This window comes from Microbacterium sp. NPDC056052, assembly GCF_042266785.1.
Classification (GTDB): Bacteria; Actinomycetota; Actinomycetes; order Actinomycetales; family Microbacteriaceae; genus Microbacterium.
Genome location: NZ_JBHJWV010000001.1, coordinates 448,163 through 558,977 on the forward strand (window position 1 = coordinate 448,163; position 110,815 = coordinate 558,977).

The following is a 110,815-nucleotide window of genomic DNA, read 5'->3' on the forward strand; positions in this document are numbered from 1 at the left end:
AGGGGTCATGGGCATGAGTATACTGAACGCCGTTCAGGTGAACACTGTTCAGGAAGCGAGCGCCGGCGCCGGCGCTGACGCTCCACGCAGACCCGAAGGGGATCCCATGACCTCGACCTCTCGCCCGTGGGGCGCAGACGCCGCTCGCATCGCGGTCTTCGCGGCGCTCATCATCGCCCTGGGGCTCGTGATCGTCCCTCTGCCCGGGGGAGTGCCGATCACGGCGCAGACCCTCGGGGTGATGCTGGCGGGCCTCATCCTCGGTCCGCGTCTCGCGCCCCTGTCCGTGCTGGTCGTGCTCGCTCTCGCCGCGGTGGGACTCCCTGTGCTGGCGGGTGGGCGCGGCGGGCTGGGCGTCTTCGCCGGTCCGAGCGCGGGCTACCTCCTGGGATGGGTCGCGGGTGTCGTCGTGATCGGCCTGATCGCGGGGTCTCGCCGCGTCACCTGGTGGCGCGCCGGCCTCGCCGCGGTGCTCGGCGGCATCGGGGTCGTGTACCTGTTCGGAGTCCCCGTACAGGCGCTGATCACGGGAGTGCCCCTCGGCGCGACGGCTCTGTCGAGTCTCGCCTTCCTCCCCGGGGACCTTCTCAAGGCGACCGTCGCCACGGTGCTGTGCGTCGCGCTGCAGCGCGCCTATCCGCGGGCGTTCCGGCGGACGGCCGTGCGTGTCGCCTGACATCGAGCTGCGTGCCGTCTCGCTGCGCCTCGACGGCCGGACGGTCCTCGAGGACGTGTCGGTGCGGCTGACGGCGCGCCGGACGGCGGTGATCGGCGCGAACGGATCCGGGAAGTCGAGCCTGGTCAGGCTGCTGAACGGGTTGCACGTGGCGACGACCGGCACGGTGAGCGTGGACGGCCTCGATCCGGCCCGCGATGTGCGCGAGGTGCGGCGCAGGGTCGGGTTCGTGTTCGCGGATCCGGAGGCGCAGATCCTGATGCCGACGCCCGCCGAGGATCTGGCGCTATCGCTGCGCGGTCTTCCCGCGGGCGAGCGCGCGGCGCGCGTGGACGAGGCCCTGGCGCTGTGCGGCCTCGGCGCATTCCGGGACGCACCCGCCTCGGACCTCTCCGGAGGCCAGAAGCAGCTGCTCGCCCTGGCCTCCGTGCTGATCGGACGGCCGCGACTCGTGGTGGCCGATGAGCCGACCACACGCCTCGATCTGCGCAACAGCAGGCGCATCGGCGATGTGCTGCTCGACGAGCTCGAGGTGCCTCTCGTGCTGGTGACGCACGACCTCGAGCTCGCCCGCCGCTGCGACGAGGCCGTGCTCGTGGAGGAGGGGCGCGTCCTCGCCCAGGGCGCGCCGGACGACGTGATCGCGGCGTACCTGCAGACCTGCGTGTGAGGATCCGCGGATGATCTCGCTCTACCGTCCCGGATCCGGGTTCCTGCACCGGACACCCGCCGGAGTGAAGCTCGCACTGCTGGCCGTGATCGCGTTCGGGCTCTCCTTCGTCCCGCCGACGTCCGGCGCTGTCCTGTCGATCTCAGGGGCGGTCGTGGCGGTGAGCGCGCTGTTCCTGGTCGCCGGGTTCGACGTGCCTGCGCTCGGGCGGGCCTGGTGGCGGCTGCGCTGGCTCATCCTCCTGCTCGGAGCCGCGCTGGTGATCTTCGTGAGCGTGCCGGCGGCGATCGTGAACACGGGCCGGGTCGTGGTGCTCTTGTTGCTCGCTGAGCTGGTCACCCGCTCGACGTCGACGAGCGCTCTCATGGAGGCGATCGACCGGCTGCTGCGACCGCTCCGGCCGCTCGGCGTGGATCCGGAGGCCGTCGCGCTGATCCTGTCGCTGACGATCACGATGGTCCCGGTCGTCGGCGGCTTCGTGAGCGCTGTGCGCGAGGCGCAGGCGGCACGCGGCGTGCGCGTGGGGCCGCGCATGGCGGTGCCTCTGCTGGTGCGCACACTGCGCCATGCCGACGCCGTGGGGGAGGCCCTCGCAGCGCGCGGGCTGGGCTGAGGCGGTCGGGGCGGACGCCCTCGTCCGCCCCGACGCGCAGATCCGGTCCAGCAGCGCGTCCTATACTGGGAGGCTGGCCATCCGGCCGCCCACCCCCTTCTGAAGAACGGACGTCCGCTGTGCTCGCCGTGCACGACCTCGAGATCCGCGTGGGAGCGCGCCTCCTCATGGAGAACGTGTCCTTCCGCGTCGCCGACGGCGACAAGATCGGCCTCGTCGGCCGCAACGGCGCCGGCAAGACCACGCTGACGAAGGTGCTGGCCGGAGACCTGATCGCCGCCGACGGCAAGGTCGACCGCAGCGGGGAGCTGGGCTATCTGCCGCAGGATCCGCGCTCCGGCGACCCGGAGATGCTGGCCCGCACCCGGATCCTGGACGCGCGCGGACTCGGATCCCTCACTCTGCGGATCCGCGAGGCGTCGGAGCTCATGGGCTCCGAGGATCCGGCGGTCGCGGAGAAGGCCATGCGCCAGTTCGGCAACCTCACCGAGCGCTTCGAGGCGATGGGCGGGTACGCCGCGGAGGCGGAGGCGGCGTCGATCGCGCACAACCTGTCACTGCCCGACCGCATCCTGGAGCAGCCGCTCAAGACGCTCTCTGGCGGTCAGCGCCGTCGCATCGAGCTCGCGCGCATCCTCTTCTCCGACGCGGAGACGATGATCCTCGACGAGCCCACCAACCATCTCGACGCGGACAGCGTCGTCTGGCTGCGCGAGTTCCTCAAGGGGTACAAGGGCGGGCTGATCGTGATCAGCCACGATGTCGAGCTCGTCGGCGAGACCGTGAACCGGGTGTTCTACCTGGACGCGAACCGTCAGATGATCGACATCTACAACATGAACTGGAAGAACTACCTTCGTCAGCGCGTCGCGGACGAGGAGCGTCGCAAGAAGGAGCGCGCGAACGCCGAGAAGAAGGCGACGTCCCTGCAGCAGCAGGCCGCCCGATTCGGCGCGAAGGCCAGCAAGGCTGCCGCCGCGCACCAGATGGTGGCCCGCGCGGAGAAGCTGCTCTCGGGGCTCGATGAGGTGCGCCAGGTCGACCGGGTCGCCAAGCTGCGCTTCCCGAAGCCCGCGCCGTGCGGCAAGACGCCGCTCATGGCGTCAGGGCTCTCGAAGTCCTACGGTTCGCTGGAGATCTTCACCGACGTCGACCTCGCGATCGACCGCGGTTCCAAGGTCGTGGTGCTGGGGCTGAACGGTGCCGGCAAGACGACGCTGCTGCGGATCCTCGCGGGCGTCGACCAGCCCGACACGGGACAGCTCGAGCCGGGTCATGGGCTGAAGGTCGGGTATTACGCGCAGGAGCACGAGAACCTGGACGTGAAGCGCTCGGTGCTGGAGAACATGATGTCGTCCGCCCCCGATCTCAACGAGACCGAGGCGCGCAAGGTCCTCGGATCCTTCCTGTTCACGGGGGAGGACGTGCACAAGCCGGCCGGAGTGCTCTCCGGCGGCGAGAAGACGCGTCTCTCGCTCGCGACCCTCGTGGTCTCTGCGGCGAACATGCTGCTCCTCGACGAGCCCACGAACAACCTCGACCCGGCGTCGCGCGAGGAGATCCTCGGCGCGCTCGCGCACTATGAGGGGGCAGTCGTCCTCGTCTCGCACGACCCCGGCGCGGTGCAATCGCTCAACCCGGAGCGCGTGCTGATCCTGCCCGACGGCGTCGAGGACATCTGGTCGCAGGAGTACCAGGACCTCATCGAACTGGCCTGACCCACCCGCCGGATCCGCGAGACTCCATCTGGGCGACGAGACTGCACTCCAGAACCGCAGTCTCGTCGCCCAGATGGAGTCTCGCGGTAAGCGTGGGGGCGGCGGGGTCAGGGTTGGACGGCGTCGAGCAGGGCGTCCTCGTCCGTCATGTCGCGGTCGCGACGGCGACGGGACTCACGCGGCGCGCGTCCGGCGGCCTCGTCGCGGTGCTTGATGATCTCGGTGCGGATCACGTAGCCGATGAAGATGAAGCCCATGATCGCGAACAGGATCCACTGGATCGCGTAGGACAGGAACGGTCCCGGATCATCGGAGGGGGCCTCGAACGCGTGCGGGCGCGTGGCGGGGGCGGGGGATTCGCTGACCAGCTCGCCATAGGCTCCGGTGTCGACCGCGGTGCCATCGCCGATCTTGTCCGCGACCAGCGCGAGGTTGATGCTGGGCACCTGGCCCTCGGGGGCACCCCGGCCGGACGGCGGCAGAGGCTCGGCCGGACGGAGACGCGCGACGACCGTGGCCTCGCCCGTGGGAGGCGCCGGGATCGAGGTGGGCACATCGGATCCGTCTCCGGCGATGACCCAGCCCCGATTGACGATGAACACGCGCCCGTCGTCCGTGCGGAACGGCACGAGCACCTCGAACGCGCTGGTTCCGCCGTGGGGGCGGTTGCGCACGAGGAGCTGCCCGGACGGTTCGTATTGCCCGCGCAGCTCGACGGGGTGCCACTGCGACTTCTCCGGGAGCGCCTCACCCGGGGAGAGCAGCTGACCGAGCGGAACAGGCTTCGCGTCGTAGTTCTGCTGCACCAGCTCGAGCTGGGTCTGGCGGCCGTCGTTGCGGGAGAACTGCCAGTTGGAGAGATAGGCGCACACGACCGCGAACACGATTGCGACGGCGAGGTAGGCGCTCCAGCGGAGCAGGCGCTGACGCATCATTCGGGTTCGCCCTCGCCTTCGCCCACGGCGTCGTCGATGCGGGCCGGGAACTCCCGGGTGCGCAGGTAGTCGTACAGGAAGCGCAGGTGCTCGTCGCACGCGAGCCAGATCTTCTCCCGCTCAGGACCGTGGATGCGCGGGTTGCGCCACACGATGCGGTGCGTCGCCGCAGACCGGCAGCCGGCCCGCGAGCACTTCAGAACCGGTTCTCGAGCGGTCACGAGCGCGGCTCGGCGGGATGCGCGGCCGTCTCGGAGATCGTGATCACCGGGGGAGCGCTCGGCGCGGGCGGAGGCGCGTCATCGCCCGCTTCGATCTGGACGCGGGGCGACTCGACGCCCGTGGGGACCGAGTCGTCTCCGGCGTTCGCAAAGACGACCGCGATGTACGGCAGCACCGCGGCGGCGATGCCGAACACCCAGGTCCACCAGCCCATCGGCTGGACCGCGAACATCAGGACGAAGCAGACCATGCGGATCGACATCGTGATGACGTAATGGCGCACACGGTCCCTCGCCTCGTCGCGCGGTGCGCGCGGCAGGGAGGTCACGGCGGCGTCTGGAGTCCTTCTCACGATGACTCCAGCCTACGCCGCCGCGACCTCGCCGGCGCTCAGTAGCCGTAGCCGTTGCTCGACGCGACGGCGACGATGATCGCGATGATCAGGAAGGCGCCGATGATGACGGCGAGGGCGATTCCGATGTAGCCGGTGATGAGGCCGGTGATCGCAAGCGGCTTGCCGCCGAGCGCCGCATCGTTCTTGATCTTCTTGAGCGAGATGTGCCCCATGATGACCGCCGCGAGGCCGAGGGCCAGCGGCAGGATGAGGTACACCCAGCAGAGCATCACGCTCGCGATGCCGCAGATCATCGAGGCGATCGCGAGACCGTTCGACTTCAGCGGTGCGGCGTACGGCTGGCCGTAGGGCTGCGCGTACGCCCCGGTCGGATATCCGGGGGCCGCGGGAGCGGCGCCAGGATAGGTAGGCTGCTGCGCGGCTGGGGCGGGGTAGCCAGGCTGCTGCGGTGCCGTGGGCTGCTGCGCGGCCGGAGCGGGGTAGCCAGGCTGCTGCGGGGCCGCACCGGGGTAGGCGGGAGCCGGCGGAACCGGAGCCTGCGGCGCGGGTGCGGCGGACGGGTAAGCGGGCTGCTGCGGGGGCACCGGGGCGCCAGGGTATGCGGGGGGCTGCTGCCCCTGGGGCGGGATGCCGTCGTTGTCGTTGCTCATGACTGTTCCTCCTGGGTCAACACAAAGATTCCGTGCTCTCGGGGCCCTGTCAATTCCTGCCGCCACATCCGCTCGATAGGCTTGCGAGCCGTACACCTCGATTTCTTGGGAGCCCTGCATGAGCACTGATCGCGTCGTCCTCGTCACCGGCGGAAACCGCGGCATCGGTCGCGCGATCGCCGAGCGCTTCGTGCGTGACGGCTACCGCGTCGCCGTCACCGCGCGCAGCGGCGAAGGCCCCGAGGGCACGCTGACCGTGCGCGCCGACGTCACGGACGCGGCCGCGGTGGACGCCGCGTTCACGGAGGTCGAGCAGAAGCTCGGTCCCGTGGAGATCGTCGTCGCGAACGCCGGCATCACGAAGGACACGCTGCTGCTGCGGATGAGCGAGGACGACTTCGACAGCGTGGTGTCGACGAACCTGGGCGGCTCCTTCCGCGTCGTCAAGCGCGCGTCGAAGGGGATGCTCAAGGCGCGGTTCGGCCGCGTGATCCTCATCTCCAGCGTGGTCGGCCTCTACGGCTCCGCCGGGCAGATCAACTACGCCGCGTCCAAGAGCGCCCTCGTCGGCTTCGCCCGATCGCTCACCCGCGAGCTCGGCGCCCGCGGGATCACCGCGAACGTCGTCGCGCCCGGCTTCATCGAGACCGACATGACCGCCGAGCTGCCCGAGGACACCCAGAAGCAGTACAAGGCGAGCATCCCGGCGGGACGCTTCGCCTCCGCGGACGAGGTCGCCGGCGTGGTCACGTGGATCGCCTCCGACGACGCCGCGTACATCTCGGGCGCCGTGATCCCGGTCGACGGCGGTCTCGGCATGGGGCACTGAGCCGCTTCGGACCCGCGGCATGCGCCGAGTGCGCCGCCGTGTATGCGCGACCCGGTGCGTACACGGCGCCCATCAGCGCACGGCGGCGACCAGCAGCTCCGCGAGCCGTTCCGGGGCCGAGTACAGCGGCCAGTGACCGGATCCGATCCGCACGACCTCGGCGTCGCGGATGCTGCGGTACTCGTCGCCGTAGGAGCCCCACTGCTCGAGGTATCCCTCCAGCTCGGGCTGCGTGAGCGAGCCCATGAGCAGGGTCGCGGCCACGTCGTAGCGACGCGGATCCGTCAGGGCGATCGGATCCGTCGGCACCTGCGCGGGAACGCTCCGCGCGGTGCGGGCGGCCGCCGCCCGAGTCGATGCGTCGAGGTCCTCCACGTCGGCGGCGTCGAAGAAGTCCCAGCCGGGGAACGGGATGACCCCGTCGACCACCGGGAACTCGCTGATCCCGGTGCCGTTGGGCGGGGGCACCGTGTCGACGAACACCGCACGGCGCACGCGATCGGGGCGCGCGTCCACCGCGCCCCAGACGACATTGCCGCCGCCGGAGTGGCCGACGAGCACGACCTCGCCCCCGGCATCGTCGATCGCGGCCACGACCGCCTCGATCCAGTCGTCCAGGCGAAGCCCGGCGGAACCGGAGGAGGGGACCCCGACGCCGGGCAGGGTCAGCGGACGCGGGGCATGGCCGGCGGCGCGCAGGGGCTCCAGCACGGGTGCCCACGAGCGGGCGTCAAGCCACAGGCCGGGAACGAGGATGATGTCCATGTCCCCACGCTAGACAGGGCCACCGACAGCGCGCCAGGCCTGGCGCCGGCGAAGGAGCCAGGGATGCGCGATCAGGGAAGCAGCGGGATGACCTGGGACAGGTCGACCGGGCCCACCACGAGCGAGGCCGCCGCGCGCACGGCGGGCTTCGCGTTGAACGCGAGGCCGAGTCCGGCCGCCGCCATCATCTGCAGGTCGTTCGCGCCGTCGCCGATCGCGATCGTGGCATGGGGTGCGACGCCGAGTTCCTGCGCCCACTCCCGCAGCGACGCGGCCTTGGCCGCGGCGTCGACGATGGCGCCGTCGACCGCTCCGGTCAGTGCAGCGTCCGCGATCTCGAGACGGTTCGCGCGCCACCGATCCACGCCGAGCGCGGGCGCGACGGCATCGAGGATCTCGTGGAAGCCGCCGGAGACCACGCCGACCACGCCGCCGCGCTCGTGCACGGCCGCGATGAGCTCGCGCACGCCAGGGGTGGGTTCGATGCGGCCGCGCACGCGCTCGAAAGCAGCCGTGGGGACGCCCGCGAGCGCAGCGACCCGGGAGCGCAGACTCGTCGCGAAGTCGACCTCCCCGCGCATGGCCGCCTCGGTCGCCGCCTGCACCTCGGCCCTGCGGCCGGCTTCCTCGGCGAGGAGCTCGATCACCTCGTTGCGGATGAGCGTGGAATCGGCATCGAGGACGACGAGGAAGCGCGCGGAGGTCACCCGACGAGCGTAGCCGCCGAACCGGCGCGTCCCCACCGCTGTGACGACCGGGACGGGGCGCGCTCAGCGCTCGATGCGCACGCCCTTGCCGACCACGGTGAGTCCGGTCTCGGTGATCGTGAAGCCGCGGTCGAGGTCGCGTTCGCGATCCACGCCGACGGTCGCGCCGTCCAGCAGCACCACGTTCTTGTCCAGGATCGCCCTGTGCACGCGCGCGCCCTGGCCCACCCTCACGCCGTCGAACAGCACCGAGTCGGTGATGGTCGAGCCGCCGGCGGCGAGGGTCCACGGCCCGACCACGCTGCGTTCGAGATGGGTGCCGGAGAGCACCGATCCGAGCGACACGATCGAGTCGATGGCGTTCCCGATCCGGCCGACCGAGTCGCGCACGAACTTCGCCGGCGGCGAGTTCACCGCCTGCGAGTGGATCGGCCACTCCATGTTGTAGAGGTTGAAGATCGGCAGGGTCGAGATCAGATCCATGTGCGCGTCGAAGAACGACTCGATCGTGCCCACATCGCGCCAGTACGAGCGGTCGCGCGGGGACGACCCGGGAACGTCGTTCTGCTTCATGTCGTAGAAACCGGCCTCGCCGCGACCGACGAAATAGGGGACGATGTCGCCGCCCATGTCGTGGTTGGACCCGGCCAGCTCGCCGTCGGCCTCGACGGCCTCGATGAGCGCATCGGCATCGAACACGTAGTTGCCCATCGAGGCGAGCACCTCGTGGGGCGAGTCAGGGAGGCCCGTCGGGTCCGAAGGCTTCTCCAGGAACTGGCTGATCCGCCCGGAGTCGCCATCCGCGATGTCGATCACGCCGAACTGCGAGGCAAGAGCGAGTGGCTGACGGATGCCGGCGACGGTCGCGCGCGCCCCCGAGGCGATGTGCGCCTCGATCATCTGCGTGAAGTCCATGCGGTAGACGTGGTCGGCGCCGATGACGACGACGATGTCCGGCTTCTCATCGAGGATCAGGTTCAGGCTCTGCAGGATCGCGTCCGCGGATCCGGAGAACCAGCGCTTGCCGAGTCGTTGCTGAGCCGGCACCGAGGTCACGTAGGAATCGAGCAGGGCGGACATCCGCCAGGTCTGCGAGATATGCCGGTCGAGGCTGTGCGACTTGTACTGCGTGAGCACCACGATCTGTCTCAGACCCGAGTTGATCAGGTTGGAGATCGCAAAATCGATCAATCGGTACTGGCCGCCGAAAGGCACGGCGGGCTTGGCTCGATCCGCCGTCAGAGGCATGAGCCGCTTGCCTTCGCCTCCGGCGAGGATGATCCCGAAAACCTTCTTTGGTGCCGACATGGGTCCACCATAGAGCCACGTCGATGCATGTACTAGCGTTCACGACATGCGCGTCGACATCGTCACCAAGGAGTACCCGCCGGAGATCTACGGAGGGGCCGGCGTCCATGTCGCCGAGCTGGTGAAAGCCCTGCGGGAGAGCATCGACGTGCGGGTTCGGGCCTTCGGCGCGGACCGGGATGAACACGATGTGACGGCTTACCGAACTCCCGCGGAACTGGCCTCGGCGAACGCGGCGCTGCAGACGCTGGGCACAGATCTGGTCATCGTGCCGGACATCGCGGGCGCCGACGTCGTGCACAGTCATACCTGGTACGCGAACTTCGCCGGGCACATCGCATCCCAGCTGCACGGCATCCCGCACGTGCTCACCGCGCACAGCCTGGAGCCGCTGCGGCCCTGGAAGGCGGAGCAGCTCGGTGGCGGCTATGCCGTCTCGAGCGGTGTGGAGCGGCTCGCGTACGAGAACGCGGCGGCCATCATCGCGGTGAGCGCCGGAATGCGCGCCGACATCCTGCGCAGCTATCCGCAGGTGGATCCGGCGAAGGTGCGGGTCATACACAACGGCATCGACGTGGAGGCCTGGCACCCGGTCGAGGATGCGGAGTTCGTGCGCGCCCAGGGCATCGATCCCGATCGCCCGTCCGTGGTCTTCGTGGGGCGGATCACACGCCAGAAAGGCCTGCCCTATCTGCTGCGGGCTGCGGCGCTGCTGCCGCCCGAGGTGCAGCTCGTGCTGTGCGCGGGAGCGCCGGACACGCCGGAGATCATGGCCGAGGTGCAGGAGCTCGTGCGGGGACTGCAGACGACGCGGCAGGGCGTGGTGTGGATCGAGCGGATGCTCCCGCGCCACGAGCTGTCCGCGATCCTCACCGCCGCGACGACGTTCGTGTGCCCCTCGGTGTACGAGCCGCTGGGCATCGTGAACCTCGAGGCGATGGCGTGCGGCGCTGCTGTCGTCGGCACGGCGACGGGCGGGATCCCCGAGGTCGTGGACGACGGGGTGACCGGCCGGCTGGTGCCGATCGAGCAGGTGCAGGACGGCACAGGGACGCCCGTGGAGCCGGACCGCTACGTCTCGGATCTCGCCGCCGTGCTCACCGAGGTCGTCTCGGATCCCGCGCGGGCGCGGGCATACGGCGAGGCGGGTCGACGGCGCGCGGCGGACGAGTTCAGCTGGGGTGCGATCGCCGACACGACAAGGGCGCTCTACGAGGAGCTCACGGCCTGACCGATAGGCTGAAGGCATGTCTGCCGTCCTCGAATTCTCGGATGTCGTGGTGCGCCGCGATGGCCGCAACATCGTCGATCACCTCTCCTGGACCGTCGAGGACGACCAGCGCTGGGTCGTGCTCGGCCCCAACGGCGCGGGCAAGACAACGCTGCTGCAGCTCGCCGACACCCTGATGCACCCGACCCAGGGACGGGTCGACATCCTGGGGGAGACCCTCGGCCGCACCGACGTGTTCGAGATTCGCCCCCGGATCGGATTCGCCTCCTCGGCGATGGCGCGTCGGATCCCCGCCGATGAGACCGTGCTGAACACCGTCATGACCGCGGCGTACTCGGTCATGGGGCGCTGGAACGAGTCGTACGAGTCGATCGACGAGCGTCGCGCCATGCGGGTGCTCGAGCAGTGGCATCTGGAGCATCTCGCCGAGCGTCACTTCGGCACGCTCAGCGACGGCGAGCAGAAGCGCGTGCAGATCGCGCGGGCCGTGATGACCGATCCCGAGCTGCTGCTGCTGGACGAGCCGAGCGCGAGCCTCGACCTCGGCGCGCGCGAGGAGCTGCTGGCGCTGCTCGGCGGATTCGCGCAGTCGCCCACGACGCCGGCGATGGTCATGGTGACCCATCACGTCGAGGAGATCCCCGTCGGGTTCACGCACGTCCTGCTGCTGCGCGACGGTGCGATCGTCGCCGGGGGGCCGATCGAGCAGACGCTCACGGCCGAGGCGCTGAGCGACGCGTTCGGCATGCCGATCTCGCTGGACCGGGCCGACGGCCGCTACGCGGCGCGCGCTGCGTGATCTGTTAGAATCGATCCTCGGTGCATTCTGCGCCACAGACTTCCCTCGCCCCTGGCACAATCCAGGGCACCACCTAAGGAATCCCATGAAGACTGACATCCACCCCCAGTACCAGGCCGTCGTGTTCCGCGACCTCGGTTCGGGCGACACGTTCCTCACCCGTTCGACGGTCACGAGCGACAAGACGATCGAGCTGGACGGTGTGGAGTACCCCGTCATCGACGTCGAGATCTCCTCGGCCTCGCACCCGTTCTACACGGGCAAGCAGCGCATCATGGACTCGGCCGGCCGCGTCGAGAAGTTCAACCAGCGCTTCAAGAACTTCGGCGGTTCCTCCAAGTAATCGCCTTCGCGAAAGCCCCCGTCCTCGATCGAGGCGGGGGCTTTCTGCCGTCTAGGCGGAGAGGCGTCCCTCGGTCTCGGACGGCGATGACCGGATCGTCTCGAGGGCGAATCGGATGCCGTCGATCTTGCCCTCGGCATGGCGGATCACCCGCCGGAAGCGGTTCTTGCGCTTCGGCTCGTGAGCGAAGGTCACCTGCAGGAAGTCGATGACGGTCTGCATCCTCTCGATCTCGCGTTCGAGGACGTCGATGCGCTCCGTGTCGGTCGTCATGGCGATCGGGTCTCCCTCCATCGGGTAACCGTCCAGTTTACCGCGCGCCCGACTGACGGTGCAGAGCCTGCCGCTCAGAGGTCGATCCGGATCCTGTCCCCGTCGATTCCCCAGGGCGGGTCGCCGGGCGATGGCGCAGGAGCGGTGCGCCGGGTCTGGCGGTCGCGTTCGGCCTCGGCCTCCAGCGAGGAGGGGGCGAACACGCTGTCGAACGCGCCGCCGATTCCACCGCCGCGTCCGGCGTAGCGCTTCTCGAGCGGCCGGCGATGAGAGAGCGTCCAGAAGGCATAGCCCAGGACATAGAGCCCGAGCGCGACCGGCAGGGCGATCGTGCCCCAGCCCAGCACGGCGTTCAGGGTCTCTCTCATCCCTGCAGGCTACGCCGTCCGGTCCGTATCCTGATCCGTCGTCAGAAGGATCCGAGAGGGGCGTTCTGCCGGGCGGGATCGCCGTCGCGGACCGGCCAGCGGCCGTCCACGCGCTCGGTCGGATCGATCCGACCGATGCGCACGAAGTAGTCGGTGAGGCTCGCGGCCTGCGCCCGAGCCCAGCCGATCTGGCGGGTGTGCAGCTCTCCGGCGCTCGCGGGTAGCGGGAAGCGCTGGGCGAGGGCCTGAGCGACCCGGCCCGCCGCGACGGCGTCGGCCGAGGCGTCGTGCGCGCCGGTCAGATCGACTCCGTAGTGCGCGGCCACGATCTCCAGCGTCCTCTTGCCGGGGCGGTACCGGTCGTAGGTCTTGTCGATGATCAGCGGATCGATGACCGGTGAGGGGTTCTCCAGGGGCGCGATCCTGTGCCGTCGTGCCTCGTGCGCGAGCAGGGAGAAGTCGAACGCCGCGTTGTACGCCACGACCGGCACACCCTGGTCGAGGAGGGAGCGGAGTGCCGCCACGACGCCCGCGATGACCTGAGCGGCAGGGGTGCCGTCACGATACGCGCGTTCGGAGGTGATGCCATGGATCGCGGTGGCTCCCGCGGGGATGGGGATTCCAGGATCGGCCAGCCACGTGCGTGCCGCGATCTCGGCGCCGTGATGGTCCAGCACTCCGACGTGCGCGGTCACGATGCGGTCTCGCGTGACGTCGATCCCGGTGGTCTCGAGGTCGAAGACGCCGACGCGGGTCAACCACGGCGGCAACGGCGTCGAATCGGTCATGACGCCACCGTAGGGCGAGGCCCCGACATCCTCGTTCCGGCACGCGGCAGTGCGCTCAGGCCGCGTCGGTCGCGCCCGTAGACTCGAAGCATGCCCGCTCCCTCGCCCTACGCCGCACGTCTGGATCGCATCCCGGTGCGACGGCAGGAGGCGGAGATCCTCGGCGGCCGCACGGCGTACTGGGTCTACGGCCCCGAGGACGCGGAGCTCACCGTGCTCGCGGTGCACGGCTTCCGGGGCGAGCACCACGGGCTCGAGCCCGTGGTCGCGCATCTGCCGGGGGTGCGCGTGATCATGCCCGACCTCCCGGGGTTCGGTGAGACGCCACCACTTCCGGGGCGTGTCCACGACATCGAGGCCTACGCGCGGTGGCTCGCGGAGTTCGCCGCGGAGGTCGCCCCGGGGGCGGTCGTCCTAGGGCACTCGTTCGGTTCGATCGTGGTGTCGGCCGCGGTGGCCGGCGGGCTGGAGACATCACGGATGATCCTCGTCAACCCGATCGGCGCGCCGGCGCTGGAGGGCCCCAAGGCCGTGATGACCCGCCTCGCGATGCTCTACTACGCGCTCGGCGCGCGGCTTCCCGAAGCCCTCGGCACGGAGCTCCTGCGGAACAGGGTCATCGTGCGCGCGATGAGCATCGCGATGGCGAAGACGCGGGATCCGGAACTGCGCCGGTTCGTGCACGATCAGCACGACACCTACTTCTCACGGTTCTCCGACCGCGACGTGCTCAGCCAGGCGTTCCGCACGAGCGTCTCGCACGACGTCCGCGAGTTCGCCCCGCGCATCGCGGTTCCGACCCTTTTGGTGGCCGCGCAGCGCGACGACATCACCCCGATCGAGGCGGAACGGGCGCTCGCGCCGCTGTTCCCCGACGCCGAGCTCGTCGAGATCGCGCACGTCGGCCACCTGATCCATTACGAGACCCCGGCCGAGGCGGCGGGGGCGATCAGGCGGTTCCTCCGGCCTCTCGTCGTGCCAGCCCCATAAGGCCCCCGACGCGGAACGGGATGACCTCGCCCATCGCGAGCGAGGTCTCGGTCCGCTCGACGCCGTCGATCGAGAGAATACGGGCGTCGGTGTCGAAGAGGTGGCGCGCATCACGGCAGGCGACGAGCGCGAGCAGATCGATCGACCCGCTCAGGCCGTGCGCCTGTACGACTTCCGGCACTCGCGCGAGCTCCGCGATGATCCGGGGCAGCTCGGTCTGACGGACGCCGATGCTCACGAACGCCTGCAGCGGATAGCCGAGCACGGCGGGGGAGAAGGCGCGTTCATAGGGCAGGAACACGCCGGTCTGGTCCAGCCGGGCCAGGCGCGCCTGAATCGTGTTGCGGGAGAGCCGGAGCTTCTCGGCCATCGCGACCACCGTCGTGCGCGGGTCGGCGGAGAGCATCTCGAGGATGTCGAGATCGGTGCGATCAAGGGTTGCCATGTTGCCAAAGGCTAGCAGCCCACAGAGGGGCGTTAGTTGGCAACATGCTCAGGCTCCCGCTGAATGCTTGAGCGACGTGTGAAGCGGTCGTACGCTCAAGGCAAGCGAAGACGCACCGGATCCTCCCCACGAGGGCGGATCCACTGAGGAGGACGAAGATGTCAACCCACCTTGATCCGATCACCGTCACCGGCATCGGGCTCGACGAGCCCGCCGGCCTCATCGACGCCCACGGCCGGCGCCGCAACGACACGCGTCTCGCCCCCTACATCGCCGACGTCACGTCCGACCAGCTGCTCTCGCTGCTGCGCGACATGGTGGTCCTGCGCCGGCTCGACAACGAGGGCGTCGCGCTGCAGCGCCAGGGCCAGCTCGGCCTCTGGGCCCCGTGCCAGGGGCAGGAGGCAGCCCAGATCGGCTCCGGCCGTGCGCTGAGGAGCGATGACGTGGTCTTCCCGAGCTACCGCGAGACCGGTGTGATGCTGACGCGCGGCGCGCAGCCCGGCGACTACGTCCGGATGTGGCGCGGCGAGGAGGGGGCGGCCTATGACCCCGCCGTGATGCACATGGCGCCGCTGCAGATCATCATCGGCGCGCAGACGCTGCACGCGGTCGGCTACGCGCTCGGCATCCTGCACGACGGCTCCGACCAGGTCGCGGTCACCTACTTCGGTGACGGGGCCACGAGCCAGGGCGACGTGAACGAGGCCATGATCTTCGCCTCCTCGTACCGCGCCCCGGTCGTCTTCATCTGCCAGAACAACCACTGGGCGATCTCCGAGCCCGTGGCCGTGCAGTCCCAGCACCCGATCGCGGGGCGCGCCCCCGGCTTCGGGATCCCCAGCATGCGCGTGGACGGCAACGACGTGCTCGCGGTGTTCGCGGCGACGCGCTGGGCGCTCGAGCAGGCGCGTGGGGGATCTCCCGCCTTCCTCGAGCTGGTCACGTACCGGATGGGCCCGCACACCACCGCCGACGACCCCACGCGCTACCGGGATCCTGCCGAGCTGGAGTACTGGCGCGGCAAGGATCCGCTCGCGCGGGTCGAGGCTCTGCTGCGTGCCGAGGGCGTGCTCACGGACGAGATCGCTGCCGGCTTCGCCGCGGAGGCGGATGAGGCCGCCATGCAGATGCGCGCGGCCTGCCTCAGCCTCACGACGCGCGGACCGCTCGCGGTGTTCGACGGGGTGTACGCCGAGCCGCACACCGGCATCGAGGAGGAGCGCGCCGACTACGCCCGCTACCTCGCGACCCTCGCGGAGGCGTGACATGGCCCAGATGACGATGGGTAAGGCGCTCGGCGCCGCGCTCACGCAGTCCCTGGCGGACGACCCGAAGGTCGTCCTGCTCGGCGAGGACATCGGCAAGCTCGGCGGCGTGTTCCGCATCACCGACGGGCTCCTGGACGAGTTCGGCGCGGAGCGGGTCATCGACACCCCGCTCGCGGAGTCGGGGATCGTCGGCACGGCGGTGGGCCTCGCCATGCGCGGCTACCGGCCGGTGGTCGAGATCCAGTTCGACGGATTCGTGTACCCCGCGTTCGACCAGATCGTCTCCCAGGTCGCGAAGCTGCACTACCGCACGCAGGGCACCGTCCCCATGCCGATCACGATCCGGATCCCCTGGGGCGGCGGCATCGGTGCGGCCGAGCACCACTCCGAATCGCCCGAGGCGTACTTCGTGCACACCGCGGGGCTTCGCGTGATCGCGGTGTCGAACCCGCAGGACGCGTACACGTGCCTGCGCCAGGCCATCGCGAGCGATGACCCCGTGATCTTCTTCGAGCCCAAGCGGCTGTACCACGCCAAGGGCGAGGTCGATCTGGAGACCCCGCTCGCGGACGCGCCGCCGATGGGCCTCGCCCGTGTGGTGCGCGAGGGCACGGACGCCACGATCGTGACGTACGGCGCCATGGTGCGCACCGCGCTCGAGGCCGCCGAGGCCGCGGAGGCGGAGGGCAGGTCGCTCGAGGTGATCGATCTGCGCTCGCTGTCGCCCGTCGACTACGGGACCGTCTGCGCCTCGGTGCGCCGGACCGGACGGGTGGTCGTCGCGCACGAGGCGGCGCGCGAGGCCGGGGTCGCGGCCGAGGTCATCGCGAGCATCACGGAGAAGTGCTTCACCTGGCTCGAGGCGGCGCCCCTGCGCGTCACGGGCCACGACATCCCGTATCCGCCGGCGAAGCTGGAGAAGTTCCACCTGCCGGACCTGGATCGGATCCTCGACGCGGTCGACCGCGTCTGCGATGACGAGCAGCTGCTGGAGGGGGTCGACCGATGAAGCAGGAGTTCCTCCTCCCCGACCTCGGGGAGGGCCTCACCGAGGCGGAGATCGTGCAGTGGCTGGTCGCCGAGGGCGACACCGTCACCCTCAACCAGACGCTCGCCGAGGTGGAGACCGCCAAGGCGATCGTCGAGCTGCCCTCGCCGCATGCGGGCGTGATCACCTCGCTGCACGCCGCCGCCGGCGACGTCGTCCTCGTCGGGGCGCCGCTCGTGGGCTTCGAGATCGAGGGGCAGGACGCACCGGCGCCCGAAGCCCCCGTGGCGGTCGAAGAGGGGTCCGGACCGAACCTCGTCGGCTACGGCGCGGCGCCGTCGAGCGGACGGCCGCAGCGTCGTGCACGCCGCGCCACCGCGGGATCCGTCGCGGCGACGAGCACGGTCGCGGCGGACGTCGATGTGCGCGTCGCCGCGCCCCATGACGACATCGCCGTAGTGCCCGCTCCGCCTGTGCGCGGAGAACGCCCTCGCTCCACGCCGCCCGTTCGCGCCTACGCGAAGGGCCTGGGCGTGGACCTGGTGCTCGTCGCAGCCGAGCTCGGCGACCGGGTGATCACCCGCGCCGACGTCGACGCCTACCGGGAACGCCTCGTTCACCGCGGTGAGGGCCTGACCGCCGGGAGCGCCGCAACGCCGGCTGCGGCCCCCGCACCTGCGCGCGCGGCGGCGGGGGAGCGGGCGACCACCCGAATCCCCGTCCGCGGGGTGCGCAAGCACACGGCCGAGGCGATGGTGCAGAGCGCATTCACCGCACCGCACGTGACCACGTTCTACACGGTGGACGTGACCGCGACGAGCGAGCTCATCGCCTCGCTGCGCGCGACCGCCAAGCCGGAGACCCCGCGCATCGGCGTGCTGACGGTGGTCGCGAAGGCGGTGTGCCTGGCGCTCGCCTCGTTCCCCGGGCTGAACTCCCGGTGGGACGGCGATGCCGGCGAGATCGTGCAGCAGCACTTCGTCGATCTCGGCATCGCCGCGGCCACGGAGCGCGGACTGATCGTGCCGATCATCCGCGACGCCGAGCGGATGCCGCTCGGCGAACTCGCTGCCGCCGTCGCCGAGCTCACGCGCACGGCGCGAAGCGGCAAGACCCCGCCCTCGGACCTGACCGGCGGCACGTTCTCGCTCACGAACATCGGCGTGTTCGGCATCGACGCGGGCACTCCGATCCTGCCTCCCGGGCAGACCGGGATCCTCGCCCTCGGCGCCGTGCGCCGTCTGCCCTGGGAGTACAGGGGCGAGATCGCGCTGCGCGACATCATGACGCTCAGCCTGTCGTTCGACCACCGGATCGTGGACGGCGCAGAAGGGGCGCAGTTCCTGAAGGCCGTGGCCGACGTCCTGCAGGAGCCCGGCCGCGCGATGCTGCTGGGCTGACCCGTACTGATCGCGCCGTCTGCGGACGGCGCGATCAGTGGTTCCCGGGGCGCCGCTCCAGGCCCAGCACCCGTCGGGTCAGACGCCGCTCGCGCACGATGAACGCCGTGCCGATCACCCACAGCGGCACCTGCGTGACGAACGCCCAGCGGAACGCGTCGAGCGTGTAGGTGACCGGCGTGCCGGCGCCCTGCAGATCGAGCGCGAGGCCGATCAGGAAGATCGCGATCAGCGCGGCCAGGAATCCGCCGCCGTTGACAACGCCGGTCGCCGTGCTGAGCCGGTGCTGCGGGTTGTGCGTGCGGGCGTGGTCGAAGGCGACCATCGAGGCGGGACCGCCCGTGGCGAGCGCGATCGCGAGCAGGATCAGCAGCCAGAGCGGCGCCTGACCGGGCCAGAGGATGACGGCGAGCCAGACGATCAGCTGCAGGAGGATCGTGGGCAGGACGAGCATGAGCGAGCGGCTGGTCGGATGACGGGCGGAGAGCGTTCCCAGCACCGGACCGAACAGGATCCCGAACAGCACGTACACCGTGGTCACGAGCGACGCCGCGCCGACCGAGAGACCCTCTCCGTTCGTGAGGAACGGAATGCCCCAGAGCATCATGAAGGCCGTGCCGGCGAACGGCGTGGTGAAGTGCGTCCAGAAGCCGAGGCGCGTGCCGGGATGGGCGAGCGCCTCGCGCAGGGTGACGCGCAGATCGGCCTGGGAGGTGACGACCCGGATCGCCCCGGTGTCGGTGTTCACCGAGACGTCCTCGGTGAGCTCGGGCGGGCGGTTGCGGATCAGCGCGAAGACGAGCACCGTGAACAGCACGCCCAGCCCGGCGAGGCTTCCGAACGTGACGGACCACGACGTCGAGTGCAGCAGCACCGGGAGGGGGAGGAGCGCGACCAGCTGCCCGAGCTGGCCGACGATGCCGGTCAGCTGAGCCATCAGGGGCCCGCGCTGCGCGGGGAACCAGATCGCGACGAGGCGCAGCACGCCGGGGAAGATCGCCGCGTCACCGGCGCCGAGGATCATGCGGGCGACGATCGCGACGCCCACGTTCGGCGCGAAGGCCATGACGAGCTGGCCGACGGCCATCAGGAGCATCCCCGCGACCATGATCGGCCGGGATCCGTAACGGTCCAGCAGAAGGCCCACGGGGATCTGCATCAGCCCGTACACGGCGAGCTGCAGCACCGCGAAGAGGGACAGCGTCGACGCGTCGGCCTGGAAGAGGTGCGCGGCGTCCACACCGACCGCCGACAAAGACGTCCGGTTCGTGATCGACAGCACGTAGGCGGACACGCCCACGATCCAGATCAGCCACATCCGCCAGGTCGGTGCAGGGGCGGAATTCACGGCTCTCCTCGGGATCGGCGGCGTCTTCGATCCTACGCCCGGCCGCATCACGGGCCCGGGTGCCGCACCGGCGCGCGGGTCTCAGACGGCGGATGCGTCGAGGAGGCGCAGGCCTCCGCGGTCCATCGCGAAGCGGTGCAGGGACCCGTTCCCGAGTCGCTCTCCCGGCGCCGGCAGCGTGCCGCCCGACGCGTGCTCGAGCAGTGCGCGGATGACGCCGCCGTGGGTGCAGACCAGAACCGACTCCACCCGGGGCGCGGAACGGCGCCGGGCCGCGAGGTCGATCCGCGCGAGCGAGGCGAGGGCGCGGTCGGTCAGCTGCTGCACGGTCTCGGCGCCGGGCACGTCGTCGCTGCGCGCTCCGAACCGATCCCGGTACTCGTCCCAGAGCAGTCCCTCCGCCTCACCGAACTCGTGCTCGCGCATCCCGACGGTGACCAGCGGCGCGGGCAGTCCCCGTTCGTGGGCGATGATCTCCGCGGTCTCCCTCGCGCGGCCGAGCGGGCTCGCGTAGACGTGGTCGAAGGCGACGCCCGCGAGCTGCGCCGCGGCACGGCGCGCCTGTGCGCGGCCGGTGTCGTTGAGCGGGATGTCGGTGGAGCCCTGGATGCGGCCCTCCAGGTTCCAGTCGGTCTGACCGTGGCGGATGAGGGTGATGAGAGTCACGTGAGCAGCTCCAGAAGGGCGGGGAGGACGAGGCTGGTGGAGGCGGCGATCGTCGCGGAGGCCCAGGCGTCGGCGCGCGTGGGCTCCAGATTGACGATGACGATGGGGAGGCTGCGGCGGCGCGCGCGTTCGATGATCCGGATGCCGGAGTTCACGACGAGGGAGGATCCCGCGACGATCAGCGCGTCTCCCGAGCGCAGCAGCGCCTCCGCCGTGGCGAAGCGCTCGGCGGGGATGAACTCGCCGAAGAACACGACATCGGGCTTGAGAGGCCCCGCGCACACCGTACAGACCGGCAGGACGAAGCCTTCGGTGGTCTCCGGGCGCACGTCGCCGTCCGGCCCGAGCAGGACCTCGTCCGGAACGTCGAGCCAGGCGTTGCGCTCCTCGATCTGCGCGGCGACGGCATCGCGGGAGAAGCTCTGCCCGCAGCGCAGGCACAGCACGGCGCGCATGGTGCCGTGCAGCTCGACCACGCGGGCAGATCCTGCGGCGAGGTGCAGGCCGTCGACGTTCTGCGTGATCGTGCCGACTGCGCGTCCGGCCCGCTCGAGTTCCGCGATGGCCCGGTGGCCGGCATTCGCCGCCGCGGTGCCGAACGACCGCCAGCCGAGGTGACTGCCCAGCCAGTACCGGCGCTGCGCGTCCTCCGAGCCGAGGAAGGTCTGCACCGTCATCGGTGTGCGACGTGGCGTCGATCCGGCCCCGCGATAGGCGGGGATCCCCGAGTCCGTGGAGAGCCCGGCGCCGGTCAGGAAGGCGATGCGGCGGTCGGAGAGAAGCTCCGCGACGGGTTCGAGCTGGGCATGCAACGACAGGGTGCTGGTGTTCATCCGACCTCCCTGATCGAGTCTACGGGCGCGATCCTGCAGGATCTCCGGGCGGGCGACGCGCGGCCTGGCGACCTGCCAGAGTGGATCCGTGCACGAGATCCGCATCGACGACCCCGCTGATCCTCGGCTCGACGACTACCGCGGGCTGACGGACACCGCATTGCGCGTGCGCAGCGACGTCGACGGCGGGCTCTACATCGCCGAGTCGCTCAAGGTCATAGAGAGAGCCGTCCTGGCCGGACACCGCCCGCGCTCCGTACTGACGCAGGAGCGCTGGCTGGACGGCCTGCGCACCCTGTTCGGCGACGCCGATGTCGAGGTCTACGTGTGCCCCGACGCGGTGGTCGAGGCCGCCGCGGGATTCCCCGTGCACCGCGGCGCCTTGGCCGCCATGCACCGCCCTGCGCTCCCGCCGCTCGCGGACGTCATCCGAGGATCCCGCACGATCCTCGTGCTGGAGGATCTCGTGGAGCATCAGAACGTCGGATCCGCCTTCCGCGCGGCGGCCGCTCTCGGCGCCGATGCGGTGCTCGTCTCGGCGCGCTGCGCGGATCCGCTGTACCGCCGCAGTGTCAAGGTCAGCACCGGCACCGTGTTCCAGGTGCCGTGGACGCGCTTCGACGGCTGGGACGAGCTGGCGCCGGCCCTCCGCACCGAGGGGATCGCTCTCGCCGCTCTCGCGCTGGACGACGACGCCGAGACGCTCGAGTCCTATGCCGCGCGCCGGCCTGAGCGGATCGCGCTCGCGTTCGGATCAGAAGGTCCCGGTCTGACGGCCCAGGCGCTGGCGGCCGCCGACGCCGTGGTGACGATCCCGATGGCAGGGGGCGTGGATTCGCTCAACGTCGCGTCGACCGCCGCCGTCGCGCTCTGGGCGCTGCAGCATCCGCCGGCGAGTCGTCCCTGACGGCGAAGTGCGGAACGCGCGGAAGCGGTTCTACTCGTCGTGCGGCAGCACCACGGGCAGAGGTTCGGGGCGCTTGGCCTCGATGGTGTCGCCCGAGGACTGGTGGCGCAGGCGTCGCAGCACCCACGGCACCAGGTGCGTGCGCGCCCAGACCAGGTCCTCGGTGCGCGCCTCGCGCCAGGTGCGCACCGGGAACGGGTCGGCGACCATCTCCCGCAGGTCGTTCGGCACGTTCAGGGCGCGCAGCACCATGCGTGCCACCTCGTGGTGGCCGAGCGGGTTCATGTGCAGCCGGTCGTCGGCGAAGAAGCGCGGATCCTGGATGGTCTTCAGACCCCACTGATCCGCCACGATGCAGTCGTGCCGTTCGGCGATCGCCCGCACGTTCTCGTTGTAGATCGCGACCTTGCCGCGGAACGGGCGGAACACCGGGGTGAAGTTGGTGTCGATGCCGGTGATCAGCACGATCGCGGCGCCGGTGCGCGACAGGCGCGTGACCATGTCGTCGAGCAGCACGGCGATCTCGTCCGGATCCGTGCCGGGGCGGATGACGTCGTTGCCGCCGGCGCACAGCGTGATCAGGTCGGGGTTGAGCGTGATGGCCGGGGCGACCTGCTCGTCGCTGATCTGCCCGATGAGCTTGCCCCGCACCGCGAGGTTGGCATAGGCGAAGTCCTCGCTCTGGGCGCCGAGCACCTCCGCCACCCGATCCGCCCAGCCGCGGTGGCCGCCTGGTGCGCTCGGTTCGGGGTCGCCGATGCCCTCCGTGAAGGAGTCGCCGATCGCGACGTAGCGATGCCACGGGTGCGGCGTCTCGTTGGGGACGTACGGGGTGCGCGGTTCGTGACCGGACATGATCCTCTCCTCCTCGCGGGCGCCTGTTCGGCGGGGCACAGCATTCGAGACTACTCGCGCGGGCCGGGACGAGGGGCGCGGTTCTGCGGTGGTCCGGAATGTCGGCCGCCTCGTCTATCGTGGAATCCCATGCTCTCCCCGTCCTTCCCTCAGCGCGCCCCCTGGGGTACCGCCGACAGGCTGAGAGCGTGGCAGCGCGAAGCGCTGGAGGAGTACTTCCGGATCCCCGACCGTAGGGACTTCCTGGTCGCGGCGACGCCGGGCGCCGGCAAGACGACGTTCGCGCTCACGCTCGCGGTCGAACTGCTGCACACGAACGAGATCGACCGCGTCATCGTGGTCGCCCCGACCGAGCACCTCAAGTCCCAGTGGGCCGATGCCGCGGCGCGCGTGCACATCCGGCTGGATCCGCGCTTCCGTAACAGCCACTGGGCGCCGTCGCGGCAGTACCACGGCGTCGCCGTGACGTACGCGCAGGTCGCCGCGAAGTCCTCGGTGCACAAGCACCTCACCGAGGGCGGGCGCACGCTCGTGATCCTCGACGAGGTGCACCATGGCGGCGACGCGCTGAGCTGGGGCGATGCGATCCGCGATGCCTACGGGTCGGCCAAGCGCAGGCTGCTGCTCAGCGGCACCCCGTTCCGCAGCGACACCGCGCCGATCCCGTTCGTCGAGTACCTGCCCGACGAATCCGGTGCGCGGATCTCCCGCAGCGACTACGCGTACGGCTACGGGCGGGCGCTGCAGGACGGCGTCGTCCGGCCAGTGCTCTTCCACATGTACGCGGGCAAGATGCGCTGGCGCACGAGCGCGGGCGACGAGCTCGAGGCGCATCTCGGTCAGGACAACACGAAGGACGTCACCTCCCAGGCCTGGCGCACTGCGCTGGATCCGGAGGGGGAGTGGATGCCCGCCGTGCTGTCCGCGGCCGACCGCCGGCTCACCGAGATCCGCCAGCACGTGCCGGACGCGGGCGGGCTCGTGCTCGCGACCGATCAGACCGTGGCCCGCGCGTATGCGAAGATCTTGCACTCGCTGACCGGGCAGCGCGCCACCGTCGTGCTGTCCGACGATGCGGCGGCGTCGGAGCGCATCGAGAAGTTCAGCGCCTCGAACGACCGCTGGATGGTCGCGGTGCGGATGGTGTCCGAGGGTGTGGACGTGCCGCGTCTGGCCGTCGGCGTGTACGCCACGTCGTCGTCGACCCCGCTGTTCTTCGCTCAGGCCATCGGCCGTTTCGTGCGCGCGCGTCGTCGCGGCGAAGCGGCGAGCGTGTTCCTGCCGAACGTCCCGGTGCTGATGAAGCTCGCGAACGAGCTCGAGAAGCAGCGGGACCACGCGCTGGACCGGCAGTCCAAGGACGATGACGGTCTCGAGGATTCGCTGCTGGAGAGCGCGAACCGCGAGGACGAGGCGTCCGACGCGCTCACTCAGGAGTTCAGCTACCAGGCGATCTCCTCGCTCGCGCACTTCGATCGCGTGGTGTTCGACGGACAGGAGTTCGGCCAGCTGGCGGAGCCCGGCACGCCGGAGGAGGAGGAGTTCATCGGCATACCGGGACTCCTCGAGCCCGAGCACGTGCACGAGCTGCTCATGCAGCGGCAGTCCCGGCAGTCCCGGCTGCGGGAGGCGCGCGAGGCCGCCGCTCCGGCGCAGACGACCACGCTGCCCGAGCCGCTGCACCGCACCCTGCGCGAACAGCGACAGCTGCTCAACAGCCTCGTCGGCGTCTACGCCCGCCAGACCGGAGAGCCGCACGGTGCGGTGCACGCGGAGCTGCGCAGGCTCTGCGGCGGTCCGGCCGTCGCGCAAGCCACCGTGACCCAGCTGCAGTCGCGGATCGACCTGCTCCGGCGGCGCGTGCGGGCCTGAGCGCCCTTGCCCCGCCGATGCCGCGGGGGACGCGCCCGGCAGCGCCCGGTTCGGATCCCCGAAATGCTGTCAATCCCCGTTCTGGCGCGGATTCCGGCGCTTCGCATGGATAGCGTGGAGCGGTTGCCTCGATCCATGAAGGACGTCATGAACACGCCTGACACCGCCCATTCCGAACCCACCGCGGCCGACCGGCGCCGCTGGGCGCGCTACCTCGTGGAGGAGCGCGCCGAGGCCCATGTCTACCAGCAGCTCGCCCAGCGCCGGGAGGGGGAGGAGCGCGAGATCCTGCGCGAGCTCGCCGCCGCCGAGGGGCGTCATGAGGCGCACTGGCTCGCACTCCTCGGCGGAGAGCCCGCCCGGCTTCCGCGACCGGGCCTGCGCACGCGGACCCTGGGGTGGATGGCCGGACGCTTCGGATCCATCTTCGTGCTCGCGCTGGCCCAGAGCGCGGAAGCGCGGTCCCCGTACGACTCCGAGGTGTATGCCACGCCGGCCATGCGCGCCGACGAGAAGGTGCACTTCGAGGTCGTTCGCGGCCTTGCCGCCCGTGGTCGGCGCCAGCTGTCCGGCTCCTTCCGAGCGGCGGTGTTCGGCGCGAACGACGGCCTTGTGAGCAACCTGGCCCTCGTGCTGGGCATCGGGGCGACGGGTGCGAGCAGCAGCCTCGTCCTGTTCAGCGGCTTCGCCGGCCTGCTCGCCGGTGCCCTCTCGATGGGCGCGGGCGAGTTCGTGTCCGTCCGCTCCCAGCGCGAGCTGCTGAAGGCGACCGAGGAGAACGGGCACGGCGACGCCACGGCGGGCGACCTGGACCTGGACGAGAACGAACTCGCGCTCGTCTACCGCGCCAGAGGCATGGATGCAGATGAGTCTCTGCAGCGGGCCCGCCGCGTCGTGAGCGCTGCGAAGGCGGGTCTGGCGCAGCGTGCTACCGGGCCGTTGCGCGTGCCCGCCGACAGCGGCGATGAGCACGAGATCGTCGGGAACGCGTGGCCCGCGGCCATCTCGAGCTTCCTGCTGTTCGCATCGGGCGCGATCGTGCCCGTGCTGCCCTGGATCTTCGGCCTGCAGGGCACGCCCGCGGTGCTCGTGGCTCTCGCGCTCGTCGGCGTCGCGCTGCTCGGCACCGGAGCGACGGTCGGCGTGCTCTCGGGCGGTCCGCCGCTGCGCCGCGGCCTGCGCCAGCTCGCGATCGGCTTCGGCGCCGCTGCGGTCACCTATCTGCTGGGTCTGCTGTTCGGCGTCACCGCGGGCTGACTCCCTGAGCGTGAGCGATCTCGGACCAGAGCAGATCCAGGGAGAGCCCGAGGGCATCGGCGATGGCCGCGATCGTGGGGAAGGCAGGCGTCGCCACACGTCCGGATTCGATCTTTCGCAGTGTCTCCTGTGACACTCCCGCTTCGAGTGCGACGTCGAGCAGGGAGCGGGAACCGCGTGCACGACGCAACAGGGCGCCGAGCCGCTCACCGCGTTCGATGTCCTCAGGGGTGAGCGGCAGTCTGACCATGACTCCCACACTATCCGGGTATAGTTTTACCGGGATAGTTATTGGATTCTTGGAAGGTGCCGCATGATCGAGATCCTGACCTCCGCCGAACTCGACCGCGCGCGGATCACCGGCCGTCTCGTCGGCGACATCCTCCACGCTCTCAAAGCGCGGTGCCGCATCGGAACGAATCTGCTCGACATCGATCGATGGGCGCAGCAGATGATCATCGAGGCCGGAGCGGTGTCCTGCTATGTCGACTACGCGCCCTCGTTCGGGAGTGGTCCCTTCGGTCACTACATCTGCACCGCCGTCAACGACGCCGTTCTGCACGGCATGCCGCATGACTACCGGCTCGCGGACGGCGACCTCCTCACGCTGGACCTCGCCGTCATCAAGGATGGCATCGCCGCTGACGCGGCGATCAGCTTCATCGTCGGCACCCCGCGCGCGGCCGAGGACATTCGGATGATCGCGACGACCGAGCAGGCACTGGCGGCCGCGATCGGCATCGCGGGCCCCGGCGTGCGCCTCGGCGATCTGTCCTCCGTCATCGGCGACGTGCTCTCCGGGGCGGGCTATCGCGTCAACATGGAGTTCGGCGGCCACGGCATCGGATCGACGATGCATCAGGATCCGCATGTCGCGAACGACGGTCGGCCCGGTCGCGGCTACAGGCTCCGCGCTGGTCTGCTGCTGGCGCTCGAGCCATGGGTGATGGCGGACACCGACCGTCTCGTGACCGACCCTGCGGATGGCTGGACTCTGCGCAGTGCGACCGGGTGTCGCGCTGCGCACGCCGAGCACACCATCGCGATCACCGATGCCGGTGCCGGTGCCGAGATCCTGACTCTTCCGGGGACATAGCAGGGGGCGGCGGGCTCGGTTCCTCCCGATGCGCTCGCCCGGTCGTGGCCCGTCGTCACTCCGCGGCGCCCTCGAACAAGAGGAGGGGGTTATAGGCCAGAGCAGGGGGCGTCATCCGGTGGGCAGGTATGAGAAAGGCCCCGGATCCTTTCGGACCGGGGCCTTTCTCATACCGTGCGCGAGGGGGGACTTGAACCCCCACGCCCTATTCGGGCACTAGCACCTCAAGCTAGCGCGTCTACCTATTCCGCCACCCGCGCTGGTGTTTTCGGCTGTTCCCAACCGAAGAATGACACTATCACGTTCCGCGGAGGCCCTCGAACCGCGGTGCACGTCGGGCGCGTCGCGGATGTCAGCCGGAGGAGCCGCGCTCTGGATCGGCCTCGGCCGTTCGGTAGCCTGGACGCATGCCCCAGCCGGATGCCGAACTTCCCGAGGTCGCGCGGATCGCCGCCGAGCTCATCCGATTCGACACCTCCAACTTCGGCGGTGGTGACGCGAAGGGCGAACGCGAGGCCGCGGAGTATGTCGGCGCGTACCTGGAGGCGCTCGGCCTTCAGCCGGAATACTACGAACCGATCCCGCGGCGCACGAATGTCATGGCGCGCGTGGCCGGCAGGAACAGCGACAAACCGGCGCTCGTCGTGCACGGCCATCTCGATGTCGTGCCCGCGATGGCGGACGACTGGCGCGTGGACCCGTTCGCGGGCGTCGTGCAGGACGGCATGCTCTGGGGCCGCGGCGCGGTCGACATGAAGAACATGAACGCCATGATCCTCACCTCGGTGGCGGAGATCCTGCGCGCGGGGGAGCGGCCAGAACGCGACCTGATCCTGGCGTTCTTCGCCGATGAGGAGAACGGCGGCGTCGAGGGCTCGGCTCTGGTCGTGCAGAACCGCCCCGAGTGGTTCGCCGGCGCGACCGAGGCGATCAGCGAGGTCGGCGGCTACTCGATCCCGGTCGGAGACCAGCGTGCCTACCTCCTCCAGGTGGGGGAGAAGGCGCTGATGTGGATTCGCCTCATCGCGAAGGGGAGGGCCGGCCACGGCAGCCGCTTCCACCCCGAGAACGCCGTCACGAGGCTCGCCGAGGCCGTGACCGCGATCGGTCGCACATCGTGGCCGATCCAGCTGACCGACACCACCCGCGAGTTCCTCGACCGGATGAGCGCTCTGACGGGACTTCCGGTGGACGACCCCGACGCCCTCGCCGCGACCGCCGGCCCCGCGGAGGCGTTCCTGCGCTCCACGCTGCGCACGACGACCAATCCGACCGTGCTGCAGGCCGGATACAAGCACAATGTGATCCCGGAGCGCGCCGAGGCGCTCATCGACGTGCGCGTGATCCCGGGCCAGGAGGACGACGTGCTCGCGCAGCTGCGCGCACTCGTCGGCGACGACATCGAGATCGAGATGGTCGTCCAGGACATCGGCATGGAGACGCCGTTCGCGGGCCCCCTCGTCGATGCCATGGTCGCGGCGCTCGAACGGCACGATCCGGGCGTCCCGGTCATCCCGTACCTGCTCGGCGCAGGCACCGACAACAAAGCGCTCGCGTACCTCGGCATCACCGGGTACGGCTTCGCACCGCTGAAGCTTCCCGCCGATCTCGACTTCACCGGGATGTTCCACGGCGTGGACGAGCGGGTGCCGATCGAGTCCCTGGTGTTCGGGCAGCGCGTGCTCACCGACCTGCTGCGGAACTACTGAGCGTCCGCGCCGGATCACCTGACCGCCCACCGACCGACCGAACCGCGCGAGCCTGCGCACGACGCGAAAGCGATCCATGCACCTTCTCGAAGCCATCTTCCTGGGAATCGTCCAGGGACTCACCGAGTTCCTGCCCATCTCCTCCAGCGCGCACCTCCGGATCGTCGGCGCCTTCCTGCCGAGCGCTCAGGACCCGGGCGCCGCGTTCACCGCGATCACCCAGATCGGCACCGAGGCCGCCGTGGTGGTGTTCTTCTGGCGCGACATCGTGCGGATCATCGGGAGCTGGTGGGCGGCCCTGATCGGCCGGATCCCGCGCAACGACCCCGACGCCCGGATGGGGTGGCTGATCATCATCGGCAGCATTCCGATCGTGGTGCTGGGCCTCGTCTTCAAGGACCAGATCGAGACCGTCTTCCGTTCACTCTGGCTCGTCGCGATCATGCTGATCGTGTTCGGTGTGCTGCTGGGCATCGCGGACGCGATCGGGGCTCGGCATCGCAAGCTCAAGGACCTCACCCTCGGCCACGGCATCGTGTACGGCCTCGCCCAGTCCCTCGCGCTGATCCCGGGCGTCTCCCGCTCTGGCGGCACCATCACGGCCGGCCTGCTGCTCGGGTACGAGCGCGAAGCGGCCGCCCGCTATGCCTTCCTGCTCGCGATCCCTGCGGTCTTCGGATCCGGCGTCTATCAAGCGGTCAAGAGCATCGGCGAGCCGAGCGTCTTCTCCGCGGGGGAGACCCTCGCAGCCACGGGCATCGCCTTCGTCGTGGGGCTCGGCGTGATCGCGTTCTTCATGCGCTGGATCTCGCAGCGCAGCTTCCTGCCGTTCGTGGTCTACCGGATCCTGCTCGGCATCGCGCTGATCGTCATGCTCGCGCTGGGCGTGATCAAGCCCTGAGGACGCATCGGACGGCGACGCCGATCGACTCCCGGGCCCTTAGACAGGCTCAGGAACCTGCGGCTCAGCGCTTGTGCTCGCCCGGGCCCTCGCCGTTGCGGCGGAAGAACCGCTCGAAGGCCTGAGCGATGGCCTCACCCGAAGCGTCGGGCGAATCCCAGGTGTCGCGCTTCGTCTCGAGCTGCGCGATGTAGGCGGCCATCTCCTCGTCCTCCGCGGCGGCCGCGTCGATCGTGGCCTCCCACATGGCGGCCTCGGTGGCGAGCTGCCCGCGCGGGACGTCGACACCGGTCACCTCGTGTAGCCGGTCGAGCAGCGCGAGCGTCGCCTTGGGCGAGGATCCGCCGGTCTGCACGTAGTGCGGCACGTTGGCCCAGAGCGAGAGCGCGGGGATCCCCGCCTGCTCCGCCGCGTGCTCGAGCGCCGAGAGGATTCCGATCGGCCCTTCGTAGGTCGAGCGCTCGATCCCGAGCGCCTCACGGACCTCCGCGTTCTCGCTCGACGCGAAGATCGAGATCGGCCTGGTGTGCGGCACGTCCGAGAGCATCGCGCCGAGAGTGACGAATCCCGTGATGTCCTCGCTCAGGGCGGCGTCGATGAACTCGGCGCTGAACGCCTGCCAGGCGCGCGCGGGCTCAGTGCCGGTGAGCAGCCACAGCCGCGGCTCTGCGCCGTCGGAGGCGGCGGTCGGGCGCAGCATCCGCGCCGAGGGCCAGCGCAGGCTGCGGTTGCCCTCGTCGTCGCGCTCGAGGGTCGGCCTGGCCCACTGGTAGTCGAAGTACAGCTCCGGATCCGCGGCGTGCACGACGTCGAAGCTGCCGTCGTCGATCTGCTCCGCAGCGGCGGACGCGGCCTCACCGGCGTCGTTCCACCCGTCGAAGGCGGCGACGATGATCCGGGTTCCGAGTACCTGCACAGTGTTCCTTCCTGCGGCGACCTGCGCCGTGTGTTCCGTCCAGGCTAGTCCCCGCCACCGGCGGGGGCGCGGGCCGCCGGTACGATGGGGGAGTGAATCAGCACCCTCGCGCGGTCCTCTGGGACATGGACGGAACCCTTGTCGACACCGAACCGTACTGGATGGACGCCGAGACCGATCTCGTCGAGTCGTTCGGTGGCGCGTGGACGCATGAGCAGGCGCTGCAGCTGGTCGGCAGCGGCCTGATCGACAGCGCCGTCATCCTGCAGGGCGCCGGAGTGAAGATGGGCGCCCAGGAGATCGTCGACGAGCTCACCGAGCGCGTGCGGGTGCGTCTGCAGCAGGACGGGGTGCCGTTCCGGCCGGGTGCGCGCGAGCTGCTCCGCGAACTGCGCGAGACGGGCATCCGCACCGCGCTGGTCACCATGTCGCTGCGGCGCATGGCCGAGGACATCGCCTCGCTGGTCGGCTTCGACGCGTTCGACGTGATCGTCGGCGGCGACGACGTCGAGCGGCCCAAGCCTTTCCCCGACCCGTATCTGCAGGCGGCTGACGCCCTCGGCGTGGACATCGCCGACACGGTGGCCCTCGAGGACTCGCCCACGGGACTGCAGGCCGCCGTGTCCGCCCGTGCGGTCGCGATCGGGGTGCCGCACATCGTCGCTCTCGAAGGCCTCGACGCGGATGTCCTCTGGGACTCGCTCGCCGGACGGGGGGTCGACGACCTCTCCGCCGAGTTCACCCGCGTCCGCGCCGCCAGGGCGGAGGCCGCGCTGTGAGCGCCCAGCGACCCAGCGGTCCGTTCCGCGAGGGCGACCGTGTGCAGCTGACCGGTCCGAAGGGCCGGATGCACACCGTCACGCTGCGCGAGGACGGCGAGCTCCACACGCATCATGGCGTGCTGCGCCATCGCGATCTGATCGGCCTTCCGGACGGATCCGTGGTCGCGAACAGCTCCGGGAACGAGTACCTGGCACTGCGCCCGCTGCTGCGCGACTTCGTGATGTCGATGCCCCGCGGTGCGGCGATCGTCTACCCGAAGGATGCGGCGCAGATCCTCACCCAGGCCGACATCTTCCCCGGGGCGACGGTCGTCGAGGCCGGCGTCGGATCCGGCGCGCTGTCGCTGTCGCTGCTGCGGGCGATCGGACCCGCCGGGCGCCTGGTCTCGTTCGAGCGCCGGGACGACTTCGCCGAGGTCGCGAGCGCCAACGTGGAGACGTTCCTCGGAGAGCTGCCCGAGACATGGAAGATCGTGGTGGGCGATCTCCAGGAGCAGCTCTCCACCGAGTTCGCCGCCGGCGCCGTCGACCGCGTGGTGCTGGACATGCTCGCGCCCTGGGAGTGCATCGACGCCGTGGCAGAGGCCCTCGCGCCCGGCGGCGTGGTGCTCTGCTACATCGCGACCGCCACCCAGCTGTCCCGCGTCGCGGAGTACCTGCGCGCCACGGGCCTTTTCACCGAGCCGGAGGCGTCCGAGACGATGGTCCGCGGCTGGCACGTCGAGGGCCTGGCCGTGCGTCCGGATCACCGCATGGTCGCGCATACGGGCTTCCTCGTCACGGCGCGCCGGCTCGCGCCGGGCGCCATCCCGCCCGATGTGAAGCGCCGCGCCGCCAAGAAGCCGAGCTACGGCGACGAGGACGTGGAGCTGTGGACCCCCGGCGCGGTGGGCGATCGCGAGATCACCGACAAGAACCTGCGCAAGCGCGTCCGCGAGGCGCAGCGGGCAGCGGGCGGCGCGCGGCTGGCCGCTGCGGGCGACGCGGACGAGGATGGGGCGAGGACCGCGGATCCGTCCGCATAGACTGGAGCGCGTGCGTAAGACTGCCGCTGCTCTGATCACCCTCGGCCTCGCCGCCCTCGCGCTGGCCGGCTGCTCCGCTGGTCCGTCCTTCGCGGGACAGGCCTGCTCCGAGATGCCGACCTCCTCCGCGCTCACGAACTCCGTGACGGTGAAGGGCGACTTCGGCAAGGAGCCGTCGGTCACCCTGTCATTGCCCACGAAGGTGCAGAAGGCGAGCGTCGACGACCTCATCCACGGCACAGGCGCCGCGATCACCGCGAAGAACCAGCCCTTCGTCGCCGACATCGCGCTCTACGACGCGCAGACGGGGCAGCGGATCGGCGCGACCGGCTTCGACGGCACGACCGCGGTGGCCGATGTGAACACCCTGGCCGCGCAGGCCAAGGTGCTCGGAGACGCGCTGGAGTGCGCGACGGCCGGTTCCCGCCTGCTCATCGGCTTCCCCGCGGGTACGGCCGCGAAGGGCGACGCGGTCGGCGTCGTCGACGTGCGCACGGTGTTCCTTCCGCACGCCGAGGGATCCCTGGAGTACAACGACGCGCTCGGCCTTCCGACCGTGGTGCGCGCTCCTGACGGCCGCCCCGGCATCATCATCCCCGACGCCAAGAAGCCCACCAAGCAGGTCGTGCAGACGCTCGTCCACGGCGACGGCGCCAAGGTCAAGAAGACCGACGGCGTCCGCGTGCAGTTCACGAGCGTGGACTGGGACACCCGCAAGGTCGTCAACAGCACGTGGGACTCGCAGTCCGCCGTGATCTCCGGCGCGGCCGGCATCGAGGGCCAGACCGTCGGATCCCAGGTCCTCCTGGTCGTGCCCCCGGCCGCCGCCGGCCAGAGCACCGGTTCGGACGGCAACGGCACCCAGGCGATCGTCGTCGACATCCTCGGGATCGACAACTCCTCCGCGACGGGGCAGTAGATGGCGGAACGGATCCCCGCGGAGGAGCGCCTGACGAACCTCGTCGTGGCGCTCATGGCCACGGAGATCGGCCTCACCAAGCAGCAGATCCTCGCCTCCGTCTCCGGCTACCGCCAGCGCGCGGAGGGCCGCGCGGACGCGCTCGACAAGATGTTCGAGCGCGACAAGGACGAGCTGCGGGCGCTCGGCATCCCGATCGAGACACTGGGCGACCACGCCGACCCGAATGACCTTCGCGAGGCCCGTTACCGTATTCCGAAGGCGGAATACGACCTGCCGGTCGACATCGAGTTCACGCCGGCGGAGCTCGCGGTCCTGCGTCTCGCCGGAAGCGTCTGGAGCGAGGAATCGCTGTCCGCCGACGCCCAGGCCGGCGTGCGCAAGATCCGCGCTCTGGGCATCGACGTGGACGAGCCGATCATCGGCTTCGCGCCGCGGATCACGGCCCGTGACGCCGCGTTCGCCCCGCTGCAGGGTGCGATCGAGCGCAGCGTCGTCGTGGTGTTCGACTACCTGAAGCCGGGGGAGCAGGCGCCTCGCCGCCGGCGCGTGCAGCCGCTCGCGCTCGTCGAGTACGAGGCGCGGTGGCACGTGTTCGGGCGCGACGTGGACGCCGAGGGCGACCGCATGTTCCTGCTCACGCGCATCGTCGGCGACGTGAAGGTCACGAACGACGCCTTTCCCGCTGAACTGCGCGAAGGCGCGGGGGAGCGGGCGCTCGCGAGCCTGGAGGCCGTCGCCGCCGCGCACTCCGCGCTGCTCGAGATCACGCCGGGCACCGAGGCGGCGCTGCGCCTGGGCCGGCGCGCGGAGCCGGCGCTGCAGGGCATCCGCGTGCCGTACGTGGATCTGCACATCCTCGCGGACGAGCTGGCCTCGTACGGGCCTGAGGTGCGCGTCGTGGAACCCGCTGTGCTGCGGGACGCCGTGATCGTGCGCCTGCGCGCCGCGGTCGCCGCGCACACCGATGCGAAGGGCGGCGCATGATGGCGCAGCGCAGACCTCTGCTGAGCTCGGACCGCGTCCGCGCGTACCTCACGCTCGTGCCGTACCTGCTCGAGCGCGGCGAGGTGTCGCTGGCCGAGGCCGCGGCGGAATTCGACATGACCGAGGCCCAGATGCGGGCCATGGTCGAGAAGCTCACCGTGATCGGGCTGCCCGGCGACGAGGGCTACTGGCAGGCGCCGCAGGAGCTGTTCGACATCAACTGGGACCTGCTCGACGAGCAGGGCATCATCGAGATCACCAACGATGTGGGACTGCGACGCGTGCCCAAGTTCACGGCGCGCGAGGCGGCGGCACTGGTCGCCGGCCTGCAGCTGGCTTCGGCCGTGCCGGGCGTCGCCGACTCGGGGGTGGTGCAGGGGCTCATCGCGAAGCTGTCCCGCGGTGCCGCCGGACTGCCCGCAGACGTCATCGTCGCGCCGGGTCCCGTCGACGAGGTCCGCACGGTCGTCGCGACCGCTCTGCAGGAGCACGTCGCGGTGTCGTTCACCTATCGTGCGCCCGATGCGGCGCCCACGACGCGCACCGTCGACCCGGTGACGGTGCTGATCACGAACGGGCAGTGGTATCTGCAGGGCTGGTGCCACCTGCGCCGTGCGATGCGCACCTTCCATCTCGACCGCGTCAGCGAACCGCGCCTCACCGGGATCCCGATCACGCACGGCGACGAGCCCGTCCCGGAGCTCTTCGCCGGGAACGAGGAGCGCGATGAGGCGGTGATCCGTTTCCCGGAGCGCCTCGCCCCGCTGTTGCGCGACTATCTGCGCCGCGCCGAGGCCGACGTGGAGAACGGTTCCATGACCGCTACGCTGCATGTGGGGGATCCGCTCAGCCTGAAGCGGCTGGCCGCTCGCTTCGGCGGTGCGGTGGAGATCCTCGAGCCCGCATCGGCCCGATCCGCCGCTCGCGAATGGGCGATCGCGGCACTCGCGCTGTACTCCGAACAAACCACCCCGCAGTCACGGTAGACTGTGGCCCAACACCCGATCCATCAAGGGAGATCATCATGTTCGCCGGACTCAACGGATGGCATCTGGTCATCATCCTCGCCGTCATCCTGCTGTTGTTCGGCGCGGCCAAGCTTCCCGCGCTCGCGAAGAGCATGGGGCAGTCGGCCCGCGTCTTCAAGGGTGAGATGAAGGCCATGAAGGACGACGACGCCGCAACCTCGGCGACGGATGCCGCCACGACCGCATCGACGCAGGCGCCTGCCACGACCGCTCTGCCGACCGCCGCGCCGAACGTCGCCGACACCACCGCTGTCAACCCGCCGCACGACGCCGGTACCCAGCGCTGACGGGCGTGACCGACGCGTCACCGGCGACGAAGGGGCGGAAGCCGCGTCGCGACAGCACCATGCCCCTCGCGGGGCACCTCATCGAGTTGCGCAAGCGCCTCGTCATTGCCGCAGGCGCGCTCGTGCTCGGCATGGTGATCGCCTTCTTCATCACGGATCCGATCCTCGATTTCGTCACCGGCCCCATCCGGCAGGTGGCGGAGGAGCGCGGCAAGGACCTCGTCGGCTTCACCTTCTCATCGGTGACGGCGCCCTTCGATCTGCGCATGCGCATGGCCTTCTCGATCGGCATCTTCCTTTCCGCGCCGGTCTGGCTCTGGCAGATCTGGGCGTTCATCATGCCCGGCCTCACGAAGAAGGAGATCCGGTACACGGTGGGCTTCGTCGCCTCCGCGGTGCCGCTCTTCTTCGCCGGCTGCTACGTGGGCGTGCTGGTGATGCCGCACATCATCGAGCTCATGGCGGGCTTCACGCCTGAGGGCGCGCAGAACCTGTACAACGCACAGGACTACTACGACTTCGTCTTCAAGCTGATGATCGTGATCGGCGTCTCGTTCATCATCCCGGTGTTCCTCGTCGCGCTGAACTTCGCGGGCATCATGTCGGGCCGGGCGATCCTGAAGGCGTGGCGGATCGCGATCCTCATCGCCTGCCTGTTCGCCGCCCTGGCGACCCCCGCTGCCGATGTGGTGAGCATGCTGATGCTCGCCGGCATCCTCATCGTGCTGTACTTCGCGGCGGCCGGTCTGTCGCTGCTCTTCGACAGGCGCAAGCACAAGCGCCAGCAGGAGCTCCTCGAGGAGCCCACGGCATGACCTCACCGGCGGATCGTTACGCCGCCGCCCGCGCCGCTCAGGACCACCCCGCTACGACGTCTTTCGCCGCGATGCAGCGTTTCCAGCTGGATCCGTTCCAGGTCGAGGGCTGCCACGCCCTGGAACGCGGCAGCAGCGTGCTCGTCGCGGCGCCCACAGGTGCGGGCAAGACGATCATCGGCGAGTTCGCGATCCATCAGGCGATGTCGACCCCGTCGGACAAGGCGTTCTACACGACGCCGATGAAGGCGTTGTCGAACCAGAAGTTCCGTGAGCTGGTCGACGTCTACGGAGCGGACCAGGTGGGGCTGCTCACGGGTGATGTCAACATCAACGGCTCTGCGCGGATCGTGGTGATGACCACCGAGGTGCTGCGCAACATGATCTACGCGGACTCCCGAGCCCTCGACGACCTCCGCTACGTGATCATGGACGAGGTGCACTACCTCGCCGACCGGTTCCGCGGGGCCGTGTGGGAAGAGGTCATCATCCACCTCCCGCAGAGCGTGCGGCTCGTCGCACTCAGCGCAACGGTGTCGAACGCGGAGGAGTTCGGCGACTGGCTGGACACCGTCCGCGGAGGCACCGAGGTCATCGTCTCCGAGACGCGCCCGGTGCCGCTGGAACAGCACGTGCTCGTGCGGGACGACCTGCTGCCGCTGTTCGACGACCGGGCAGGCATCGCGACCGCGCAGGTCAACCAGGAGCTGCTGCGGATTCGCTCGTTCGGCGGCGCCAACTACGAGCGCAACCGCGACGCGCAGCAGTACCGCAGCGCACGTCACGCGGGAGCACAGGGACGGCGTCCGCAGCGAGGCGGCAAGCGCCCGGTGCGCTCGGCCAACGTCCGCCGCATCGAGCGGCTGGATCGCCCGCAGGTCGTGGACCTGCTCGACCGTGCGAACCTGCTGCCGGCGATCTTCTTCATCTTCAGCCGGGTGGGATGCGACTCCGCGGTGCAGCAGGTGCGCCGCTCAGGGCTGCGGTTGACCACGGCGGAAGAAAGGCGCGAGATCCGCGCGATCGTCGAGGACCGCGTGCGCACGCTGCGCGACGAGGACTTGGCCGTGCTCGGCTACTGGGACTGGCTGGACAACCTGGAGCGTGGCATCGCGGCGCACCACGCGGGCCTCCTGCCCGCCTTCAAGGAGATCGTCGAGGAGCTCTTCCAGCAGCGCCTGCTCAAGGTCGTGTTCGCGACCGAGACGCTCGCGCTGGGCATCAACATGCCGGCGCGCACCGTGGTGCTCGAGCGCATGGAGAAGTTCAACGGCGAAGCGCGGGTCGCGATCACCTCGGGGGAGTACACGCAGCTCACCGGACGCGCTGGTCGCCGCGGGATCGACGTCGAGGGGCACGCCGTCGTGCAGTGGACCGAGGGCATGGATCCCCAGGCTGTCGCAGCCCTGGCCTCGCGGCGCACCTACCCGCTGAATTCCAGCTTCCGGCCCACGTACAACATGGCGGTGAACCTGCTGGACCGCTTCGGGCGCAATCGCTCCCGCGAAGTGCTGGAGTCGTCCTTCGCGCAGTTCCAGGCGGATCGGGCCGTCGTGGGTCTGGCTCGCACGGTGCGCGAGGCCGAGACGTCGCTCGAGGGCTACCTCGGGTCGATGACGTGCGACCGCGGCGACTTCACGGAGTACTCGGCGATCCGGCGCGAGCTCAGCGACCTGGAGAAGAAGAACCGCGCCGACCAGCAGGCGCCGAGAGGCGTGCGCGAGAAGCGGCTCCATCAGATCGAGTCGCTCCGCCGCGCGATGCAGCGCCATGCCTGCCACCGGTGCCCCGATCGCGAGCAGCACGCGCGCTGGGCCGAGCGGTACTGGAAGCTCAAGCGCGAGACGGATCGCACTCGGCGCCAGATCGAGAACCGCACCGGCACGGTCGCCCGCGTGTTCGACCGTGTGCTCGACGTGCTCACGGAGGTCGGCTACGTGCAGGGAAGCGGCGACGCGCTGACGCTCACCGATGCGGGTCGCACCATGCAGCGCATCTACGGGGAGCGCGACCTGCTCGTGGCGGAGTCGCTCCGGCGCGGCCTGTGGGACGGCCTGGACGCGCCGTCCCTGGCGGCGATGGCCTGTGCGCTCGTCTACGAGCCGCGCCGTGATGACGGCTCCATCGACCCTCGGGATCTGCCGCGAGGCCGGTTCAGGATCGCCTGGGAGCGCACGCAGGAGCTCTGGGCCGAACTCGACGACCTCGAGCACGACAACCGGCTTCCCGGATCCGACCGCCCCTCTGCGGGACTCGCCGGTGCGATGCACGCCTGGGCGCGCGGAAGCGCGCTCGACGCCGTGCTGGAAGACGCCGACATGGCCGCAGGGGACTTCGTGCGCTGGGCCAAGCAGACGATCGATCTGCTGGATCAGCTCTCGATCGTCGCTCCGAACGCGGAGACGGCTCGTACCGCCCGCACCGCTCTCGACGGCGTCCGCCGCGGCATCGTCGCCTATTCGTCGATGTGACCGTGACCACCCGCCTCACCTCGCCCGTTGACGCCGGCAGCGTCCCGACCGCCGCCGCCCGTGCGGTGCTGCCGTTGTGGGCGGCCCTGCTCGCCGCGGCGGCCGCGGGTGGCCTGCTGAACCTGGCGTTCCCGGCGCTCTCGCTTTGGATCGTGGCGTTCCCCGCCGTGGCCCTGCTTCTGCTCTCCCTGATCGGCCGCCGCACCTGGTCAGCGCTGCTGGTGGGCTTCGTGTACGGCGCGGTGTTCTTCCTGGTCCTCGTCTCGTGGACGGCGCGCTATCTCGGGCCGATCCCGTGGCTCGCGCTCGGGCTGCTCGAAGGCGCCCTGACCGCGATCGCGCTGATCCCGGTGACGCTCGCGTACCGGTGGATCCCCCGGATCATGCGCCCTGGACCGGCTCGGTCGCTCGTGCTCTCGGTCATCGTCGCCGCGCTGTGGGTCGGCAGGGAGCTCTTCCTGGGGAACTGGCCGTACGGCGGATTCCCGTGGGCGCGCATCGCGTACACGCTGTCCGACACGTCTGCGGCGCGCGTGACGAGCTGGATCGGGATCAGCGGGCTGGGATTCCTGATGGTCCTCCTCGCCGCGTTCCTCGTCGAGCTCGTGCGCAGGCGACGTCGCCCGCGCGCCGTGGCGCTCGTGCTCCCCGTGGCGCTCGTCGCACTGCTCGCGTTCCTGCCGTCATTTCCGACGACCGCGAACGGCTCCATGCGCATCGGAGCCGTCCAGGGCAACGGTCCGACCGGCTACTTCGACCAGCGCGAACCGCTGTCCGTCCTGACCTCACAGGCGGCGGCCACCGAACCCCTGTACGGCAAGCGCATGGATCTCCTGGTCTGGCCGGAGGGCGGTTTGGACGACGATCCGTTCCGGTACCCCGTGCTGGCCGACGCGCTCGATGAGATCTCCGCTCGGGTGAACGCCCCGATCCTCGCGAATGCGGCCACGCAGAAGGGCGAGCTGTTCTACAACACCTCGTTCCTGTGGCCCGCCGGCAATCAGCGTCTCCTGGCCCGGGATGACGTACAGACGCACGCCAAGCGCCACCCGGTGCCGTTCGGCGAGTACGTCCCGGATCGCGCGTTCTACAACGCGATCGTGCCCGATCTCATCGGCCTGATCGGACGGGAATACACCCCGGGCACGGATGCCCCGGTCGTCCGCGTCGGAGACACCCCGGTGGGGCTCGCGATCTGCTTCGACGTGATCTATGACGACCTCATCGCGGAGGGCATCGGATCCGGTGCCCAGGTGCTGGTCTTCCAGACCAACAATGCCGACTTCCGCGGCACCGAGGAGAACCTGCAGCAGCTCGGGATCGCACGCATGCGCGCGGTGGAGACTGGACGCGCGGTCGTCAACATCTCGACCGTCGGCACCAGTCAGGTGATCCGGGCCGACGGGTCCACGCAGGCGTCTCTGAACGAGGATCGCCCCGGTGCGCTGCTCGAGGATGTCGAGCTGCACACCGGGGCGACCGCGGGGGTTCTCATCGGGCCCTGGTTGGAGCAGATCCTGCTGTGGGGCGGGCTGCTCGTCGTCGCGTTCGCGGGGATATCCGCGCGGGTGCGACGAGGCCGGTCAGGGGCTTAGGCGCCGATCCGCTCGCGCGTCGGATCCTCACCGGCACCGCGACGGGCGCGGATGAAGGCGAGACGCTCCTCCAGGAGCTCCTCGAGCTCCGCGCGGGTCCGGCGCTCCAGAAGCATGTCCCAGTGCGTGCGTCCGGCCTTGTCGCCGTCCTCCGCGATCTCGACGGGCTTGCCGTCGATCTGCAGGCGGGCGTCGGCGCCGCACGCGCGGCACTCCCACGTGGTCGGCGGCTCGGCATCGGCCGAGAACATCAGGGTGGTCACGTGGCCGCAGGAGTCGCAGGTGTATGCGCTCTGCTGGCGTTCCATGAAGACGACGCCCTCTTCGCTCTGAAGGCTCTGGGCGCCGAGTCGGATTCCTCTAAGGCTGCGATCTGCCATTGTGTGGTCCTCTCGTCGCCCTCAGGTATAGCGGCCTGGCCTGTGCAGAAGATGCGAAGGGGGCAAACCATGAAGGCTTTCACAGTCGATACCCAGCCCGAAGCCGCTTCCCGGGTCGATCGGGACTGGGTCTTCTTTCTGGTGAGACTGGATCTCAGTGCGGTGCCAGCGCCCGAAGGGCGACGTCCGCCCGGTCCGTGACGATGCCGTCCGCGCCGGCGGCGACAAGGGCCCGCATGCGCTCCGGGTCGTTCACCGTCCACACGTGCACCTCGACCCCGGAGTCGTGCGCGGCCCGGACGAGGGAGGGGGTGAAGACGCGCAGGGGACCGAATCGCTCGGGGATCTGCACGGCGTCGAGCCCCTGCAGGATCCTCCGCGCCCAGCCCCGCAGACGGAGCCCGGAGGCCAGCCGCAACGTCGCGATCGCGTTCCTCCCACCGGACGAGGCGGGCAGCACTTCCGCGTCGGCCCGCACGGCGGCTGCCAGCGCGGCATGCCGGTTGCGGTCGTCGAAGCTGGTGAGGAGCACCCGATGCCCGTGCGCGGCGACAGCGCGCCCCACGTCCTCCGCGGCCGCGCGCGCCTTCACGTCGACGTTGAACCGCAGCCTCGGAAACGAGTCGAGCGCCTCCGCGAGCGTAAGCAGTCCGCCGTGGGCGGCGAACAGCCTGGAAAGCTCGGACGTCGTCACTTCGGCGACGGGTCGGGGATCGCCCAGCAGCCGCTGCAGGGTCTCATCGTGGAAGAGCACGGCATCGCCGTCGGCGGTCGCCCGGCAATCGGTCTCCACGTACTCCGCACCCGCCGCGTCCGCGGCCGCGAGGGAGAGAGCGGAGTTGTCGAACACAGACGAGTCCTCGCCCACCAGACCGCGGTGAGCGAGGACTCGCGGCGCCGAAGCGCCCTGGAAATACGGGTGCGTCACGCGACGCCGTCGGACGCAGGGGGAACTGCAGCGGCCGATGCGGCAGCGCGCGTTGTCGGAGCCGGCGTCGTGGGCGCCTTCGGGGTGAACGGCGTGGATCCGCCGGATCCCGGGGAGAACGCGCCGCCGAAGTTCTTCAGGGCCTCCGTGAACTCGCTCGGGATGATCCAGAGCTTGCTGGATGCGCTCTCGCTGATCTTCGGCAGCATCTGCAGGTACTGATAGGCGAGCAGCTTGTCGTCGGGCTGGCCCTGGTGGATGGCGTTGAAGACGTTCTGGATCGCCTCCGCCTCACCCTGGGCGCGGAGCACCGCGGCCTGCTTCTCACCCTCGGCGCGGAGGATGTCCGCCTGCCGCTGACCCTCCGCCTCGAGGATCTGCGACTGCTTCGTGCCCTCGGCCGTCAGGATCGCCGCGCGACGGTCACGCTCGGCACGCATCTGCTTCTCCATCGAGTCCTGGATGGAGACGGGCGGGTCGATGGCCTTGAGCTCCACGCGTCCGACGCGGATGCCCCACTTGCCGGTCGCCTCGTCCAGCACGACGCGCAGCTGCCCGTTGATGTTGTCGCGGCTGGTCAGCGCCTCCTCGAGGTTCAGGCCGCCGACGACGTTGCGGAGCGTGGTCGTGGTGAGCTGCTCGACGGCGCCGAGGTAGTTCGCGATCTCATAGGTCGCGGCCCTGGCGTCGGTCACCTGGAAGTAGACGACGGTGTCGATCGAGACCACCAGGTTGTCCTCGGTGATCACGGGCTGCGGCGGGAACGAGACGACCTGCTCGCGCATGTCGATGAGCGGACGCAGACGGTCGATGAACGGCACGAGCAGGTTCAGACCCGGCATCAGGGTCTTGTGGTACCTGCCGAGCCGCTCGACCACACCGGCGGTCGCCTGCGGGATGATCCTGACCGATCGCGCGATCGTCACCAGCACGAAGATGATGACGGCGATCGCCAGGATCCACCCGATAGCGGTGGGGATGAAGGATGCGCTGTCCATGACGGGCTGCTCCTGTTTCTCCTAGACGTGGGCGGAACGGACGTAAGCGGTGGCGCCTTCGATGCGCGACACCGTCACGGGGGCGCCGGGGGAGAGGGGCGCGATGACGGGCGCGTCGGACGCGAGGCGGGCGGTCCAGGTCTCACCGTTGCTGAGCTTGACCTGGCCGGTGAGCGCGGTGACCTCGAGCAGCACGGTGCCGTGCAGACCGAGCAGGGCGTCGACGTTCGATCGCGTCTGGTCCTCGCCGCGGTGAAGGCGCCGCAGCAGCGGTGGTCGCAGCACGAAGATGAGCAGCACGGCGGCGAGTGCGGCGATGATCACCTGCACCCAGACGGGCCATCCCGTGAGCGTGGAGAGGAGACCGACCGCAGAACCGAGGCCGAGCATCAGGAACGTCATGTCGAGCGTGAAGATCTCGATGACGAAGAACAGGACCATGAGGACCAGCCAGCCGATCCACGCCCAGTCCTGGAACATCTGCAGGATCGTATCCATACCGCCCCCTCTTTTTGCCAACCTATCACGCGGCCTGTGCGCCGCCTCCGCGTCACGCGCCGCGGAATCACGCGGATTGGTAGGGTGATCTGGTCCCACCCGCGCGCCGCGTGCGCACCCTCTCGAGGAGTCTCCGTGTCTCAGATCCTTCCCGCCGAATCACTGACCGGCAAGGTCGCCCTCGTCACCGGATCCTCCCGCGGGATCGGAGCCGACACGATCCGGTACTTCGCCGAGGCCGGCGCCGATGTCGTCATCAACTTCCGCAACAAGGCCCCCCGCGCCGAGAAGCTCGCGAACGAGGTGCGGGCGCTCGGTCGCCGTGCGCTCGTTGTCGGCGCCGATCTGACGGACCCGGCGTCGGTGGCCGAGATGTTCGACGCGGTGAAGGCGGAGTTCGGCGGCCTGGACGTCCTGGTGCTCAACGCCTCCGGCGGCATGGAGTCGAACATGGGCGAGGATTACGCGCTGCGCCTCAACCGCGACGCCCAGGTCAGCGTGCTCCAGACCGCGCTTCCGCTGCTGCGCAAGGGTGGCCGTATCGTGTTCGTCACGAGCCACCAGGCTCACTTCATCCGCACCACGCCGACCATGCCCGAGTACGAGCCTGTTGCGCTCTCCAAGCGTGCCGGCGAGGACGCCCTGCGCGAACTGATCCCTTCGATCGAGGAGCAGGGCGTCGAGTTCGTCGTCGTCTCCGGCGACATGATCGAGGGAACCATCACCGCCACGCTGCTGGAGCGGGCCAACCCCGGCGCGATCTCGCAGCGCCGCGAGTCGGCCGGACGCCTGTACAACGTCGCGGAGTTCGCCGCCGAGGTGGCGCAGGCCGCTGTCGAGCCGGTTCCGGCCGACCACACCCGCCTGATCGGCGACGTCAGCGGATTCGTCGCGGAGTAACGTCCCGCAGTCACAGGAAAGCGGCCCGGAGCTCATGAGCTCCGGGCCGCTTCCGTCTGGGACGCGCGCTCGGGTCAGAGTCCGGCGGCCGCGGCTGCGGCCTTCGCGTCCTTGCCGATCGTGATCGCGCGGATGATCTGAGCGATCCCGAGCACGACGAGGGAGATCGCGAGGAACAGCCAGAAGAACGGCACGGCCGCGAGACCCAGGCTGATCACGGCGATGCCGGCGATGATGCTGAGCAGTGCGTACAGCAGCGTCCAGGTCTTCGATCCGTCGCTGCCCATGAGGGTGAGCGAGACGACGCCGTCGAAGATCCAGCTCACGCCGATGAAGATCACGGTCACGAGGGCGAACGCGATCGCGGCGGACTGGATGTTCGTGAAGGCGATGACGCCGGCGACGATGTAGAGCACGCCGAGCAGGATGTGCCCCAGTCGGGCCCATCCGGACTTCCCGGCGCTGAAGATGCCGAGTCCGATGTACACGACACCGGCGACGATCAGGTAGGCGGCGATGATGCCGGTGAGGACGAAGGCGGTCTTGACCGGCCACACCAGCATGACGATGCCCGCGATGAGGGCGATGACACCCGAGACGGCGAGGAACACTCGAAGCGACTTCACGAGGCTCTTCGCTCCGGCAACTGCTTCGGACATGAGGATGACCCTTTCTGAGTAATCCCTGGGAATTGGGGATGCCCACACTGTACAGCGGCCGCTGCGACCGAGCCCGCAACGGCGAGCATCCGTGTCCCGTCCGTCGTGCGAAGATCGGGGGATGAGCTCGGCCGCCGATGACGATCGCCTGCGCGATCTCGCGGCCCTCCGGAACGTGCGGGACCGCATCGACCGGGAGTACGCGCAGCCGCTCGACGTCGAGGCATTGGCCGCGGGCGTCCACATGTCCGCCGGGCACCTCAGCAGGCAGTTCAAGCTCGTGTACGGCGAGCCTCCCTACTCCTATCTGATGACGCGCCGGATCGAGCGCGCGATGGCTCTGCTACGCCGGGGGGACGTCTCCGTGACGGAGGCGTGCTTCGCCGTGGGCTTCCAGTCGCTGGGAACCTTCAGCACGCGCTTCTCCGAACTCGTGGGGGTCTCGCCGAGCCGATACCGCGCCGACCCGGGGCTGGGTCCCGGCATCCCGTCGTGGATCGAGAAGCAGGCGACGAGACCGATCAGGAATCGAGAAGCCCCGCGGGATCCTCCGGCGTAGCGTGAGCGGCATGGACATCATGATCAACGCCAGCTTCCTTCCGCACACCGACGCGGAGGAGTCGCTCCGCTTCTATCGCGATGTGCTGGGATGGGAGCTCCGCAAGGATGTCGGATACCAGCAGATGCGCTGGCTCACGGTCGGGCCGGCGAACCAGCCCGACACCTCCATCGTGCTCACGCCGCCCGCGGTGGATCCCGGCATCAACGACGATGAGCGGCGCACGATCCTGGAGCTCATGGCGAAGGGGAGCTTCGGCGGCGTCGTACTGGCCACCGAGAACGTGGATGCCGCGTTCGCCGAGATCGAGGCGCGCGGCGCGGATGTCGTGCAGGAGCCGATCGACCAGCCGTACGGGATCCGCGACTGCGCGTTCCGCGATCCGGCGGGCAACATGATCCGCCTCCAGCAGGTCGCCTGACCCCTCCGCGGTGCCCGCCGGTGCGTCGGCGAGCACCGCTATCCTTTTGTCCCGCCCCCTTCCGCCCGCACGATACGGAGCAGCATGCCGATCACCGAGTCGCACATCGCCGACACCCACGACGCGATCCGGGTGCAGGGCGCCCGGGAGAACAACCTCAAGGACGTCTCGATCGAGTTGCCCAAGCGCCGGCTGACGGTGTTCACCGGCGTCTCCGGATCCGGGAAGAGCTCGCTCGTCTTCGACACCATCGCGGCAGAATCGCGACGCATGATCGACGAGACCTACAGCGCGTTCGTCCAGGGCTTCATGCCGTCGGTTCCGCGTCCCGACGTCGACGTGCTCGAGGGGCTGACCACCGCGATCCTCGTCGATCAGGAGCGCCTGGGGGCGAACCCGCGCTCGACGGTCGGCACCGTGACCGATGCCAACGCGATGCTGCGGATCCTGTTCTCCAAGCTCGGCACCCCTTATATCGGAGGGCCGACCGCGTTCTCCTTCAACATCCCCACGCAGAAGGCCAGTGGCGTGATGACGGGACCCGGCGGCGAGAAGAAGATCGTCAAGGACGCCATCTACCTCGGCGGCATGTGCCCGCGATGCGAGGGCAGGGGAGCGGTGTCGGATCTGGATCTCACCCAGATGGTCGATGAGACGAAGTCCCTGAACGAGGGCGCGATCATGGTGCCCGGATACACCGCGGACGGCTGGATGGTGCGCCAGTTCGCCGAGTCGGGGTTCTATCCCGCCGACAAGCCGATCTCGGCGTTCACGGAGAAGCAGCGTCAGCTCTTCCTGTACGGCGAGGTCACCAAGGTCAAGATCAACGGGATCAACATCACCTACGAGGGGCTGATCCCGAAGATCACGAAGTCCATGCTGTCCAAGGACGTCGAGGCCCTGCAGCCGCACATCCGCGCCTTCGTCGAGCGTGTCGCGACCTTCGCGGTCTGCCCCGAGTGCGACGGCACGCGACTCACGGAGGGTGCGCGCTCCTCGAAGATCGAGGGCGTGAGCATCGCGGACGCCTGCCGCATGCAGGTGACAGACCTCGCGGCCTGGGTGCGCGGCCTCGACCTGCCCGGCGCGGGCCCGTTGCTCGAGGCGCTGCGGGCCAACCTTGAGGCGTTCGTCACGCTGGGGCTCGGCTATCTGTCGCTCGAGCGGCCGAGCGGCACGCTGAGCGGCGGAGAGGCGCAGCGGATCAAGATGCTCCGGCACCTCGGATCCTCGCTGACCGACGTCACGTACGTGTTCGACGAGCCCACGATCGGGTTGCACCCGCACGACATCCAGCGCATGAACGGCCTGCTCGAACAGCTGCGTGACAAGGGCAACACCGTGCTGGTCGTCGAGCACAAGCCGGAGACCATCGCGATCGCGGACCACGTCGTCGACCTCGGGCCCGGAGCGGGCAGCGCCGGCGGCGAGATCTGCTACGAGGGCACGGTCGAGGGACTCCGCGCCAGCGGAACGCTCACCGGTCGGCACCTGGACGATCGTGCCGCCCTCAAGCCCGAGGTGCGCGAGCGCAGCGGGGCGATCGAGGTGCGCGGAGCCACGACCAACAACCTGCAGGCGGTCGACGTCGACGTGCCGCTCGGCGTCTTGACCGTGGTCACCGGTGTCGCCGGATCCGGAAAGAGCTCCCTGATCCATGGTTCCGTCGCCAAGGGCGAGGGCGTCGTCTCGATCGACCAGACCGCGATCAAGGGGTCTCGGCGCAGCAACCCGGCCACCTACACCGGACTGCTCGAGCCGATCCGCAAGGCGTTCGCGAAGGCGAACGGAGTGAAGCCGGCGCTGTTCAGCGCCAATTCCGAGGGCGCATGCCCGACCTGCAAGGGTGCGGGCGTCATCGTCACCGAGCTCGGTTTCATGGACACGGTCGAGAGTCCCTGCGAGGATTGCGGCGGAAAGCGCTTTCAGGCTGCGGTGCTCGAGTACAAGCTCGCGGGGAAGGACATCACCGAGGTGCTCGACATGCCCGTCGCGCAGGCGCACGAGTTCTTCCGCGGGGGAGAGGCGAAGATCCCCGCCGCGGTCGCGATCCTGAGCCGGCTCGAAGACGTCGGACTCGGGTACCTGTCGCTCGGTCAGCCGCTGTCCACGCTGTCCGGCGGAGAGCGCCAGCGCATCAAGCTCGCCACCCAGATGGCTGACGGTGCAGCGACCTACGTGCTGGATGAGCCGACCACGGGACTGCACCTCGCCGACGTGCAGAACCTGCTGGGACTGCTCGACAGGCTCGTCGATGCCGGCAGGTCGGTGATCGTGATCGAGCACCATCAGGCGGTTATGGCGCACGCCGACTGGATCATCGACGTCGGGCCCGGCGCCGGCCACGACGGCGGGCGCATCGTCTACGAGGGCACGCCGGCCGATCTGGTCGCCGCGAAGTCCACGGTCACGGGGGAGCACCTCGCTGCCTACGTGGGGGCGTGAAGGGGAGACAATGGCAGACCTTCGGATCTCCACGCGCAACTCGCGGTTCCAGCTGCTCGAGGCGCTGACCCGCAATCGCAACCATCGGCTGCGCGAGCATCGCTTCGTCGTGCAGGGTGTGCGTCCGATCTCTCAGGCGATCGAGCACGGGTGGACCATCCTCACCGCGATCCACGATGCGGAGCGCTCCCTGTCGCCCTGGGCTCGTGAGGTGCTCCAGCAGGCGCCGGAGACGATCGCGATGAGCCCTGCGCTGCTCGCTGAGCTCGCGGACAAGGATGAGGGCGCCACCGAGATCATCGCCGTGGTGGCGATGCCCGACGATGAGCTGTCGCGGATCCCGGTGCCGCAGCACTTCCTGGGGATGGTCTTCGACCGCCCGACTCAGCCCGGCAATATCGGATCGATCCTGCGCTCGATGGATGCCCTCGGCGGACACGGGCTGATCGTCTCCGGGCATGCCGCGGATCCGTACGATCCGAAGTCGGTCCGCGCCTCGACCGGCTCGCTGTTCGCCACACCCGTCGTACGCACGGCCTCGGGAGGCCCGGTGTTCGACTGGGTGCACGAGGTGCGCGCACAAGGGACACCGCTCACGCTGGTCGCGACGGACGAGCACGGCGACGTGGACGTGTGGGACTACGACTTCACTCAGCCGTCGCTGGTGCTGATCGGCAACGAGACCACCGGGCTCGCGCGCGGTTGGCGTGACGCCGCGGACGTGATCGTGCGGGTGCCGATGAGCGGATCGGCGAGCTCCCTGAACGCCTCGAACGCCGCAACGCTCATGCTGTACGAGGCGGCGAGGCAGCGCGCGGCTTCGGCATGACCGACCGCATATGATAACAAAACCGATTGCGTTATGTCAGTTCACCCTGATTGAGGGTCCGCGCAGAGCGCGCCGCAGAGAAGTGGTCTGTTCGGACGAGGACCGGGCGTACCGGCGTGGATCTGCGAGATGTGCGCCCTGGTGCCTCTGAGGCGGCACTCGACCAGCTGCGCCTCGTCTCGCGTCGCGCTATGCGACGGCGCATTGGGCACGGCGCCGTGTTCTTGCAGCAGCACGAGCACGTCGTCCTCGTACGCGCGCAGAGCGGAACGATTTCCTGGAGGCAACCACGACAGGCGGCATAGCGCGATCGTCATGAGCTGACGCCGCCAAGGAACCCCATCCGGAATCACTGATAATCAACATTATGTCAGTCCACATGAGGGGCTCCTGCGTAAATTGCAGAAGCCCCTTCCCTGATGGCGGTGGCTGGACTGGCGCCGGTGGAAGGCTCAGAAACTCGCGAGCGACGTCAAGATGCCGACCGTGCGTCGGCGCAGCGTCGCGGTGCGGCGTATGGCCGGCCTCGTTATCTCAGTGGCTCCTGGTGACGCTGATGAGTTCTTCGCGCATCTGCGGCGCCTGATCGTCCCCGACGGATTTCAGCGAATGGGGTGTTTTGCGGGTCCGGATGGGCAAAGCGATGAAGGGGTCTCCCTCGACGCAGCGCACGGCCTTGACCGTGTTCGACTGGTCGGTCGACATATTCGATCATTGGGCGCGCGCAGGGCCCCGATTCGGCATCGAGCATGCCGCTCCCCTGTTCCCGACGGAGACCGGCGGTCGGAAGCCTGCGCACGTTCACGCTTCGTGACTGGCGCTGCTCCCTCGCGTAACGCCGGCTATCCGTCGAGCATTGCGCGCATCGCGGGATGCTCGGTCGGCGCGAACCCGGCGCGTTCGTAGATCCGACGTCCGTCAGACGTGGCCATCAGCTCGGCCCTCGTGACGCCGTCCTCTCGCGCCCAGGCGATAACCGCGTCGAAGACCGCGCGTCCGTTTCCTCTCCCTCGCCAGCCGGACCGCGTGACGACGTTGCTGACCGCGACATCGCGTCCATCGACGACGGCCGGCGACGGGAGCCCTGCGCGGATGACGCCGAGAGCGCATGCGACCACGACTCCGTCGACGTCGGCGACGAACACACCGACCGCGCGGTCAGAAAGATGAGTCTCGAACCAGCTCCGGGCCGCTTCTCTCCATGCTGCGCCCTCGTTCGCGACGCCCATCGCCTCAAACATCTCTGCGCGCAGCTCGACGAGCGCCATGACGTCACCAGACTCCGCGCGTCGCACGATCACCGCGTCCGACCCATCATGTCAGCGATGCTAGGCGGTGTCGGTGGCGGATGAAAGCTGAGCGTCCCTCCCTACTTCGCGCAGAAAGTCCGGTCGGCACCGTTTCCCACCCGAGCTGTTGGAAAACGGAGACACCGGATCACCAGCAGAACATGACCTATTCCCTGTAGATGCGAATACGACACCCGGCGCGACTCCCCTCGCCTGGTTTGGACGACGCGATCGCGCGCATGGCCGAGCAAGCCGTCACCACTCAGCAGTGTTCCCTCATGATTCGACGTGTTGAACACAGCTGGCGACTTCAGGAGCTCATGGCCGCCCTCGGAACGACCACCATCTCTGACCTGATCCCCCACCTTGCCGACCGCCGCATTACCCTCTCCGATTCCCAGCTCTACCGGCTCCCCAGCGGAACGCCCGAGAGGATCAACCTCATGCTGCTCGGAGCGATCCTCGACACTCTGGACTGCGCGTTCGAGGAGCAGGTCCCCGTCACGGTCACCGCCACGGCGTCCCGCATCTGCGCAACGGGAGCGACAGACGCGACGGCTCTGTCCCGCACTGCGCACGCTGCAGCCGGACCTGCGTTCGATTTGCACCACCAGGCCGGAGGGCCGTGTCTGTCGGCGCTGCTACCGTCAAAGCTAACGCCTCGCACCGGCGACCGCGCGATGCTGACAGTGAGGCTCCGGCAACGGGCACTACCCATCAGAAGTCGTCCGGTCGCCTTGCCATAGGCTCGCGGTATGGCAGACGAGATCGATGTTGCGATTGCTGAGACTCTCACGGACGACGACCTTCGAGAGCTAGACATCCTCCTCGCTCAGCTGTCGTCGACGGCCACCTTCGACGCCGCCCGCGTGCAGGCAATGGTTGACGCGCCGAACGTCGATCTCTTCGTTGCGCGCGACGCGGGGCGCCTGGTTGGAATGGCGACTCTGGTGACGTTCCCGCTCGTGACCGGCTGGCGCGGCATCGTTGAAGACGTCGTTGTCGGCCACCAGGCACGCGGACGCGGCATCGCGCGACTTCTGCTCGAAGCGATCACTGAGGAATCGGCTCGCCGGCGTCTTCGCACGCTCGATCTGACTTCCCGCCCCTCGCGAAAGTCGGCACTGAGGCTATACGATTCCGTGGGCTTCGAGCGCCGAGAGACGAACGTGATGCGGTACGTGCCGGCACCCGCATGAGTGCAGGCGTCGGCGTCCGGAGGTTCGACTAGCGAACTTGTGGGCAACGGGGCTACCCATCAGCAAGGGGCGCTCAATTGGCCGGCCGGGGCGCGTCAGGAGACCGCGACGAACCTGCGCGTGCCGCCCGTGATTACGATGCGGCCGAATCTCATCCCTGGCAGGTGCGCGGCGGCCAGCAGCGCACCGGTCTCAGCGGCGTCGTCCGCAAAGCGGTTGCGCACCTGGGACGCCGCATCCGGATCGACATCCCAGACCACGGTCCAGTCCCGTTCCCCGAACTGCACGGTGGAATGCACCACGTCACCGAGCAGCACCGCCCGCTCGGCCCCGGATGACAGCACGAAGACCGTGGTGCCCGGAGTGTGGCCAGGCACCCAGCGCGCGTCGATGCCCGGCGCGATCACGTGATCGCGGTCGAAGAGCTCGAGCTGAGCTCCGAGCGGAGCCAACTTCTCCGCGGCGGGGCTGGTGGCGTCCTCCCCCGCGACGAAATGCTGCCAATCGGCGGCGTGGGCGCGGTGGGTCGCATTCGGGAAGGTCACGCGACCGTCGACCGAAGCCCAGCCCACATGGTCGAAGTGCAGGTGCGTGAAGAGGACGTCGGTGACGTCGGCAGGGCCCAGCCCGTGCCCGGCGAGCTGACGCAGCAGCTCGCCGCCCCGGTAGCCGTCTTCGTCCAGGGGACCCACGCCCGCGTCGACCAGCACCACGCGGTCACCAGTGCGGACGAGGAACCCTCCGACAGGGAACTCCCAGTGCCCGTCCTCGCCGAACACCTCCGGATGGCAGCGCCACGCATCGGGAACGCCGAACCTCGAGATGATCTCGCCCGCGACCTCCTGCCCCGTGCCGTCGAACAGTGGCTGGATGTCGATGTCGCCGATACGCACCCGACTACGGTATCTGCTGCTCGCCAGCCTGGCTCCAGGACGTCACCAGTACACGGGATCACCGCATCCTCGCATGCTGACAGGATATAGGCGTGACCTCTGTCGGCAACGAATCCACTCGTCTCGTGATCCTTCGAGGAAGTTCCGCCTCTGGAAAGACGACGACCACTGCGGACGAACTCGGATCTACCAGTTCGACATCGGGCTCGACGAGACGATACGGCGCCACGCCGGTCGACCACTGTCGAATGAGTTCGGCGAGGACAAGATTCGCGACTGGTACGACGGATGGCAACCACTCCCCTGGCACAACGAGATACGCGTGAGTAGCGACGTATCGACGAAGGATCTGGTGGCGTCGATCCTGAAGGACATCGGTCTTCGACGGCTGCCATGACGGGCGATCGAGAGCGAATAGTCTCGAAGCGATAAGCCGGCTATCCATCGGTATCCCGCCGCCGACCACATCTGCAGCATGGCGAGCTGGTCAGCGGCTGACGCCGTCAGGATCGGTCGATGTCTCGTCGTCGTTGCGGTAGACGCGTGCGAGCGCGGCCCACATCGCTCGTGCGGACGAGAACCCCATCTCGCGAGCGATGGCCTCAGCCTCGCTTGAACCGGTCGTCGATTGCTCTGAGAGAACCGACCTCGCGTTGCGGGCGCGGATCTCGCGGAGATACCGGCTCGGGGTTGTGCCGGAGGCAGCGAAGGCACGATGGAGGTGTGACTTCGAGGTGCTGAGCCGAGTGACCAGCGATCCCACCGTCAGCGCTGTGCTATGTGATTCGGCGTGGATTATTCGGGTGGCTTGACTGAACAGATGCCTCTCGGCAGTCGTCCCCGCTGGAGTCCTGCCGGTCGCGGACGACAAGGCCGCGGTGAATGCGAGTTCAACGGAACGTCGGGCGTGCGGAAACGCGACATCGGTACGACGAACCGATGGATCAAAAAGAGCCATATGGGACGTAAGGAAGAAGTTCCCGAACGAGGACCGTCCGATCCAGGCGGCGTCCGGGGCGGCGGGCAACCCCCCTGTCGAGATCCGGCGTCGCGTTGTGACCAATTGAGCTGCGGCAAAAGGGGTCTGGAACTCGAGGTTCGAGCTCGTTCCCGATTCGAGGACGACTATCGCTCCTGGGATGATCTCCTTGTCGTCGGCCGTCCCACGCCCTTCGACCAGATAGGTGATCAAGACCATGCCGTCGACGACCGGTCCACTCCAGTTGAAGGACCTCGCATTTGACCAGAACCGTCGAGCTGAGAACGCGCCCATGCGGATCTCGTTGACCACGACCATGTTCGTGTTGGACAGCTTCCGAGCGTGCATTGACCGCTCCTGGAACCACTCTGCGGCGGCGGCACCTGAGAACTGCGCGTCGCGCATGTCCCGCCCCCAATCCCCAGTTCCCGCGCACAACAATGTGTAGATATGCAGCCAGGCTCGGGAAGGCCGGGTGCGATCGTGCGTGCTCGACGATATGCGGGTGCTTTTCACAGATCACCCCGCGTGAAATGTGAAAGCCGAGGCGAACAACATGTGCCGCGTCGACCGAGGCGCGAATTCGCATCGGCCGAGGCCTGACCTCCGTCGCCCCTGGCTCAGGCGTGGCTTTGCACCAAGGCGCGAGCCCTGCGGACCGTCGATGTACCAGTGGACGCCCGCGCCGAGAGGGAGGGCCGGTGATCTGGGACACCAGCCCTCCCCAGCGAATGCCGGTGATCTGGGACACCGGCAGGTCCAAACCTGCCCTTGAGTTCTTGGGGCCGACAAGATCACAAGGGCAGGCTGGCACCTATTGGGCAGAAGAGCGGGACTTACCGAGCTCCCCGTGTGCTTCTTCTCGTGGTTACTGGCAAGCGCCGGGGGCCAAGATCTGGTTGCCGATACTGGCGATGTTGTTCCCCGGGTTGGCGTCCGTCCACGCGCCCGATGCGGTCAGCGTCAGATCAGGCGTGAACGTTCCTGCCGCCGAGCTGATCGCCGCGCCGAACAGCGGGATGCTGGTGAGCGGCCCGAGGAAGTCCGACGGGCTCGGCGTGACGACGCCGCCGAGGTACCCCCAACCGGTCTGCGAGCAGGACGGCATGCCGTTCACGGTGAGCTGGCGAGAGAACGAGAAGGTCACGTTCACACGCAGCACCTGGCTGAAGCCGCTGCCGACCTTCTGCGGCGTCACGGAGAAGCCCAGGAACTGGCCGATGCTCGTGGGCTTCACCCAGTTCTGGGCGCTCAGGTAGGGGCCGTAGCCGGCGAGCTGGGACGGAATGATCAGGGCGGCGACCAGCGCGGCCGCGTAAGCGAAGGCCCATGCTTCGAAGGGCGCGGCGAGGGCGATTCCGCCGAGAGGCGCAACGGTCCAAGCGGCGTAGAGCAAGCCGCCGATGTCCGGGATGTCGATGTGCCACACGCCCTGGGCGGTCTCGGTGATGGTCAGCGGTGAGTCCGGCGCCACGTTCAGGCAGCAGCCGTTCGCGTCCTTCGTGCCGGCGGACGTCACCGTGAAGCCGGGCAGAGCCTGTCCCGCGCCCCAGAAGTCGATCTGGCACCCGCCGGTGATCGCGACATCCCAGGGGAGCGTCGGCGTGGGACACTGCGTGCTCGCCGCAAAAGCGGGACTCGCCGCGCTTGCTGCAATCACCGGAATCGACCAGGCCGCTCCCTTGACGATGGTCCGGCGATCGATCCGACGAGATCCGGTCGGCTGTGTCTTGACGCCTGAGTTGTCCACTCGTGCTCCCCATTTCGATGCTGCGAGTCGGCTGTCCGGCGCAACCCGCAGATTCCCCATGCCGCAAGTTCCTGCGACCGAATCGACACTGGCAATCGCACAACGCCCGCTCAAGCTCAGACCGACGATCCGGGAGAAATCGGCGATGAAACAGGGAACGTCGTACGCGCCGAGCACACTCGGACAGTTCGAAAGGCTGGGTGCCAGACGGTCCGATGCGGGTTCGCGAAAGAAGCCCTGTCCGGAACGAGGCCGGACAGGGCGTGAACGCGTGTGAAACTGAGGTTCTGAAACTGAGGTTCGCTCGGTCAACGAACGCCAATGATCAGACGGTGGCGGTTCCGGTGAAATTGATCGTGCCGGCGCCAAGGAAGACGAGACCCGTTGCGAGTCCGTGCAGATCCCATACGAGAGTCATGGGGCACTGGAGAGACAAGCCGATGCCGTACTGCAACGTCGTTGTGACCTGAACGGTCAACGCGGTCGGAACGACCGGGTACGGCGGAATTCCGGCAACCGAACCGCCGTTGGGCAGCGAGACGTTCGTGAACACAAACGCACCCGGCATCGCGCCAACGGTGGAGATGTTGCCGGCGCCCGCGCCAAGACCCACAGCTGAGTTGTAGGTCTTCCCATCTGACATCGTGAGCGTTGCCTGCGTCACGACATACGTGAAGGCGGGCTGGAAGAAGTTCGTCCAGCTGATGCCACACTGCGTCGCATCGAGACCGAAGATCGCGGGGAACGCGATCGCGCCCTTGTTGCCCAACACGACGGCCTGCGACGTCCACGCACCCGAGGCGATACCGCCCACAAGTGGGAACCCGGCTTTGATACATGTCGGACATGCAGGCACAGATGCGGCCGCCAAAGGCATCGCGGCGGCGGTGGCAACGACCGGGATACTCCAGGCCGCACTCTTGACGATGGTACGTCGCTGGATGGTGCGCGGCCCTGCATCCTGCTTGTGCTTCTCAGACATTCGATATCTCCTCGGGTAATCGGCACCCGAAGGCGCCCAGGTGATCTGATGCTGGGCGCCGCGCGAGAGATACCCAAGATGAGCTTTCGGAGATGGGAGCAATCCGTTTCAATTCCGGGACTCTGGCGTGCCACGAGTCGCGCACCTGCATGTGCAGAGCATGGTCACGGGCGCACTTCTGCCCCACCTGCGAGCGTGTGCGCCGCGCTTCGAGGCGCGAGACGTCATCGATGTCCTGGGACGGGCATCCACCGAACGACGAACCTGTCGGGGAGAGACTTACGTTTCGTAGCCCCAGTGCAAAGACAGCAGGACAGGGGCGAAGTCACTTCTCTCAGCATGGACGGCATTGCCATCGACCTGCCGTGCGAGGCGTGTGGTCACACCGTCCACGATCTGCGACTCCTCGATCCACGTAGGGAGTGCTTCAGGTGGGAACCGCACCCAGAGCACGATCTCACGGGTCTTGCGCGCCGTGAGATGCTCACACGCCGAGATCGTTGGATAGCCGGAAGGAAAGTCCATCTGGAATTCGATCATCGTCGTGCGCCGCAATGGCACCGTTCGATCCAGCGCGAAGAGCGCGGCGAATCCTTCGCCGCCCGGTTCGGACTGCGTGCGTGCGAGTCGACACCCCGCGAGCGCGGTGAACACCGGAGGAACATCGCTCGGCTGTGTGGGTACCTCTGCCCATACGAACTCGGTGATCGGCGTCGTCGCCGCCTGGATGCGGCAGCGAATCGTCTGTCGGATGACTCGCCCGTCGGCCCCGACCTCCGCTGTGATGTGTGTAGAGATCTCGCGACCGGAGTAGAAGAGGTCAGTCAACAGGCTCTTCGCCATTTCGTCGATCTTCTCGGCGATTGGCTCCACCCCGTCGGTATAGGCGGGCCGGGGCACACTCCCGCCACGCGAACTCTTCGCGATCAGTGACGAGAGCGCGCCGTCTTCCAGCCCCAGAATGTTCTCGATGTCAGCAACCGCCGACATCGACTTCGCTCCCGCCGGCTTCCGGCTCCCGCTGGACCAATAGCTCAAGGTCGAAACGGATACGGGGTTGCCGTGCTCGGCGAGTCGGTCGCGCAGCCTGGACAAGCTCATCTGCCGGGCAGAGAGCGCCTGACTGAACCGGAACGAGAAACCTGCTGTCTCTGCCAAAGACCTCTCCACCCTCTTGCGAGCGCTACGCGTACTGGTTGACGGTCGATCCATCGGTGGCGCCGGATCCGGCCTCGACCGCGATGATCATGACGATGGCACTGATCGCGACGAAGAAGACACCCAAAGCCCCGGCACGACGTTTACGACGAAGATGATAGCGACAGGCTGAACGCCACCATACGGAGATTCTTGTGCCGGCCAGCCGCGGTCGGGGCGGATTCGCGGGTCTTCTGCCCGGATCGGTGAGCGCGACGTGCGCGGCACAACGTGCGGACAATGGGGCATCGGGACGGGAACCTCACCCGCGGCCGGCGTTGTCGCAGCAGCGGGGGTGAGCGTTCCCATCAACCAGGGCCGTGTACCAGGGCGCACCCCGATAACCCAGTTCGACCCTTGGTCGGAGGCTACACCCGCATCAAAGGCGGCATAACCCTCCCCACCCAGGCGGCCGATGCGGCGGACGACAACGTGGCGCCGCTCACAGGCGGACGGCGCCGCCTTCTTCGACCCAGTCATCGATTCGCTCGGCGTCATCAGACACGGCCACGGAGCGACGGGTGAATGCCACCGAGCCAGCCAGGGCGGCAACGCGCGCAGCACGTTCCTGCTCCCGGTCGGAGGCGTCTTGGAAACGATGGGCGGCCACTTCTCGATCTGCCATGAGGGTCACGCTGATCTCCGCGAGTCGATCCGCGATCACCGCAGCAAGACCATCGCGAAGCTCCTCAAGATTGGTGTTCGCGATCTCCAGACGACGATCAGAGACGTGCAGCTCGACGGTCGAGAACCCCCGATCGGACAAGTAGTCCCGCGTCTGGCTGCTCTGGATCGCAGCGACCTCGTCACGGCCTGTCTTTCGCGTGAACACCGCTTCCACGGTGTAACGGTCAGGAGCATCATCCGTCATCAGGGTCGCGGGAAGCGAGCCGACAAGAATCGAATCCAGACCCAGCAATTCGGGGCTCTGCCCCGCGATCTTCAATTGTGCATTCATGAACTGACGTTACGCCCCCAATCTGTACGAGCTCACAGGCCACGTCTCGCGACTCGTCGCGCGGGGCGGCGCGCAGCGGCGAATCGGCTGCTCCGAAGGCGGTGTCGTTCGGTTCACACGTGGTCGTGGTCGTGGTCGTGCTCCTTGATCTCACCGGTGAGCACTCCCACGGGGACGGCACAAGCGTCGCCTCGCCAGGCCTCGACGCCCTCCTTCACGGCGAAGCCGGCGATCACGAGGGCGGCGACGGAGTCGGCCCACCCCCATCCGAGCAGTGTGTTCGCGATCAGGCCGAGCAGTACGGCGCCGGACAGGTAGGCGCAGATCAACGTCTGCTTGGAGTCCGCGACGGCGGATGCGGAGCCGAGCTCTCGTCCTGTGCGTCGTTCCACCCAGCTTAGAAAAGGCATCACCAGGAGACTCAGGGCCGCCATCAGGATGCCGATCGTGCTGGGCTGAGGGTCCCGCGCTCCGGTCAGCGACAGCAGCGCGTCGACCGTCACGTACGCGGCGAGCGCGAAGAACGCGATCGCGATGACCCGCAACGCCGTCTTCTCCCGCGCTTCGGGATCGCGGGCCGAGAACTGCCAGGCCACGGCGGCCGCGGACAGCACCTCGACGAACGAATCCAACCCGAACCCGATCAGCGCCGCGGACGACGCCACCCCGCCCGCGATCAGCGCGACGATCCCCTCAATCACATTCCATGTGATCGTGAGCGTCACGATCCATCGGATCCGGCGGCGCAGCACGCCGAGGCGAGCTCGATCGACTCCGAGCGCCGTCACAGCTCCTCCCCCGGCTTGCAGCACACGCAACCTTGATCCACGCAGGGCGAGCCCTCGTCGACGGCGACAACCGCGTCCATCAGCGCTGTGATCCCGACGACCAGATGCGGGTCCGCGATCTCGTACAGAGTCCGGCGTCCATCCGGCACCGCGAGGACAAGGCCACAGCCACGCAGACATGACAGATGGTTGGAGACGTTCGTTCGCGTCAACTCAAGATCCTGCGCGAGTTGCGCCGGATACCCCGGGCCATCGAGGAGGGCCAGCAGAATCCGGGACCGCGACGGATCCGCCATCGCACGGCCCAATCTGTTCAGGACGTCCACTCGCGAAGCAATGGTCAGCATCTGCTGACTATACAGCGGTTGCTGTCCTATCCGAGCGAGCCTTGTCCCGGGGCCGCGAGCGATCCGCGTCAACATCCGTTCACAGCGTCCGCGCCTCGTTTCGGATCACACGGCCTCTGCCGCGCCTTCACCCCGCAGTGGCGGCATAGTCTCTAAGACGATGCCACCCCGAGAAGAAGAAGGGCGTTGAACCGAATGGTGCATGCAGAGGTGATAGCTCAGCCGGGCCGGTCCAGACTGCTCGTCACGGTGGGCCTGCTGTGGGTCCTCGGACCAGCGTGGTACATCCTCTGCGAAGCCATCGCAGCGGCTGCGTTTCAGGGTTACAACTATGCGACGTTCTACATCAGCGACCTCGGCGTACCGAGTTTCGGCGACTTCGAAGGGCGTGCGCTCGCATCTCAGCTCCCCCAGGTGATGAATGCGGGCTTCATCGGATCGGGCCTCCTGTTCCTCCTGGGCGTGGTCCTGCTTTTCCCTTTCCTGCGGCCCGGTGCGTCCGGAGTCCTTCTGCTGGGTTTCGGTGTCCTGCACGCGGCGGGCATCACGTTCGTCGGCCTGGTGCCCGGATCCCCCGAGAACGCGGAGAACGGGCTCATGCTCGTCCATGTCCTCGGCGCGTTCGGCGCGATCGCGGGCGGCAACCTCGCCGCCATCAGCTCGGCACGGGGCCTTCGAGGAATCGTGATGCCACGAGTCTCACGGCGACTCGGGATCATCCTCGGTGTGCTCGGGCTGGTCAGCGCGCTGCTGCTCACGCTGCACTGGCTGCTGCCCGACGGCGTGTGGGAACGCGGATCCGTCTACACCTTCATGCTCTGGCAGTTCGCGAGCGGCATCGCGCTCCTCCGAACGTCGACCTCCCGTGCGCCGCATCCGCCGGTCGGCGACCGCGTGGTCCCCGCTCTGATGGCAGACCAGGACCGCTGATGCGACGCACGCTGCCGGATCTGCTCTCCCCCACGGCCGACGATCAGCAGCGAGTGCGCCCCGTGCGTAAACGCCGGCGCAGCACGCGCGGTCCTCGTGATCGGGGCAGGAAGGGCCGATCCGGGTTCATGGGAGCTCGTCAGTACGAACGCGCGACGATCGCGACGAGATCCTGCTCGGGGTCCAGCGGGTCGGGCATCTGTCCGTCGCGCGTCTGCAGGCAGCGCACGGTGAGGGCATCCCTGTTGAGCTCCTTCTCGCCGGCCTCGCCGAGCACGGCCCAATCGATCACCGCGAACCCGGTCTTGGCGGCTTCGCGCGCCTCATCGATCGTCGAGACGTGCGTCGTGCGCGCGGCGAGGCGCTTGCGGGCGTTCGCGAGCATATCGTCCTGCATCTGATCCAGAAGCGCCGGGATCGTCGATGCGAGGTCCGCCAGCGACAACGTGGACTTGCCCTCCGCGTCGCGGCGCGCGTACGTGACCTGTGCCGCGTCCAGATCGCGGGGACCGACCTCGACGCGAAGGGGCACGCCCTTGAGCTCCCACTCGGTGGCTCGTCGACCGAAGCCAGGAGTGATGCGCGCGTCGAGCCTCGCGCGTACCCCGGCCGTCGCGAGGTCGGCGACGATCCGCTTCGCCGCGTCGAGCGTGCGATCATCGTCCTTCACGGCGATCACGACCACCTGATGCGGGGCGATACGCGGCGGGATGCGCAGCCCGGAATCATCGCCGTGCGACATGAAGAGGCCGCCCATCATGCGCGTCGACGAGCCCCACGAGGTGGTCCACGTGGTCTGCACGGTGCCGCTGGAGTCGGTGTAGGTGATGTCGAAGGCGGTGGAGAAGTTCTGGCCGAGCTCGTGGCTCGTCGCCATCTGCAGAGCCTTGCCATCACCCATCATCGCCTCGCACGTCATCGTGTTGATCGCACCCGCGAATCGTTCGGACGGGCTCTTGAACCCCGGCAGCACCGGGATCGCGAGCACGTTCTCCAGGAAGTCCTTGTAGACGTCGAGGTGAATGCGCGTGGCGTACGCGGCGGCATCCTCGCGTGTGGCGTGAGCGGTATGCCCTTCCTGCCACAGGAACTCACTGGTGCGCAGGAACAGCCGCGGACGCATCTCCCACCGCACCACGTTCGCCCACTGGTTCAGCAGCATCGGCAGGTCGCGGTGCGACTGGATCCACTTCGCCATCAGCTCGCCGAAGACGGTCTCGGACGTCGGACGCACCACCACGGGCTCGGTGAGCTCCTTGCCGCCGGCATGCGTGACCACGGCGAGTTCGGGACTGAAGCCCTCGACGTGATCGGCCTCCCGCTCGAGGTACGACTGCGGGATGAACAGCGGCAAGTACACGTTCTCGGCGCCGGTCGCCTTGATGCGGGCATCCACCTCGGACTGCATCCGCTCCCACATCGCGTACGCATACGGTCGGATGACCATCGTGCCGCGCACGGGGCCGTTGTCCGCGAGCTCGGCCTTCTCGAGCACGTCCTGGTACCACCGGGGGAAGTCGGTATCGACCGATGCGAGGACCTTCTGTCGTTCTGCCACGAGGCCAGGGTATTGCTCCCGGCGCCACATCGCGGGACCCGCGTCGCGTACGCTGAGGGCAGTCTCGGCACCTGGGCCGCGACGGTCGGTCGCGACGCAAGGAGGAGCACGATGGGCGTCGTATTCCCGGACGGGTCCGTCTCGGTCACGACCGCGGACGGTGACATCGTCATCCTGCGGATCTGCGATCTGTGCGGTGCGGCCGTCGTCGAAGCAGAGGGCACCGATCTCGCCTTCCACAAGCGCTGGCACCGGGTCACCGGTTCCGGCAACTGGGTCGACCCCGCGACCGGCCTCCTCCACGGACCCGGGAATCCGCTTGTCCCGGGCGGGTCGTCCGTCTGACCCCTCCTCCCCGCGCCCCTGCTGACGCGCGGGCGTCCTGATGCTGAGGCGAGAGGGACGAGGTTGACGCTGCCAGCAAGCCACCTCCGATGCCGCGCAGCCTGGAGAGCCGCTGCCACCCGCCGCGCAAGGCGTCTGCGGGATATCGGTCGCCGCAGATGCCACGTTCGACGAACTCACGCGGGCGGCGGCGGTGTTGGGATCGCGACGCTCGGGTCACCGAGGCCTGTGCCAGGTGAGGGCATACCGCCACAGGGCGAGTCGCTTCCACTGAACACCGGGCAGTTCCTCGGTCGCGGCGGCGCGGACCTCGGAATACGAGTGCGGCGGCGGCCACACGGTAGGGGCCGAGTGCTCCCAATATGTCCGCGTCCGCGAGAACCACTGGTGCTGGACGACGCCGAACGCGTCGTGCGCGTGATCCCCGACGCTCGTGGAGCGTGCGAGCCCCACGACGACGAGGACGCCACCGGGCGAGGTGAGAGCACCCAGCCTTCGCAGCGCCCCACGCATGTCTCCGAGATGATGGAGCGTCGCGATCGAGGCGACGACATCGAACCTCCGACCGAAGTCGCGAGTCATCACGTCGTCATGAATCCAGACGATGCCAGGGTGCTCGGCCTCCGCGCGGGCCAGCACGCCCTGGTCGACATCGATGCCGGTGACGTCTGACACCAACGCCCGCAGCTCCCCTGCCAACATGCCATCGCCGGTGCCGACATCGAGTGCCGATGTCGCACCCGTGGGGACCGCGTCCGTGACGAGACGATGGAAGTGGATGTTGTGGTTCCACCGCTGTTCGCGATCGCGGCTCAACCGAACACGCTCAGATCCCGGACGCTCACGGCGCACCGTTGTGATGACGAGGCGCGGCGTCCCCTGTCCACGGCGGTGCGCCCTCGATGGTGCCGCGGCCCTCTCTCCGCGCAGCGAGCACCGAAGAGAAGCCCACCAGGGCGATGACGGCTGCGCCGGACACGACACCGATCCAGACGTTCTGGATCAGCAGCCCGAGCGCGACCCCCGCGACGGCTCCGATCACGACCGCCGTGGCCCAGATGGCTACGACGTATCGCCGGGTGGGCCGAGGGATCGGAGTCTCGCTCATGACTGAAGGATACGGACTCGCCCGCCAAAGCACCCGCGCGGACAGCATTCTTCGCCGGGAGTACCGGACGGGATCCAGATCGTGGCCACGCCCTGACGGATCAGCGCAGACGGACACCGACTTCCGAGGCGACGGTGGTGACCATCGCGATGAGCTTCGCCGTGCGTCCCGGCATCGTCTGACGATAGTTCTCGATCGTGAGCAGACCGGGACCGACGAACGCCCATGCACGGGCTCTGGCCCAGGTGGCATCATCGGCTGCGGCAGCCACGCGCAGCAGATCGCGCGAGGGGCCGTCGAACAGGCTCCACGCGTAGAGCAGGTCGACGGAGCGATCACCCACCCCCAGGCCGCCCCAGTCGATCACCCCGGCCAAGCTCCCGTCGGACCGGGCAAGCAGGTTCTCGGCGGACAGGTCGGTATGGATCCAGCAGGGCGGTGTGCTCGCGGGCGGGACGTCGCGAAGGAGCCGCCAGGCTCGACGGACCGCTTCAGGATCGAACAGGTCGGAGAGCTGCGTCGCCGCGTAGTCCGCCCACTCGTCGATCGCGTCCGTGACGGGCTCGCCGGCACGGTATCCCCAGCGCTCTGAGCCGGCCGGGATCCCTGAAGCGTCCACGTCATGCAGACTCTGCAGGAAATGACCGAGCGCCGATGCCAGTTCGGCCTGCTGGCCGCTGTCGAGGTCGGCCGGCGGATCTCCCGGCAACCATGAGACCACCGTCCACGGTCGGGGGAACGCCTCCGAGGCGTCACCGACGAACTCCACTTGAGGAACCGGAACGGGCACCGCGGGCGCGAGTCGCGGGAGCCAACGCACCTCTTTGAGAAGGTCATCGGCATAGCCCTCGGAACGGGGCAGCCGAACAGCCTGCTCGTCGCCGAGGCGGAACACCCAGTTGCTGCTCCCGGACGCCGCGCTGGGGCGGAGCGTCTGGCCGGCGAGATGCGGCGCCTGTTCCCGGAGAAGCCGGGCGACCAGCGCCGAGTCCGGGGAGTCTTCCCGCGCGTCGGCGGATTCCTGAGTCACCGTCCCCATGATAGGTCTGCCGAGCAGCTCGTCACCCGGGCGGGCGCCGCACGGAACGACGCTCCGCGCAACGAAAAGCGGACGTCCCGGCATGTGCATGCCGTGACGCCCGCTTTCGTGAGAACTCAGATGACCTGGATGTTCGCAGCCTGCATGCCCTTGGGGCCGCGCTCGGAGTCGAACGAGACCTTCTGGTTCTCCTCGAGGTTGCGGTAACCGTCACCCGTGATCGCGCTGAAGTGCGCGAAGACGTCGGCGGTGCCGTCGTCGGGCGCGATGAATCCGAAGCCCTTTTCGGTGTTGAACCATTTGACGATGCCAGTGGCCATGTCGTCATTCCTTCTTGTCTGGGACCCGTTGAACGGTCCGCGAATCCGCGACGATGCCGTCGGGAAGAATGGGGTCGCGCCCTGCAGGCGCTCGGTCTGGCCGTCGATCCGACGTGCGGAGAGGGGTCCACATGATCCCCGAGGCCGACACGGGCCGCGGGAGAGATACGGGAACAGCAGGAGAGATCAGAAAACCAACCGGTGAGGAGCGCATCATGATGGCTGACGCAACCAGAGTCACTGAACTGAATACCCGCTCGGCCGATGACCGAGCCCAGAAGCTGGTCCGGAGCAGGACTCCGGCAGAAACCACAACTTCAACAACCTGAGGTCGAGCATATCCTCTTCTCACCTGAGTGAAGGCCCAGAGACCCGAATCAGGCCGGCCCGTCCGGATGCGCCAGGTCGTAGGCGCGGGACAGCTTCTGCGGGACGACCATGCGCCACGCGTCCACGACGAACTCCCGCGCCTCCCCCGGATCCAGGGCCGCGAGGTCGCAGCGCACCCAGTGGAAGCGCATGTCGGACGGCGACGGCAGCTGGAACTTCTCGGGCTGCCCTCCGACGAGTCCTTCGCGCAGCTCCTTCGGGAAACCGAACTCCATGATGCGCTCATCAGCCGAGAACGCCACGTACACGATCTGCCCCACGCGGAACTTCAGACGGCCTCGGACGTAGACCTCATAGGAGCGTTCGAGCGAGGATCCGAGGGCCCTCACGTCGTCGATCGTCGCCATGCTCAGTCCCTGGGTTCCCGCACGGTGAGCAGAGAGCGCCCGTATGCGCTCTCCTTGACGACCGTCCCGGTGTCCACGAAGCCGAGCTTCTCCAGCGCGCGCCGTGACGCCAGGTTCCAGTCCCACACACTCGCCCACAACCGCGGGAATCCTGCTTCCCGCGCCCACGCGATGACGGCATGGCCGGCTTCGGTCGCGTAGCCACGATTGTGCACAGCACTCAGCAGTTCGAACGCCAGCTCGGGCCGTTCGCCGCCGCCGTCGCCGTCGCCGTCGAAGACCAGCCCGCAGTATCCGATCACCGCTTCGCTCTCGCGGAGCACGACCGTGAGCAGTCCGGGAGGGGTACGAGAGCTCTCCCGGCGGATGCCGTCGGCGATCTCCGCCACCGTCGGATGCCCCTCTGCGTCGATCCGACGGTGCGGAGGCACGCGCGCGTCACGTTCGGTCCACAGGCGTCGGAACACCCCCGCATCCTGCACCCGCTGCGGCCTCAGAAGCAGGCGCTCGGTCGTGAGCGTCGCGCGCGATTCCTCGGGCATGACCTCATCATCCCACTGCGGCTCGGTCGGATGCCGGCGTGCGGGTCCATGTCAGGATCGAAGGCATGACGGACCGATCACGGACTCAGGACGGCAGCGCCGGCGATGCCGACTACGGCGTCATCGGCACGACCTACAGTGACTTCCGCAAGCCGGATCCGAGGATCGCATCCATCGTGCGGAAAGCGCTCGGCGACGCCCGCACGGTGCTCAACGTCGGCGCGGGCGCGGGCAGCTACGAGCCGGTCGATCGGGACGTGACGGCCGTCGAACCCTCGGCGAGCATGCGCGGGCAGCGGCCGTCGCATCTCGTCCCGGCGATCGACGCCGTGGCGGAATCGCTGCCGTTCCCCGATGCGACGTTCGACGCCGCAATGACGACGTTCTCCGTGCATCAGTGGAGCGACCTCACCGCCGGACTCGCGGAAGTCCGCCGTGTCACGCGCGGGCCCGTCGCGATTCTGACGTGCGACCCGGATCTGCTGGACCGGTTCTGGCTCGCCGAGTACGCCCCGGACGTGATCGAGACCGAGCGCCGCCGCTATCCGGCGATCGCCCGGCTCGCTTCCGCCGTCGGCGGCACCGTCACCGTCGAGTCGGTCCCGATCCCCCTCGATTGCGTCGACGGCTTCAACGAGGCCTACTACGGCAGGCCCGAGGCGCTGCTCGACGCGGGAGCGCGCGCCGCCTGCTCGGCCTGGAGCTTCGTGGATCCGGAGCAGGCGACGGAGTACGCCGATCGGCTGCGGAACGCGCTCGATTCCGGCGAATGGGATCACCGGCATGGCGCCCTCCGCCATCAGGCGACGTTCGAGGGCTCGCTCGTGCTGGTGCGCGCTCTGCCCTGACTTTCCCGCGGAGACGGTGCGGCCGGGACCATGCCACCGATGGCATGCGCTTCGTGCCACGATGACGATATGCGCAGGTCGAGGACGACCCGGATCGTCGGGATGCTGCTGGCTGGTGCGTGCGGATCGCTGCTGACGGGCTGCGCCGCGTGGTCGCCACATTCGGATGCCGAGCGCAGCGCCCGGCAGGGACTCGTTCAGTTGATCGAGGAGTCCCAAGACCACATCTGGCCGTTCCGGGTGGCGTTGTCTCACGATCCGGAAGCAGCATTGCCGAACATCTACGGGCTCACAGATATCCGTCGCACGAGCGCAGAGGGCTCCTGGTGGCTCACAGACCTCCGCCAGGACGCTGCCGGCACAGCCATGACCCTGACGACGTCCGCAGGCGGAGAGTCCGGTGGCGGATTGTTCTACGCACAGGTCTCGCTGCGCACGTGCTGGACGCTCGTGGTCGACCCGAACGGCTCCCGGATCGACACCATCTCCGCGGACTGCGACGAGCGCCCCGCCACGGGCCTGCTGCCCGAAGCCCCGGCCGCGGCGACGGTCGTGCCGCTCGATGATCTGACGGTGCGGCGCCACGTCGACGCGACCGACTATCCTGCTGTCCCCTGCCAGTGCTCGAGCGGTGAACTCTGCGAGTGTCCGGGCGGCTGAGCGCTCCCGCGGAGAGCGTCCTCAGCGTCGGGGCGTCCAGCCCGTCGGCAGCGGACCGGCGAGCAGCGCTCGCTCCTCGTCGGCGGCGAGCGACCATCCCTGCGCGGCGTCGGCGCGGTCGAAACCACCGCGTGCGACGCGGAAACCGAGATCGTCCTGCGCCGTACGGGGGTCTCCTCCGCGGCGTACGGACGCACGGACGCTCCACGCGTCATCCGCGAACCCGCCGCCGCGGAACACGCGATACTCGCCGTAGCGCGCCGGATCCAGCAGATCCCAACACCACTCCCAGACGTTGCCGAGCGTGTCGAACAGCCCGTTCAGATTGGGCATCCTCTCTCCCACGCGCTGCGGATGGCGCAGACCGTCCGCCACCGTCCACGCGACGTCCTGAAGAGGTCCGTAGTGCGGCGTGGTCGATCCGGCACGGCACGCGTACTCCCACTCGGCCTCGGTCGGAAGACGAAAGCCGTCTGCGGAGACGTCCCAGCGGACCTCCGCGCCTTCGAACCGATATACCGGATCCAGCCCCTCCCATTCGGAGGCGGCGTTGCAGAAGCGGATCGCCCGCTGCCAGGACACGTCGACGGCAGGGCGGTCCGGGTGCTCGGCGGCGATCCCGAGCAGTTCGGAGACCTGCTCCTCGGTCACGGCGAACACACCGATCTCGAACGGCTCCAGGTCCACGCGCCAACGGCGCTTGCTCCGCGCGTCATGCAGGGCGACGGAACCGGCCGGGAGGGCGCGCATCTCGATGTCACTCATCTCAGGGCAGTCTAAAAGCAGGCGAACCTACGATCGCGTCTATGTCGGCCGCCGCCTCCCACCGCACCCTGGACCGGGTGTTCGCCGTGAGCATCGTGCTCAAGGGCCTGGACGGCGTGGCCGAGCTGATCGGCGGACTCGCCCTGCTCCTCCTCTCCCCTGCGGCGCTGCGCGAAGCCCTCGGCGACATCATGTCCTTCGTGCTCGTGGGCCACGAGCACTCCCCGGTCTTCCACTGGGCGATGCACCTCGGCGATTCCTGGGGCACCAGGACGACGCTCTTCGCAGCCGCCTACCTGCTGCTGCACGGGATCATCAAGGTGGTGCTCGCCTGGGCGCTGCTGCGACAGCAGCTCTGGGCGTATCCGTGGATGCTCGCCGCACTGGGGGTCTTCATCGTCCTGCAGTGCTACGAGCTGCTCGTCCACTTCAGCTGGTGGATGCTCGCGCTCACCCTCTTCGACGTGTTCATCGTCTTCCTCACGACACGGGAGTGGCAGCTGCATCGGCGGCGCCGGGAGGCCGCTGCCGATGTCGGAGCCCTCGGATAACGTCGCCGGCATGACGCGCGCCATCTTCTACACCGCCTCCACCCTCAACGGCTTCCTCGCCGATGACGCCGACTCGCTGTCCTGGTTGCTCTCGATCCCTCAGGATGCCGCGACCGCCGACATCGCCGCGTTCACGGAGAAGATCGGCGTCCTCGTCGAGGGCTCGACGACCTATGAGTGGGTCTTGCGGGAGGAGGGATTGCTCGACCATCCGGAGCGCTGGCAGCAGTTCTACGGCGACCGAGCGACCTACGTCTTCACCTCGCGAGAGCTCCCCCGGGTTCCCGGCGCCGACATCCGGTTCGTGCGCGGCCCCGTCCGCGATCACTGGGACGAGATCGCCGCCGCGGCCGGTGCCCGCGATGTGTGGATCGTCGGAGGCGGAGATCTCGCCGGGCAGTTTGCCGACGAAGGGCTGTTGGACGAGATCGTCGTGACCTTCGCCCCTGCCACGCTCCGCTCGGGCAGGCCGCTGCTGCCGCGCGACCTCGACCATTCCCGGCTCGAGCTCACCGGAGTGCGCCAGGCGGGGCCCTTTGCCGAGCTCACCTATCGCCTGATGCGCCCTGCCGCAGACGCGTGACGGCGCGACGTCGCACGGCGGAGAGCCCGACAGCGGAACGTCTACGCTGATCAGGTGCCCGACGCCCTCCTGATCGCCGAACGACTCGTGCGCCGGTTCGCCCGTGACACCAACCTGTTGGTGGCCGGCCGCACCATCGACGTCATCGGGACGGACGACGTGGCCGACGAGCTGCGCGCGCTCCTCCCCCGGTTGGGAGCCCGGATCGGCGAGGGCGCTGTCGTGTTCGCGCCGGGGGCCGCGGCGGAGATCCTGCTCGACGGCGCTCCGCTGCCACAGCGCGTGAGTGCCGACCAACGCATCGACTTCGCGGGGTCGCACATGCCCGTCTCCCGAGGGATCGCCGAGTCGTTGCACGTCGCGGGCACGGTGCGCGGGATCCGGATCGGCATCGCGATGGTGCTCGAGCCGAAGACCGCGCAGCTCGCTCTCCAGTTGCGTGACGCCGGTGCGGACGTCGCGGTGTACGCCCACCCCGATGAGATCGATCCCGAGGTGGCCGCCGCGTTGCGCGCCAGAGGGATCCCGGTCGACGGGGACCCCGCGCTGTCGGGCTCGGCCGAACGCGAGGCCGCGATCGGCTTCCTGCGTCGTGGTCATGACCTGCTGCTGGACGACGGTGCGCACCTGATCCGACTCGCCCATGAGGAGGGTCTTCTCGCCGGCCTCAGAGGGGCCGCGGAGGAGACCACGAGCGGCCTCACCCCCCTGCGGCGGATGGCGGCGGAGGGCGTGCTGCGGATCCCCGTGATCGCCGTGAACGACGCCCCGATGAAGACCGCTTTCGACAACCGCTACGGGACCGGCCAGTCCTGCGTCTTCGCCGTCGCGGACGTGCTCGACGCGGCGGGACTGTCCCTGCGCGACCAGCCGGCGGTGGTCGTCGGATACGGCCCCGTCGGCGAAGGGCTCGCCGCGCACCTGCGCGCCCTCGGCGCGACGGTCAGCGTCACGGAGACCGATCCGGTACGAGCGCTCCGCGCGGCGCATGACGGCTACGAGACCGGACGCCTGCGCACCCTGGCGCCCGGTGCTCTGGTCGTCTCGGCCACGGGCGCCCCGCACACCATCGATGCCGAGACCCTGCGCGCGGCGCGGGTCGTGGCGGTCGCCGGTGGCGTGCCAGGAGAAGTCGACATCGACATCGCCGGGCTGCACCCCGTCGAGCTCTCCGGCGCCGCGCTCCCTCACCTCGAACGCGCGGGCGACGGCGCGCTCCTGATGGCACGGGGCGGGTGCGTCAATCTCGCGGCGGCGGAAGGCAATCCGATCGAGATCATGGACCTCTCCTTCGCGGTGCAACTGTCCGCCGTGGCGCAGCTGCTCGGCACGCCCCTGCCGGCGGGCGTGCACCCCTTCCCCGCGGAGGCTGACGAGGCGGTGGCGCGGGCCGCGCTGGTCGCACGCGACGAGTCTCTCGACGTCCGCAGCGACGCGCAGCTCCGTGCGCAGGACGACTGGCGCTCGCCCCGGTACCGGGAGGCGACGGCATGAGCGGCGTGACCCTGTATTCCGCGGGACAGGTCTTCCCCATCACCGCCCCGCCGATCACGGACGGTGCCGTCGCCGTGCAGAACGGCAGGATCCTGCACGTGGGCGAGCGCGCCTGGGTGCAGCGCTCCCTGGCCGACCGCGGCATCGCACCCGTCGAAGTGCGCTGGCCCGGCGTGCTGATCCCCGGACTCGTCAACGCGCACACCCATCTGCAGTACACCGGCATGGCGGAGGTCGGACGAGGCCGCTATCAGGGGTTCGAGGACTGGGTGACGGCGTTCGACCCCGTGTACGAGGGCGGGCGGGACTGGGCCGCGGATGCGGCGGACGGCGCCGCAGCCTTGATCCGCACCGGGACCACCGCCGCCGCCGATGTCGTGACCGACAGGTCTGCCGCGTCCGCTCTGCACGACGCCCGCCTGCACGGCATCACCTACTGGGAGGTGATGAGCTGGACCAACGCGGACTGGGCCCGCACCGGTCGCCGCCAGGTCGAGGACTCCCTGGATGCGCTTCCGACGCCGCCGGGCACCGGCTTGTCGCCGCACGCGCCGTACTCGCTCGACATCGAACCCCTCCTCGAGATCCCCGACATCGTCCGCGAGCGCGGCAGCCGGATCCACATCCACCTCGGCGAGGCGGCGTTCGAGAGCGAGTTCGCGCACGACCAGGCCCACGCCTGGCACACGGCCGGGCTCGCGAGCTTCCAGGAGCTGCGCGACGCCGGCTTCGGCACCAGCGCGACCGAGTTCGTGGACCAGCTCGGCGTGCTCGGCCCCGACTGCCACATCGCACACGGCGTCTACATGAGCGCCCGCGACCGCGCGATCCTGCGCGAGCGCCACACGAGCGTCGCGCTGTGCCCGCGTTCGAACGCGGTGATCGGACTGGAGGAACCGCCGATCGCCGCCTATCTGCGCGAGGGCAACCCGATCGCCGTCGGCACCGACTCGCTCTCGTCGAGCCCCTCGCTCGACCTGCTCGCCGATGTCGCGGAGCTCGCCCGCATCGCCCGCTCCCAGGGGTATACCGATCGCGACCTGCACGCACGGCTCCTGAATGCCGCGACCATCGGCGGTGCGCACGCCATGGGGATCGACGTCGGTGCGGATCGCACCGGCTACCTCGCCGTCGGAGCGCTCGCGGATCTCGCGTTCTTCGACGTTCCGCCCGGCGCGGATGCGGTCGTGGAACTCGTGGAAGCCGGAGCAGGGCGATCCGCCGCGACGGTGATCGCCGGCGAGGTCCGTCACGCGACCACGGCCTTCGAGACCCCCTGACCACCTGCACCGGAGGCACCTCATGACCGCACCTGTCCCCTCGACTGCCATCCGCCTCGCTCTCGAGCCGCACCCTGAGGGCGGCTGGTTCCGCCGCACCTGGACGAGCGCGACTCCGGTCGAGACCGCAGGCGGCACGCGTCCCGCCGCCACCTGCATCCACTACCTCCTCACCCCGGAGGAGTCCAGCGCCTGGCACGTCGTCTCCAGCGATGAGCTCTGGCTCTGGCACGGCCCCGGCCGCCTCGAACTCAGCCTCGGCGGATCCGACGCCGCGCCGGGAGACGTCGAGACGATCGTGCTCGGCCCGGACGACGCCGCACAGGCGCTCGTCCCCGCCGGGGTGTGGCAGGCCGCTCGTCCGCTGGATGACCGGGAGGTGCTGGTCTCCTGTTTCGTTTCGCCCGGTTTCGACTTCGCCGACTGGCGACTCGCCGATTCCTCTACGGTATGAACGGGGCACCTGCGCCTGCAGTCACACCCGTCCGCCCCCGCACCCGCATCTCAGGAGTCTCCGTGTCCCTCGCACCCGCTCTGCGCCGTGTCGCGCTCGTCTCGACGATCGCCGCCGCCGCGCTCTCCCTCGCCGCGTGCAGCGGCTCCGCCGCGTCCGCCCCGTCCGCCGACGCCGACGCCACCGGCGCGGCCCTGCAGACCGTCACCGCGGGCAAGCTGACGATCGCGACCGGCGACCCCGACTACGAGCCGTGGTTCGTGGACAACGACCCGTCGAACGGCAAGGGCTTCGAGGGCGCCGTGGCTCACGCCGTCGCCGCCGAGCTGGGCTTCTCGGACACGCAGATCGTGTGGACGCGCACCGGCTTCGACGCCGCGATCGCCCCTGGCCCCAAGGACTGGGATCTCAACATCCAGCAGTTCTCGATCTCCGAGGACCGCAAGAAGGCCGTTGATTTCTCTTCCTCGTACTACACGACCACGCAGGCGGTCGTCGCCGCGAAGGGCACTCCTGCCGCCTCTGCCACGAGCATCGCCGACCTCAAGAAGGCCAAGGTCGGCGTCGCGACCGGAACGACGAGCTACACCGTCGCGAAGGCGCAGCTCGGCACCGGCGATCTCAGCGTCTTCAACTCCGTCGACGACGTGGTCCAGGCGCTCAAGGGCGGTCAGATCGATGCGATGATCACCGACCTGCCCGGTGCGTTCTACGTGACCGCGGCGCAGCTCGAGAACGCATCCGTGGTCGGGCAGTTCGCCGATGACAAGGGCGGCGACCAGTTCGCCTTCGTGCTCCCGAAGAACTCCTCGCTCACCCCCGCCGTCACGAAGGCCGTCGACGCGCTGCAGAAGGACGGCACCATCGCCGAGCTGCAGAAGAAGTGGCTGAGCGAGGCCGTGAACGTCCCCGTCCTGAAGTGACCGCTCCGCTGGTCGACGCGGCGTGGCAGCCGAGCGCGCTCGAGCTGTCCCGCCGCGCACTCCGTCGCCGGGCGACGGTGTGGTCCGTTCTGCTCGCGCTGCTGAGCAGCCTGATCGTCGCCGCGGTGCTCGTCATCGTGATCGCCAACACCCCAGGGTGGAAGGTCGTCCGCGAGACGTTCTTCGACCCCGAGGTGGCCCTCGCGAGCGTCGGCCCGATCTTCCAGGGTCTGCTGCTCAACATCGTCGTACTCCTGATCTCTGCGGTCTGCGTGGCGCTGCTGGGCACGTTGCTCGCCGTCCTGCGCTCGCTGCGGGGGCCCGTGTTCTTCCCACTGCGGCTGCTCGCGGCGGCGTACACCGACTTCTTTCGCGGCGTGCCGCTGCTGATCGTGCTCTACCTCGTGGGCTTCGGGATCCCGGCCCTCATGATCTTTCCCCGCATGCCCGCGATGTTCTGGGGAACGATCGCCCTCGTCATCAGCTACTCGGCCTACGTCGCCGAGGTGCTCCGCGCCGGCATGGAGGCCGTGCACCCCTCGCAGCGGGTCGCCGCGCGTTCGCTCGGTCTGACGCACGGGCAGACGCTGCGGATCGTCGTCATCCCGCAGGGCGTGCGCAAGGTCGTCCCCGCGCTTATGAACGACTTCGTCTCGATGCAGAAGGACGTGGGGCTCATCTCCGTCCTCGGTGCGATCGACGCCGTCCGCGCGGCGCAGCTGCAGGTCGCCGAGACGTTCAACTTCACCCCGTACGTCGTCGCCGGCTTGTTCTTCGTGGTCCTGAGCTGGCCGATGATCCGGCTCACCGACGTCGTCACGGCGCGTCTCAACAAGCGCGAGCAGGCCGGAGGGATCGTATGACCGCACCCGTGATCGAAGCGGTCGGAGTTCGCAAGCGCTTCGGCGACCACGATGTGCTGCGCGGCATCGACCTCGCGGTCGACGCGCACGAGGTCGTCGTGCTCATCGGCGCGTCGGGTTCCGGCAAGTCCACGCTGCTGCGCACGATGAACCTCATCGAGCGGGTCGACGACGGGCAGATCCTGCTCTCGGGGACGGACATCACGGATCCCCGGATCGATGCGGATGCGATCCGCGCGCGGATCGGGGTCGTGTTCCAGCACTTCAACCTGTTCCCGCACCTGACCGTGCTCGACAACATCACGCTCGCGGCTCGCCGTGTGCATCGGCTGCCGAAGGCGGAAGCCACCCGCCGCGGCCTCGAGCTGCTGACCACGCTCGGCCTCGGGGACAAGGCCGGCGCCTACCCGGACCGCCTCTCCGGCGGCCAGCAGCAGCGCGTCGCGATCGTGCGCGCGATCCTCACCGACCCGGAGCTGCTGCTCCTGGATGAGATCACCAGCGCGCTCGACCCGCAGCTCGTCGGCGAGGTCCTCGATCTGGTCCGCGAGCTCAAGGGTCGCGGTACGACGATCCTCATGGCCACGCACGAGATGTCCTTCGCGCGCGAGGTCGCCGACCGGGTCGTCTTCCTCAAGGACGGGGTTCTCGTCGAGCAGGGACCGCCTCAGCAGATCTTCGACGCGCCGCAGCATCCCGCGACGGCAGAGTTCCTCGCCCGCGTGCCGCACTGAAAGCCCAGGCACGGGCTGAGCAGCCCGTCGATCGGCCTGCTCAGTCCGCGGACGACGGGCGGATCTCGGTCCACTCCGCGAACTTCGGCAGGCGCCCGTCGCCCGATGAGCGTCGCGTCACCCGGCGCTTGATCCAGGGCCCGACGTGACGGCGGTAGTACGCGGCCGTGCTGAGCGGCTCCTCCCCCGGCACCTCGCGGGCATGCCACCATTCCTTCGGAGCTCCGGCGCCGACGGCATCGAGCACCCGCGCGGCGACGCGGTGGTGGCCGTTCGCGTTCATGTGCAGGCGATCCTCCGCCCAGTACTCGGGACGGCTGAGCTCACGATCGGGCCAGTTCAGCGCCTGCAGCACGTCGGCCCGATGCTGGATCCTGCGCAGCACGGCCGCGGACAGCTCGTCGCCGCGGCGCTGGATCAGCGAGGTCAGCGGCAGCTGCGCGGACGGATTGGCCCCGGAGAGCACGATGAGCGTGGCGCCGGCCTCGTCGCACCGTCGCAGCACACGCGTGAACGCGTCGGCGATGTGCTCGATGTCGGCCTTCGGGCGCAGCATGTCGTTGCCGCCCGCGTTGAAGGACAGATGCGTCGGATTCAAGGCCAGGGCGGGTTCGAGCTGCTCCTCGACCACCGGCCAGGCGAGCCGACCGCGGATCGCGAGGTTCGCGTACGCGATCGGCTCCCCGATCGCCTCGGCCCACCCCATCGCTGCAAGGTCCGCCCAACCTCGGACGGTGCCGTCGGGGAGTTCATCACCGACGCCCTCGCTGAAGGAGTCTCCGATGGCGACGAAACGGACAGCGCTCATCCCTCCAGCCTACGACCGCGGCGCCGGGCAGACGCCCGTCCGTCCGGCGCCGACAGTGACAGGCATCAGTCGTCTGCGAGCAGCTCCCGCACCCGCGGGATCACCTCGGTGCCGTAGAGCTCGATGCTGCGCATGAGCGCCTCATGCGAGGTCGTGCCGGTCGCGTACTTGAGGTCGAAACGACCGAGGCCGAGGGCGCGCACCGTGTCGGCGATCTTGGCAGCAACCCGCTCCGGAGAGCCGGCGTACACGGCGCCTTCCGGGCCCACCTCGTTCTGGAACTGCGCACGGCTGTATCCCGTGCCCCAGCCCCGCTCGGCGCCGATCGTGTTGCGCATGGTCTCGAAGCCCGGGTAGGCGGTGGACCAGGCCTCGTCGTCGGTGTCGGCGATATGTCCTGGTGAGTGCACGGCGATGGGGAGGGCCGGGTTGCCGAACGCGTCAACCGAGCGGTGATAGAGGTCGACGAACGGGCGGAAACGCGCCGCGGGTCCCCCGATGATCGCGAGCATGAGCCCGAGGCCGTGGCGCGCGACCCGCACGACCGACTCCGGGGACCCGCCGACGCCCACCCACGTGCGCATGCCCTTGGCGGTCTTCGGGAAGACGTCCGCGTTCTCGAGCGGCGGACGGACGGTTCCCTGCCAGTTCACGGGTTCCTCCTTGAGCAGCTCGACGAACAGCTCGATCTTCTCCTCGAAGAGACGGTCGTAGTCGCGCAGATCGAACCCGAACAGGGGGAACGACTCCGTGAAGGATCCGCGACCCAGCACGACCTCGGCGCGACCGTCGGAGAGCGCGTCCAGCGTCGCGAACCGCTCGTACACGCGCACGGGGTCGTCGGAGCTCAGCACGGTCACAGCGGTTCCCAGGCGCAGCCGCTCGGTGCGCGACGCGATCGCCGCCAGGACCATCTCCGGGCTCGACACGGCGAAGTCCCGACGGTGATGCTCCCCCACCCCGAAGAAGTCGACGCCCACCTCATCGGCGAGAGCCGCCTGCTCCACGATGTTGCGAATCGTCTGCGCCCCGGTGAGGGGGTTCCCCTCCGCGTCGACCGTGATGTCGCCGAACGTGTCCAGTCCGAACTCGATCTCCATGCTGAGCCCCTTTCTATTCACTTGAATAAAGGAGGAAGGGGCCGCGGACATTCCCGCGACCCCTTCCCCGTTCCGTGCGCTGTTCAACCCACCTGGAAGACGGACCTCAGGGTATCGAGTCCGACGCCGCCCATGTCGAGGGCGCGCTTGTGGAACGACTTGATGTCGAAGGCGTCGCCCTCGCGCTCCTTGACGGCGTCGCGGACCTGCTCCCAGATGCGCTGACCCACCTTGTACGACGGCGCCTGCCCCGGCCAGCCGAGGTAGCGGTTGACCTCAAACTGCCGGAACTCGTCGGACATGTTCACGTTGCGGCGCATCATGTCGAGGGCGTAGTCGTGGTCCCACACGCCCTCGCCGTCCAGGCGCGGCTTGCCGAGGTGCACGCCGATGTCGAGGACCACGCGCAGTGCGCGCATGCGCTGCCCATCCAGCATGCCGAGGCGGTCGGCGGGATCGTCCAGGTAGCCGAGCTGCTCCATGAGGCGCTCCGCGTAGAGGGCCCAGCCCTCGGCGTGGCCGGAGGTGCCGGCGAGCACCCGCCGCCAGGTGTTCAGCTCCGCACGGTTGTATGTCGCCTGCGCGATCTGCAGGTGATGCCCCGGAACGCCCTCGTGGTACACGGTCGTGAGTTCGCGCCAGGTATCGAACTCGGTCACGCCCTCCGGCACGGACCACCACATGCGGCCGGGGCGGGAGAAGTCGTCGGTCGGGCCCGTGTAGTAGATCCCGCCTTCCTGGGTCGGCGCGATCATGCACTCGAGCTCGCGGATCTGCTCCGGGATGTCGAAGTGCGAGGCGCCGAGCTCGGCGATCGCCCGGTCGCTGGTCTCCTGCATCCAGCGCTGCAGGGCGTCCGTGCCCACGAGCTTGCGTGCAGGATCCGCCTCCAGATGGGCGACGGCCTCCTCGACCGTGGATCCGGGGAGGATCTCGTTCGCGATGGCGGTCTGCTCCGCCACCATGCGGGCGAGCTCTTCGCGGCCCCATTCGTATGTCTCGTCGATGTCGATCGTCGCGCCGAGGAACCGGCGCGACGCCAGCGCGTACAGCTCGCGTCCCACGGCGTCCTGCTCGCCCGCGACCGGGGCGAGCTCCGCGCTGAGGAACGAGCGCAGCCCGTCGTAGGCGACGCGGGCGGCGGCGGAGCGGTCGGCGAGGTCTCGAGCGAGGCTCGCAGGCAGCTGCCCCTCGTCGGTCGCAGCGTCGGCGACGAACGCGGCGAAGAAGCCGTCGTCCGCCGTGTAGCGGGCGATCTGCGTCGCGACCTCGACGACCTGGCGCCGCGCGGGCACGACGCCCTTCGCGATGCCCTCCCGGAGCGTCTCGACATACCCGTCCAATGCGGCCGGGACGGCGCCGAGGCGTGCGGCGATGACGCTCCAGTCGTCGGCCGTCGCCGTCGGCATGAGGTCGAAGGCCTGGCGCACGTCCTGCGCGGCGGAGGCGATGACGTTCAGATCACGCAGGTGCCACTGTGCGTCATGCTGCTCGAGCGAGAGCCTGAGCTCGGCGGAGAGGTCCGTCTTGGTCACGCGGTCGATCTCGTCGACGGGCTCCTGGGCGTCGAGCTCTGCGAGCACGCGGCGGGTCTCTGCGATCGCGTGCTCATGGCCGGCCGGGCTGAAATCGTCGAGACGTCCGTTGACGTCGTTGCGACCGATGTAGGTGCCGAGAATCGGCGAGAGCTCGGTGAGGGTGTCGACCCAGCTCTCCGCGATCTGATCGATGGTGGACGGCGTGCGCGTCGTGGGCTGCTCTGCGGTCATCCCTTGAGCCTATCCATGGAACGTGCCCCGCTCCATGGAACAACGCATCCCCGAGGGCGGGTCGTGGAGCGGGACCCGTCGCATCTCACCGGCTCAGTGCGCGGCGTCGTTCCAATCCGCGCCGCGTCCCACCTGGACGTCCAGCGGGACCGTCAGATCCGCGGCGCCGCTCATGCGCTCGCGCACGATGCGTTCGGTCTCGTCCCACTCCCCCGGGGCGACTTCTACGACGAGCTCGTCATGGATCTGCAGCAGGACGCGCGAGGAGAGGCCCTGCTCGACCAGGTCGGCGTGGATCCGGAACAGCGCGATCTTCATGATGTCCGCGGCGCTGCCCTGGATCGGGGCGTTGAGAGCCGCACGCTCGGCGTTCTCCCGCAGGACGCGGTTCGGGCTGACGAGGTCCGGGAACGGCCGACGGCGTCCGAAGATCGTCTCCGTGTAGCCGACCTCCTTCGCCGCGAGCACCGAGGCGCGCAGGTAGTCGCGCACGGCGCCGAAGCGCGCGAAGTACTCCATCATCAGCTGCTTCGCCTCGGATTGCTCGATGCGCAGCTGCTTGGAGAGGCCGAAGGCGCTGAGACCGTAGACCAGGCCGTACGACATGGCCTTGACCTTGGTGCGCATGGCAGAGCTGACCTCCTCCGGCTCGACGCCGAAGACGCGCGCGCCGACGAAGCGGTGCAGATCCTCGCCCGAGTTGAAGGCCTCGATGAGCCCCTCGTCTCCGGACAGGTGCGCCATGATGCGCATCTCGATCTGCGAGTAGTCCGCGGTGAGGAGGGTTTCATAGCCCTCACCGACCTGGAAGGCGCTGCGGATCCGCCGCGACTCCTCGGTGCGCACCGGGATGTTCTGGAGGTTCGGGTCGGTGCTGCTCAGCCGGCCGGTCTGGCTACCGGTCTGCACGTAGGTCGTATGGATGCGGTGATCCGCGCGGATCGCGGTATCGAGCGACTCGATGATCTGCCGGAGCTTGGTGGCCTCGCGGTGCTGGAGCAGCAGATCGAGGAACGGATGCGGGTTGCTCTCCTGCAGATCGGCGAGCACAGCCGCATCGGTCGAGTACCCGGTCTTGGTCTTGCGCGTCTTCGGCAGCTCGAGCTGCTCGAACAGCACCTCCTGCAGCTGCTTGGGCGAGCCGAGGTTCACCTCGCGCTCGATGATCGCGAAGGACTCCTCGGCGATGCGACTCGCGCGCTCCCCCAGCTCCTGCGAGAAGCCGGAGAGGATCTCGTGCGAGACCGCGACGCCCGCGAGCTCCATGTCGGCGAGCGTGATCAGGGTCGGCAGCTCGATCTCGCGGAGCACCCGGTCGACGCTTTCCGGCACGTCCGTACGGAGGGCCGTGGCGACGCGCGCCGCGAACCAGGCCAGCTGCGCGGGCGAGGCGCCCTCGGTCTCCGGCACGAGCTGGCTCGGATCCGCCTCCGGCAGCTTCTCGCCCAGGTAGCGGTCCACGAGGTCCGCGAGCGTCTTGTCGGGGTAGCTCGGCCGGAGCAACCAGCCGGCGAGGTTGGTGTCGTAGGCCAGACCGCCGACGCGCACGCCCGCGGTGCGCAGCGCCTTCACCTGCGGCTTGGCGTCGTGGAAGATCTTCGGCGCATCCGACGCGAGCCAGTCCGCCAGGGCGGCCTGCACCTGCGGGGACCACGAGAGCTCGACCAGGTCGTCGCCATGCGCGAGTCCCACCCGCTGCGGAAGCCCCCCGGCGGTGGTCACCTCGACGGCCACATCACCAGTGGCGGCCTTCAGCCAGGTCGCGACGCCCTCCGCGGAGAGCTCGGTGGCGGCGGGCACGGCGACCGAGGCCGCGTGCTCCTCTTCGGGAGCGTCCTCCCCGACGGCCTCGAACACGCGCGGCAGCAGCGTGCGGAACTCCAGGCGGGCGAAGATGTCGCGCACGGCCTGCGCATCGATCGGACGCGTCTCGAGGTCGGCGGGGCCGACCGGGAGCTCCACGTCCTGCAGGAGGCGGTTGAGCTTGCGGTTCCGGCGCACGTCCTCGATGTGCTCGCGCAGGTTTCCGCCCACGACGCCCTTGATCTCGCCCGAGCGCTCGAGCAGCTCGTCGAGCGACCCGAACTGGGTGAGCCACTTCACCGCGGTCTTCTCTCCGACCTTCGGCACGCCGGGCAGGTTGTCGCTCGTCTCGCCCACGAGGGCGGCGATGTCGGGGTACTGCTCCGGACGCACGCCGTATCGCTCCTGCACGGCGATCGGGTCGTACCGCTTGAGCTGCGACACCCCCTGCACATTCGGGTAGAGCAGCGTGACCTGGTCGTTCACGAGCTGGATGGTGTCGCGGTCGCCGGAGACGACGAGGACGTCGAAGCCCTGCTCCGACCCCTGGGCGGCGAGCGTCGCGAGGATATCGTCGGCCTCGACGCCCTCCTTCGTGAGCACCGGGATCGACATCGCCGCGAGGCAGTCCTGCAGCAGCGGGATCTGCCCGCGGAACTCCGAGGGCGTCTCCGATCGCGTGGCCTTGTACTCGGGGTACTCGTCAGTGCGGAACGAGTGCCGCGAGGTGTCGAAGGCGATCGCCATATGGGTCGGCCGCTCCGCCTTGATGAGGTTCACCAGCATCGACAGGAAGCCGTAGATGGCGTTCGTGTGCTGGTTGTCCTTCGTGGTGAAGTTCTCCACCGGCAGGGCGAAGAAGGCCCGGTATGCGAGCGAATGGCCGTCGACGACCATGAGGGTAGGCTTTGCGGAGTCCGTCACGATGCCAGCCTAACGACCCCGGCGGACATCGAATCGAGGAGGACCCCGCGTGAGCGATCAGGTCGACGCGAGCACCGCACGGACGAGCCCCGGGCTGGAGTGGGCGACCGAGCGCGGCATGGGCGCCCTGGCCGAGAAGATGGGCCTGAGCTGGGTCGAGTTCTCGGTGGACCGCTGCGTCGCCACGATGCCCGTCGAGGGCAACACGCAGCCAGTCGGACTCATGCACGGCGGCGCCTACGTGGTGCTCGGCGAGTCCCTGGGGTCGATGGCGGCGAACCTGCACGCCGGGCCGGGCCGGCTCGCGGTGGGCGTCGACATCAACGCCACGCACACGCGCTCGGCGACGAGCGGCGTCGTGACCGGCGTGTGCACGCCGATCCATCTCGGTCGCAGCGTCACCGTTCACGAGATCGCCGTCACCGACGATCAGGGCCGGCGCTGCTCGACGATCCGCATCACGAACATGATCAAGGATCTGCCCGGCGCCTGAGCTGTCAGGCGGTGCTCGCTGCAGCATCCTCCAGTATTCGCTGGAACAGCACGTGGTCCTGCCACTCCCCTGCGATGCGCAGATAGCGCGGCGCCCGCCCGATCTCGGTGAAGCCGGTCGCCCGGAGCACGCGCTGCGAGGCCTCGTTGTGCACGAGCGTCGCCGCCTGTACGCGATGGAGCCCGAGGTCGTCGCGCGCGAGTGCGCAGACCGTGTCCACGGCGCTGCGCATGAGACCCCGGCCCGCGAGCCGGCCGTCGACCCAGTAGCCGAGGTGCGCGCTCCAGAATGCGCCCCGGACGATGTCGCTGAGGTTCGCCCGTCCGACGATGCGGTGCTCGCCGTCTTCGAGCACGTAAGCGGCGCTGCGACCGTCGGCGACGGCCCGCAGGGTCTCCGCGGTCAGCCGGTGCTGACGTGCCGCGGTGAAGAACTCCTCGGAGCGCAGCGGCTCCCAGGGCGCGAGGTGCGCACGGTTGCGGCTGTACGCCGCCGCGAGTTCTTCGCCGTCGCCCGCCAGGAGCGGACGGAACCGGATCCCGCCGCCGAGATCCCCGAAGGGTTCCGTCTCGCGGTGCTCGCTCACGCCGATTCGGGCCGCATCAACGTCGCGATGCGACACTGATCCGATCCCGGCTCACTTCTTCGGTGCCAGCTGCTCGATGATCGCCTTCGCGACATCCTGCATCGTGAGACGGCGGTCCATCGACGCCTTCTGGATCCAGCGGAACGCTTCGGGCTCCGAGAGACCCATCTTCTCGTTCAGCAGCCCCTTGGCGCGGTCGACCAGCTTGCGGGTCTCGAAGCGCTCGACCATGTCGGCGACCTCGGCCTCGAGCGTGATGATCTGCTCGTGACGCGCGAGGGCGATCTCGATCGCCGGCAGGAGATCGTTCGGGGTGAAGGGCTTCACGACGTAGGCCAGCGCGCCGGCCTCGCTCGCGCGCTCGACGAGCTCCTTCTGACTGAAGGCGGTGAGCAGCACGACGGGGGCGATGTTGCCCTTGTGCAGCTTCTCCGCAGCGCTGATGCCGTCCAGCTGGGGCATCTTCACGTCCATGATGACGAGGTCGGGGCGCAGTTCGGTCGCCAGCTGCACCGCGGTCTCTCCGTCCCCGGCCTCGCCGACCACGTCGAATCCGTTGTCGCGGAGGATCTCGACGATGTCGAGGCGGATCAGCGACTCGTCCTCGGCGACGACGACGCGTCGCGGAGCGGACGAGGCGGGCTGCTCAGGCTGCTGCTCTTCAGTCACGGATCCATCCTACTGGACAGCCTCCGGAGGTCAGTCGCCCCGCTCATCGACGCGATCCGGGCTCAGGCGCACCCGCTCCGCCGCGGATTCGCCCTTGTATGAGCCAACTTGATCGTTTAACCTGCGGGAGATGGGGACGTCGTCATCGGCGCTCGGTGAGGTGCGCCGCACGCAGTTGGTTCAGCAACTGGCCCGGCGCGGTGTGAGCCGAGCATCGACGCTCGCGGCCGAACTCGGCGTCTCTGTGGCGACGATGCGCCGGGATCTGACGCAACTCGCCGATGAAGGGGTGGTGATGCGCGTCCACGGCGGCGCGATGCTCTGCGCTGACAGAGCGCCCGCTGACGCCTATCTTCATCGAAGCGATGCTGATCCGGTCACGGGTGTGATCGCCGTGCTCGTACCGTCGACCGACTACTACTGGCCCGGCGTCCTCGGCGGTATCCAAGCCGGCGCGCGCAGCTACGCGCTGAGCACGCTGCTGCGGCGCGGCTCGTATACCTCCATCGATGAACGCGCGGCCGTCGAAGCGCTGCTGAAGACGGAGAGACTCGCGGGGGTGGTGATCGCGCCGAACACCAGAGCGCCGTTCGCGGGCGAGGTCCTCCAGATGCTCTCCGAGGCGACCGTGCCGGTCGTCCTCGTCGAACGGACTGGAATCGCAGGCGAGTACCGCATGCCCCTGGAAGCGGTCGTCACCGACCACGGCCTTGGCGTCGCGCTGGCGGCTCGCCATCTGCACGCTCTCGGACATCGCAGGGTGGGGCTGGTCACCGTCCGGGAGTCCCAGACATCACGGCGCCTCCTGTCCAGCTGGCCGGCCGCTTGCAGGGAGCTCGGGTTGCAGTCGCACGAGCACTTCGCTCAGCCAGCCGGGCCCGAGGATCAGGACAGTCAAGAGCTGGCCATCTCTGAGGCGATCGACACTGCCTTGGCGAACGACGTCACCGGACTGGTCGTCCATTCCGATCCGGAAGCCATGAGCCTCGTGGAAGGCGCCAAGGCCCAGGGGCTGAGAGTCCCGCAGGATCTCTCCGTCATCGCCTATGACGACCAGGTCGCCGCGCTGTTCTCACCGGCCCTCACCGCCATCAGCCCGCCGCGACACGCAATCGGTTCCGCGGCTGTGGAACTGATCGTCGAGCGTATCGCTGACCCCGTCCGGCCGCTTCGCCGCGTCATCCTCAGTCCAGACCTCATCGTCCGGGAGTCGACCGGCCCCGCGCGGGTCTGATCCGACGATCCGCTCAAGATCGCTCAGGGCACGACTTCCGGCCTTGAGCCGGGTGCCATACTTTCGGCCACCGCGTGCACTCGACCCGAAGAGTCCGCCCGCATCCAGGCGGCCCGGCACGCACGGACAAGGAGGTCCGATGCTCCCCCTCAGAAGACTCATCACGGCCGCGTCACTGGCCGTCGTCACGATCTCGGTCGCCGCCGGCTTCGCTGCGCCGACCGAGCTCTCCGGTCGCGTCCTCTATGTCTCGCCTGATGGCGACGACGAGGCCACCGGGCTCACGTCGCAGGCCGGCCTGCGCACGATCAGCGCATGCGCCGCGATGGCGGGGGCCGGTGACACCTGCGTCGTCGCCGACGGCGTCTACCGCGAGTCGGTGTTCCCGAACGATGGGACGACGTTCACCGCGGCACCTGGCGCGAAACCAGTCATCACGGGAGCCGACGTCATCGAGCAGTGGCAGCCCGATGTAGAGCTGAGCTCGGCGCAGGGAGTGCCGATCTTCGCCGCCCCGGCGGTGCTCCGCCGCGGCTACGACGCGACAATCGATCCCGGCAACGACAACATCGCCGCCAATCAGGTGTTCTCCGAGGGGGCGATGCTGCCCGAGGCCCAGTATCCCGAGCCGGAGGATGTCACCCTGCCCACGCGGGTCGAGGCGAGCATCCTCCCCGGCTCTCAGCGTGCGGGAAGTCTGACCGAAGCGGGGCTGCCGGTCTTCCGCAGCACCGACGAGATGATCATCGTGTTCAGCGGGGGCTGGACGACCGTGACCGGGGTCGTCACCGGTCAGGAGGAGACCGGTGAGCTCAGCTACGACCTGATCGGCAGCGACGCGGCGAACATCAACCCGCCGCAGACCGGAAACCGGTACTTCCGCCTCCACGGCAGCCCCGAGCTGCTCACACAGCCCGGCGAGTGGTTCTACGACGCCGACGGTCAGCGCCTGCTGGTCGCCACAGACGGCTCAGCTCCGACCGCGATCGAGGCCAAGACGCGGAACTACGCCTTCGACCTTCGCGGGCACAAGGATGTCACCATCAGCGGTTTCGCGATCCGCGCATCCACGATCATGACGGACGAGGCCAGTTCGAGCATCACGATCGAGCGCATCGACGGACAGTACCTGTCTCACTATCAGACTCAGCAGCTACGCCCGAGCGAGCTGAAGTCGATCTACTCCTCGCACAAGACGGATACCGGCATCGTGTTGCGCGGCACCGGGAACACCCTTCGGGACAGCACGATCCGGTACAGCGCCGGCAACGGCGTCTTCGTCTCCGGCACCCAGCAGACCGTGCGCAACAACCTGATCGAGGATGTCGCCTACAGCGGTTCGTACACCAGCGGGATCTCGATCTCGCCCGGCGCTTCCGACATCCTCATCGAACGCAACACCATCGCCCGCGTCGCTCGCGACGGCATCAACATGAACTACATCGTCGGCGCTCCGCGCACCCTGAAGAACATCCGGATCACGGGTAACGACATCAGCGCGTACGGTCAGCTCCAGCATGACCTCGGCGCCGTCTATGTGTGCTGCGACATCGACATGAGCGGCAGCCGGGTGGACCACAATGTCATCCACGATGCGACGAGGAGGGCCGGATCCGAGCTGTACGTCGCGCTCTACTTCGACAACGGCACCTTCAACGTCCTCGCCGATCACAATCTGACGTACAACAACGGATACGGCGTGGGGACCAATCCGTACCTCACCGCACGCCCCACGCGGGGCGAGGGTCTCCGCTTCTACAACAACACGTTCTACGAGCCGGGCGGGATGTCGTTCTTCCGAACACACGGACCCGGCTCGGCGTTCCAGAACAACCTGGCTCTGCGGGGCCGCGCACCCGGGGGACCCGACGTGTCTCACAATCTGATCGACCTCACGGACGTTCGGTTCACCTGGCGAGAAGCGGGCGATTACACGCTCGCACCAGGCTCAGCGGCGCTCGACACGGGAATCGCCGTCCCGGGAGTGACGGAGAGCTCGGACAGCCCCGACCTCGGCGCATTCGAGAGCGGCGCCCCATGGCGCGCCGGCTGCGAGCTGCCGGGATGCCCGGCACCGGGAACGCTGGACACCATCGGGATCACGTCGGACTCGGACACCCGACAGGGTCAACTGGGCAATCCGGGATGGAGCCTCTCGGCCGAGGCGCTGGCGGCTGCCGGCTATTCACCGGGCGGTGAGATCAGCACCTCCCTCGGAGCACTCTCTGCGCCCTGGTTCACGGCCGGCGGATCGAGCGCGGCCACGGCGCAGGGCCAGCTGCTGCGGGTCAGCGGCAAGGGAAGCAGCCTGCTGCTCCTGCACGCCGCCGCCTTCGGAACCCAGACGGGCACCGGGCAACTGATCTATGCGGACGGCTCAAGAGTCCCGTTCGATCTCACGTCCTACGCCTTCGACCGAGAGCCCCCCGCCGATGCCACCGTCGCGCTGACAGCCGATCACGGCAACGCCAGGAACGGCCAGCTGCACCGGCCTGCATCCCTGTTCATCAGCTCGATCCCCCTCACTGCGGGCAAGAGTCTGGCCGGTGTGATCCTCCCCGCTTTCGGCCCCGGGCACGGCGCGAGGACGACCAGCGTGCTCGTCTTCGCCGCGGACATCGTGAACTGAGGAGGCTTTCATGAGCAGCATGCTCCGTGCCTCGTCGATGGCACACGGCCTGGATCTCCCGGAATGGCGGCGCGCGGACTGGACGGCCTTCGCTGATCGCCTGATCCGGGGTGCCCTTGGTCATTCGTCGTCGAGCCGTGCGCAGATCCTGCTGCCCGGTCGACCCGGGGGCTTCGGTCCCCGGGTGGACGGGCTGGAAGGATTCGCCCGCACCTTCCTGATCGCCGGCGCCCGCATCGCCGGCGAGCGAGGAGACGGCGTCGGCTCCTCGCTCGAGCACTTCAGGGAAGGCGTCAGCGCAGGCGTCGACCCGGACAACCCGGAACGATGGATACGGACGACCGAGCATCCCCAGGCCAAGGTCGAGGCGGCATCGATCGCGCTGATGCTGGATCTGACCCGACCATGGCTGTGGGACACGCTCGACCCGACGACGCAGGCCCGGGTGATCGACTACCTCTCCCCCGTCGTCGGCGATGGGGACTATCCCCTCAACAACTGGCGATGGTTCCGAGTCGTCGTGCAGACCTTTCTCCGGTCAGTGGGAGGACCCTGGTCGGCAGAAGAGATCCGTGCGGACGTCGCAATGATGGATGACTGCTATCGTGGCGCCGGCTGGTACGCCGACGGCCCCGGTCGCAATTTCGATCACTACGTCGGCTGGGCGATGCACCTCTACCCGACGATGTGGGTGCGGATGCACGGCGCCGAGGATCTTGCGCAAGGACGAGCGGCACGGGACGTGGCACGCCTGGACCGCTTCCTCGACGATGCCCTGGCGATGATCGGGGGCGACGGCGCCCCGCTGTTCCAGGGCCGAAGCCTCACCTACCGGTTCGCCGCGGCGGCGCCGTTCTGGGCTGGAGCGATCGCCGGCGTCCCCTCGCACCCGCTCGGACAGCTGCGCACCGCGGCCGAGCAGATCGTCCGCTACTTCGATGAGCGAGGTGCGACGTCCGACGATGTGCTGAGCATCGGATGGCACGGCCCGTGGCGCCCGTTGGCGCAGACGTACTCCGGCCCGGGCTCACCGTACTGGGCCGGCAAGGGACTCCTCGGACTCCTGCTCCCCGCGGAGCACCCGGTCTGGCATGATCCCGCGACGGCCCTGCCGATCCACACCGGGGACAGCATAAGGGTCATCGAATCAGCGGGATGGGTCGTGTCGGCCACCTCCGCCGACGGCATCGTCCGAGTCTCGAATCACGGCACCGATCATGCCGACATCGCGGAGTCGCGCACAGAATCCCCTTTGTATGCCCGCCTCGGCTACTCGACCGCGACCACTCCGCTGCTCGACGGCACCGCGTGGCTGGACCCCGAGGATCAGAGCGTCGTGCTGCTGACCCCGGGGGGAACTACGCACCGCACAGGGATGACACCGATCACCCCTGTGCTGATCTCCCCCCTGCACGACATCGCCTGCGGCGGTGCCACTTGGAGAGCACGCACGATCGTGCCGAATGATGAGGACACCGGATACGGGCAAGGGCGCGCGGGCGTCGCCACAGACCACGCGGACATCGACGTGCTCTCGGTGCTCCGAAGCGGCTGGGAAGCCCGGCTGGTCCGCGTCCGTAACGACCGCGGACGGCGATCGACGCTGCGCATCGGCGGGTGGGCACTATCGGGACAGCACGTTCGAGCGTCCCTGATCGGAGGTTCGGCAACCGCGTACGGTGCAGAGGTCACGAGCACGGTGCATCCGGCCGAGCCCGATCTGGCGAGGCTGATCGTGACGGAGCATCGTGACGCCAGTCCCCTGGGGGCGATCAGCCGTGTGCCGACGGCGCTCGTCCTGGCGCACCAGGCCCGCCGGTGGTGCGGGTTCGCCGTCGGCCTGGGTGTCGATCTTTCCGCCCCTCCCGCCATCCTGTTCGACCGCGACTCCGAACGGGTCGCCATCCGGTGGTCCGACGGCGTCGAGACGGTCCTGGATCTCAACGAATGGATCGCACCCGTCTCGCCAGACCGACCGACCGACCGGGGCCCCGCTGGGGAGCCCCTCACCCGAAGGAGCAGTCAACCATGAAACGAGCAGCACCCCTGATCACGCTGATCACCGCGGCCCTCACGTTGTCGGCGTGCAGCAGCACCGAGGTCACGCCCGCGGGCAGAAGCGGTGATTCTCCCGTCACCCTGACCTACTCGGCATGGGCACTGGCCACGACCCCGGAGTTCCAGGCGCTCGTCGACGGGTTCGAAGCCAGTCACGAGAACATCGACATCCAGATCAAGGAGTACGACCCCGCGCAGTACGACACCCTGATCACCGCCGATCTCGCCGCCGGCACCGCACCTGACATCATCACCCAGAAGGGCCCGAAGGCCATGCCGGCGTTGGTCGAAGGAGGCCAGCTCCTTGACGTGTCCGACATCAAGTTCCCCGACGAGGTCGCCGGTGCAGCGTCGTATCAGATCGACGGCGTCCAGTACGCGGTACCGTACCGCCAGGACGCCTGGGTGCTCTACTACAACAAGTCACTGTTCGACGCAGCCGGCGTCGACGACCCCGACGGGTCGTGGACATGGGACGACTACGAGGCCGCGGCGGAGAAGCTCGGCACAGGACTCAAGGCGGCAGGCAGCGACGCGAAGCCCGCCTACCTGCACCGCTGGCAGAGCGCAGTGCAGGCCATCGCCACCGCCCAGTCCGGGGCCGACATCCTCAAGGGCGAGTTCGACCAGTTCAAGGATGGCTACCGGCGTGCGCTGGCGATGCAGGGGGCGGGGCTCCAGGTCGACTTCAACACAAGTACGGCGAACAACCTGACCTATCAGGGCGAGTTCGGTCAACAGCGCGCGGCGATGATGCCGATGGGCACCTGGTACGTGGCCGCCCTGCTCGCCCAGGTCAAGACGGGCGACGCACAGGAATTCCCGTGGGGGTTCGCTCCGCTGCCTCAAGCGGATGCCTCGACCACGGGGAGGGACAACGTGCCGGTCACGTTCAGTGATCCGACCGGCGCGGGCCTGAACGCCGCGATCGACGAGGCGAAGATCTCCGCGGCCAAGGAGTTCCTGGCCTACATCGCCGGCGCCGACGCCGCGGTGGCGCTGGCGAAGATCGGGATCACTCCCGCCTATATCGACGACGACGTCGTCACGGCCTTCTTCTCCACCGCGGGCATGCCGAACGATGACCTCTCCCAGTTCGCGTTCGGAACGCGTGACGTCTCGGCCGAGAATCCGACCGTGTCGCAGACCGCGGCCATACAGACGATCCTCGGCGATCTGCACACCGCAGTGATGTCGGGCTCCCGTTCGTACGCCGACGCGATCGCCGACGCGAAGAAGCGGTTCGACACCGAGATCAGATAGCCGCAGCGCGGGCGTGCTCACAGACGAGCACGCCCGCACTCGCACAGCCCCTTCTACGGATGAAAGCACGAGGTCGCATCATCGCCGCTCCGCTTCCCGCACCGGCTGCCCGCCGGCGTTCCCGGATGAGACTGCGCAACACCCTGATCGGATGGAGCTTCATCGCCCCGAACTTCCTCGGGTTCGCCGTGTTCACGCTCGTGCCCGTGCTCATCCTGCTTTATGTGTCGTTCACGAGCTGGAACATCTTCGGCAAGGCGCCCTGGGTGGGAGTCGAGAACTTCACGCAGCTCCTGGCGACGGCAGCTTTCACGTGGCGCTTCTCAACACGCTGTACTACTCCGCCCTTCACATTCCGCTGACGATCGCCGTCTCACTCGGACTGGCATTGCTTCTCAACACGAAGCTCAGAGGCGTCGCGTTCTTCCGGGTTGCCGCCTTCTTCCCCTACATCACGTCGATCGTCGCCATAGCGATGGTGTGGAACCTGCTGCTCAGCCCCGACTTCGGTCCTGTCAACCAGCTCCTGCGGGCGATCGGGATCTCCTCCCCTCCGGGCTGGCTCACGTCGACCGACTGGGCGATGCCGGGAGTCGTCCTGGTCAGCACCTGGCGCGACATGGGCTATTACATGGTGCTGTTCCTGGCCGGCCTGCAGACCGTGCCCAGGGAGCTTCATGAATCGGCCCGCGTCGACGGCGCCAATGCGTACCAGCGTTTCACTCACGTGACTCTCCCCTGCCTGCGGCCGACGACGTTCTTCGTCTCCGTGATCCTGACGATCAACTCCTTCAAGGTCTTCGACCTGATCCTGGTCATGACGGACGGCGGTCCCGGGCAGGCGACGCTCGTGCTTTCCCAGTTCATATACCGGAAGGCCTTCGAGGAGAGCCGGTTCGGATACGCGTCCGCCGCATCGGTCGTGCTCTTCCTCCTCTGCATCACCGTGACGATCGTCCAGTTCTTGTGGAACAAGCGGAGGCAGGCATGACGACCGCACCTTCCCACGGACCCTCGATTGCCCATCGTCTCGGGCGGGCGATGCTGTACCTGTTCCTGGTCATCGCCGGTGCAGCGCTCCTCGTTCCGTTCTTCTGGATGGTGATGAGCTCGCTCAAACAGCCCAGTGCGGTCTTCTCCGTTCCGGTCCGCTGGATCCCCGAAGTCTTCGACTGGTCGAACTATCAGGAGCTGTGGTCGGCCACGGGCATCCTCACGTGGATCCGCAACTCGCTTTTCCTCGCGGTGACCGTCACACTGCTGCAGACGTTGACCGCTTCCTTCGCCGCCTACGGATTCGCGCGCATCCGGTTCCCCGGACGCGATGTGCTGTTCCTCGCCTACATCGGCACGATCGCTGTGCCATGGCAGTCGTACATGATCCCGCAGTTCATCATCCTTTCGAATCTGAAGCTGTCCAACACCTTCTGGTCGGTGATCGTGCTTCAGGCCTTCACCGCTTTCGGAGTGTTCCTCATGAAGCAGTACTACGAGACGATCCCGGAGGAGCTCTCCGAGGCGGCGCGATTGGACGGGCTCAGTGAATACGGCATCTGGCGCCGGATCATGCTCCCGCTGGCCGTTCCCGCGATCGCGAGCCTGGTGCTGCTCACCTTCGTGCAGACCTGGAACGACTACCTCGGGCCTCTGCTGTACCTCCGGAATCCAGATCTGTGGACGCTCCCGCTCGGTTTGCAGGGCATGGCGTCCAATCTCTTCGACACCAACTATTCGCTGCTCTTCGCAGGACTGACCATCTCCGTGCTCCCGATCGCGATCGTCTTCCTTCTGGGACAGAAGTACTTCGTCGAGGGCATGGCGACGAGCGGGATGAAGGGATGACCACCGTACGCGTGACGCACGCGCGATGGTCTGCCCTGATAGCGGCGGCGTACACGACGATGGGGCTGAACCTCATGCTCGCGCTGGCGATGTCCCCGCTGCTGGCGATGCTGATCCTCACGGACCCGGTCTCGACCTGGCCGGTCCTCGCGATCCTGGCTCCGTTCTGCGCCCCCGCTGTCACCGCGGTGTTCAGCGTCTTCCAGATGCAGCGCGACGGCGAGTCCGCCGTCGTCCGGCCGTTCCTCCGGGCATGGCGGCGAGCGTGGCGGCGCGCCACCATGCTCGGCGCGCTGTCGACGACGGTCACCGTCGTGCTGCTGACAGATCTCGCGATGCTGTCCATGACGACATACGCGCCTCTGGTCGTCCCGGTCCTCTGGACGCTGCTGGCCGTTTCGGCGGCAATGTCCCTGACCGCTGCCGTTGCGGTTGTGAACAGCAGGCGGCCGGAGGTGCCGATCCGTCGCATCCTCATGCCATCCTTGATCCTGAGCGTCCGGCGCTGGCCCGCATCGATCCTGTCGCTCATCGTGATCGTGGTTCAGCTCGTCACCTTCGCCAATGCGCCGGCGCTGGCGATCGGGATCACCGCCGCACCGGTTCTGTACCTGATCTGGACGCACGCTCAGGAGCGCGCATAAGGCAGAGTCCGAACCGGATCCGGGGCGCCGCTCAGCGAACGTTCGCTGTCGACCACACCAAAGCCTCCAGGATCATCGAAACGAATGTTTCGATGATCCTGGACGGGATTTCGGATCTTGCGGACCACGGATGCCGGCGGTGGGACTCGAGTCCCACCGGGCCTTCTCCGCACGTCGCATGCGCGACGCACGGAGCCTCTGGCCGGCGGGGCCCTGGGGATCGAGGTGCCCCACACCGAACCGGAAGAGCGTTGCGGAACGGCCTGACGGCCGCTCCGCAACGCTCACGGTGCCGGCGGTGGGACTCGAACCCACACGTCCTTTCGGACAAAGCATTTTGAGTGCTCCGCGTCTGCCATTCCGCCACGCCGGCCCGGATCGACTGTAGCGCACCCGGGGATGCGACGAGGGCCGGTCCCCGTGGGAACCGGCCCTCGTGCGCGCGTCCTACTTGGCCTGATAGGCCGGAGCGGCACCGTGAACGGTGTCGCCGACCCGGTGGATGCGCAGGTCGTTCGTGGATCCGACGATCCCGGGAGGGGATCCGGAGATGACCACGACCTTGTCGCCCACCTCCGCGAGGCCGGATCCGAGCAGGTGCTCGTCGACCTGGTGGAACATCATGTCGGTGTGCGGCACGAAGTTCACCAAACTCGTGCGGACGCCCCAGGTGACGGCCAGACGGCGGCGGATGCCCGGGTCGGGCGTGTACGCCAGCATCGGGATGCGCGAGCGCAACCGCGAGAGGCGTCGCGCCGAGTCGCCGGACTGCGTGAACACGCAGAGGAACTTCGCCTCGACGAACTCCGCGACCTCGAGAGCCGCGAGGGTGATCGCACCGCCCTGCGTGCGCGGCTTGGTGGTCAACGGCTGGATGCGCTCGAGCCCGTGGTCCTCGGTGGATTCGATGATCCGCGCCATGGTCTCCACGACGATGACGGGGTAGTCCCCCACGCTGGTCTCGCCGGAGAGCATGACCGCGTCGGCGCCGTCGAGGACGGCGTTGGCGACGTCGGAGGTCTCGGCGCGCGTGGGCACCGGGCTGGAGATCATCGACTCGAGCATCTGGGTCGCCACGATCACCGGCTTCGCCATGCGGCGCGCGAGCTCGACCGCGCGCTTCTGCACGATCGGCACCGCCTCCAGGGGCAGCTCGACGCCGAGGTCGCCGCGAGCGACCATGATGCCGTCGAACGCGTCGACGATGTCCTCGAGGTTGTCGACGGCCTGCGGCTTCTCGATCTTGGCGATCACCGGGACGCGAACGCCTTCCTCGGCCATGATCTCGTGCACGCGGGTGACGTCGGACGCATCGCGGACGAATGACAGTGCGATGAGGTCGGCTCCGATGCGCAGACCCCAGCGCAGATCGTCCTCGTCCTTCTCGCTCAGCGCGGGAACGCTGACGGCGACGCCCGGCAGGTTGATGCCCTTGTTGTTGGACACCGCACCGGCCACGACCACGCGGGTGGTGACGACGGTGCCGTCGGTCTCCACGACCTCGACGCGGACCTTGCCGTCGTCGATCAGCAGGAAGTCGCCCGGCTTGACGTCCTGCGGGAGACCCTTGAAGGTCGTCCCGCAGATCTCCTTGTTGCCGACGATGTCCTCGGTCGTGATCTTGAAGATGTCGCCGACGGCGAGTTCGTAGGGGCCCGCCTCGAACTTGCCGAGGCGGATCTTCGGACCCTGCAGGTCGACGAGGACGGCGACAGCGCGGCCGGAGTCCTCCGCAGCGCGGCGGACGTTGGCGTAGTTGTTCTCGTGCACGGAGTAGTCCCCGTGGCTGAGGTTGAGCCGGGCGACGTCGACGCCCGCATCGATGAGGGCCCGCACCGTCTCATACGTCGAGGTTGCGGGGCCGAGTGTGGCCACGATCTTGGCACGTCTCAATGCGTTCTCCGATAAGTGTCAGGGGGATGGAATAAAGGGCCACGCTGCCGGGCCCAGCCTACGCGGGCTAGACCCCGATCGCGACATCCGACGGGCGGACCGGAGCGGGCAGCACGGTCTGCCCCATGAGATGCCGGTCGACGGCGGCAGCCGCGGCCCGACCCTCGGCGATGGCCCACACGATGAGGGACTGACCGCGTCCGGCATCGCCGGCCACGAACACTCCGGGGATCGTCGAGGCGTAGTCCTCGTCGCGGCGGAATGCGCCGCGGTCGGTCCGCTGCGGCCCGTCCTCGCCGTACGCCTCGTACTCGGGCCCGGTGAAGCCCATCGCGATGAGCACCAGGTCCGCCGGGATCTCCCGCTCGGTGCCGCTCTTGGGCACGCGGCGTCCGTCCACGAACTCGGTCTCGGCGACGCGCAGAGCACGCACCTCGCCCGCCTCGTTGCCGAGGAACTCGACGGTGGAGGCGAGGTACTGACGCTCTCCGCCCTCCTCGTGCGCCGAGGAGACCTCGAACACCGTCGGCATCATCGGCCAGGGCTGGTGCTCCGGACGATGGTCGGACGGCTGACGGCCGATCGCGAGGTTCGTCACGCTGAGCGCGCCCTGGCGGTGCGCGGTGCCGATGCAGTCGGCGCCGGTGTCGCCGCCGCCGATCACGATGACGTGCTTGCCCTCGGCGGTGATCTGGTTCGACACCGGATCACCGGCGACCGCCTTGTTCGACTCGACCAGGTACTCCATCGCGAAGTGCACGCCGTCGAGGTCGCGTCCGGGGATCGCGAGCTCGCGCGGCAGGGTCGCCCCGGTCGCGATCACGACGGCGTCGTAGCGCGCACGCAGATCGGCCCAGCTGATGTCGGTGCCGATGTTCACGCCCGCGCGGAAACGAGTGCCCTCCTCGGACATCTGCCGCAGGCGGGCGTCGAGGTGCGACTTCTCCATCTTGAAGTCGGGGATGCCGTACCGCAGCAGGCCGCCGATGCGGTCGTCGCGCTCGAACACGGCCACCGTGTGCCCGGCGCGCGTGAGCTGCTGGGCGGCGGCGAGGCCGGCGGGCCCGGATCCGACGACGGCGACGGTCTTGCCGGTGAGGCGGGCCGGCGGCTGCGCCTCGACCCAGCCCGATGCGAACGCCTCGTCGATGATCGAGACCTCGATCTGCTTGATCGTGACGGCCGGCTGGTTGATGCCGAGCACGCACGCGCTCTCGCACGGAGCCGGGCACAGACGTCCGGTGAACTCCGGGAAGTTGTTCGTCGCGTGCAGGCGGTCGATCGCGGCGCGGCCCTCGCCGCGCCAGGTGAGGTCGTTCCACTCCGGGATGAGGTTGCCCAGAGGGCAGCCCTGGTGGCAGAACGGCACGCCGCAGTCCATGCATCGGCCGGCCTGACGGCGGAGCACGGCCGAATCTCCCGGCTCGTACACCTCCTTCCAGTCCATGATGCGGACCGGGACGGGCCGACGTGCGGGGAGCTCTCGCTCCGTGACGGTCAGGAAGCCCTTGGGATCAGCCACCGGTCACCTCCAGGATGCGGGTCCAGACGATGGAGCCGTCGGGGTCGATCCCCTCGGCCTCTGCCTCTGCACGGGTGCGCAGCACGGCGGCGTAGTCCCGCGGCAGGATCTTCGTGAAGGCGGCGGCGAAATCGTCGTCCGCGAGGATCGACGCGGCGAGCGGCGATCCTGTGCGCTCCACGTGCTGTGCGAGCAGCTCGCGGAGTTCCTGCGCGTCCACCTCGTCGAGCGGGAGGAGCTCCAGCTCGCCCGAGCTCAGCGACAGCGGATTGACGCGCTCCGCGTGCAGATCGTGCACGTAGGCGATGCCGCCGGACATGCCGGCGCCGAGGTTGCGGCCGGTGCTCCCGAGGATCACCGCGACACCACCGGTCATGTACTCCAGGGCGTGGTCGCCCACGCCCTCGGCGACCGCGATCGCCCCGGAGTTCCGGACCAGGAAGCGCTCGCCGACGACGCCCGAGATGTGGATCGTGCCGCTCGTCGCTCCGTAGCCGATCACGTTTCCGGCGATCACGTTGCGGTGCGGCTCGAACGTCGCACGGCGGTGCGGCCGGATCGCGATCTCTCCGCCGGAGAGGCCCTTGCCGACATAGTCGTTGGCGTCGCCCTCCAGCGAGATCGAGATGCCGCGAGGCAGGAACGCCCCCAGCGACTGGCCGGCGGTGCCGTGCAGCGAGATGCCGATCGTGCCCGCGGGCAGGCCCTCTCCGCCGTGCTGGACCGTGACCTCATGGCCGAGCATCGTGCCGACGGCACGCTCGGTGTTGCGGATCGGCAGGTCGAAGGAGACCGGCTCGGACCGCGCGATCGCCCCGCGTGCGGCCTCGAGCAGCGGAGCGTCGAAGTGCTTCTCCAGCTCGTGGTCCTGGGTGCGGGCGCTGCGACGCGGTTCGCCGGCGGGGAACGCCGGGCCCTCGAGCACCGGGGCGAGGTCGAGTCCGTCCGCCTTCCAGTGCTTGATCGCGGCGTCGGTGCGCAGCAGATCCGCCCGTCCCACGATCTCCTCGAGGCTGCGGAAGCCGAGCGCGGCCAGGTGCTCGCGCACCTCCTCCGCGATGAACTCCATGAAGTTCACGACGAACTCCGGCTTGCCGGTGAACCGCTCGCGCAGCACCGGGTTCTGCGTGGCGACGCCGACCGGGCAGGTGTCCAGGTGGCACACGCGCATCATGATGCAGCCGCTCACCACGAGCGGCGCCGTGGCGAAGCCGAACTCCTCGGCGCCCAGCAGAGCGCCGATGATCACGTCACGGCCGGTCTTGAGCTGACCGTCGACCTGAACCACGACGCGGTCGCGCATGCCGTTGAGCATGAGCGTCTGCTGCGTCTCGGCCAGGCCGAGCTCCCATGGGGTGCCCGCGTGCTTGAGCGAGTTCAGCGGGCTCGCACCCGTGCCGCCGTCGTGTCCGGAGACCAGGATCACGTCGCTCAGCGCCTTGGCCACGCCCGCCGCGACTGCACCGATCCCGGACTGGCTCACCAGCTTGGTGTGGATCCGGGCGTCGGGGTTGGCGCGCTTGAGGTCGAAGATCAGCTGCTTGAGGTCCTCGATCGAGTAGATGTCGTGGTGCGGCGGCGGCGAGATGAGCCCCACGCCGGGCGTCGCGTGCCTCGTGCGCGCGATCCACGGATAGACCTTCTGCGGCGGCAGCTGGCCGCCCTCGCCGGGCTTGGCGCCCTGCGCGAGCTTGATCTGGATGTCGTCCGCCTCGGTGAGGTACTGGCTGGTGACGCCGAACCGGCCGGAGGCGACCTGCTTGATCGCGCTGCGGCGCTCCGGGTCGACGAGACGGTCCGGATCCTCACCGCCCTCACCCGTGTTCGACTTCGCGCCGAGGCTGTTCATCGCGATCGCGAGCGTCTCGTGGGCCTCCTGCGAGATGGAGCCGTAGCTCATCGCGCCGGTCGAGAACCGCTTCACGATCGACGACACGGGCTCGACCTCGTCGATCGGGACCGGAGGCCGCTCCCCCGTGCGCAGCTCGAAGAGGCCGCGCAGCGTCTTCAGTTCCTTGGCCTGGTCGTCGACGAGCTGGGTGTATTCCCGGAAGACGTCGTACCGACGGGTGCGGGTCGAGTGCTGCAGACGGAACACGGTCTGCGGGTTGAACAGGTGCGGGGAGCCGTCTCGGCGCCACTGGTACTCGCCGCCCGTCCAGAGGCGCTCGTGCGCACGCGCCGCCGCGTCCTCGGGGTACGCGAAGTCGTGGCGCGCCTGGTTCTCGGCGAACAGATCCTCGATGTCGATGCCGCCGAGCTTCGTCTCGGTGCCGGTGAAGTAGGCGTCGACGAGATCCTGGCTGAGGCCGACGGCCTCGAACACCTGCGCGCCGGCGTAGGAGCCGACCGTGGAGATGCCCATCTTCGACATGATCTTCAGCACGCCCTTGCCGAGCGCGTAGATGAGGTTGCGGACGGCCTTCTCCGGCGTGATGCCGGTGATGTAGCCGGTGCGCACGAGGTGCTCGACCGTCTCCATCGCGAGGTAGGGGTTCACGGCGGACGCCCCGTAGCCGATGAGCGTCGCGACGTGGTGCACCTCGCGGACGTCTCCCGCCTCGACGATCAGACCGACCTTCATCCGGTCCTCGCGACGGATGAGGTGATGATGCACGGCGGACAGCATCAGCAGCGACGGGATCGGGACGAGGTCCTTGTTGGAGTCCCGGTCGCTGAGGATGATCAGCTCGGCGCCGTCCTCGATCGCCGCGTCGACCTCGGCGCACATCTCGTCGAGGCGCTGGGCGAGCGCGTGCGGGCCCACGTCGAAGTGGTAGAGACCCTTGATCGTGGCGCTGGAGCGCTCGGGCCTGGCGCGGTCGATGTGGCGGAGCTTGGCGAGCTCGTCGTTGTCGATGACCGGGAAGTCCAGCACGATCGTGCGCGCGTGGTCCGGCCCCCAGTCCAGCAGGTTGCGCTCGGGCCCGAGGCCGAGCGAGAGGTTCGTGACGACCTCTTCGCGGATCGCGTCGAGCGGCGGGTTGGTCACCTGCGCGAACTGCTGCACGAAGTAGTCGAAGAGCAGGCGCGGTCGCTCCGAGAGCACTGCGATCGGGGTGTCGCTGCCCATGGCACCGAGAGGCTCGGCACCGGTCTGCCCCATCGGGGTCAGCAGGATGCGCACCTCCTCCTCGGTGTAGCCGAAGGTGCGCTGGCGACGCGTGATCGAGGCGACCGGGTGCACGATGTGCTCGCGCTCCGGGAGGTCGGCGAGGCGCACGCGCCCCTCGTCGAGCCACTCCTGCCACGGATGCAGCTTCGCGAGATCGCGCTTGACCTCCTCGTCCTCGACGATCCGGCGCTGCGCGGTGTCGACGACGAACATCGTGCCTGGCTGCAGCCGGCCGCGGCGCTTGATGCGCTCCGGCTCGAACTCCAGGACGCCGGTCTCACTGCCGATCACGACGAGGCCGTCGGTCGTCTCGGTCCAGCGTCCGGGACGCAGACCGTTGCGGTCGAGCGTGGCACCGACCACGGTGCCGTCCGTGAAGATGAGGGCGGCGGGGCCGTCCCACGGCTCCATCTGGTTCGCGTGGTACTCGTAGAAGGAGCGCAGATCGGGATCCAGATCCGTCTGGCGCTCCCACGCCGCGGGCACCATCATCATGACGGCGTGCGGCAGGCTCCTGCCGGTGAGCGTGAGCAGCTCGAGCACCTCATCGAACGAGGCCGAGTCGCTCGCCCCGTCGGTGCAGATCGGCAGCAGCGGGCGGATGTCGCCGAGCAGCTCCGACTCGAGCTGGGACTGCCGCGCCCGCATCCAGTTGCGGTTGCCGCCGACCGTGTTGATCTCGCCGTTGTGGGCCAGCATGCGCAGCGGCTGCGCGAGCGGCCACGATGGGAACGTGTTGGTCGAGTACCGGGAGTGCACCACCGCGAGCTCCGAGGCGAAGCGCTCGTCCTGAAGGTCGGGGTAGAACGGCTCCAGCTGCAGGGTCGTGACCATGCCCTTGTACCCGAGGGTGCGCGCGGAGAGCGAGACGAAGTAGGCGCCGAGCTCATGGCCCGCGCGCTTGCGCAGCCGGTACGCGACGCGGTCCAGAGCGATGCCGGAGAGCGCCGCGGCGCCGCGGGTAGCGGGGCGCGAGACGAACAGCTGCTCGAACGCCGGGCGGGCCTCGTCGGCCAGCTTCCCGAGATGCTGGTTCGCCGTGGGGACCTCGCGCCAGCCGAGGACGGTGAGTCCCTCCGCACGGGCGATCTTCTCGATCCCGGCCTTCTGCTCGCGACGGCTGCGCGAGTCGAGCGGGAGCAAGGCGAGTCCGGCGGCGTACTCGCCGACCGGGGGAAGCGCGAAGGAGGTGACCTCCCGCAGGAACGCGTCCGGCATCTGGGTCAGGATCCCGGCGCCGTCGCCGGTTCCCGCGTCGGACCCGATCGCGCCGCGGTGCTCCAGGTTGCGCAGCGCCTCCAGGGCGAGCGCGATGATGTCGTGGCCCGGCTCCCCGCGGAGCGTCGCGACCATGGCCAGGCCGCAGGCGTCCTTCTCGAACGCGGGGTTGTACATGCCCTGCTTCGGGGGGTAGGCGCCCGAAGCGCCGTAGGGAGGCTGGAAGTACACCAGTCACCGTCCTCAGATTTCTGATGAACCCGGGGACATCATCGGCCCGCTCGTTCAGTGCGTGATTCCCGGTGGACGTGCGTCCACCGCAGCGAGGCTCCTGTCGGCGCCGTTCTCAGGGGCGGGAGACGGCGCTCGTGGCGTCCGCCTCCGCGCGATTCTCGCCGGACTGAGGTGCGCTCAGGTCGACGAAATCATCGGGGTTTTGCGATTCTACCCCAGCGTCGCTCGGCTCCCGACCCGGCTGGTACGGCGAGGGCTCGTACCCCGGGTGACGGCGGGCCTGGACGAAGAGGATCACGATGCCGAGCACCACGCCGAACAGCGCCGCCCACACGTTCGTGCGCAGACCGAAGTAGATCTCGCTGGGGTCGATGCGAATCGACTCCCAGACGATGCGGCCCGCGCCGTACCAGATCAGGTAGACGGCGAACAGCCTGCCCCACTGCAGGCGCAGCTTGTGGCCGAGCCAGAGCAGGAAGAGGCAGCCGAGGGTGTTCCAGATGACTTCGTACAGGAACGTCGGATGGAACAGCGTCCCCGGGGCGAGGCCGGCCGGGAATGCCGCGTTCGTGGGCTCGATCTCGAGACCCCACGGAAGGTCGGTGGGGAGGCCGAACAGCTCGTGGTTGAACCAGTTGCCGAAGCGGCCGAAGGCCTGCGCCAGGATGAGGCCGGGGGCGAGCGCGTCGGCGAAGGCGGAGAAGCGCACTCCGGTCCATTTGCAGCCGAGCCAGGCTCCGATCGCGCCTCCGATGAGGGCGCCGAAGATGGCGATGCCGCCCTCCCAGATCGCCCAGACCGAGCCGGGCTCGAAGGGGTTCCAGGTGTTCTTCCCCGGTCCGAAGTAGAAGCCGGGGTGCGTGAGCACGTGGAAGATGCGCGCTCCGATGATCGCCAGCGGAACGGCAATGATGCAGATGTCCACGACGACCCAGCGCTCCGCACCGCGCTTGCTGAGGCGGTGGTTGGTGAGCAGCGTGGCCGCGATGATGCCGGCGATGATGCACAGCGCGTAGAAGTGGATCTGCAGCGTCCACCCGAAGATGTTCAGCGTGAAGAAGCTGACCGGCGGGCTCGGGATGCTGGCGTGCACGCCGATGAGGGCGTTCTGGAGCGCGAAGGGCATGGTCACGAGTCTACGTCGTCAGGACGCCGTCACCGTGCGAGCGCGGTGCCCGTGGCGAGTTCGCGGGTCACCTCGGCGAGCCGCTCCACTCCCCCGTCCCTGAGCGCGCGCACGAGAGCCGTGCCGACGATCGCACCGTCGGCGTACTCCAGCACGCCCGCGATCTGATCGGCCGTGGAGATGCCGATGCCGACGCAGGCGCGGCCGGCGCCGTGCTCGCGGAGCCGGGCGACGAGCGTGCGGGCCGCTTTGTCCAGTTCGGCACGCTCTCCCGTGATGCCCATGGTCGAGACCGTGTACACGAAGCCGGTCGAGCTCGATGCGACCAGGTCGAGTCGAGCGTCGGTCGAGGTGGGCGCGGCCAGGAAGACGCGGTCCAGCCCCGTGCGCCGGCTCGCGTCGATCCACTCGGGCGCCGCCTCCGGCGTGATGTCCGGGGTGATGAGTCCTGCGCCGCCCGCGGCGAGCAGGTCGTCGGCATAGCGGTCGACGCCGTACTGCAGCACGGGGTTCCAGTAGGTCATGACGACGACGGGAGCGTCCACCGCGTCCGTGATGGCTTTGACCGCGGTGAAGAGGTCGCGCATCCGGAAGCCGTTCGCGAGCGCGGTCTGCGTGGCCTCCTGGATGATCGCACCGTCCATGACGGGGTCGCTGTAGGGCGGGCCGAGCTCGATGATGTCGACGCCGTTGCGCGCGAGCGCGATCGCCGCATCGATGCTGGTCTGCAGATCCGGGTAGCCGACCGGGAGGTAGCCGATGAAGGCGCCGCGTCCCGCGTCGTGCGCGCGCTGGATGGCCTCTTCGACGCGACTCATGCGCCGGCTCCGTTCTCTGCGGCACCGTCGTCGTACAGCCCGAAGTAGCGGGCGGCGGTGTCCATGTCCTTGTCGCCGCGTCCGGAGAGGCAGACCGCGAGGATCGCGTCGGGGCCGAACTCCTTGCCGATCCGGATGGCGCCGGCGAGGGCGTGCGCGGACTCGATCGCGGGGATGATGCCCTCCGTGCGGCTCAGCAGGCGCAGGGCCTGCATGGCTTCGTCGTCGGTCGCCGGGATGTACTCGGCGCGGCCGATCGCGGCGAGCCAGGAGTGCTCCGGGCCCACACCGGGATAGTCGAGCCCGGCCGAGATCGAGTGCGACTCGATCGTCTGCCCGTCCTCGTCCTGCAGCACGTAGGTGCGGGCGCCGTGGAGCACGCCGGGACGGCCGCGTTCGATCGACGCGGCGTGCTTGGGCGTGTCGACGCCGTCGCCGGCCGCCTCCACGCCGTACAGGCGCACGGCCTCGTCGTCGAGGAACGCGTCGAACATGCCGATCGCGTTGGATCCGCCGCCGACGCACGCGAGCACCGCGTCCGGCAGGCGGCCTGCCTCGTCGAGCAGCTGCTGGCGCGCCTCCTCGCTGATGATCTTCTGGAAGTCGCGCACCATGGCGGGGAACGGGTGCGGACCCGCCGCCGTGCCGAAGATGTAGTTGGTGGTCTCGACCGACGCGACCCAGTCTCGGTAGGCGTCGTTGATCGCGTCCTTGAGGGTGCGCGAGCCCGTGGTGACGGGCACGACCTCCGCGCCGAGCAGGCGCATGCGGGCGACGTTGAGCGCCTGGCGCTCGGTGTCGACCTCGCCCATGTAGATCGTGCAGTCCAGGCCGAACAGCGCCGCCGCTGTCGCCGTCGCGACGCCGTGCTGACCGGCTCCGGTCTCGGCGATCACGCGGGTCTTGCCCAGCCGCTTGGTCAGCAGCGCCTGGCCCAGCACGTTGTTGATCTTGTGCGAGCCGGTGTGGTTGAGGTCCTCGCGCTTGAGGAAGATCCGCGCGCCGCCGGCGTGCTCGGCGAAGCGCGGCACCTCTGTGATCGGCGACGGGCGGCCCGCGTAGGAGTGCAGCAGCGTCGCGAGCTCGGACTGGAACGCCGGGTCGGCGATCGCCTCGTGGTACGCCTCGGTCAGCTCGTCGATCGCCGCGATGAGCGATTCGGGCATGAAACGTCCGCCGAAATCGCCGAAGAACGGCCCCGGCTGATCGCGCAGACTCTGGGTCACTTCGTCTCCTTCGGGTCGCTCGATGCGCCGTACGATCCGGCCTCCAGGAAGGAATGCAGGGTGGCGACAGGGTCGCCGGTGACGAGGGCCTCACCGATGAGCACGGCGTCGGCGCCGGCCGCGCGGTAGTGCGCGACATCGGCGGGTGTGAGCACGGCGGACTCCGCGATCTTCACGGACGTCGGGGGGATCCGCTCCGCCAGCCGGCCGAACAGGTCCCTGTCCAGCTCGAGCGTCGTCAGATCACGGGCGTTCACGCCGATGAGGTGCGCACCCAGGTCGATCGCGACCTCGAGCTCCTCGGCGGAGTGCGTCTCGACGAGCGGGGTCATGCCCAGCTCGAGGATGAGGGCGTACAGCCGCTCCAGGTTCGCGCGGTCCAGGCCCGCCACGATGAGCAGCGCGAGGGATGCACCCGCGGCGCGTGCCTCGAACACCTGGTAGGGCGTGGCGATGAAGTCCTTGCGGAGCACGGGCACCTGCACGGCGGCGGTGACGGCCTCGAGGTCGGCCAGGGTGCCGCCGAAGCGGCGCTCCTCCGTGAGGACGCTGATCGCCGATGCTCCCCCCTGCTGATACAGGGACGCCTGCAGCGCCGGATCCGGGATCTCGGCGAGGGCGCCGCGCGACGGGCTGGCCCGCTTCACCTCGGCGATGATCCTCACGCGGTCGGCCGGCGCCAGCGCGGCGCGTGCATCGAGTGCGGGGGCGCGATCCAGGGCGGCGCGCTCCACGATCGTGAGCGGACGCTCCCGCTCACGACGGGCCGCGTCCTCGACTGCGCCGGCCGTGAGGTCGGCGAGCACCATTAGTGCGCCTTCGGCTGGTACTTCGGGCCCTTCGCGCCGTAGCCGGCCTTGGAGAGCACCCAGCCGGAGATCGCGCCGATGACGATCAGCGCGACGCCCACCCACACCACGACCGGGACATCGAGGAAGAACGCGGTCGTGCCGACCGTGAAGCCGAGCAGCATGATCACCACGGCGGTCCAAGCCGCAGGCGAGTGTCCGTGGCCGGGATCTGCGATGGGGTTGCTCATGTTCTCCTCCGAGCGTCGGGTGGTGGGTTCAAGTCTATCGGGATCGCGCCTGGCGGCGAGGACGCCGGACGGCACGGGGCGCCTTCGGGGCGGGCGTCAGCGCGTGGGGTCCGTGCCGCGACTGAGGTCGTCCCAGCTCTCCACGGCGTCGACCGGTCCCTCGTGCGGCACGGGCTCGGTGCGGTAGCGCCGCCCGCCGCTGCGCCATCGGCCCGCGGTGATCAGCGCGAGCGCCCCGCCGAGCACGAGCAGGATCCAGCCGACGAGCGCCGCCCAGGGCCAGGCAGTCACGGCGATGCCATCGATGATGGCGGACAGCGCAGTGTCCCCGGCGAGACCGGTGGCCTTGGTCAGCGCCGGGCTCACCGCGTCGAGGGGGTGCTGCAGGAGGATCCGCGCCGTCAGCACGAGCATGAGGGCGCCGACCACGACGGCGATCGCGGCGAAAACGCGCCGCATCACCGGCCCGACCAGCGCGATCGCCGCGCAGAGCGCCAGTGCGGTCAGGCTCAGCGGGGCGAGCACGGGCAGGGCCGCGTTGCCGGCGACCTCGAGCGCCTCTCCCCCGTCCGCGCGCCCGACCGTGAGCCAGGTCTGCGTCGAGGAGAGGATGCCGATCCCGCCCGCGAGCAGGATCAGCAGGAGGCTCGTCGACTTCGCACGACGCGTGAGCATCACTGAGTCGCCTGACCGGCATCGTCCGCGGCGGAACCGCCCTGCGCCGCGGTGACGACGGGATCGAGATCCGTCCCGTCGAAGCAGGTGCGCGTGCCGGTGTGGCAGGCCACGCCGATCTGGTCGACGAGCAGGAGCACGGTGTCTCCGTCGCAGTCGAGGCGTGCGCCGCGGACGTGCTGCACGTGGCCCGATGTGTCGCCCTTGCGCCAGTACTGCTGCCGGGAGCGGGACCAGTAGGTGGCGCGGCCCGTGGTCAGGGTGCGGCGCAGCGCCTCCTCATCGGCCCAGGCCATCATGAGCACCTCGAGGGTGTCCCACTGCTGCACGACGACGGGGACCAGGCCCTGCTCGTTCCAGGTGACGAGGCGCAGTTCGGCCTCGATGCGGTCGTCGGTCATTCGGTGTCGCTCCGCTCGCTCAGCGCACTGTGCCGCACGGTCACTCCTGCGGCGCTCAGGGCCGCCTTGACGTCGCCGACCGTGAGCTGGCCGGAATGGAACACGCTCGCGGCGAGCACGGCGTCCGCGCCGGCGGCGATGGCCGGGGCGAAGTCCTCCGCCTTCCCCGCACCGCCCGAGGCGATCACGGGCACGCTGGAGACCTCGCGCATCAGGCGCACGAGTTCCAGGTCGAAGCCGTCCTTGGTGCCGTCGGCGTCGATCGAGTTCACCAGCAGCTCGCCCGCGCCGCGCTCGATGGCCTCGCGGGCCCAGTCCAGGGCGTCGAGGTCGGTCTCGGTGCGACCGCCGTGAGTGGTCACAGCGAACCCGGAGGCGGTGCGCGCGCTGCGCTTGATGTCGAGCGAGAGCACGAGCACCTGGGCGCCGAAGCGGTCGGCGATCTCCCCGATGAGGTCGGGCCGCGCGATCGCCGCGGAGTTCACGCCGACCTTGTCGGCGCCGACGCCCTGCAGACGGGCGACGTCGTCGACCGAGCGCACCCCTCCGCCGACCGTGAGCGGCACGAAGACCTCCTCGGCGGTGCGGCGCACCACGTCGTAGGTCGTGGCACGCTCGTCCACCGTCGCGGTCACGTCCAGGAAGGTGATCTCGTCGGCGCCCTGCGCGGCGTAATGCCGCGCGAGCTCGACCGGGTCGCCCATGTCGCGCAGGTTCTCGAAGTTCACTCCCTTGACGACCCGGCCGGCGGCCACGTCGAGACAAGGGATGACGCGCGCGGTGAGCGACATCAGAGCCTCGCGGCGTGGATCGCGGTCACGAGGATCGCCCGCGCCCCGAGCGCGTAGAGCTGGTCCATGACCTGGTTCATGCCGCGGCGCGGGATCATCACCCGGACGGCGACCCAGGCCGGATCCCGCAGCGGGGAGACGGTCGGGGACTCGCGTCCCGGGGCGATCGCGGCCGCCTGCTCGACGAGGTCGGCGGGCAGGTCGTAGTCCAGGAGCACGAAGCGATGCGCGACCATGACTCCGCGCAGCCGTCGCAGCAGCTTCTCGGTGCCGTCGGCGTCGCCGGGACGGCTGATCAGCACGGCCTCTGACTCGATGATGACCGGTCCGAAGATCTCCAGACCGGCCTGACGGAGCGTCGTGCCGGTCTCCACGACGTCGGCGATCGCGTCGGCCACGCCCAGGCGCACCGCGGACTCGACCGCGCCGTCCAACGGCACGAGCTCCGCCTCGACACCGTGCTCGCGCAGGTAGTCGTCGACGAGACCGGGGTAGGCGGATGCCACCCGCACCCCGTTGAGGTCTTCGAGGGTCTTGAACCGCCCGGGAGGGGCGGCGAAGCGGAATGTCGAGCGCGCGAAGCCGAGCTGCTCGATCTCGCGCGCGTCCGGGCGCCGCACGTCGCGCAGCAGGTCGCGACCCGTGATGCCGACGTCCAGCGCGCCGGAGGCGACGTAGGTGGCGATGTCACGGGGGCGGAGGAAGAAGAACTCGACGTCGTTGTCCGCGTCGATCACGTGCAGGGTCTTGGTGTCGCGGCGGCCGGCGTAACCGGCTTCGGCGAGCATCTCGGCGGCGGTCTCGGACAGCGATCCCTTGTTCGGGACGGCAATGCGCAGCATGGGAAGGTCTTTCGTTCGAAGCGATCCTGGTCGGGGGCGCTTCACAGATGTCGGTAGACGTTCTCCAGGGTCAGTCCCTTGGCCAGCATCAGCACCTGGAGGTGGTACAGCAGCTGGGAGATCTCCTCGGCCGCGGCCTCGTCGCTCTCGTACTCGGCGGCCATCCACACCTCGGCCGCCTCCTCCACGATCTTCTTGCCGATCGTGTGCACTCCCGCGTCGAGCTCGCGCACCGTCCCGGATCCCTCCGGGCGCTCGGCCGCTTTGCGGCTCAGCTCGGCGAACAGTTCGTCGAAGGTCTTCACCCTCCCAGGCTACCGGCTCGCGCGAGGCCCCGGAGCCGCGTGACGGCCGCTTCGATGTCCTGGGAGCCGTAGACGGCCGATCCGGCGACGAACGTGTCGGCGCCCGCGGCGGCCGCCTGGGCGATCGTGGCATCGGAGATCCCGCCGTCGACCTGCAGCCATACGTCGGATCCGCGGCGCTTCGCCTCGTCCGCGAGTGCGCGGAGCTTCGGCATCGTCTCGGGCATGAAGCCCTGTCCGCCGAAGCCGGGCTCGACCGTCATCACCAGGATCTGATCGAACTCGCCGATGATGTCGTAGAGCGGCTCCGCCGCCGTGCCGGGCTTGATCGCGACGCCGGCCCTGGCGCCGATGCTGCGGAGGCGGCGCGCAAGGGCGACCGGATCGGTCGCCGCCTCGAGGTGGAAGGTGACGCTCGCCGCGCCCAGTTCGGCGTATCCGGGCGCCCAGCGGTCCGGATCCGTGATCATGAGGTGCACGTCGAGCGGGATCGGGCTCGTCGCCTGGATGCGCTCGACCATCTGCGGCCCGAATGTGAGGTTGGGCACGAAGTGGTTGTCCATCACGTCGACGTGCGCGAAGTCGGCGGTCGCGATGCGGGCGAGATCCGCCTGCATGTTCACGAAGTCGGCGGCGAGGATCGAGGGGTTGATCCGGGGGGCTGCGGGCAGTTCGGCACGGGATGCGGGCATGCGCCCATTATCCCGGCACCGACGCCCCGGTCTCCCCTTCGCTACTTCCGGGTCGTCCCCGTCAGCGCACGCCATAGGCTCCGCTGACGGGGACGACTCGAAAGCAGGGAGGGCAGAGTCGCCTGGCTTCTTATGGGTGCTTGCGGAGCAGCGAGAGGAACATCGCGTCGGTGCCGTGGCGGTGCGGCCAGAGCTGGGCGTGACCGGATCCGCTCGACGGCTCCGGCAGGTCGATGGGATGCTGCGACACGGCGCGGACGACCTCGCGGGCGTCGAGCTCCTGCACGTCGTCCCTGCCGCGGAGGACGGTCTGCACCACCGCCGCGGTCTCGGCGAGGTGCGGCGAGCACGTGACGTACGCGAGGACGCCTCCGGGCTTGAGCGCGCCGAGCGCTGCCGACAGCAGGTCCTCCTGAAGCGCAGCGAGTTCCGGGACGTCGGCCGCGGTCTTGCGCCAGCGCGCCTCTGGACGGCGCCGGAGCGCACCGAGTCCGGTGCAGGGCGCGTCGAGCAGGATCCGGTCGTACGCCTCGGGCCGGTCGACGGCGAGCACACGGCCGTCCTCCTCGGCGACGTCCACGTGCAACGGCACCGAGGCGACGGCCTTGCGGACGAGCCCCGCCCTGGCCGGCACCACCTCGTTCGCGTCGAGTGCCGCTCCGCTGCGCAGGGCCTCCGCGGCGAGCAGAGCCGTCTTGCCACCGGGGCCGGCGCAGAGATCCAGCCAGCGCTCCCCCGCCGCGACCGGCTGCGCCCCGACGAGCGCGAGCGCAACGAGCTGCGAACCCTCGTCCTGCACGCGCACGCGGCCCTTGTGCGCGGCGACGACCGCTCCGGGGTCTCCCCCTTCGGATCCGAACGCCGTCGGTGCATACGGCCGCCGGGGCTCCTGCGGCTCGGCGAGCCCCGGAAGGGCGACGAGCGTGACCTCCGGAGCGACGTTGTCGGCGGCGAGCAGCTCCTCGAGCTCCTGCTCCCGCCCCTCGGCCGCAAGGGCGCGACGCAGAGCGCGGATGATCCACACCGGGTGCGCGAAACGGAGACCGAGGCGCTCGTCGTCCGAACGCGCCGCGGCGGCGACGGCGTCGAGCCACTCCTCCTCCGTCCGCGCGGCGACCTTGCGGAGCACCGCGTTCGCGAAACCGGAGGCGCCGCGGCCCGCATGCAGCGCGACGAGGTTGACCGACTCGTTGACCGCGGCGTGCGTCGCCACCCGGGTCGCGAGGATCTGATGCGTGCCGAGACGGAGGGCGTCCCGCACCGGCGGATCGATGTCGGCGATGTCCCGGTCGGCCGCCTGCGCGATGATCGCGTCGTAGGTGCCGAGACGGCGCAGCGTCCCGTAGGCGAGCTCGGTGGCGAGGGCCGCGTCCGCACCGGTGAGCCCCGCCTCCCTGATGGCGCCGGGGAGCAGCAGGTTCGCGTAGGCGTCGGAGGTGCCGACGGCGCGGATCACGTCGTAGGCGACGCGGCGCGCCGGCTGCACGTCACGGGGACGCGCATCCCGCGACGGCGGGCGGTGCCCCGTTCCTCCGGCGCTCTGCCCGCGCGGTCTGCCCTGGCCGTCCGAGCGCCGCTGAGGACCCCGGCGATCGTCACGGCTCTGCCGTCCCTCCAGGCTCATCGTGCCTCGTTCCTCTCGCTCGACGACGCCGCGGCGTCGAGCCGCACGGTCGCGCCGTCGGCGACCCGCAGGCCGCGGAACCAATCGGCGGCCGCCATCGCGGGCTTCCCCGCCGGCTGCACCCGC

118 protein-coding genes and 2 tRNA genes (2 of these 120 cut by a window edge) are annotated in these 110,815 nt (G+C 69.0%); 55 read left to right on the plus strand and 65 right to left on the minus strand.

Translation table 11 applies throughout. The features are described 5' to 3' along the window. Positions 1-9, minus strand: the beginning of a protein-coding gene (locus ACFC1J_RS02155; RefSeq protein ID WP_375902055.1) for a TetR family transcriptional regulator. Its footprint begins 561 nt before the window's first position; 9 of the gene's 570 nt are visible here — the first part of the coding sequence; its start codon is at positions 7-9; the stop codon falls past the left edge of the window. A 97-nt stretch (positions 10-106) separates the two neighbouring features. Here ACFC1J_RS02155 and ACFC1J_RS02160 point away from each other — a divergent pair, with 97 nt between their 5' ends. From ACFC1J_RS02160 to ACFC1J_RS02175, 4 genes are all read left to right on the plus strand, one after another. Beyond that, positions 107-676 carry a biotin transporter BioY gene (locus ACFC1J_RS02160; RefSeq protein WP_375902057.1) on the plus strand — a complete coding sequence of 190 codons (570 nt, stop codon included), beginning with the start codon at positions 107-109 and terminating at the stop codon, positions 674-676. Beyond that, positions 666-1,346, plus strand: a complete 681-nt coding sequence (locus ACFC1J_RS02165) for an energy-coupling factor ABC transporter ATP-binding protein (protein ID WP_375902059.1) — start codon at positions 666-668, stop codon at positions 1,344-1,346. The genes ACFC1J_RS02160 and ACFC1J_RS02165 overlap by 11 nt, the downstream gene beginning before the upstream one ends. Positions 1,347-1,356: 10 nt before the next feature. Further along, positions 1,357-1,959, plus strand: coding sequence for a CbiQ family ECF transporter T component (locus tag ACFC1J_RS02170; RefSeq protein WP_375902061.1), 603 nt, complete (start codon positions 1,357-1,359; stop codon positions 1,957-1,959). A 119-nt stretch (positions 1,960-2,078) separates the two neighbouring features. After that, positions 2,079-3,677, plus strand: a complete 1,599-nt coding sequence (locus ACFC1J_RS02175; protein ID WP_375902062.1) for an ABC-F family ATP-binding cassette domain-containing protein — start codon at positions 2,079-2,081, stop codon at positions 3,675-3,677. Positions 3,678-3,784: 107 nt separating this feature from the next. Here the strand turns inward: ACFC1J_RS02175 and ACFC1J_RS02180 are convergent, their stop codons facing one another. From ACFC1J_RS02180 to ACFC1J_RS02195, 4 genes are all read right to left on the minus strand, one after another. Beyond that, entirely contained in the window at positions 3,785-4,612 is an 828-nt protein-coding gene (locus ACFC1J_RS02180) for an SURF1 family protein (RefSeq protein ID WP_375902063.1), read from the minus strand. After that, positions 4,609-4,833, minus strand: coding sequence for a hypothetical protein (locus tag ACFC1J_RS02185; protein WP_375902064.1), 225 nt, complete (start codon positions 4,831-4,833; stop codon positions 4,609-4,611). The genes ACFC1J_RS02180 and ACFC1J_RS02185 overlap by 4 nt, the downstream gene beginning before the upstream one ends. Further along, positions 4,830-5,162, minus strand: coding sequence for a DUF3099 domain-containing protein (locus ACFC1J_RS02190; RefSeq protein WP_375902065.1), 333 nt, complete (start codon positions 5,160-5,162; stop codon positions 4,830-4,832). Before ACFC1J_RS02190 ends, ACFC1J_RS02185 begins: the two co-directional genes overlap by 4 nt. 62 nt (positions 5,163-5,224) lie before the next feature. Continuing rightward, a complete protein-coding gene (locus ACFC1J_RS02195) occupies positions 5,225-5,839 on the minus strand; it encodes a DUF4190 domain-containing protein (protein ID WP_375902066.1) in 615 nt (204 codons plus the stop codon). 118 nt (positions 5,840-5,957) lie between these two features. Here ACFC1J_RS02195 and fabG point away from each other — a divergent pair, with 118 nt between their 5' ends. Next, the gene (gene fabG / locus ACFC1J_RS02200) at positions 5,958-6,668 is read left to right on the plus strand and encodes a 3-oxoacyl-ACP reductase FabG (RefSeq protein WP_045273159.1); all 711 of its coding nucleotides are present in this window, start codon (positions 5,958-5,960) and stop codon (positions 6,666-6,668) included. 72 nt (positions 6,669-6,740) lie between these two features. Here the strand turns inward: fabG and ACFC1J_RS02205 are convergent, their stop codons facing one another. The 3 genes from ACFC1J_RS02205 to ACFC1J_RS02215 all read right to left on the minus strand — a co-directional run bounded on the left by ACFC1J_RS02205 (position 6,741) and on the right by ACFC1J_RS02215 (position 9,448). After that, positions 6,741-7,433: an alpha/beta fold hydrolase gene (locus ACFC1J_RS02205; protein ID WP_375902068.1), complete on the minus strand. Its 693-nt coding sequence runs from the start codon at positions 7,431-7,433 to the stop codon at positions 6,741-6,743. 71 nt (positions 7,434-7,504) lie between these two features. Next, positions 7,505-8,140 carry a phosphoserine phosphatase SerB gene (gene serB, locus ACFC1J_RS02210; protein ID WP_375902070.1) on the minus strand — a complete coding sequence of 212 codons (636 nt, stop codon included), beginning with the start codon at positions 8,138-8,140 and terminating at the stop codon, positions 7,505-7,507. A 63-nt stretch (positions 8,141-8,203) separates the two neighbouring features. After that, positions 8,204-9,448, minus strand: a complete 1,245-nt coding sequence (locus ACFC1J_RS02215) for a glucose-1-phosphate adenylyltransferase (protein WP_045273156.1) — start codon at positions 9,446-9,448, stop codon at positions 8,204-8,206. Between the two features lie 46 nt (positions 9,449-9,494). Between ACFC1J_RS02215 and glgA the strand changes: the two genes are divergently transcribed. From glgA to ACFC1J_RS02230, 3 genes are all read left to right on the plus strand, one after another. Then, positions 9,495-10,679 carry a glycogen synthase gene (gene glgA, locus ACFC1J_RS02220; protein ID WP_375902072.1) on the plus strand — a complete coding sequence of 395 codons (1,185 nt, stop codon included), beginning with the start codon at positions 9,495-9,497 and terminating at the stop codon, positions 10,677-10,679. Positions 10,680-10,695: 16 nt separating this feature from the next. Continuing rightward, a complete protein-coding gene (locus ACFC1J_RS02225) occupies positions 10,696-11,478 on the plus strand; it encodes an ABC transporter ATP-binding protein (RefSeq protein ID WP_375902074.1) in 783 nt (260 codons plus the stop codon). Between the two features lie 85 nt (positions 11,479-11,563). Beyond that, the gene (locus ACFC1J_RS02230; RefSeq protein ID WP_045273153.1) at positions 11,564-11,821 is read left to right on the plus strand and encodes a type B 50S ribosomal protein L31; all 258 of its coding nucleotides are present in this window, start codon (positions 11,564-11,566) and stop codon (positions 11,819-11,821) included. 51 nt (positions 11,822-11,872) lie between these two features. Here ACFC1J_RS02230 and ACFC1J_RS02235 read toward each other — a convergent pair whose 3' ends face one another. The 3 genes from ACFC1J_RS02235 to ACFC1J_RS02245 all read right to left on the minus strand — a co-directional run bounded on the left by ACFC1J_RS02235 (position 11,873) and on the right by ACFC1J_RS02245 (position 13,250). Then, positions 11,873-12,094 carry a hypothetical protein gene (locus ACFC1J_RS02235; RefSeq protein WP_375902076.1) on the minus strand — a complete coding sequence of 74 codons (222 nt, stop codon included), beginning with the start codon at positions 12,092-12,094 and terminating at the stop codon, positions 11,873-11,875. Positions 12,095-12,168: 74 nt separating this feature from the next. Continuing rightward, positions 12,169-12,462 carry a hypothetical protein gene (locus ACFC1J_RS02240; RefSeq protein WP_375902078.1) on the minus strand — a complete coding sequence of 98 codons (294 nt, stop codon included), beginning with the start codon at positions 12,460-12,462 and terminating at the stop codon, positions 12,169-12,171. Positions 12,463-12,503: 41 nt separating this feature from the next. After that, positions 12,504-13,250 (minus strand): 3'-5' exonuclease, encoded by a 747-nt coding sequence (locus tag ACFC1J_RS02245; RefSeq protein WP_375902080.1) that lies wholly within the window; start codon positions 13,248-13,250, stop codon positions 12,504-12,506. 90 nt (positions 13,251-13,340) lie between these two features. Between ACFC1J_RS02245 and ACFC1J_RS02250 the strand changes: the two genes are divergently transcribed. Beyond that, positions 13,341-14,240, plus strand: coding sequence for an alpha/beta fold hydrolase (locus ACFC1J_RS02250; RefSeq protein WP_375902082.1), 900 nt, complete (start codon positions 13,341-13,343; stop codon positions 14,238-14,240). On the opposite strand, the gene ACFC1J_RS02255 is transcribed toward ACFC1J_RS02250, so the two are convergent. Further along, a complete protein-coding gene (locus ACFC1J_RS02255; protein WP_045273148.1) occupies positions 14,200-14,685 on the minus strand; it encodes an Lrp/AsnC family transcriptional regulator in 486 nt (161 codons plus the stop codon). The genes ACFC1J_RS02250 and ACFC1J_RS02255 overlap by 41 nt on opposite strands. 158 nt (positions 14,686-14,843) lie before the next feature. Between ACFC1J_RS02255 and ACFC1J_RS02260 the strand changes: the two genes are divergently transcribed. The 3 genes from ACFC1J_RS02260 to ACFC1J_RS02270 are packed head-to-tail and all read left to right on the plus strand — an operon-like array spanning position 14,844 to position 18,344. After that, the gene (locus tag ACFC1J_RS02260) at positions 14,844-15,953 is read left to right on the plus strand and encodes a thiamine pyrophosphate-dependent dehydrogenase E1 component subunit alpha (RefSeq protein WP_375902084.1); all 1,110 of its coding nucleotides are present in this window, start codon (positions 14,844-14,846) and stop codon (positions 15,951-15,953) included. A gap of 1 nt (position 15,954) precedes the next feature. Next, entirely contained in the window at positions 15,955-16,965 is a 1,011-nt protein-coding gene (locus tag ACFC1J_RS02265; protein ID WP_375902086.1) for an alpha-ketoacid dehydrogenase subunit beta, read from the plus strand. Then, a complete protein-coding gene (locus ACFC1J_RS02270; RefSeq protein WP_375902088.1) occupies positions 16,962-18,344 on the plus strand; it encodes a dihydrolipoamide acetyltransferase family protein in 1,383 nt (460 codons plus the stop codon). Before ACFC1J_RS02265 ends, ACFC1J_RS02270 begins: the two co-directional genes overlap by 4 nt. A 34-nt stretch (positions 18,345-18,378) precedes the next feature. Here the strand turns inward: ACFC1J_RS02270 and ACFC1J_RS02275 are convergent, their stop codons facing one another. From ACFC1J_RS02275 to ACFC1J_RS02285, 3 genes are all read right to left on the minus strand, one after another. Next, a complete protein-coding gene (locus tag ACFC1J_RS02275; protein ID WP_375902717.1) occupies positions 18,379-19,662 on the minus strand; it encodes a nitrate/nitrite transporter in 1,284 nt (427 codons plus the stop codon). A gap of 111 nt (positions 19,663-19,773) precedes the next feature. After that, a complete protein-coding gene (locus ACFC1J_RS02280; RefSeq protein ID WP_375902090.1) occupies positions 19,774-20,358 on the minus strand; it encodes a histidine phosphatase family protein in 585 nt (194 codons plus the stop codon). Beyond that, positions 20,355-21,191 (minus strand): Sir2 family NAD-dependent protein deacetylase, encoded by an 837-nt coding sequence (locus ACFC1J_RS02285; protein WP_375902092.1) that lies wholly within the window; start codon positions 21,189-21,191, stop codon positions 20,355-20,357. The genes ACFC1J_RS02280 and ACFC1J_RS02285 overlap by 4 nt, the downstream gene beginning before the upstream one ends. Before the next feature lie 88 nt (positions 21,192-21,279). Here ACFC1J_RS02285 and ACFC1J_RS02290 point away from each other — a divergent pair, with 88 nt between their 5' ends. Further along, on the plus strand, positions 21,280-22,098 hold the full coding sequence (locus ACFC1J_RS02290; RefSeq protein WP_375902094.1) for a TrmH family RNA methyltransferase: 819 nt from the start codon (positions 21,280-21,282) through the stop codon (positions 22,096-22,098). Between the two features lie 30 nt (positions 22,099-22,128). Here the strand turns inward: ACFC1J_RS02290 and ACFC1J_RS02295 are convergent, their stop codons facing one another. Continuing rightward, positions 22,129-22,953: an SGNH/GDSL hydrolase family protein gene (locus ACFC1J_RS02295; RefSeq protein ID WP_375902096.1), complete on the minus strand. Its 825-nt coding sequence runs from the start codon at positions 22,951-22,953 to the stop codon at positions 22,129-22,131. 129 nt (positions 22,954-23,082) lie between these two features. Between ACFC1J_RS02295 and ACFC1J_RS02300 the strand changes: the two genes are divergently transcribed. Both ACFC1J_RS02300 and ACFC1J_RS02305 read left to right on the plus strand, forming a co-directional pair. Next, positions 23,083-24,825, plus strand: a complete 1,743-nt coding sequence (locus tag ACFC1J_RS02300) for a DEAD/DEAH box helicase (RefSeq protein ID WP_375902098.1) — start codon at positions 23,083-23,085, stop codon at positions 24,823-24,825. A gap of 147 nt (positions 24,826-24,972) precedes the next feature. Then, positions 24,973-26,082: a VIT1/CCC1 family protein gene (locus ACFC1J_RS02305; RefSeq protein ID WP_375902100.1), complete on the plus strand. Its 1,110-nt coding sequence runs from the start codon at positions 24,973-24,975 to the stop codon at positions 26,080-26,082. Here ACFC1J_RS02305 and ACFC1J_RS02310 read toward each other — a convergent pair. Then, a complete protein-coding gene (locus ACFC1J_RS02310; RefSeq protein WP_375902102.1) occupies positions 26,069-26,332 on the minus strand; it encodes a helix-turn-helix domain-containing protein in 264 nt (87 codons plus the stop codon). The two genes, ACFC1J_RS02305 and ACFC1J_RS02310, sit on opposite strands and share 14 nt — an antisense overlap. A 63-nt stretch (positions 26,333-26,395) precedes the next feature. On the opposite strand from ACFC1J_RS02310, the gene map reads away from it, so the two are divergent. Continuing rightward, complete coding sequence (gene map, locus ACFC1J_RS02315; RefSeq protein ID WP_375902104.1) at positions 26,396-27,178, plus strand: type I methionyl aminopeptidase; 783 nt, start codon at positions 26,396-26,398, stop codon at positions 27,176-27,178. 175 nt (positions 27,179-27,353) lie between these two features. Here the strand turns inward: map and ACFC1J_RS02320 are convergent. After that, a tRNA-Leu gene (locus tag ACFC1J_RS02320) sits at positions 27,354-27,438 on the minus strand. Between the two features lie 147 nt (positions 27,439-27,585). On the opposite strand from ACFC1J_RS02320, the gene ACFC1J_RS02325 reads away from it, so the two are divergent. Next, positions 27,586-28,887, plus strand: a complete 1,302-nt coding sequence (locus tag ACFC1J_RS02325; protein WP_375902106.1) for a M20/M25/M40 family metallo-hydrolase — start codon at positions 27,586-27,588, stop codon at positions 28,885-28,887. 76 nt (positions 28,888-28,963) lie between these two features. Further along, positions 28,964-29,788, plus strand: a complete 825-nt coding sequence (locus tag ACFC1J_RS02330; protein ID WP_375902107.1) for an undecaprenyl-diphosphate phosphatase — start codon at positions 28,964-28,966, stop codon at positions 29,786-29,788. A 64-nt stretch (positions 29,789-29,852) separates the two neighbouring features. On the opposite strand, the gene ACFC1J_RS02335 is transcribed toward ACFC1J_RS02330, so the two are convergent. Then, positions 29,853-30,704, minus strand: a complete 852-nt coding sequence (locus tag ACFC1J_RS02335) for a PAC2 family protein (protein WP_375902109.1) — start codon at positions 30,702-30,704, stop codon at positions 29,853-29,855. A 92-nt stretch (positions 30,705-30,796) separates the two neighbouring features. Between ACFC1J_RS02335 and ACFC1J_RS02340 the strand changes: the two genes are divergently transcribed. The 9 genes from ACFC1J_RS02340 to lnt are packed head-to-tail and all read left to right on the plus strand — an operon-like array spanning position 30,797 to position 40,613. Further along, positions 30,797-31,483 (plus strand): HAD family hydrolase, encoded by a 687-nt coding sequence (locus tag ACFC1J_RS02340; protein ID WP_375902111.1) that lies wholly within the window; start codon positions 30,797-30,799, stop codon positions 31,481-31,483. Next, complete coding sequence (locus ACFC1J_RS02345; RefSeq protein ID WP_375902112.1) at positions 31,480-32,511, plus strand: tRNA (adenine-N1)-methyltransferase; 1,032 nt, start codon at positions 31,480-31,482, stop codon at positions 32,509-32,511. The genes ACFC1J_RS02340 and ACFC1J_RS02345 overlap by 4 nt, the downstream gene beginning before the upstream one ends. A 10-nt stretch (positions 32,512-32,521) precedes the next feature. After that, a complete protein-coding gene (locus tag ACFC1J_RS02350; RefSeq protein ID WP_375902114.1) occupies positions 32,522-33,430 on the plus strand; it encodes an FKBP-type peptidyl-prolyl cis-trans isomerase in 909 nt (302 codons plus the stop codon). Next, positions 33,431-34,417 (plus strand): helix-turn-helix transcriptional regulator, encoded by a 987-nt coding sequence (locus ACFC1J_RS02355; RefSeq protein WP_375902115.1) that lies wholly within the window; start codon positions 33,431-33,433, stop codon positions 34,415-34,417. After that, positions 34,414-35,403 (plus strand): helix-turn-helix transcriptional regulator, encoded by a 990-nt coding sequence (locus ACFC1J_RS02360; RefSeq protein WP_375902117.1) that lies wholly within the window; start codon positions 34,414-34,416, stop codon positions 35,401-35,403. The genes ACFC1J_RS02355 and ACFC1J_RS02360 overlap by 4 nt, the downstream gene beginning before the upstream one ends. Before the next feature lie 38 nt (positions 35,404-35,441). Next, the gene (gene tatA, locus ACFC1J_RS02365; RefSeq protein WP_375902119.1) at positions 35,442-35,732 is read left to right on the plus strand and encodes a Sec-independent protein translocase subunit TatA; all 291 of its coding nucleotides are present in this window, start codon (positions 35,442-35,444) and stop codon (positions 35,730-35,732) included. A 59-nt stretch (positions 35,733-35,791) separates the two neighbouring features. Then, positions 35,792-36,547: a twin-arginine translocase subunit TatC gene (tatC, locus tag ACFC1J_RS02370; protein WP_375902720.1), complete on the plus strand. Its 756-nt coding sequence runs from the start codon at positions 35,792-35,794 to the stop codon at positions 36,545-36,547. After that, entirely contained in the window at positions 36,544-39,018 is a 2,475-nt protein-coding gene (locus ACFC1J_RS02375) for a DEAD/DEAH box helicase (protein ID WP_375902121.1), read from the plus strand. Before tatC ends, ACFC1J_RS02375 begins: the two co-directional genes overlap by 4 nt. A 2-nt stretch (positions 39,019-39,020) precedes the next feature. Further along, complete coding sequence (gene lnt, locus ACFC1J_RS02380) at positions 39,021-40,613, plus strand: apolipoprotein N-acyltransferase (protein ID WP_375902123.1); 1,593 nt, start codon at positions 39,021-39,023, stop codon at positions 40,611-40,613. On the opposite strand, the gene ACFC1J_RS02385 is transcribed toward lnt, so the two are convergent. The 4 genes from ACFC1J_RS02385 to ACFC1J_RS02400 form a co-directional block, all read right to left on the minus strand. Continuing rightward, positions 40,610-40,993 carry an RNA polymerase-binding protein RbpA gene (locus ACFC1J_RS02385; protein WP_375902125.1) on the minus strand — a complete coding sequence of 128 codons (384 nt, stop codon included), beginning with the start codon at positions 40,991-40,993 and terminating at the stop codon, positions 40,610-40,612. The genes lnt and ACFC1J_RS02385 overlap by 4 nt on opposite strands. Positions 40,994-41,147: 154 nt before the next feature. Next, entirely contained in the window at positions 41,148-41,921 is a 774-nt protein-coding gene (locus ACFC1J_RS02390; RefSeq protein WP_375902127.1) for a glycerophosphodiester phosphodiesterase family protein, read from the minus strand. Then, a complete protein-coding gene (locus tag ACFC1J_RS02395; RefSeq protein WP_375902129.1) occupies positions 41,918-42,919 on the minus strand; it encodes an SPFH domain-containing protein in 1,002 nt (333 codons plus the stop codon). The genes ACFC1J_RS02390 and ACFC1J_RS02395 overlap by 4 nt, the downstream gene beginning before the upstream one ends. A gap of 21 nt (positions 42,920-42,940) precedes the next feature. Further along, positions 42,941-43,417, minus strand: coding sequence for an NfeD family protein (locus tag ACFC1J_RS02400; protein WP_045273126.1), 477 nt, complete (start codon positions 43,415-43,417; stop codon positions 42,941-42,943). A 135-nt stretch (positions 43,418-43,552) separates the two neighbouring features. Between ACFC1J_RS02400 and ACFC1J_RS02405 the strand changes: the two genes are divergently transcribed. After that, positions 43,553-44,317, plus strand: coding sequence for an SDR family oxidoreductase (locus tag ACFC1J_RS02405; RefSeq protein ID WP_375902132.1), 765 nt, complete (start codon positions 43,553-43,555; stop codon positions 44,315-44,317). Positions 44,318-44,391: 74 nt separating this feature from the next. On the opposite strand, the gene ACFC1J_RS02410 is transcribed toward ACFC1J_RS02405, so the two are convergent. Then, the gene (locus tag ACFC1J_RS02410; RefSeq protein WP_375902134.1) at positions 44,392-44,976 is read right to left on the minus strand and encodes an HdeD family acid-resistance protein; all 585 of its coding nucleotides are present in this window, start codon (positions 44,974-44,976) and stop codon (positions 44,392-44,394) included. 121 nt (positions 44,977-45,097) lie between these two features. On the opposite strand from ACFC1J_RS02410, the gene ACFC1J_RS02415 reads away from it, so the two are divergent. The 4 genes from ACFC1J_RS02415 (at position 45,098) to ACFC1J_RS02430 (ending at position 49,230) form a co-directional block, all read left to right on the plus strand. Beyond that, positions 45,098-45,535 (plus strand): helix-turn-helix transcriptional regulator, encoded by a 438-nt coding sequence (locus tag ACFC1J_RS02415; RefSeq protein WP_375902136.1) that lies wholly within the window; start codon positions 45,098-45,100, stop codon positions 45,533-45,535. A gap of 10 nt (positions 45,536-45,545) precedes the next feature. Further along, on the plus strand, positions 45,546-45,956 hold the full coding sequence (locus ACFC1J_RS02420; RefSeq protein ID WP_233309455.1) for a VOC family protein: 411 nt from the start codon (positions 45,546-45,548) through the stop codon (positions 45,954-45,956). Between the two features lie 84 nt (positions 45,957-46,040). Next, complete coding sequence (locus ACFC1J_RS02425; protein ID WP_375902138.1) at positions 46,041-48,401, plus strand: ATP-binding cassette domain-containing protein; 2,361 nt, start codon at positions 46,041-46,043, stop codon at positions 48,399-48,401. Between the two features lie 10 nt (positions 48,402-48,411). Then, positions 48,412-49,230, plus strand: a complete 819-nt coding sequence (locus ACFC1J_RS02430) for a TrmH family RNA methyltransferase (protein WP_375902140.1) — start codon at positions 48,412-48,414, stop codon at positions 49,228-49,230. A gap of 534 nt (positions 49,231-49,764) precedes the next feature. Here ACFC1J_RS02430 and ACFC1J_RS02435 read toward each other — a convergent pair. Both ACFC1J_RS02435 and ACFC1J_RS02440 read right to left on the minus strand, forming a co-directional pair. After that, on the minus strand, positions 49,765-49,935 hold the full coding sequence (locus ACFC1J_RS02435) for a hypothetical protein (protein ID WP_375902142.1): 171 nt from the start codon (positions 49,933-49,935) through the stop codon (positions 49,765-49,767). Between the two features lie 137 nt (positions 49,936-50,072). After that, a complete protein-coding gene (locus ACFC1J_RS02440; protein WP_375902143.1) occupies positions 50,073-50,498 on the minus strand; it encodes a GNAT family N-acetyltransferase in 426 nt (141 codons plus the stop codon). Positions 50,499-50,797: 299 nt separating this feature from the next. Between ACFC1J_RS02440 and ACFC1J_RS02445 the strand changes: the two genes are divergently transcribed. Further along, positions 50,798-51,265, plus strand: a complete 468-nt coding sequence (locus ACFC1J_RS02445) for a helix-turn-helix domain-containing protein (protein WP_375902723.1) — start codon at positions 50,798-50,800, stop codon at positions 51,263-51,265. 9 nt (positions 51,266-51,274) lie between these two features. Beyond that, positions 51,275-51,718 carry a GNAT family N-acetyltransferase gene (locus ACFC1J_RS02450; protein ID WP_375902145.1) on the plus strand — a complete coding sequence of 148 codons (444 nt, stop codon included), beginning with the start codon at positions 51,275-51,277 and terminating at the stop codon, positions 51,716-51,718. A 95-nt stretch (positions 51,719-51,813) separates the two neighbouring features. On the opposite strand, the gene ACFC1J_RS02455 is transcribed toward ACFC1J_RS02450, so the two are convergent. From ACFC1J_RS02455 to ACFC1J_RS02490, 8 genes are all read right to left on the minus strand, one after another. Continuing rightward, positions 51,814-52,611, minus strand: a complete 798-nt coding sequence (locus ACFC1J_RS02455; RefSeq protein WP_375902147.1) for an MBL fold metallo-hydrolase — start codon at positions 52,609-52,611, stop codon at positions 51,814-51,816. A 487-nt stretch (positions 52,612-53,098) separates the two neighbouring features. Next, the gene (locus tag ACFC1J_RS02460) at positions 53,099-53,995 is read right to left on the minus strand and encodes a helix-turn-helix domain-containing protein (RefSeq protein WP_375902149.1); all 897 of its coding nucleotides are present in this window, start codon (positions 53,993-53,995) and stop codon (positions 53,099-53,101) included. 463 nt (positions 53,996-54,458) lie between these two features. Beyond that, positions 54,459-55,517 (minus strand): hypothetical protein, encoded by a 1,059-nt coding sequence (locus ACFC1J_RS02465; RefSeq protein WP_375902151.1) that lies wholly within the window; start codon positions 55,515-55,517, stop codon positions 54,459-54,461. Between the two features lie 148 nt (positions 55,518-55,665). Continuing rightward, positions 55,666-56,322 (minus strand): hypothetical protein, encoded by a 657-nt coding sequence (locus ACFC1J_RS02470; RefSeq protein WP_375902153.1) that lies wholly within the window; start codon positions 56,320-56,322, stop codon positions 55,666-55,668. 279 nt (positions 56,323-56,601) lie between these two features. Beyond that, positions 56,602-57,480: a hypothetical protein gene (locus ACFC1J_RS02475; protein WP_375902154.1), complete on the minus strand. Its 879-nt coding sequence runs from the start codon at positions 57,478-57,480 to the stop codon at positions 56,602-56,604. 481 nt (positions 57,481-57,961) lie between these two features. Beyond that, on the minus strand, positions 57,962-58,477 hold the full coding sequence (locus tag ACFC1J_RS02480) for a hypothetical protein (protein WP_375902156.1): 516 nt from the start codon (positions 58,475-58,477) through the stop codon (positions 57,962-57,964). Between the two features lie 113 nt (positions 58,478-58,590). Continuing rightward, complete coding sequence (locus tag ACFC1J_RS02485) at positions 58,591-59,265, minus strand: cation transporter (protein ID WP_375902157.1); 675 nt, start codon at positions 59,263-59,265, stop codon at positions 58,591-58,593. Then, positions 59,262-59,612 (minus strand): ArsR/SmtB family transcription factor, encoded by a 351-nt coding sequence (locus ACFC1J_RS02490; protein ID WP_375902159.1) that lies wholly within the window; start codon positions 59,610-59,612, stop codon positions 59,262-59,264. Before ACFC1J_RS02490 ends, ACFC1J_RS02485 begins: the two co-directional genes overlap by 4 nt. Before the next feature lie 195 nt (positions 59,613-59,807). Here ACFC1J_RS02490 and ACFC1J_RS02495 point away from each other — a divergent pair, with 195 nt between their 5' ends. Next, positions 59,808-60,542 carry a DUF998 domain-containing protein gene (locus ACFC1J_RS02495; RefSeq protein WP_375902161.1) on the plus strand — a complete coding sequence of 245 codons (735 nt, stop codon included), beginning with the start codon at positions 59,808-59,810 and terminating at the stop codon, positions 60,540-60,542. Positions 60,543-60,681: 139 nt separating this feature from the next. On the opposite strand, the gene proS is transcribed toward ACFC1J_RS02495, so the two are convergent. Further along, positions 60,682-62,100: a proline--tRNA ligase gene (gene proS / locus ACFC1J_RS02500; RefSeq protein WP_375902162.1), complete on the minus strand. Its 1,419-nt coding sequence runs from the start codon at positions 62,098-62,100 to the stop codon at positions 60,682-60,684. Between the two features lie 111 nt (positions 62,101-62,211). Here proS and ACFC1J_RS02505 point away from each other — a divergent pair, with 111 nt between their 5' ends. After that, positions 62,212-62,445, plus strand: coding sequence for a histidine ammonia-lyase (locus tag ACFC1J_RS02505; protein ID WP_375902163.1), 234 nt, complete (start codon positions 62,212-62,214; stop codon positions 62,443-62,445). A gap of 216 nt (positions 62,446-62,661) precedes the next feature. Here ACFC1J_RS02505 and ACFC1J_RS02510 read toward each other — a convergent pair whose 3' ends face one another. From ACFC1J_RS02510 to ACFC1J_RS02535, 6 genes are all read right to left on the minus strand, one after another. Then, a complete protein-coding gene (locus tag ACFC1J_RS02510; protein WP_375902165.1) occupies positions 62,662-63,261 on the minus strand; it encodes a class I SAM-dependent methyltransferase in 600 nt (199 codons plus the stop codon). A gap of 25 nt (positions 63,262-63,286) precedes the next feature. After that, positions 63,287-63,553 (minus strand): hypothetical protein, encoded by a 267-nt coding sequence (locus ACFC1J_RS02515; RefSeq protein ID WP_375902167.1) that lies wholly within the window; start codon positions 63,551-63,553, stop codon positions 63,287-63,289. Positions 63,554-63,653: 100 nt separating this feature from the next. Continuing rightward, positions 63,654-64,682 (minus strand): phosphotransferase, encoded by a 1,029-nt coding sequence (locus tag ACFC1J_RS02520; RefSeq protein WP_375902168.1) that lies wholly within the window; start codon positions 64,680-64,682, stop codon positions 63,654-63,656. Positions 64,683-64,708: 26 nt separating this feature from the next. Beyond that, positions 64,709-64,912 (minus strand): cold-shock protein, encoded by a 204-nt coding sequence (locus ACFC1J_RS02525; protein ID WP_292722100.1) that lies wholly within the window; start codon positions 64,910-64,912, stop codon positions 64,709-64,711. 377 nt (positions 64,913-65,289) lie between these two features. Next, the gene (locus tag ACFC1J_RS02530; protein ID WP_375902171.1) at positions 65,290-65,649 is read right to left on the minus strand and encodes an MmcQ/YjbR family DNA-binding protein; all 360 of its coding nucleotides are present in this window, start codon (positions 65,647-65,649) and stop codon (positions 65,290-65,292) included. Between the two features lie 2 nt (positions 65,650-65,651). After that, the gene (locus tag ACFC1J_RS02535) at positions 65,652-66,191 is read right to left on the minus strand and encodes a GNAT family N-acetyltransferase (protein WP_375902173.1); all 540 of its coding nucleotides are present in this window, start codon (positions 66,189-66,191) and stop codon (positions 65,652-65,654) included. A gap of 65 nt (positions 66,192-66,256) precedes the next feature. Here ACFC1J_RS02535 and ACFC1J_RS02540 point away from each other — a divergent pair, with 65 nt between their 5' ends. Together ACFC1J_RS02540 and ACFC1J_RS02545 are read left to right on the plus strand one after the other, a co-directional pair. Further along, positions 66,257-67,039 carry a class I SAM-dependent methyltransferase gene (locus tag ACFC1J_RS02540; RefSeq protein ID WP_375902175.1) on the plus strand — a complete coding sequence of 261 codons (783 nt, stop codon included), beginning with the start codon at positions 66,257-66,259 and terminating at the stop codon, positions 67,037-67,039. A 30-nt stretch (positions 67,040-67,069) separates the two neighbouring features. Then, entirely contained in the window at positions 67,070-67,699 is a 630-nt protein-coding gene (locus ACFC1J_RS02545) for a hypothetical protein (RefSeq protein ID WP_375902177.1), read from the plus strand. 21 nt (positions 67,700-67,720) lie between these two features. Here ACFC1J_RS02545 and ACFC1J_RS02550 read toward each other — a convergent pair whose 3' ends face one another. Next, positions 67,721-68,464 (minus strand): formylglycine-generating enzyme family protein, encoded by a 744-nt coding sequence (locus tag ACFC1J_RS02550; RefSeq protein ID WP_375902179.1) that lies wholly within the window; start codon positions 68,462-68,464, stop codon positions 67,721-67,723. Positions 68,465-68,505: 41 nt separating this feature from the next. Here ACFC1J_RS02550 and ACFC1J_RS02555 point away from each other — a divergent pair, with 41 nt between their 5' ends. The 8 genes from ACFC1J_RS02555 to ACFC1J_RS02590 all read left to right on the plus strand — a co-directional run bounded on the left by ACFC1J_RS02555 (position 68,506) and on the right by ACFC1J_RS02590 (position 75,346). Continuing rightward, positions 68,506-69,015, plus strand: a complete 510-nt coding sequence (locus ACFC1J_RS02555) for a DUF2127 domain-containing protein (protein WP_375902181.1) — start codon at positions 68,506-68,508, stop codon at positions 69,013-69,015. A gap of 10 nt (positions 69,016-69,025) precedes the next feature. Beyond that, positions 69,026-69,598, plus strand: coding sequence for a dihydrofolate reductase family protein (locus ACFC1J_RS02560; RefSeq protein WP_375902183.1), 573 nt, complete (start codon positions 69,026-69,028; stop codon positions 69,596-69,598). 54 nt (positions 69,599-69,652) lie between these two features. Continuing rightward, the gene (locus tag ACFC1J_RS02565) at positions 69,653-71,092 is read left to right on the plus strand and encodes an adenosylhomocysteinase (protein WP_375902185.1); all 1,440 of its coding nucleotides are present in this window, start codon (positions 69,653-69,655) and stop codon (positions 71,090-71,092) included. Then, entirely contained in the window at positions 71,089-72,372 is a 1,284-nt protein-coding gene (locus ACFC1J_RS02570) for an amidohydrolase family protein (protein WP_375902186.1), read from the plus strand. The genes ACFC1J_RS02565 and ACFC1J_RS02570 overlap by 4 nt, the downstream gene beginning before the upstream one ends. Positions 72,373-72,394: 22 nt before the next feature. After that, complete coding sequence (locus ACFC1J_RS02575) at positions 72,395-72,826, plus strand: cupin domain-containing protein (RefSeq protein ID WP_375902188.1); 432 nt, start codon at positions 72,395-72,397, stop codon at positions 72,824-72,826. 62 nt (positions 72,827-72,888) lie between these two features. Then, on the plus strand, positions 72,889-73,749 hold the full coding sequence (locus ACFC1J_RS02580; RefSeq protein WP_375902190.1) for an ABC transporter substrate-binding protein: 861 nt from the start codon (positions 72,889-72,891) through the stop codon (positions 73,747-73,749). Further along, entirely contained in the window at positions 73,746-74,612 is an 867-nt protein-coding gene (locus ACFC1J_RS02585) for an amino acid ABC transporter permease (RefSeq protein WP_375902192.1), read from the plus strand. The genes ACFC1J_RS02580 and ACFC1J_RS02585 overlap by 4 nt, the downstream gene beginning before the upstream one ends. Continuing rightward, positions 74,609-75,346 carry an amino acid ABC transporter ATP-binding protein gene (locus ACFC1J_RS02590; protein WP_375902193.1) on the plus strand — a complete coding sequence of 246 codons (738 nt, stop codon included), beginning with the start codon at positions 74,609-74,611 and terminating at the stop codon, positions 75,344-75,346. Before ACFC1J_RS02585 ends, ACFC1J_RS02590 begins: the two co-directional genes overlap by 4 nt. Before the next feature lie 40 nt (positions 75,347-75,386). Here the strand turns inward: ACFC1J_RS02590 and ACFC1J_RS02595 are convergent, their stop codons facing one another. From ACFC1J_RS02595 to polA, 4 genes are all read right to left on the minus strand, one after another. Further along, complete coding sequence (locus ACFC1J_RS02595) at positions 75,387-76,154, minus strand: SGNH/GDSL hydrolase family protein (RefSeq protein ID WP_375902194.1); 768 nt, start codon at positions 76,152-76,154, stop codon at positions 75,387-75,389. Positions 76,155-76,219: 65 nt separating this feature from the next. Further along, a complete protein-coding gene (locus tag ACFC1J_RS02600) occupies positions 76,220-77,254 on the minus strand; it encodes an LLM class flavin-dependent oxidoreductase (RefSeq protein ID WP_375902196.1) in 1,035 nt (344 codons plus the stop codon). A gap of 83 nt (positions 77,255-77,337) precedes the next feature. Further along, entirely contained in the window at positions 77,338-79,023 is a 1,686-nt protein-coding gene (locus ACFC1J_RS02605) for a DUF885 domain-containing protein (protein ID WP_375902198.1), read from the minus strand. A 93-nt stretch (positions 79,024-79,116) separates the two neighbouring features. Further along, on the minus strand, positions 79,117-81,750 hold the full coding sequence (gene polA / locus ACFC1J_RS02610) for a DNA polymerase I (RefSeq protein WP_375902200.1): 2,634 nt from the start codon (positions 81,748-81,750) through the stop codon (positions 79,117-79,119). 118 nt (positions 81,751-81,868) lie between these two features. Here polA and ACFC1J_RS02615 point away from each other — a divergent pair, with 118 nt between their 5' ends. After that, entirely contained in the window at positions 81,869-82,243 is a 375-nt protein-coding gene (locus tag ACFC1J_RS02615) for a hotdog fold thioesterase (RefSeq protein ID WP_375902726.1), read from the plus strand. A gap of 4 nt (positions 82,244-82,247) precedes the next feature. On the opposite strand, the gene ACFC1J_RS02620 is transcribed toward ACFC1J_RS02615, so the two are convergent. Then, positions 82,248-82,829 (minus strand): GNAT family N-acetyltransferase, encoded by a 582-nt coding sequence (locus tag ACFC1J_RS02620; RefSeq protein ID WP_375902202.1) that lies wholly within the window; start codon positions 82,827-82,829, stop codon positions 82,248-82,250. Positions 82,830-82,880: 51 nt separating this feature from the next. Continuing rightward, positions 82,881-83,498: an ANTAR domain-containing response regulator gene (locus tag ACFC1J_RS02625; RefSeq protein WP_045252013.1), complete on the minus strand. Its 618-nt coding sequence runs from the start codon at positions 83,496-83,498 to the stop codon at positions 82,881-82,883. A 130-nt stretch (positions 83,499-83,628) separates the two neighbouring features. Between ACFC1J_RS02625 and ACFC1J_RS02630 the strand changes: the two genes are divergently transcribed. The 8 genes from ACFC1J_RS02630 (at position 83,629) to ACFC1J_RS02665 (ending at position 93,168) form a co-directional block, all read left to right on the plus strand. Beyond that, a complete protein-coding gene (locus tag ACFC1J_RS02630) occupies positions 83,629-84,732 on the plus strand; it encodes a substrate-binding domain-containing protein (protein ID WP_375902204.1) in 1,104 nt (367 codons plus the stop codon). Between the two features lie 139 nt (positions 84,733-84,871). After that, positions 84,872-87,361, plus strand: a complete 2,490-nt coding sequence (locus ACFC1J_RS02635) for a right-handed parallel beta-helix repeat-containing protein (RefSeq protein ID WP_375902206.1) — start codon at positions 84,872-84,874, stop codon at positions 87,359-87,361. Positions 87,362-87,371: 10 nt separating this feature from the next. Next, complete coding sequence (locus ACFC1J_RS02640; RefSeq protein ID WP_375902208.1) at positions 87,372-89,393, plus strand: DUF2264 domain-containing protein; 2,022 nt, start codon at positions 87,372-87,374, stop codon at positions 89,391-89,393. Further along, positions 89,390-90,682, plus strand: a complete 1,293-nt coding sequence (locus tag ACFC1J_RS02645; protein WP_375902210.1) for an ABC transporter substrate-binding protein — start codon at positions 89,390-89,392, stop codon at positions 90,680-90,682. The genes ACFC1J_RS02640 and ACFC1J_RS02645 overlap by 4 nt, the downstream gene beginning before the upstream one ends. 125 nt (positions 90,683-90,807) lie before the next feature. Continuing rightward, positions 90,808-91,044 carry a hypothetical protein gene (locus ACFC1J_RS02650; RefSeq protein ID WP_375902212.1) on the plus strand — a complete coding sequence of 79 codons (237 nt, stop codon included), beginning with the start codon at positions 90,808-90,810 and terminating at the stop codon, positions 91,042-91,044. Continuing rightward, positions 90,996-91,673: a carbohydrate ABC transporter permease gene (locus ACFC1J_RS02655; RefSeq protein ID WP_375902214.1), complete on the plus strand. Its 678-nt coding sequence runs from the start codon at positions 90,996-90,998 to the stop codon at positions 91,671-91,673. The genes ACFC1J_RS02650 and ACFC1J_RS02655 overlap by 49 nt, the downstream gene beginning before the upstream one ends. Beyond that, positions 91,670-92,524, plus strand: a complete 855-nt coding sequence (locus tag ACFC1J_RS02660; protein WP_375902216.1) for a carbohydrate ABC transporter permease — start codon at positions 91,670-91,672, stop codon at positions 92,522-92,524. Before ACFC1J_RS02655 ends, ACFC1J_RS02660 begins: the two co-directional genes overlap by 4 nt. Continuing rightward, positions 92,521-93,168 (plus strand): DUF624 domain-containing protein, encoded by a 648-nt coding sequence (locus ACFC1J_RS02665; protein WP_375902217.1) that lies wholly within the window; start codon positions 92,521-92,523, stop codon positions 93,166-93,168. The genes ACFC1J_RS02660 and ACFC1J_RS02665 overlap by 4 nt, the downstream gene beginning before the upstream one ends. Positions 93,169-93,458: 290 nt before the next feature. Here the strand turns inward: ACFC1J_RS02665 and ACFC1J_RS02670 are convergent. From ACFC1J_RS02670 to fmt, 17 genes are all read right to left on the minus strand, one after another. After that, positions 93,459-93,541: transfer RNA gene (locus ACFC1J_RS02670), tRNA-Leu, on the minus strand. A 74-nt stretch (positions 93,542-93,615) separates the two neighbouring features. After that, complete coding sequence (pyk, locus tag ACFC1J_RS02675) at positions 93,616-95,061, minus strand: pyruvate kinase (protein WP_375902219.1); 1,446 nt, start codon at positions 95,059-95,061, stop codon at positions 93,616-93,618. 67 nt (positions 95,062-95,128) lie between these two features. Continuing rightward, positions 95,129-96,583, minus strand: coding sequence for a glutamate synthase subunit beta (locus tag ACFC1J_RS02680; RefSeq protein ID WP_375902221.1), 1,455 nt, complete (start codon positions 96,581-96,583; stop codon positions 95,129-95,131). Next, a complete protein-coding gene (gltB, locus tag ACFC1J_RS02685) occupies positions 96,576-101,093 on the minus strand; it encodes a glutamate synthase large subunit (protein ID WP_375902728.1) in 4,518 nt (1,505 codons plus the stop codon). Before gltB ends, ACFC1J_RS02680 begins: the two co-directional genes overlap by 8 nt. Before the next feature lie 169 nt (positions 101,094-101,262). Then, complete coding sequence (gene lgt, locus ACFC1J_RS02690; protein ID WP_375902223.1) at positions 101,263-102,276, minus strand: prolipoprotein diacylglyceryl transferase; 1,014 nt, start codon at positions 102,274-102,276, stop codon at positions 101,263-101,265. 29 nt (positions 102,277-102,305) lie between these two features. Continuing rightward, complete coding sequence (trpA, locus tag ACFC1J_RS02695) at positions 102,306-103,094, minus strand: tryptophan synthase subunit alpha (protein ID WP_375902225.1); 789 nt, start codon at positions 103,092-103,094, stop codon at positions 102,306-102,308. Then, entirely contained in the window at positions 103,091-104,320 is a 1,230-nt protein-coding gene (gene trpB / locus ACFC1J_RS02700; RefSeq protein WP_375902227.1) for a tryptophan synthase subunit beta, read from the minus strand. The genes trpA and trpB overlap by 4 nt, the downstream gene beginning before the upstream one ends. Next, a complete protein-coding gene (trpC, locus tag ACFC1J_RS02705) occupies positions 104,317-105,126 on the minus strand; it encodes an indole-3-glycerol phosphate synthase TrpC (RefSeq protein ID WP_375902731.1) in 810 nt (269 codons plus the stop codon). The genes trpB and trpC overlap by 4 nt, the downstream gene beginning before the upstream one ends. Positions 105,127-105,128: 2 nt before the next feature. Further along, a complete protein-coding gene (locus ACFC1J_RS02710) occupies positions 105,129-105,359 on the minus strand; it encodes a DUF6704 family protein (RefSeq protein WP_375902228.1) in 231 nt (76 codons plus the stop codon). Between the two features lie 96 nt (positions 105,360-105,455). Next, entirely contained in the window at positions 105,456-106,034 is a 579-nt protein-coding gene (locus tag ACFC1J_RS02715; RefSeq protein ID WP_375902230.1) for a Trp biosynthesis-associated membrane protein, read from the minus strand. Further along, positions 106,034-106,435, minus strand: coding sequence for a phosphoribosyl-AMP cyclohydrolase (gene hisI, locus ACFC1J_RS02720; protein ID WP_375902232.1), 402 nt, complete (start codon positions 106,433-106,435; stop codon positions 106,034-106,036). The genes ACFC1J_RS02715 and hisI overlap by 1 nt, the downstream gene beginning before the upstream one ends. Further along, positions 106,432-107,226, minus strand: coding sequence for an imidazole glycerol phosphate synthase subunit HisF (gene hisF / locus ACFC1J_RS02725; protein ID WP_375902234.1), 795 nt, complete (start codon positions 107,224-107,226; stop codon positions 106,432-106,434). Before hisF ends, hisI begins: the two co-directional genes overlap by 4 nt. After that, a complete protein-coding gene (gene hisG, locus ACFC1J_RS02730) occupies positions 107,226-108,068 on the minus strand; it encodes an ATP phosphoribosyltransferase (RefSeq protein WP_105687734.1) in 843 nt (280 codons plus the stop codon). The genes hisF and hisG overlap by 1 nt, the downstream gene beginning before the upstream one ends. Positions 108,069-108,109: 41 nt before the next feature. Beyond that, positions 108,110-108,373 (minus strand): phosphoribosyl-ATP diphosphatase, encoded by a 264-nt coding sequence (locus ACFC1J_RS02735; RefSeq protein WP_045252002.1) that lies wholly within the window; start codon positions 108,371-108,373, stop codon positions 108,110-108,112. Then, on the minus strand, positions 108,370-109,065 hold the full coding sequence (gene rpe, locus ACFC1J_RS02740) for a ribulose-phosphate 3-epimerase (RefSeq protein ID WP_375902237.1): 696 nt from the start codon (positions 109,063-109,065) through the stop codon (positions 108,370-108,372). Before rpe ends, ACFC1J_RS02735 begins: the two co-directional genes overlap by 4 nt. A 130-nt stretch (positions 109,066-109,195) precedes the next feature. Beyond that, positions 109,196-110,689, minus strand: a complete 1,494-nt coding sequence (locus ACFC1J_RS02745; protein WP_375902239.1) for an RsmB/NOP family class I SAM-dependent RNA methyltransferase — start codon at positions 110,687-110,689, stop codon at positions 109,196-109,198. Next, positions 110,686-110,815, minus strand: partial view of a methionyl-tRNA formyltransferase gene (gene fmt, locus ACFC1J_RS02750; RefSeq protein ID WP_375902240.1) — the end only. It continues 830 nt past the right edge of the window; 130 of the gene's 960 nt are visible here — the last part of the coding sequence; its start codon lies beyond the right edge, outside the window; it ends in the stop codon at positions 110,686-110,688. Before fmt ends, ACFC1J_RS02745 begins: the two co-directional genes overlap by 4 nt.

Coding starts and splice junctions, on each gene's coding strand:
- ACFC1J_RS02550 (WP_375902179.1), bottom strand. CDS start 68,464: ATGAGTGACATCGAGATGCGCGCCCTCCCGGCCGGTTCCGTCGCCCTG.
- ACFC1J_RS02310 (WP_375902102.1), bottom strand. CDS start 26,332: ATGGTCAGACTGCCGCTCACCCCTGAGGACATCGAACGCGGTGAGCGG.
- ACFC1J_RS02445 (WP_375902723.1), top strand. CDS start 50,798: ATGATTCGACGTGTTGAACACAGCTGGCGACTTCAGGAGCTCATGGCC.
- ACFC1J_RS02240 (WP_375902078.1), bottom strand. CDS start 12,462: ATGAGAGAGACCCTGAACGCCGTGCTGGGCTGGGGCACGATCGCCCTG.
- ACFC1J_RS02255 (WP_045273148.1), bottom strand. CDS start 14,685: ATGGCAACCCTTGATCGCACCGATCTCGACATCCTCGAGATGCTCTCC.
- ACFC1J_RS02570 (WP_375902186.1), top strand. CDS start 71,089: ATGAGCGGCGTGACCCTGTATTCCGCGGGACAGGTCTTCCCCATCACC.
- ACFC1J_RS02275 (WP_375902717.1), bottom strand. CDS start 19,662: ATGTGGCTGATCTGGATCGTGGGCGTGTCCGCCTACGTGCTGTCGATC.
- ACFC1J_RS02450 (WP_375902145.1), top strand. CDS start 51,275: ATGGCAGACGAGATCGATGTTGCGATTGCTGAGACTCTCACGGACGAC.
- ACFC1J_RS02170 (WP_375902061.1), top strand. CDS start 1,357: ATGATCTCGCTCTACCGTCCCGGATCCGGGTTCCTGCACCGGACACCC.
- ACFC1J_RS02710 (WP_375902228.1), bottom strand. CDS start 105,359: ATGAGCAACCCCATCGCAGATCCCGGCCACGGACACTCGCCTGCGGCT.
- ACFC1J_RS02645 (WP_375902210.1), top strand. CDS start 89,390: ATGAAACGAGCAGCACCCCTGATCACGCTGATCACCGCGGCCCTCACG.
- ACFC1J_RS02285 (WP_375902092.1), bottom strand. CDS start 21,191: ATGAACACCAGCACCCTGTCGTTGCATGCCCAGCTCGAACCCGTCGCG.
- ACFC1J_RS02640 (WP_375902208.1), top strand. CDS start 87,372: ATGAGCAGCATGCTCCGTGCCTCGTCGATGGCACACGGCCTGGATCTC.
- lgt (WP_375902223.1), bottom strand. CDS start 102,276: ATGCCCTTCGCGCTCCAGAACGCCCTCATCGGCGTGCACGCCAGCATC.
- trpA (WP_375902225.1), bottom strand. CDS start 103,094: ATGAGTCGCGTCGAAGAGGCCATCCAGCGCGCGCACGACGCGGGACGC.
- ACFC1J_RS02355 (WP_375902115.1), top strand. CDS start 33,431: ATGGCGGAACGGATCCCCGCGGAGGAGCGCCTGACGAACCTCGTCGTG.
- tatC (WP_375902720.1), top strand. CDS start 35,792: ATGCCCCTCGCGGGGCACCTCATCGAGTTGCGCAAGCGCCTCGTCATT.
- ACFC1J_RS02180 (WP_375902063.1), bottom strand. CDS start 4,612: ATGATGCGTCAGCGCCTGCTCCGCTGGAGCGCCTACCTCGCCGTCGCA.
- ACFC1J_RS02490 (WP_375902159.1), bottom strand. CDS start 59,612: ATGCTGACCATTGCTTCGCGAGTGGACGTCCTGAACAGATTGGGCCGT.
- ACFC1J_RS02235 (WP_375902076.1), bottom strand. CDS start 12,094: ATGACGACCGACACGGAGCGCATCGACGTCCTCGAACGCGAGATCGAG.
- ACFC1J_RS02375 (WP_375902121.1), top strand. CDS start 36,544: ATGACCTCACCGGCGGATCGTTACGCCGCCGCCCGCGCCGCTCAGGAC.
- ACFC1J_RS02615 (WP_375902726.1), top strand. CDS start 81,869: ATGGGCGCCCTGGCCGAGAAGATGGGCCTGAGCTGGGTCGAGTTCTCG.
- ACFC1J_RS02400 (WP_045273126.1), bottom strand. CDS start 43,417: ATGGATACGATCCTGCAGATGTTCCAGGACTGGGCGTGGATCGGCTGG.
- hisF (WP_375902234.1), bottom strand. CDS start 107,226: ATGTCGCTCACCGCGCGCGTCATCCCTTGTCTCGACGTGGCCGCCGGC.
- ACFC1J_RS02480 (WP_375902156.1), bottom strand. CDS start 58,477: ATGAATGCACAATTGAAGATCGCGGGGCAGAGCCCCGAATTGCTGGGT.
- ACFC1J_RS02575 (WP_375902188.1), top strand. CDS start 72,395: ATGACCGCACCTGTCCCCTCGACTGCCATCCGCCTCGCTCTCGAGCCG.
- ACFC1J_RS02525 (WP_292722100.1), bottom strand. CDS start 64,912: ATGGCCACTGGCATCGTCAAATGGTTCAACACCGAAAAGGGCTTCGGA.
- ACFC1J_RS02430 (WP_375902140.1), top strand. CDS start 48,412: ATGGCAGACCTTCGGATCTCCACGCGCAACTCGCGGTTCCAGCTGCTC.
- ACFC1J_RS02160 (WP_375902057.1), top strand. CDS start 107: ATGACCTCGACCTCTCGCCCGTGGGGCGCAGACGCCGCTCGCATCGCG.
- ACFC1J_RS02665 (WP_375902217.1), top strand. CDS start 92,521: ATGACCACCGTACGCGTGACGCACGCGCGATGGTCTGCCCTGATAGCG.
- ACFC1J_RS02215 (WP_045273156.1), bottom strand. CDS start 9,448: ATGTCGGCACCAAAGAAGGTTTTCGGGATCATCCTCGCCGGAGGCGAA.
- fabG (WP_045273159.1), top strand. CDS start 5,958: ATGAGCACTGATCGCGTCGTCCTCGTCACCGGCGGAAACCGCGGCATC.
- ACFC1J_RS02305 (WP_375902100.1), top strand. CDS start 24,973: ATGAACACGCCTGACACCGCCCATTCCGAACCCACCGCGGCCGACCGG.
- ACFC1J_RS02600 (WP_375902196.1), bottom strand. CDS start 77,254: ATGGAGATCGAGTTCGGACTGGACACGTTCGGCGACATCACGGTCGAC.
- ACFC1J_RS02530 (WP_375902171.1), bottom strand. CDS start 65,649: ATGGCGACGATCGACGACGTGAGGGCCCTCGGATCCTCGCTCGAACGC.
- ACFC1J_RS02505 (WP_375902163.1), top strand. CDS start 62,212: ATGGGCGTCGTATTCCCGGACGGGTCCGTCTCGGTCACGACCGCGGAC.
- ACFC1J_RS02360 (WP_375902117.1), top strand. CDS start 34,414: ATGATGGCGCAGCGCAGACCTCTGCTGAGCTCGGACCGCGTCCGCGCG.
- ACFC1J_RS02225 (WP_375902074.1), top strand. CDS start 10,696: ATGTCTGCCGTCCTCGAATTCTCGGATGTCGTGGTGCGCCGCGATGGC.
- ACFC1J_RS02425 (WP_375902138.1), top strand. CDS start 46,041: ATGCCGATCACCGAGTCGCACATCGCCGACACCCACGACGCGATCCGG.
- ACFC1J_RS02260 (WP_375902084.1), top strand. CDS start 14,844: ATGTCAACCCACCTTGATCCGATCACCGTCACCGGCATCGGGCTCGAC.
- ACFC1J_RS02635 (WP_375902206.1), top strand. CDS start 84,872: ATGCTCCCCCTCAGAAGACTCATCACGGCCGCGTCACTGGCCGTCGTC.
- ACFC1J_RS02395 (WP_375902129.1), bottom strand. CDS start 42,919: ATGGACAGCGCATCCTTCATCCCCACCGCTATCGGGTGGATCCTGGCG.
- ACFC1J_RS02245 (WP_375902080.1), bottom strand. CDS start 13,250: ATGACCGATTCGACGCCGTTGCCGCCGTGGTTGACCCGCGTCGGCGTC.
- ACFC1J_RS02330 (WP_375902107.1), top strand. CDS start 28,964: ATGCACCTTCTCGAAGCCATCTTCCTGGGAATCGTCCAGGGACTCACC.
- hisG (WP_105687734.1), bottom strand. CDS start 108,068: ATGCTGCGCATTGCCGTCCCGAACAAGGGATCGCTGTCCGAGACCGCC.
- map (WP_375902104.1), top strand. CDS start 26,396: ATGATCGAGATCCTGACCTCCGCCGAACTCGACCGCGCGCGGATCACC.
- ACFC1J_RS02630 (WP_375902204.1), top strand. CDS start 83,629: ATGGGGACGTCGTCATCGGCGCTCGGTGAGGTGCGCCGCACGCAGTTG.
- ACFC1J_RS02495 (WP_375902161.1), top strand. CDS start 59,808: ATGGTGCATGCAGAGGTGATAGCTCAGCCGGGCCGGTCCAGACTGCTC.
- ACFC1J_RS02270 (WP_375902088.1), top strand. CDS start 16,962: ATGAAGCAGGAGTTCCTCCTCCCCGACCTCGGGGAGGGCCTCACCGAG.
- ACFC1J_RS02410 (WP_375902134.1), bottom strand. CDS start 44,976: ATGTCCGAAGCAGTTGCCGGAGCGAAGAGCCTCGTGAAGTCGCTTCGA.
- glgA (WP_375902072.1), top strand. CDS start 9,495: ATGCGCGTCGACATCGTCACCAAGGAGTACCCGCCGGAGATCTACGGA.
- ACFC1J_RS02745 (WP_375902239.1), bottom strand. CDS start 110,689: ATGAGCCTGGAGGGACGGCAGAGCCGTGACGATCGCCGGGGTCCTCAG.
- ACFC1J_RS02265 (WP_375902086.1), top strand. CDS start 15,955: ATGGCCCAGATGACGATGGGTAAGGCGCTCGGCGCCGCGCTCACGCAG.
- hisI (WP_375902232.1), bottom strand. CDS start 106,435: ATGACCGACGACCGCATCGAGGCCGAACTGCGCCTCGTCACCTGGAAC.
- gltB (WP_375902728.1), bottom strand. CDS start 101,093: ATGTACAACCCCGCGTTCGAGAAGGACGCCTGCGGCCTGGCCATGGTC.
- ACFC1J_RS02590 (WP_375902193.1), top strand. CDS start 74,609: ATGACCGCACCCGTGATCGAAGCGGTCGGAGTTCGCAAGCGCTTCGGC.
- ACFC1J_RS02230 (WP_045273153.1), top strand. CDS start 11,564: ATGAAGACTGACATCCACCCCCAGTACCAGGCCGTCGTGTTCCGCGAC.
- ACFC1J_RS02660 (WP_375902216.1), top strand. CDS start 91,670: ATGACGACCGCACCTTCCCACGGACCCTCGATTGCCCATCGTCTCGGG.
- ACFC1J_RS02535 (WP_375902173.1), bottom strand. CDS start 66,191: ATGCCCGAGGAATCGCGCGCGACGCTCACGACCGAGCGCCTGCTTCTG.
- tatA (WP_375902119.1), top strand. CDS start 35,442: ATGTTCGCCGGACTCAACGGATGGCATCTGGTCATCATCCTCGCCGTC.
- ACFC1J_RS02605 (WP_375902198.1), bottom strand. CDS start 79,023: ATGACCGCAGAGCAGCCCACGACGCGCACGCCGTCCACCATCGATCAG.
- ACFC1J_RS02300 (WP_375902098.1), top strand. CDS start 23,083: ATGCTCTCCCCGTCCTTCCCTCAGCGCGCCCCCTGGGGTACCGCCGAC.
- ACFC1J_RS02415 (WP_375902136.1), top strand. CDS start 45,098: ATGAGCTCGGCCGCCGATGACGATCGCCTGCGCGATCTCGCGGCCCTC.
- ACFC1J_RS02555 (WP_375902181.1), top strand. CDS start 68,506: ATGTCGGCCGCCGCCTCCCACCGCACCCTGGACCGGGTGTTCGCCGTG.
- ACFC1J_RS02440 (WP_375902143.1), bottom strand. CDS start 50,498: ATGGCGCTCGTCGAGCTGCGCGCAGAGATGTTTGAGGCGATGGGCGTC.
- ACFC1J_RS02205 (WP_375902068.1), bottom strand. CDS start 7,433: ATGGACATCATCCTCGTTCCCGGCCTGTGGCTTGACGCCCGCTCGTGG.
- ACFC1J_RS02540 (WP_375902175.1), top strand. CDS start 66,257: ATGACGGACCGATCACGGACTCAGGACGGCAGCGCCGGCGATGCCGAC.
- ACFC1J_RS02515 (WP_375902167.1), bottom strand. CDS start 63,553: ATGAGCGAGACTCCGATCCCTCGGCCCACCCGGCGATACGTCGTAGCC.
- ACFC1J_RS02715 (WP_375902230.1), bottom strand. CDS start 106,034: ATGCTCACGCGTCGTGCGAAGTCGACGAGCCTCCTGCTGATCCTGCTC.
- ACFC1J_RS02385 (WP_375902125.1), bottom strand. CDS start 40,993: ATGGCAGATCGCAGCCTTAGAGGAATCCGACTCGGCGCCCAGAGCCTT.
- ACFC1J_RS02560 (WP_375902183.1), top strand. CDS start 69,026: ATGACGCGCGCCATCTTCTACACCGCCTCCACCCTCAACGGCTTCCTC.
- ACFC1J_RS02470 (WP_375902153.1), bottom strand. CDS start 56,322: ATGTCTGAGAAGCACAAGCAGGATGCAGGGCCGCGCACCATCCAGCGA.
- ACFC1J_RS02195 (WP_375902066.1), bottom strand. CDS start 5,839: ATGAGCAACGACAACGACGGCATCCCGCCCCAGGGGCAGCAGCCCCCC.
- ACFC1J_RS02420 (WP_233309455.1), top strand. CDS start 45,546: ATGGACATCATGATCAACGCCAGCTTCCTTCCGCACACCGACGCGGAG.
- ACFC1J_RS02520 (WP_375902168.1), bottom strand. CDS start 64,682: ATGCACATGCCGGGACGTCCGCTTTTCGTTGCGCGGAGCGTCGTTCCG.
- ACFC1J_RS02250 (WP_375902082.1), top strand. CDS start 13,341: ATGCCCGCTCCCTCGCCCTACGCCGCACGTCTGGATCGCATCCCGGTG.
- ACFC1J_RS02545 (WP_375902177.1), top strand. CDS start 67,070: ATGCCACCGATGGCATGCGCTTCGTGCCACGATGACGATATGCGCAGG.
- ACFC1J_RS02435 (WP_375902142.1), bottom strand. CDS start 49,935: ATGTCGACCGACCAGTCGAACACGGTCAAGGCCGTGCGCTGCGTCGAG.
- ACFC1J_RS02325 (WP_375902106.1), top strand. CDS start 27,586: ATGCCCCAGCCGGATGCCGAACTTCCCGAGGTCGCGCGGATCGCCGCC.
- rpe (WP_375902237.1), bottom strand. CDS start 109,065: ATGCCCGCATCCCGTGCCGAACTGCCCGCAGCCCCCCGGATCAACCCC.
- ACFC1J_RS02650 (WP_375902212.1), top strand. CDS start 90,808: ATGAGACTGCGCAACACCCTGATCGGATGGAGCTTCATCGCCCCGAAC.
- ACFC1J_RS02595 (WP_375902194.1), bottom strand. CDS start 76,154: ATGAGCGCTGTCCGTTTCGTCGCCATCGGAGACTCCTTCAGCGAGGGC.
- ACFC1J_RS02295 (WP_375902096.1), bottom strand. CDS start 22,953: ATGTCCGGTCACGAACCGCGCACCCCGTACGTCCCCAACGAGACGCCG.
- ACFC1J_RS02460 (WP_375902149.1), bottom strand. CDS start 53,995: ATGCGCGACGCGCAGTTCTCAGGTGCCGCCGCCGCAGAGTGGTTCCAG.